The following is an 81,414-nucleotide window of genomic DNA, read 5'->3' as shown; positions in this document are numbered from 1 at the left end:
CCTCACTTAAGGCGCCCTCCGCCAAGCCCCCAAACCAAGCGCCGTGCCTTACCCGGCGGCAAGAAAGCCGTGCCGCATCAATATGTTGGGGAAAATCCGCCAACAGACACAAGAGGCCGCCGGAATCACGCGGAATCGGCCGGAATCGATGGCGCCCAGTACGAGTCACCCCAAGCCGCGATGCGAGGCAGGGCAGAGGAGCGAGACGCTCGCGATCTTCCCGCCGGGGAACAGGCCAAACGGCCCCCTCCCCCGTTTCAGGGCCTAGGGACGGTCGGACAAAGAAAAAGGCGGAGCGCCGGAATGTCGGCGCCCCGCCCTCGGGGTCTCGTTGCGAGACGGCACTCTATATGTGTGCCGCGGATGATCCGCTCAGCGGCGACGGTCGCGGCGCGAGGACATCGGCTGGAAGGCCACACCCACATGCGCCTCGCAGTAGGGCTTGCCCTGCTGGACTGGCAGACCGCAGAACCAGAAGTCGTCGGTCGCCGGGTCGCCAACGGGCCACTTGCAGGTGCGCTCGGTGAGCTCCATGAGCGTCAGCTTCTTGGCCTTCTTCTCGATCTCGCTCACCTTGGCCAGCGCCTCGGGGCTGATCTCGTTGGCGGAGGGCTGCGGCGGCAGCGGCTGGCCGGCCGGGATGATCTGCTTGCGCGCGGGCGTGGTCGCCGGACGCGTTTCGGCCACGGGGGCCTCGGGCTCTTCCTCGGCCACGGCGGGCTGTTCCGGCTCGACCGGCTTCGGCGCGGGCTTCGGCTTGGCTTCCTTCGCGGGCTTGGGCTCCTTCGCGGGAGCCGGAGCCGCAGCAGCCGCCGGCGCGCTTCCCGCGGCACCGCCGGTGCGGTTCGAAAGGCCCAGACGATGCACCTTGCCGATCACGGCGTTGCGCGTGACACCGCCAAGCTCCTTCGCGATCTGGCTTGCGGACTGCCCCTCAGCCCACATCTTCTTCAAGAGTTCTACGCGCTCATCGGTCCAGGACATGGGTGTTCCTCATTGAAAAAGGCGGCCCGCGCGAGGGACCGCCTGGAAATTCCGCGGATGGCTCTATTGTAGTCATCGCATTCCGAGATACAAGCCAGCCCCGTAGAGGAAAGGCACGCGCATGACAGACATTCCGAACATCGATCGCGGCGAACGGCGCTTCGGCCGGGTCAACTGGATGGGGCTCTACACGCTCTGCCGGCGCGAGATCCGCCGCTTCGCCAATGTCTGGACCCAGACGCTGCTTGCGCCGCTGGTCACCGCGGGGTTGTTCCTGGTGATCTTCACCATCGCCATCGGCCCGCGCCGGGGCGACGTGATGGGGGTGCCCTTCACCAGCTTCATCGCGCCGGGCATCCTGATGATGACCGTGATCCAGAATGCCTTCGCCAACACATCGTCCTCGATCGTGATTTCGAAGGTGCAGGGCAACATCGTCGACACTCTGATGCCGCCGCTTGCCCCCTTCGAGCTGGTGATCGGCTATCTCGCCGGCGGCGTGGCGCGCGGGCTCTTCGTCGCGGTGGCGATCACGCTGGGGCTGTTCGTCACCACCGGGCTTGCGCCGCAGCACCCGTTCGTGCTGCTGGTCTTCGCCACGCTCGGCGCGGCCTTCCTGTCGGCGCTGGGGATGCTCGCCGGTCTCTGGGCCAACAAGTTCGACCAGATGGCGGCGATCACCAACTTCCTCGTGACCCCGCTCGCCTTCCTGTCCGGCACCTTCTACTCGGTCGAGGCGCTGCCGCCGGGGCTCTACGAGATCACCCACTTCAACCCGGTGTTCTACCTGATCGACGGCGCGCGCTACGGCATGCTCGGCGTGAGCGACGCCGCGCCCGGCTTCGGTTTCATCGTGGCGGTGGGGGCCACGGCGATCGTGCTGCTGGCCGCGTGGAGCCTGTTCCGTACCGGCTGGCGCCTCAAGGCCTGATACCGACCCAGCCCCGGGGCAACGCCCCGGCGCCAGGTTCGACTGTGGTATGAAATCCACAGTTGTCGCCGCGTGAGCCGCCAGCCTTGGCGGATGCCCCGAGGTCGCCCCAAAAGGCTGGGACTTCTCGCCGCGCGGCCCTAGCTGGAACGCCCAACCGCGCGCAGCGGCGCACCGGCGATGTGCGATCCGGCTTTCTGGACCCCGTGGCGCACATGGGGCAAGGATGGACGACGCAGGACGAGACAGGAGACACCACGTGCCACGGGCAGCAACGACAGGATCACAGGCAGCGACATGAGCGATCTTCCGGCAAGCTTCGATCCGGCGACGGCTGACCCGAAAGCCTTTCGCGACGCGCTGGGGCGGTTCGTGACCGGCGTGACCGTGGTGACCTGCGCGACCCCCGACGGCCCGCTGGGAATCACCGCGAACAGCTTCGCGAGCCTCTCGCTCGATCCGCCGCTGGTGCTCTGGTCGCCGGCCAAGGGCTCGCAACGCTACCCGTTCTTCGTTGCCGCCGAGTATTTCGCGATTCACGTTCTCGGCCGCGAGCAGAGCGCGCTCTGCCGTGATTTCGCGCGCTCTGGCGACGCCTTCGACGAGGTCCCCTGGCAGGAAGGACCGCATCGCGTGCCACTGCTCGAGGGTTGCCTGTCGCGCTTCCTCTGCAAGCGGGTCGCGGACCATGACGGTGGCGATCATTCGATCGTCGTGGGCGAGGTGCTTCAGGTCGACACCCACCCGGGCGAACCGCTGCTGTTCCGGGGCGGCGGTTTCGGGGCGTTCACGCCCGATCCCTGAGCCCGACCAACCGCCGATGACCAGCCCCGACAGAGTGGTCAGCAGGCCCGCAGCATTTCACGGATGACAGGTTGCTTCTTCGGCTTGCTCTTCAGGCTCAGGAGAAGGTCCGACAGCTCGGGTTCCTGAACGCGCTTCGCCGCCGCCTTGGGCGTGAACCAGCGCCGCTTGCGCTGGTGGCGCTCCTTCCAGCGGCGCTGCAGCTTGTCGACGACCATCGGGTAGACGCGGACCACGCAGGGCAGCACGCTGCCGTCGTCGAGACGCTTGTCGTAGGTGAAGATACCGATCGCCTCGCGGCTGATGTAGCCCTTGGCGCCCGCTTCTTCGAGCGCCTCGATCTCTGCGGCGGCCCAGGGCTTCTTGCCGTTCATCTCCCAGCCCTTCGGCATGACCCACCGACCGCTGTCGCGCGAGGTCACCATCAGGACCCGGAGATTCCCCTTCTTGTCCCAGTGCATGGGAAGTGCGGCGATCTGTTCGCCGACGTCGGTCATGGACATGCAACCCCTGCTCGGAAGCCTGATGGGAAACTCTAGGGCTCGCCGATGACAGGGCTATGACTTTTCAGACGAAACGGCTCGAAAGCGACATTTTTCTCGGGTCCGAAGCGCAATGTCCGGCTCTCCGCCGAAGGGACTGGCAATTTTTCGGGCCAGCCGCCTCCTCTCACCTCGTGGCCGCAAGCATACGGGCCCGAAGATACGCGAAAGGGCGGACCGCCTGCGCGATCCGCCCGCTCTCTCCCCGCCGCCAAGGGACGACCTGACGGCGCGTTCGGGAGATCAGCGGCCGTGCTCTCCGACCGGGCAGTCGCCCTCGTCGGCAAGGCAGGCGTCGACCCGCAGTTCCAGCCACATCGCGTTCAGCACCGCGAAGAGCGCGGCCAGCGGCAGGCCGAGAAGCCAGGCGAAATACCACATGGGATCAATCCTTTCTCAGTAGACGCTCTCGGAGTGGCCGGTCACGTCGTCTTCGGTGACCTTGCCCCAGAGCACTTTGTAGACCCACGCCGTGTAGGCGAGGATGAGCGGCAGGAAGATCGCCGTCATCACCAGCATGACGAACAGCGTCAGATGCGAGGACGAACTGTCCCAGACCGTCAGCGAGCTCGACGGATCGACCGTCGACGGCAGGATGAAGGGGAACATGGTGAGCCCGACGCTGGCGATGATCCCGGTGATCGCGAGTTTCGACCACAGCAGGGTCGACACCTCGCGCCCGGCACGCAGCCCGCGCACCGCCATGGCGATGCCGGCAAAGCCCATGGCCGGAGCGACGGCGATCCACGGGCGCACCGCGTAGGCGTTGAGCCACGAGCCCTCGCGCAGCACCTCAGAGTGCAGCGGGTTCGACGGGCCGTCGGTCACCACCGCGCCGGCGATGGCGAAGCCGTCGATGCCGACCGCGAGCCAGAGCCCGGCCAGCGCGTAGGCCGCCGCCGCGATCACCCCGGCGTAGGTGCCGATGGTGCGGGCGCGGCGCTGCACCGGCCCCTCGGTCTTGAGCGTCAGCCAGGCCGCGCCGTGCATCACCAGCATCGACAGCGAGACCACGCCCGCCACGATGGCGAAAGGATGCAGCAGCCCGAGGAACTTGCCGTAGAAGCTGCCGTCATACATCGGCATCAGGTCCTCGGTCAGGTGGAACGGCACGCCGAGCAACACGTTTCCGACGGCCACGCCGAAAAGCAGCGCCGGCGCGGCCCCTCCGACGAAGAGCGCCCAGTCCCAGCCGTTGCGCCAGGCCGCGCTGTCGCGCTTCGAGCGGTACTTGAAGCCCACGGGCCGCAGGATCAGCGCCGCGAGCACCGCGAACATCGCGAGGTAGAAGCCCGAGAAGCTCACCGCGTAGAGCGGCGGCCAGGCGGCGAAGATCGCGCCGCCGCCAAGGATGAACCAGACCTGGTTGCCTTCCCAGACCGGGCCGATGGTGTTGATGGCGACGCGCCGCTCGACGTCGGTTCTGCCGACGAAGGGCAGAAGCGCGCCCACCCCCATGTCGAAGCCGTCGGTCAGCGCGAAGCCGATCAGCAGGACGCCGAGCAGCGCCCACCAGATCACGCGCAGCAACTCGAAGCTGATGAGGTCATGCAGGATCATGTGTCTTACTCCGCCGGGTTTGCTGCAAAGGGGCCCTGCCCGTCATGGGTGCGCAGGCGATGTTCGTGGCGCGCGCGCCACCGGTCGGTTTCGGCGACGTCCATGTAGGGGCCCTTGCGGATGTATTTCAGCATCAGGCCCATCTCGATCACGAAGAGCGCGGTGTAGAAGATCACGAAGCCCGCCAGCGTGATGAGCAGGTCGCCCACGCTCAGGTGGCTGGCCGAGAGCGCCGTCGGCAGCACCCCGTCGACGGTCCACGGCTGGCGCCCGAACTCGGCCACGAACCAGCCCAGCTCGGCGGCAATCCACGGAGCGGGGATGATGAGCACCGCCAGACGCAGCATCCAGCGCGGAAACCGCATGTTGCGGAAGTTCGACATCACGAAGAAGCCGGCCATCACCGCGATGAAGGCAAAGCCGAGCCCCACCATGAGGCGGAACGCCCAGAACAGCGGCGCGACGCCGGGAATGGTGTCCTGCGCGGCCTGAACGATCTGTGCCTCGGTCGCCTCGCGCGGGTCGTCGACGTAGCGCTTCAGAAGGAAGGCAAAGCCCAAGTCGGCGGAATGCGCCTCGAAGGCGGCGCGCACGTCGGCCGGGGTCGCATCGCGCGCTTCGCGGATGGTCATCAGCGCGTCATAGGCGACCAGCCCCGAGCGCACGCGGTCCTCGGCCTCGGCCACGAGGTCGTTGATGCCGGGGATCTCGTGGGTCAGCGAGCGGGTGCCGATCAGCCCCATGACCCAGGGGATCTCGACCGCGTAATGTGTCTCGCGCGCCTCCTGGTCGGGAAAGCCGATGGCGGTGAAGGGTGCCGGGGCGTCGTGGGTCTCCCACATGGCCTCGATGGCGGCGAGCTTCATCTTCTGGGTGTGGCTGGCCGAGTAGCCCGACTCATCGCCCAGCACGACCACCGACAGCGCCGCGGCCAGCCCGAAGGCCGAGGCCACGGCGATGGATCGGCGCGCAAGTTCGACGTGCCGCTCCTTCAGCAGATACCAAGCCGAAACACCCAGCACGAAGACCGAGGCGGTGACATAGCCCGCCGAAACGGTGTGCACGAATTTGGCCTGCGCGACCTCGTTGAAGACCACGTCGAAGAAGCTCGTCATCTCCATCCGCATGGTCTCGGGATTGAAGGCGGCGCCGACCGGGTTCTGCATCCAGCCATTGGCGATGAGGATCCAGAGCGCAGAGAAGTTCGACCCCAGCGCCACCAGCCATGCGACGACCATGTGGGCCACCTTGCTCAGCTTGTCCCAGCCGAAGAAGAACAGCCCGACAAAGGTGGCCTCGAGGAAGAAGGCCATCAGACCCTCGACCGCCAGCGGCGCGCCGAAGATGTCGCCCACGTAGTGCGAATAGTAGGACCAGTTCATGCCGAACTGGAATTCCATGGTGATGCCCGTGGCCACGCCAAGCACGAAGTTGATGCCGAACAGCGTGCCCCAGAATTTCGTCATCTGGCGCCAGATCGGGCGGTTGGTCATCACGTAGACCGTCTCCATGATCGCGACGAGGACCGAAAGACCCAGCGTCAGCGGCACGAAGAGGAAGTGATACATCGCGGTCATCGCGAACTGCAGTCGCGACAACTCGACGAGATCGAGTTCCATGCGTCGTCTCCTCGGTTGCGTGGCATCCGGCGGCCGGTGCGGTCGGAGGAGGTCGAAAGAACCATTGCCACAGATCGGGTTACGAGCCTGCGCGCATAAGCTATTTCACAGACTCAGATTTACCGCGGTGCTACACCCGCGCCGCGGGCGGCAACTTGATCTGGGTCAAAGGATCAGGATTTTGGAATGTAACGTTCGAGTGAGATCACCCGATCCGCCGTCTCTAGCTCGGCCGCGCGGTGCGAGGCGGTGACAATCGCGGCGTCGGGCAGGAAGCCCCGGATGCCGTCGAGCACCGCGCGCGCGGTCGTCGCGTCGAGCCCCTCGGTCGGCTCGTCAAGCAGCAGCACGTCGGGCCGGCGCAGGATGGCACGGGCCAGCACCAGCCGCCGCGACTGGCCGCCGGACAGCCCTGCCCCACCCTCGCCGAGCTGCGAGCCGAGCCCGCCGCGCGCCTCGATGGCCGCATCGAGCGACACCGCGCGCAAGGCCTCCCAAGCGCGCGCCTCGGTCAGCTCGGGATCGGCCAGCGCGAGGTTCTCGAGGATGCTGCCCGAGAGCAGCGCGGAGCGTTGCGACACCAGCATCAGCGCATCGCGCAGGGCGGGCGCCTCCCAGTCGGGCAGCGGACGGCCCTTCAGCAGCGCCTCGCCGGCGGTGGCGGGCGCGAGGCCGGCCAGCACGTCGAAGAGCGTGCTCTTGCCGGCGCCGCTTTCGCCCCGGATCGCCAGCATCTCGCCCGGCATGACGGCGAAGGACAGGTCGTGCAGCAGCAGTCGCGTCCAGCCGGGGCGGGCGAGCGACAGGTGCCGCACCTCCAGCGCAGCGCCCTCGACGGCAGGTTCGACAGGACCGCTGAGCTTGGGCTGCGGCGTCCGCTCCGGCGCGGCCATGACGCGCTCGGCGGCGTCACGCATCCGGCCGATCTCGGCCATGCCCCGGCGCAGCGGCACCAGCGTCTCGGCCAGCGCCAGCGCCACGAAGACGCCGATCGCCGCGAGCGCCGGGTCGAGGTCGCTGCCCGCGACGAGAACCCCCGCCAGCGCGAAGACGGCGGCGGTCACCAGCGTGACGATGATCGCAAGGGTCATCCCCGCGCCGGTGTCGATGGAGTCGAGCCGGTCCATGGCGCCGCGCGCCTCGGCCTCGGTCGCATCCAGCGAGTCGCGCCAGCGCGGCAGCGTGCCCTGCAGGATCGCTTCGCGGCGGCCCCGGAACAGGCCGATGGCGCGCTGCCGCAGGGTCTGCATCGCCTCTTCCGCCTGGCTCGACGGTGCCAGTGTCGCGCGGCCCACGCGCCACAGCACCACGCCGCCGCCCAGCAGGTAGCCCAGCGCGATCGAGGCAGCGATGGCATGCGAGGTCAGCGCCCAGAGCGTCACGAAGGCCGCCCCGTGAGTGATGAGCGCCGCCGCCACAGGCAGCGCGAGCCGCAGCACCACCCCGTCGAGCGCATCCACGTCGGCGGTGATCCGGGTCAGCGCCGCCGCGCCGCGCAGGCGGCGCAGCTCGGGCATCGGGAAGCGTTCGAGCCGTTGCAGCAGCGTCACCCGCAGCCGCGCCAGCGCCCGCAGCGTGGCGTCATGGGTGAGCAGGCGCTCGCCGTAGCGCGCGCCCGCCCGGCCCAGCGCGAGGAACCGCACACCGGCAGATGGGCGGAACACGTCGAAGGCGATGCCCACGCCGGCAATCCCGGCGATGCCGGTGGCGGTGATGAACCAGCCCGACAGCCCCAGAAGGGCCGCGCCCATCACGAGCACCGCCACGGCCAGCGCTGCACCCCGCCACATGGCCCAGGGCTCGGCCTTCCAGAGCAGTCGCAGAACCTGCCAGAGCCGCTTCATGCCGTATCCTCCCCGAACAGCACCACGCGCCCCATCGCCGCGACCAGCGCTGGATCGTGGGTCGCCACGATCACCGTGCGCCCCCCGGCGGCAAGCTCGGTGAGCGCATCGATGATCGCCGCACCGTTGGTGGCATCGAGATCGGCGGTCGGCTCGTCGGCAAGGATGACATCGGCTCCGGTGAGGAAGGCGCGCGCCAGCAGCAGCCGCCGCGCCTCGCCGCCCGACACCCCGGCGCCGGTCTCGCCAAGCACGGTCTCGAGCCCCTCGGGCAGCGCGGCGACGATCCCGTCTGCGCGCGCCTTGCAGAGCGCCGCATCGAGGTCGGCCCCGAAATCGTGGGGATCGAGGAAGCGGCGCAGCGTCATGTCGGGCACATGCACCCCCTGCGGCACGTAGCCGACACGCCCGCGCCACGCATCGGCGGTGTCCGCGTCGAGCGCACGGCCCGCCACCCGCACCGTACCCTCCGCCGGCGTCAGCAGCCCCGCCATCAGGTCGAGCGCGGTGGACTTTCCGACCCCGCTCGGCCCGCTCAGCGCGACGCTTTCACCGGGCGCCACCGAAAGATCCGGGAGCCGCAGCAACTGATCACCACGATGCACCGCCACCCCGTCGAGCGACACGGAGGCCGGACCGGCCAGCGGCTCGGCGCGGGCGCCCTGCCCCAGCACCGGCGCGGTCTCGTCGGCCTCGAGCGCGTCGAGCTCGTCGGCCACCGCCTCGGCGGCGGCCTTGTCGTGCCACGCGGCGGCGAGATCGCGCAGCGGCTGGAAGTAGTCGGGCGCCAGCAGCAGCAGGAAGATGCCCTCGGACAGGGTGAGCCCGGTGCCCCATGTGCCGAAATCCAGCTCTCCCAGCAGCGTGAAGCCCACGTAGACCGCCACCAGCGCAACCCCGATGGCCGAGAACAGCTCGAGCACCGTCGAGGACAGGAACGCCACCCGCAACACTGCCATGGTGCGCGCCCGCAGCCCCTCGGCACGGGCCTCGAAGGCGGCGCGCGAGGCGTCGCCCGCGTTCAGCAGCAGGATGTCGGGCAGCGCCGCGATGCGGTCGATCAGCAGCGTGTTCATGTCGCCGATCTCGACCATCTGGCGGGCGCTCGCCTCTTTCGCGGCCATGCCCACCAGCGCCATGAAGATCGGGATCAGCGGCCCGGTGACGAGGAAGACCAGCCCCACCGCCCAGGACAGCGAGAACGCCAGCACCAGCGAGATCAGCGGCACCAGTTTCGTGCGTGCCATCGCCGGGCGGTAGCGGGTGATCCAAGGTCCCAGCACCGCGAGCTTCTCGGTCAGCATTGCCGCCAGCGCCGCCGAGGAGGCCGCGGCCCCCGGGCGCAGCGCCTCGCGCGTCAGCAGCCCCTGTCGCAACTTGTGAATGACGCCGTCGGCGGCAAGATAGGCCTGTCGCGCCGCGACCCGGTCGAGCACCGCACGCAGGATGCCGATCAGCGCGAAGCCGGCGGCGGCAAGCAGGCTCTCCCGCACCCCGGCACCCGCGACCCAGCCGCCGATGCCCCATGCCAGCGCCAGCGCCTGCAGCGGCCAGAGCGCGGCAGCCAGCGCCGACAGAAGCGCGGCGCGGCGCAGCGTGCCCTGTGCCTGCTGCGAAAGCAGGCGATCCGGTGAGCGTCGTTTGGCCAAGATCCGTCCCGATCCATGTCTTTCGCCCGTCTTAGACCCCGACGGCCCTTCTGGCAAACCGACCGGGCGCGTCACGCGGTCGCCGGCACGAACGCGGGATATGGAAAGGACTTGGGAGGCACCGGGCAAAACCGGTTTTCCCTTTGCGCATTTGCGGTCTACTGTCCGCCCGTCACCGTTTGTCTCGCGAGGACCAGAATGACCGAGTATGCCGGACGCCTGCGGCTTGGCGTCAACATCGACCACGTCGCCACCGTGCGCAACGCCCGCGGCAGCGCCTACCCCGACCCGCTGCGCGCCGCGCAGATCGCGGAGGAGGCCGGCGCCGACGGCATCACCGCGCACCTCCGCGAGGATCGCCGCCACATCTCGGACGGCGACATCGACGGTCTGATGGAGACGCTCTCGCTGCCGCTCAACCTCGAGATGGCCGCAACCGACGAGATGCAGGCCATCGCGCTGCGCCACAAGCCGCACGCGGTCTGCATCGTGCCCGAGAAGCGCGAGGAGCGCACCACCGAGGGCGGCCTCGAGGTGGCGAAGGACGAGAACCGGCTGGCGCATTTCATCGACCCTCTGCGCGAGGCCGGTTGTCGGGTGTCGCTGTTCATCGGCGCCGACAAGCCGCAGGTCGATGCCGCCGCCCGCATCGGCGCGCAGGTGGTCGAGCTGCACACCGGCGCCTACTGCGACCTGCACTACGAGGGCCGCTTCGAAGAGCGCGACGCCGAGCTCGCGCGCCTGCGCGACATGACCGCCCACGCCCATTCTCTGGGCCTCGAGGTCCACGCCGGCCACGGGCTGACCTACGAGACGGTCGCCCCCATTGCCGCCTTCCCCGAGGTGATGGAGCTCAACATCGGCCACTTCCTCATCGGCGAAGCGATCTTCCGCGGCCTCGGCCCCGCGATCACCGAGATGCGCCACCTGATGGACGAGGCGCGCGCGTGACGCCCACCGGGCCCGAACGCGAGACGCTCGACCGGGTGATCGCGGCGGCGCTCGACCGCTTCCTACCCGGCAGCGGCCCGGTCTTTACCGCCGCCGTCCTGCGCGGCGACGAGGTGCTCGCGCTCGAGGCCAACGAGGTCTCGGCCCGCTGCGACGCGTCGCGCCACGCCGAGATCGTCGCGATCGAGAAGGCCAGCGCCGCACTCGGACAGACCGACCTGTCCGGCTGCACGCTCATCGCCTCCATGCAGCCATGCGAGATGTGCCTTGCCGCGATGCGCTGGTCGCGGATCGACCGGTTGCTGTTCGCGATGACACAAGAGCGCGCCCCGGCGTTCTTCCAGTTCCCCGCACTCACGCTTGCCGACTACGCGCGGGCCTGCGACCACGCCTTCGACTGGCATGGGGGCCTCGGCGCAGACCGGCTGGCGCAGGTCTACGAAGGCGCGCCATGATCCTCGGCATCGGCACCGACCTTGCGAACATCGACCGGATCGCCGGCACGCTGGAGCGGTTCGGAGACCGCTTTCGCAACCGCGTCTTCACCGAGACCGAGCAGCTCAAGGCCGAGCGCCGCGCCGACGTCGCCGGCACCTACGCGAAACGCTGGGCGGCCAAGGAGGCGTGCTCGAAGGCGCTCGGAACCGGCCTGCGCATGGGGATCGCGTGGAAGGACATGGCGGTGACGAACCTGCGCACCGGTCAGCCGGTGATGCAGGTGACAGGCTGGGCGAAGGAACGGCTCGACGAGATGACCCCCCCGGGCCACGAGGCGATCATTCACGTGACGCTGACCGACGATCACCCCTGGGCACAAGCCTTCGTGGTGATCGAGGCGCGCCCCGTGACAGAGGCCTGATCCGTCGGGATCACGTGTTGAAGAGTCGTAGGTTAGGGTCTCACCCCACCAAGCGCCAAGGCTTCCATCACGACGCGCGCGGTAGACGCCCCCGCGCTGCGGGCCGGCGCCTGCCAGCGATTGCGGAGACCGGGGCATCCACTGGACGCCCCGCCGCTTTCAGCGGTTCGCCCCCGGAACCCACAACACGTCGGCGCGACCGTTGTCGTTGGCGATGCGCGAGGCCACGAAGAACCAGTCGCTGAGGCGGTTGAGGTATTTCACCGCGTGCTCGTTCACGTCCTCGACCGAGGCCAGCTCGACCGTCCGCCGCTCCGCCCGGCGCGCCACGGTGCGGCACTGGTGCAGATGCGCGGCAACCGCCGCGCCCCCCGGCAGCACGAAGCTGCGCAGCGGCTCGAGCTTCTCGTTCATGGCGTCGATCTCGGCCTCGAGCCGTTCGACCTGCGCCGCGACCATGCGCAGCACCGGGTAGCCGGCTTCGGCATCCTTCTCCATGTCGGGCCGGCCGAGGTCCGCGCCGAGATCGAACAGGTCGTTCTGGATCCGTGACAGCGCCGCCTCGAGGTCGCCGTCGGCATGCAGCCGGGTCACGCCCAGCACCGCGTTCAGCTCGTCGGCGGTGCCGTAGGCCTCGACCCGCGGCGAGAACTTCGGCACGCGGTCACCGTTGACCAGCGCGGTTTCGCCCTTGTCGCCGGTGCGGGTGTAGATCTTGTTGAGCACGACCATGCTCAGCCTCCTCTTCGGATCAGCACGAACAGCACGATCAGCACGACCGCGACGAATTGCGCGATGATGCGCCAGCGCATCGCCTTGTTCGCGTATTTCTTGTTGAATTCTCCGCCCTTCGCAAAGGACCCGATGCCGAACAGCAGGATCACCACGACCACCAGCATTGCCGTGGCCATCACCAGGAACAACGGATCGTCTCGCATCGTCTCTTCCTCCGCGTTGCTGTGCGGTGACATAGCCGCTCGGCACGGAAAAGCGAACCCGTTATCGGGCGCGGTCGATCAGCGCATCCAGCGCGCTCGTGGGCAGAAGCCGGCGCAACCGCCCCATGAGGTGGGTCGGGAACGTGACGTAGTATCGCGCACGCGGGCGCGGCGCCTCGAGCGCCTGCACGATCTTGCTGGTCACCGCAGAGGGCGGGAGCTCGAAGGTGTCCTTGGACGGCGCGGCGTAGAGGCGTTTCAGCAGCGAGCCCTCGTATTGCGCCCGGCGCGGCGAGGACCGCCAGTCGACCCATTTCTCGAACGGCGGGACCGAGTTCGCACGGATGCGCGAGGTGATCGGCCCCGGCTCGACCAGCACGACGTGGATCGGCGTATCCCGCATCTCGATCCGCAGGACGTCGGTCAACCCCTCGAGCGCGAACTTGGTCGAGACATAGGCCCCGCGCCACGGCATCGGCACCAGCCCGAGAACCGACGAGCAGTTGACGATCCGTCCGTGCCCCTGCCTTCGCATCACCGGGATGACCGCGCGGGTCAGCGTGTGCCAGCCGAAGACGTTGGTCTCGAAGATTTCGCGCAGGGCGCCGGTCGGCAGATCCTCGAGCGCGCCGGGCACCGCGAAGGCGCCGTTGTTGTAGAGCGCGTCGAGCGTGCCGCCGGTTGCCTCGAGCACCTCGGTCAGGGCGGCGTGGATGCTGGCCTCGTCGGCGTAGTCGAGCCGGGGGCTTTCGAAGCCCTCGGCCCTGAGCCGCGCACAGTCGGCCTCCTGCCTGCACGACGCGAAGACCCGCCAGCCCCGGGCGCGCAGCCCGTGGGCGGCGTCGTAGCCGATCCCCGAGGAACAACCTGTGATGAGAACCGATCGTGCGGTCATGCGCGCGCCCCTGCCTGTGCCGGCCCCGGCCTAGGACAGGCAGGGGACGCGCGCAAGGCAGGCTCAGTTGGCGGCGGTCTTCAGGAAGTCGTCGGACATCCAGCCGATACGGTTGGTGTCCTGTGTCTTGAGGCGCACCCAGCCATCGCCCGGATCGGTGAGCACCTTGACCTCGGCCCCGCGGCGAAGCTGTTCGAGCACCTGGAACTTGGTGCCCGGCCCCATGCGCATGTTCACGAGGTTGCCGGTGACCTTGCGCATGTCCACGGTCGGCTCCGAGATCGCGGGCGTCGTGTTCGTGGTCATCGCAGCGTCGGTCCGGGTGTCGAGCGATGCGAGCTCGACCCCCTCTGTCGGCGCGGTTTGCGAAGACATGCTTCCCGCCGCCGATGCAAGCGTGACGCCGAAATCGCTGTCCTTGGGCGCTTGCTCTGTTGCGGCGCCGCTCTTGGCGGGTGCGCTGCTCACCGCGGCGACCGAGGTCATGTCGACCCCGCCGGTGTCGGCCCGGGCGACCTCGGGGGTCGCGGCCTGCGCGGTTTCAACTTGCAGACCCGGCAGGTTCACATGCCGGTTGCCCGGCTCGAAATCGGCGCCGCCGGACATCGCGTACCACGACCAGCCGAGCGCCCCGAACGTAACGAGAATCAGACTCTTCATTTCAAACACCCCCCAGCATTGAAAAATCGCTCAAAAAATCCGTCGGCGCGCAGATGCGGCCTTCCGGCTTCCCGAGTTTACCCGATCTCCGGACCCGCCCTAAGCGGATTGCGGAAAATTTTTCCTGACGCTTCGGGGACCGCTTTACCGGGCCGCGTGCGCCGGGTATTTCACGATCTATGAATGACATCGTCGATGACCCCAACATGAACCCCCGTGATACGGCCGAGCCGCTGCGCCGCGCCATCGGCGACCGCTACCTGACCTATGCTCTGTCGACGATCATGAACCGGGCCCTTCCGGACGCCCGCGACGGGCTCAAGCCCGTGCATCGTCGTATACTATATGCAATGCGCAGGCTTCGGCTAAGTTCCGCCGGCGGGTTTCTAAAGTCGGCAAAAATCAGCGGGGACACGATGGGGGACTTCCACCCCCACGGCGACGCCGCGATCTACGACGCCATGGCGCGGCTCGCGCAGGACTTCACGATCCGCTACCCGCTGGTCGACGGCCAGGGCAACTTCGGCAACATCGACGGCGACAACCCGGCGGCCTCGCGCTACACCGAGGCGCGCATGACGATCATGGCCGAGGCGCTTCTGCAGGGCCTCGACGAGGACGCCGTCGACTTCCGCCCGAACTACGACGGCCGTCTCGAGGAGCCTTCGGTTCTTCCGGCCTCCTACCCGAACCTGCTCGCCAACGGGTCGAGCGGCATCGCGGTGGGCATGGCAACCAACATCCCGCCGCACAACATCGGCGAGCTGATCGGCGCCTGCCTGCATCTCATCAAGTCGCCGAACGCGGTCGACGACACGCTGCTGCAATACGTCCCCGGCCCCGACTTCCCCACCGGCGGGGTGATCGTGGAGCCGCCCGAGAACATCGCGCAGGCCTATTCGACCGGGCGAGGCTCGATCCGCCTGCGGGCGCGCTGGCACATCGAGGACCTCGGCCGTGGCCAGTGGCAGGCCGTGGTGACCGAGATCCCCTACCAGGTGCAGAAGTCGAAGCTGGTCGAGCGTCTGGCCGAGCTGATCCAGACCAAGAAGGTGCCGATCCTCGCCGACATCCGCGACGAGAGCGCCGAGGACATCCGCATGATCCTCGAGCCCAAGTCGAAGAACATCGACCCCGAGCTGCTGATGAACATGCTGTTCAAGAACAGCGACCTCGAGGTGCGCTTCTCGCTCAACATGAACGTGCTGATCGACGGCGTGACGCCGCGCGTCTGCTCGCTCAAGGAGGTGCTGCGCGCCTTCCTCGACTTCCGCCGCGAGGTGCTGATCCGCCGCTCGCGTCACCGGATGGCGAAGATCGACAACCGGCTCGAGGTGCTCGAGGGCCTGATCGTGGCCTTCCTCAACCTCGACCGGGTGATCGACATCATCCGCTACGACGAGGACCCCAAGGCGGCGCTGATGTACGAGGACTGGTCGAAGCCGCATCAGGCGACCATTCCGCGCGCCAACGACGAGCGCGATTACCGCTCGCCGCTCACCGGCGTCGACGTCAAGGCGCTGGAGCTGCGTCCCGACCCCGAGGCGGTGGCCCGTGGCGTGCTGTCCGACGAGGGCGGGCCGGGGCAGATCCCGCAGCGCTTCGGCGGCCGCTCCGAGGGGCTCTCGGACGTGCAGGCCGAGGCGATCCTCAACATGCGCCTGCGCAGCCTGCGCCGTCTCGAGGAGCTCGAGCTGGTCAACGAGCGTGACAAGCTGATGGAGGAACGCGCCGGGCTCGAGGACCTGCTCGACAGCGAAGACCTCCAGTGGAAGCGCATCGCCGACGAGCTGCGCGAGGTGCGCAAGAAGTTCACCAAGGATCTCGACCGCGGCGCCCGGCTCACCAGCTTCGCCGAAGCCGGCGAGGCCGAGGACGTGCCGCTCGAGGCGATGATCGAGCGCGAGCCGATCACCGTGGTGTGCAGCCAGATGGGCTGGATCCGCGCCATGACCGGGCATATCGCGCTCGACCGCGAGCTGAAGTTCAAGGACGGCGACGGCCCGCGCTTCATCTTCCACGCCGAGACCACCGACAAGTTGCTCGTCTTCGGCTCGAACGGCCGGTTCTACACGCTGTCGGCGGCGAACCTGCCCGGCGGGCGCGGCATGGGCGAGCCGGTGCGGCTCATGGTCGACCTGCCCAACGAGGTCGAGATCCTCGACCTGTTCATCCATGTGCCGGGCCGCAAGCTGCTGCTGGCCTCCTCGGCGGGCGACGGCTTCGTCGTGCCCGAGAACGAGGTCGTCGCGCAGACCCGCGCCGGCAAGCAGGCGCTGAACGTGAAGGCACCGACCGTGGCCAGGGTCTGCAAGCCGGTCGACGGCGACGCGGTGGCCGTGGTCGGCGAGAACCGCAAGGTTCTGGTCTTCATGCTCGACGAGCTGCCCGAGATGGCGCGCGGCAAGGGCGTGCGGCTGCAGAAGTACAAGGACGGCGGCCTGTCCGACGCCACCACCTTCACGCTCGCCAACGGCCTGTCGTGGCGCGATCCGGCGGGCCGCACCCGCACCGAGACTGCGCTCGACGAGTGGCGTGCCAAGCGCGCCGGCACCGGCCGCATGGCACCGCGTGGCTTCCCGCGCGACAACAAGTTCAACTGACGGCGTCCCCCTCGCGGGGGCGCCTTTCTTCTTTCGGCCCGCCGGGGCCCGGTCCTGTCCGGGCGGGGAACAGGTGATTTCCTATGCCCGAGCAGATTTCCGAGCCGACGTCCGAGCCCAACTACGCCCATGGCGTGTATTCCGGCGACGGCAAGGCGCTGTTCTGGCTCGCCCTGCGTACCGGGCTGCTCACCGTTCTCACCCTCGGCATCTACCGCTTCTGGGCCAAGACCCGCATCCGCCGCTACATCTGGTCGTCGACCGGGATCGGCGGCGCCCGCTTCGAATACACCGGCACCGGGCTCGAGAAGTTCCTCGGCTTCCTGATGGCGGTCGTTATCCTCGCGGTCTACCTCGGGCTGATACAGATCGTGCTGTTCTGGTTCGGCATGACGATCTTCGCCACGCCGCAAAGCCCCGAGGCCGCGCTGATGCAGACCGTCGGCGCCTCGGCCTCGGGTCTCGCGGTGCTGCCCCTCATCTTCTTCGCGGTCTACCGCGCCCGGCGCTACCGCATGGCCCGGACCCGCTGGCGGGGCATCCGCTTCGGCATGGACAAGGCCGCATGGGGCTACGCCCTCCGCGCCATGGGATACTGGCTGCTGACGATCCTGTCGCTGGGCCTGCTGCTGCCGCTGATGACCTTCCGGCTCGAGCGCTACATGACCGACCGCACGTGGTTCGGCGACGCCCGGTTCCGGCAGGACGGACGCTGGACGGCGCTTTACGGCAAGATGAAACACCTGTTCATCGGCCTTGCGCTGATCGTGGTGGGCATCGTCTCGGGCACGCTCGCCTCGATGCACGGCGGGCTGATCGCGCTCGCGGTGATCTCGGTGCCGGTAGGACTCGTATGGTTCGTGATCGGCGTGATCTCCTACCGTGTTCAGAGCTTCGCCTACCTTGCACGGCACAAGATGCTCATGGACCGCGTGGCCTTTCACGCCCATCCCGCCACCAAGACCGTGATCCTCACCTACATCGTGGGCAGCATCGTGCTCGCCATCGGCCTGTCGGTGGCGACCGGCATCTTCGGCGGCATCACCGCGGCACTCCTAAGCGGGCTCGACCTCGGGGCGTCTTCCGGTCAGGTGCAGCCGGGCATGATCCCGGCGATCGTGGTGCCGGTGCTCGGCTACATCCTGACGCTGGTCGCGGCGCAGGCGGGGGCGCTTGCCGCGATCACCCAGCCGATCCTGAAGCACTACGTCGAGACGATCACCGTCATCAATCTGCCCGCGCTCGACAGGGTCCACCAGCGCGCCGCCGATCCGGGCGCCGACGCCGAAGGCTTCGCCGATGCGCTCGACCTCGGCGGGGCGCTCTGAGCGGTGCGGGGCGCGGCGCATCTCTACGACGGCCGCTCGGCCGCGCGGCACGCGGTGACGGTCGAGCTCAGCGCCGACCGGCAGGCGCTGGTGATCTCCGGCGCGGCACTCTCCGAGCCGCTGCTCTGGCCCCTGCCCGACCTGCGCGCGCTCGGCGATCAGGCGGACCCGGCGCAGATCGTCCTGACCCGCCATCTCGACACCCACGACGAATCCCTGCGCGATCCGGCGCGTCTCGTGGTCGAGGACCCCGAGATGGTCGCCTGGCTGCGCCGCACCCGGCCACGGCTCAACCGCCGCGACCTGCGCGAGGGCACCGGGCGGCGCATCGCGCTTCGGCTCGGCGGCGCATTGGCGGCAGTCGCGGTGATGATCTTCGTGATCCTGCCCGCGCTCGCCGATACGCTGTCGCGGCTCATTCCGCTGGAGAAGGAAATCGCCTTCGGGCGCGGCGTGAAGGCCCAGATGGAGCGCTTCCTTGGCGCCGACGAGGCCGGAACGCTCGACTGCGACGCTCCCGGGGGCCGCGCCGCGCTCGACCGGATGGTCGCGCGGCTCACCGAGGGGCAGGATCTCGGCTACCCGCTGCAGGTCAGCGTGATCGACCACGAGATGGTGAACGCCTTCGCGGTGCCCGGCGGACAGGTCGTCGTGCTGCGCGGTCTGCTGGACAAGGCGGACAGCCCAGACATGGTCGCCGCCGTGCTGGCGCATGAGATCGGCCACGTCGTGCACCGCGACCCGACGCGTCACGCCCTGCGCACCGCCGGCTCGGTGGGGCTGCTGGGGCTCGTCTTCGGCGATTTCACCGGCGGCGCGGCCATGGTGCTGCTGACCGAACGGCTGATCAACGCGAGCTACAGCCAGGAGGCCGAGACAGAGGCCGACCGCTACGCCTACGGCCTCCTGCGCGAGGCCGGGCTGCCGCCCTCGGCACTGGCCGACATGTTCGAGACCTTCCGCGCCGAGGTGGGCGATGTCGAAGGCCCGATGGCGCATTTCGCCTCGCATCCGGCACTGTCGGACCGCATCGCCGAGGCCCGCGCCGCCGCTCCGTCCGACGCCCCCCGCGGGCCCGCGCTCGACCCTGCCGGCTGGACTGCCCTGCGCCGGATATGCGACGGCTGAGCCGCCCGCCGCACGCGACCAAAGTCGGAAACCCCGGGAATACGCGGCGTTCATTTGGCGCTAACAGGTCGTTTTAGACCTGTTTCCCCTGTCCACGGTTCGCTATCACCCTTCCTGAGAACAATGATCGGGAGTCGCGCCCGCCGCGACGCACTCAAGGGAGAACCGCCGATGAAGGTGCTTGTACCTGTCAAACGCGTGATCGACTACAACGTGAAGGTCCGCGTGAAAGCGGATGGCAGCGGTGTCGATCTGGCCAACGTGAAGATGTCGATGAACCCGTTCGACGAGATCGCGGTCGAGGAAGCCATCCGGCTGAAGGAAGCCGGCAAGGCCGACGAGGTCGTGGTGGTCTCGATCGGTGTGAAGCAGGCGCAGGAGACGCTGCGCACCGGGCTTGCGATGGGCGCCGACCGCGCGATCCTCGTGACCGCGGCCGATGACGTGCACACCGATATCGAGCCGCTGGCGGTGGCCAAGATCCTCGCCAAGGTGGTCGAGGAAGAACAGCCCGGCCTGGTGCTGATGGGCAAGCAGGCCATCGACAACGACATGAACGCGACCGGCCAGATGCTGGCGGGCCTTCTGGGCTGGGCGCAGGCGACCTACGCCAACACGCTCGAGGTCGAGGACGGCGCCGCGGTGGTGGCACGCGAGGTCGACGGCGGCCTGCAGACCATCAAGGTGACCCTGCCGGCGATCGTGACCACCGACCTGCGCCTCAACGAGCCGCGCTACGCGTCGCTGCCCAACATCATGAAGGCGAAGAAGAAGCCGCTCGACGAGAAGACCGCCGAGGACTACGGCGTCGACGTCTCGCCGCGTCTCGAGGTCGTGAAGACCGCCGAGCCGGCCGAGCGGGCCGCGGGCATCATGGTTGGCTCGGTCGACGAGCTGGTGACGAAACTCAAGGAAAAGGGGGCTCTGTGATGGCTGTTCTCCTTGTTGCGGAAATCAATGACGGCACGCTGGCGATGGACGCCACCGCGAAGGCCGTCGCGGCCTCGCAGCCGCTGGGCGACGTGACCGTTCTGGCGGTGGGCGCGACGGCGAAGGACGCCGCCGCCGAGGCCGCCACCATCGAGGGCGTGGCCAAGGTGCTGGTGGCCGAGGACGCGACCTACGGTCACCGTCTCGCGGAACCCACGGCGGCGCTGATCGTGTCGCTCGCGGGCGATTACAGCCACATCGTGGCGCCGGCGACGACGGATGCGAAGAACATCCTGCCGCGGGTCGCGGCGCTGCTGGATTCGATGATCCTGACCGATGTCACCTCCGTGGTGGATGCGGATACCTTCGAGCGCCCGGTCTATGCCGGCAACGCCATGCAGACGGTAAGGTCGAAGGATGAAAAGAAGGTTATCACCTTCCGGACCTCCACCTTCGATGCTGCCGGCACCGGCAACTCGGCTCCGGTCGAGGACGTGGCCAGCGCCGACAACCCCGCGCTGTCGGAATGGGTCGAGGACAAGATGGCCGAGAGCGACCGCCCCGAGCTGACCTCGGCGAAGATCGTCGTCTCGGGCGGCCGCGGCGTCGGCTCGGAAGAGGACTTCGTGATCATCGAGAAGCTCGCCGACAAGCTCGGCGCGGCGGTTGGCGCCTCGCGCGCGGCGGTGGATTCGGGCTTTGCGCCGAACGACTGGCAGGTCGGCCAGACCGGCAAGGTCGTGGCGCCGGATCTCTACATCGCCTGCGGCATCTCGGGGGCGATCCAGCACCTCGCGGGGATGAAGGATTCGAAGATCATCGTGGCGATCAACAAGGACGAGGAAGCGCCGATCTTCCAGGTCGCCGACTTCGGCCTCGTCGCCGACATCTTCGAGGCCGTGCCGGAGATGACCGACAAGGTGTGATCCGTAGGCTGGGCAATATTGCCCACCCTACCCCACGACACAAAAGGCCCGCCGGACACCGGCGGGCCTTTTGCTTGGTCGGACCATGTTCCGACCTCAGATGTTATCGAGCTCGGGGCTGTCCTTGATCTCGACGTAGTCGATCTCTTCGGCCTTCAGCCCCTTGAGAATCGACGGGATCATCAGGCTGACGAGGATGAAGATCGGCAGGCCGATCACCGTGATGACCTGTTGCAGCGCGTTCAGCCCCTCGTCTCCGGCAAGCCAGATCAGCATCCCGGCGATGACGCCTTCGGCCATCCCCCAGTAGACCCGCTGCGGCCACGGGCCCGGCGTCTCTTCACCGGTGCAGAGCATGTCGACCACGAGCGAGGCCGAGTCCGACGAGGTTGCGAAGAAGATCGCCACGATCACCACCGCAAGCCCCTGAATCAGCGTCGTGAAGGGGAAATGCTCGAAGAAGGCGAACATCGCCAGAGGCACCGAGTCGGCCACTGCCCGCGACAGCGCGCCGGCCTCGTCTCCCATCGCGGCACGGGCGGTTTCGCCGATGCCGTCGATCTGCATCGCCTGCCAGCCGAAGATGGCGAACCAGACCAGCGTGAAGGCCGACGGCGCGAGCAGCACGCCCAGCACGAACTCGCGGATGGTCCGCCCGCGCGAGATCCGCGCCACGAAGAGACCGATGAAGGGGGACCACGTCACCGTCCAGGCCCAGTAGAAAACCGTCCAGCTTCCCTGCCAGCCCCAGCCGTCGCCGCTTTCATGCGCATAGGCCAGCATGTCGTTCCAGAACGCCAGCTGCGGCAGGTTGCCCAGGTAGAGGCCCAGCGTCTGCACGATGCCCCGCAGCAGGAACAGGGTCGAGCCGGTGACCAGCACGAACACCAGCAGCCCGACGGCCATGCCGATGTTGATGTTCGACAGCAGCTTCACGCCGCTGTCGAGCCCTGCGATGATCGAGCCCACCGCAACGCCGGTCAGCACCGCGATGATGCTGATCCGCATCCAGGTCGTGTTGTCGAGGCCCGTGAGCTCCGACAGCCCCGCCGCGATCTGCGACGAGCCGAGGCCGAGCGACACCGCCACCCCGAACAACGTGCCGAGGATGGCCGCCACGTCGATCATCTTTCCGATGGGACCGTAGATCCGGTCCCGCAGCAGCGGGTAGAACACCGACGAGACCCGCACCGGCAGGTCGTAACGGTGAATGAAGTAGGCGAAGGCCAGCCCGGGCAAGGTGAAGATCGTCCACGTGTGCAGCCCGAGGTGGTAGAGTGCGAAGGACATCGCGTCCTCGGCCGCCGCGATCGAGTAGGGCTCGACTGTTTCACGTGGAGGCTCGGAGAAGTGGCTCATCGGTTCGGCCACGCCCCAGAACATCAGGACCGTGCCGATGCCGCCGGCAAAGAGCATGGTGAACCACGACAGGTTGTCGAAGTCGGGCTTCGTGTCGGTCTTGCCAAGGATGATGTGCCCGTGCCGACTGCAGGCGATCCAGACGAGGAAGGCGAGCCAGATGTTGACACCGGCGATGAAGAACCAGCCAAGATTGGTCACCACCCACTCGCGGCCGGACTCAAAAAAGGCGCCGATGATCGACGGCGCCAGAAGCAAAGCGGCGAGAAACACCACCATGAATGCGGATGCACTGAAAAAGATGGTGGCGTTCGTTCGCAATCCAAGCCGCCGCGCCAATTGGTCCATGTCTGGTTCCCCGGTCCTAGGTGAATCACATCTCCGTCAAACGCAGCCCCCTCGGACGTTGTTCCTTAAAAGGAGAAGCAACCGGTGAAGCGCCACTCCTGATTGAATTCTGTTCATTTCGGCAGGCGATCCCGCCAAGCAGTGCAGCCTTGCACGACGGCTGTGCGGCGGGGACAGTTGCCGCGGCGCGGCAAATTCCTAAGTTGAGGCTCAAGCAAACGCCACGCCGCAAAGGAGAGGATGCTATCATGGCATTGAAACTGAAGGTCATTACCGCAAGCACCCGTCCGGGCCGGATTGGCCCCATCGTCAGCAAATGGGTCGCCGAACAAGCCGGTGCGCACGACAAGTTCGACGTCGAAATCCTCGACCTCGACAGCTTCGAGCTGCCGTTCCTCGACGAGCCGAACCACCCCGCGATGCAGAGCTACACCAAGGAGCACACGAAGAAGTGGAGCGCGGCCGTTGCCGATGCCGACGCATTTGTCTTCGTGACGCCGGAATACAACTCGTTCCCGCCGGCCTCGGTCGTGAACGCGCTGCAGGCGCTCGTGGTCGAGTGGGAGCGCAAGCCTGCCGGCGTCGTTTCCTACGGCGGAATCTCGGGCGGCCTGCGGGCCTCGCAGGAGCTGCGGACGCTGCTCGCCAACATGAACATCATGCCGATCAAGCAGGTCGTGCCGATGCCGATGGTCTTCGGTGACATCACCGAGAGCGCGACGCTCGAGCCGAACGAAGAGGTCCGCAAGGGCGCGGGGCTCATGCTGGACGAACTGCACGTCTGGGCAGAAGCGCTGAAGCCGGTCCGCGCCGAGGTGCGTGCCGCCGCCTGATCGCCGACCGCTTCGCGATCACATGCAAACGAAAGGGCTGCCGGAGCGATCCGGCAGCCCTTTCCCGTTGCGGCCCTGCACTCGGGACAGTCCTGTTCCGGGGGGGTCTTGGGCGCGAAGATCAGCTAGAGACCTGTTCCCGCAGGATGGACGCGGTGAGCGAGATCATCAGGTAGACGCCCGAGAAGATCAGGAAGGCAAGGATCGTGTTCTCGAACTTGCGCGGGTAGCTCGGGTCTTCGGAGGCCACCGGCACCACCGAGGTCGTCAGGTAGCGCGCCTGGCTGTCGGCATCGCGGCGCGCCTGCTCGAGCCGCTCCAGCGCGGTCTGCAACATCAGGTCGCGGGTCGACAGATCAGCCTCGGCGAGCTTGATCTGCACCGCGATCTCGGCCAGCGAATCCTCGCCCGTGGTGGCCGTGGTCATGTCCGAGTTGAGCTCGGCCAACAGCGTTTCGAGCCGACGCACATCGCCGCGCGCGCCATCGACCTTGGCCTGGTTCGGCCGCGCGTTGTCGAGCAGCGCCTGCAACGCCAGCCGCTTTTCCTGAAGCTGCATCTCGATGTTGCTGATCTGGGTGCGCAGCGCCGTGATCCGCCCCTCGGGATCGACGACCGAGCCCTCCTGCTGAAGGCGCACAAGGCGTTCCTGCGCCTCGTAGCGGGCCTGTTCCGCGTCCTGCAGCCCGGCCTCGGCGTCATCCACCGCGTTCGAGCGCTTGCGCATCGACAGGTTGTCGACCCGCGCCTCGGCATAGCCGATCAGCGCCTCGCTGAAGCGCGCGGCGGTATCCGGGTCGGCGGCCAGAATCTCCATCTTCACGACGCCCTCGGTCGGATCGTAGCCGATCTCGATGTTGCGCTTGTAGAGCTTGTAGGCCTCTTCGTTCGAGGCACCCGCGTCGAGCCGCTGGATCGGGTCGATCCAGTCCTGTTCGAAATGCGCCTTGAAGCCCTCGTCCGCGTCGAGGCGCAGCATCGCATCCTTGGACAGAAGGTAGCTCTGCACCGCGATGGCATCCTGGTTCGTGGCGAACTGCGTGCCGGAAAACAGGCTGCCCATGGCCCCCGAGGAATTTTCGGCCTTGAGGATCAGGAACTCGGACTTGGTCGAATACATCGGCGTCGCGACCACGTAGAAATAATAGCCCGCGATGATCGTCGGCAGGAACACGAAGAACGCCAGCCGGGTGAGCAGCAGCAGCATCTTCCTGCGCCGCCGCGAGGCAAGGTCCTTCTGGATCTTCATGATCTCGGCGGCGCGACGCTCGGCCGGGCTGGCGGTCTGGGTCGAGGGCAGCTGCGGCTTGCCCCCGTTCGGCACGGTCTGCGGCAGCTGCACCCGGCCGTCGGGCCGTGGCGCCGGCGGTTGCGCGCCGGGACCGGTCGCGGGCGGCTGGGCGCCGCCCCCTGCGCCGCCGGCGTCGGGCACCACGAGCTCGAGCATGTTGGCCCGCTGGAAGGGATCGATGCCCTGCGCGCGCAACAGGCGGACCGCGTCGAAATCCGAGGTCGGCGCCAGCCCGTGACGCTGCGCCACGCGGCGCGCCATGCGCAGCTGGCGACCGGTGAGCCCCTCGCGGCGAATGGCCTCGGTCTCGTCCGCTGGCCGCGCGGCCGGGCCGGTCCGGCCCTCGTCCTCGCGCGCGGAGACCTTGGAAAACTCCGGTCGGCGGGTCGGCTGCCCTGCCCCTGCGGCGGGCGCCGCGGAGCTCTCCGTTTGCTCGGTGCCGGCCTGCGGGGCCTGCCCGGACGAAGAGCCTGACGGGGCGGACTGCGTGTCGGCGCTGCGGCGGATGCGGAATTTCTTAGCCTTGGGTTTCGTAGTCATAGAGCTGTTTCGCTTCTTCCAAGGTTTCAAACATGTGCAGCTTGCCGTCCATCAGGACCGCCGCCTTGCGCGCGAACTTCTCGAGGATCTGCGCCTGGTGCGATACGATGATGATGGTCGTGGTCCGCAGTCGTTCCGCCAGCAGCTCGCCGGCCTTCTTGTTGAACTCGACGTCGGTCGAGTTCGGCATGCCCTCGTCGATGAGATACATGTCGAAATCCAGCGCCAGCATCAGCGAGAAGGTGAACCGCGACCGCATCCCGCTCGAGTAGGTGCCGATCGGCTGGTCGAAATACTCGTCCAGCCCGCAGAGCCAGCGGCAGAAGCTTTCGACGTAATCCGGGTCGATGCCGTACATCCGCGCGATGAAACGGGCGTTCTCCCGCGCCGAGATCTTCGAGATCACGCCTCCCATGAACCCGAGCGGAAAGGAGACGCGGCAAGTGCGGCGGATCTCGCCCTCGTCGGGCTTCTCGAGCCCGGCCATCATCCGGATCATCGTGGTCTTGCCGGTGCCGTTCGGCGCGAGAATGCCCAGCGACTCGCCCAGGTCGACACGGAAGGACGCGCGATCAAGGATCACCTTGCGCTGCGTCCCCGTCCAGAAGGACTTGCTGACCATGTCGAATTCCAGCATCGAAGCTGCCCCGGATTACCCGCCTCCGCCGGTGGATACCGGTGGCCTGTTAAGCATGTCTTAGGCGCGGAATCTGTTAATAATATGGCCCCATCCCCGGACAAAGCGCAATCGTGGTGACGATTGTCGGCGGGGATCGGGGGTGCGGGCGCGTCCGCCCGCACCGCTGTCAGGTCCGGTCCTGCTTCAGGCGAGGGCGCCCCACGCAAGCCCCGCCGCGAGCGATCCCGCCACCGCGAAGCCCATGTAGGCGGCGAAGACGCGCGGCTTGACCAGCGCCCAGACCGCGATGGCGGCGGGGATGCAGCTCACGCCGCCGGCGACAACGAAGCTCATCGCCGCACCCGGCGCCATCCCCTGCGCCAGCAGCGCATCCACCAGCGGCACTGCCGCGTAGCCGTTCAGATAGGCCGGCGCCCCGACCATCGCGCCAAGGAAGATCGGCCAGATGCCGTCTCCGCCCAGCAGCGAGGCGATCGTCTCGGCAGGGATGTAGCGCAGCATCACCGCCTCGATCAGGTAGGCGAGCAGCAGCCACTTCAGCAGGAACATCAGGTTGCCCAGCGCCTCGTCGCGAAAGGTCTCCCGCCGCGCCGGCTCCTGCCAGAAGCGCCAGGCCGGCTTGCCGGAAAAGGTTTTCTTCGCGCTGCAGCAGCATCCGCCACCGGTCTGCGGGGCCGCGCGCAGCGGGTCGGCGAAGACCGGGCTTCCCTTCAGCGCCATGGTGACCGCACCGCCCAGCAGCCCGATGCCCACCGCGGCGACGGTCTTGCCCAGCGCGAAGTCCAGCCCCAGCGTGCCCGAGGTCACGAGGAACATCGCCGGGTCCATCAGCGGCGAGGCCAGCCAAAACGCCATCACGGCGCTCAGCGGCGCACCCACCGCGAGCGATGCGGCGATGAACGGGATGACCTCGCAGGAGCAGAAGGGCGACAGTCCGCCCAGCAGCGCGGCCGCCACGATCATCCGCGTTTCGCGGCCCTCGAAGAGCCGCGACAGCAGCGTCTCTGCGCCCGCTGCCTTGACGTAGGCGATGGTGGCCACGGCGAACAGCACGAAGGGGGCGGTGTGCCAGAGCGCGCCGGCAGAAAAGGTCACGGTCGGCCAGACCTCGGACCGATCAAAGAGCGCCACGGCCAGGAGTACGAGCGCGCTCGCCACCCACGCCTTGTCGGGTTTCGGAAACCGGACGCCGGGGGCCAAGGTGTCAGCCATGGTCTTGCTCCTCCGCGTCGCAGTCGGCGCAACAATGGGTGAGAAGGAATTCCGACAGGCTGCGGACCTCGTCGTAGGCCGCCGCCGCGCAGATGGTGCTGCGGCCCTGGCGGGTCTGCTGCACCAGCCCCGCCTGCGCGAGGATGCGCAGGTGATGGGTCAGCGTTGACCCGGTCACGCCGGTGCGCTCTCCCAGAGCGCCGATGCTCAGCCCCTCGGGGCCCGAGCGCACGAGGGTCTTCAGGACGTTCAGCCGCTGCTCCGAGCCAAGCGCCGCGAATTTCGACGCGGCGATCTCGAACGGCATGTCGGTGGATCGGGACGGGGGCGAATCATGTTTCATATTTCTAGCCTTATCGAAACATCCTCCGGATGCGAGTATTATTTCGATGACCGTCGAAATTTCGCACGCCCCTCTGGCGAAGCGGCCGCCCGGACATTAGCTCCCAGCCATGACCGACCGGCTCACCGATCTCGCCACCCGGCTCGAAGCATGCCGGCTCTGCGCCGACCGCTTCGCGGCAACAAAAACGCAGCACACGCCGCGCCCGGTGGTGTGGTTCGCCCCCGGCGCGCGGCTGCTGATCGCCGGGCAGGCACCCGGGCTGAAGGTGCACGAGCGCGGCCGCCCTTTCGACGACCCCTCGGGCAAGCGCCTGCGCAGTTGGCTGGGCCTCGACGAAGAGACCTTCTGGGACCGCTCGCGCACCGCCATCGTGCCGATGGCCTTCTGCTTCCCCGGCTACGACGCCAAGGGCGGCGACCTGCCCCCGCCACGGGTCTGCCGCGACACCTGGCACGACGCGCTGTTCGAGGCGCTCGGCGAGGTCCGCCTGCGGGTCTATGTCGGCGGCTACGCGCAGCGCTATCACCTCGGGGTCAGGACCGGCGTGACCGAGACCGTGCGCGGTTGGCGCGACCACCTGCCCGGCGCAATCCCCTTGCCCCACCCGTCGTGGCGCAATACGGCATGGCTGAAACGCAACCCGTGGTTCGAGGACGAGCTTCTGCCCGTCCTGCGCGCCCGTGTCCGCGAGGTGATGGAATGACCGAAGAAACACCGCTCGACGCCGCCCACGCGGCGATGGAGGCCGCCCCCGAGGACGACGCCGCCCGCCTGCGCTTCTACGAGCGGCTGGCGGACTCCGAGCTCTTCCTGCTGCTCAGGCAGGAGGCCGAGGGCGACCGGATCGAGCCCGAGATCTTCGAGCTGGCCGACGCGAGCTTCGTGCTGGTCTTCGACCGGGAAGAGCGCCTGTCGCAATTCGTCGGCCGCCCCGCCCCCTACGCCGCGCTCTCGGGGCGCGCCACCGCGTCCATGCTGGCGGGTCAGGGCATCGGCCTTGCCGTCAACATCGAGGTCGCCCCCTCGTCGATCCTGCTGCCCGCGCAGGCCGTCGACTGGCTGACCGAGACGCTCGGCCATGGTCCGCAGGAGGCCGAAGCGCAGATCGAGGAGATCCTGCCGCCGGGCGGGCTGCCCGAGGTGCTGCTGCGGGCGCTCGACGCCAAGCTCGCCACCGCGGCCGGCTTCGCCCGCTGCGCGTGGCTGTCGGGTGTGCGCTACTCGGACGGGACGCAGAGCCACATGCTCGCCTTCGCCGGCACGGTGCCCGGCGCCGAGGACGCGCTCGCGAAGGCGGTCAACGAGGCGCTGGTCTTCTCCGGCATCGAGGCCGGTGCGCTCGACGTGCTCTTCATCCGCGACAGCGACCCCATCGCCGCGAGCCTCACCCGCGTCGGCCTGCGCTTCGACCTGCCGGAGCCGGAGCAGCCCCAACGCGTCGAGCGCATTGCCCCCGGCTCCGATCCCGACAGCCCGCCGATCCTCCGCTGACTCGGCGCCCTCGACCGGTCTTCTGTCGATAGCCCGGGCAGACAGGGCGAAGCCGGTGCGCCGCCCGCAGCCCGACCGGCCGAACCAACGCGGACCCGCTCTCGGTATGGCGCGCCACGGCCGTGATAGGCCCCGGCGACCGGGCGCTGTCGCCTTCGCCGACGCCCAGCCCCTGTTCGCCACGGAAACACCAGCCGCAACAAGCATCCAAAATTGGCCAAGGGGGAACGCGCCGTAGAAGCCGCGCGCCGGGCTCGTCAAGTCTGCACGGGCCAGCACCTCGCCCGGATCAGCCACCGCGCCACTCCGGCGCCCCGCCCGAAGACATCCCAAGAAGACAGTTCGCGCTATACCCGTCCCAGTTCCTCGCGCAACGTGGGCAGCGTGTCACCGGGCGCGGGCGTCGCCTCCCAGACCGCCCGCGCGATGGCCCGCGCAAGACAGACGCTCGCCGCGTGCCCGATCCCCGCCAACTGCAAGGCCGGCGCCTCCAGCTGCCGCACGCCCGTGGCCGCCGCGAACACCAGGTCTCCGTCCATCGGCGAATGCGCCGGCAGGATCGCCCGGCCGATGCCGTCATGCGCCGCCACCGCCATCCGGTGACACTGCGCCTTGTCCAGCGCCGCATCGGTGGCCACTACCGCGATCGTGGTGTTGCCGAGCCCCGCCATGGCCGAGACCTTGCGGCTCTCCGGCAGCGCCGTCCCTTGGTCCGGGTCCACGCCCAGCCCGCCGAACTCGCCCCCGAGCTCGAAGGGCGCCGCCCAGAAATGCCTCCCCGAGGGCGTGGTGGCACTGCCCATCGGGTTCGCGGCCACCAGCGCTCCAACGGTGATGCCGTCCTCCAGAACAAGACTCGCCGAACCGAGCCCCCCCTTGTGCATCGCCGTCTGCGCACCGCAGCCCGCCCCGTGACTGCCCAGCGCAAATGCCTCCCCCGCGGAAGACAGCGCACGTCGACCCAGCTCCGGATAGGGGTTCACCCTCCAGTCCTTCGTGCCGCCATTCAGCAGGTCGAAGAGGATCGCCGCCGGCACGATCGGCACCCGCGCCGAGAGCACCGCGAAGCCGCGCCCCGCCGCGTGCAGCGCTTCCATGACCCCCTGCGCCGCCGCCAGTCCGAAGGCGCTGCCCCCCGAGAGCACCAGCGCATCGACCCCGGGCGCGGTCTTGTCCGGGGCCAGAAGGTCGGTCTCGCGGGTGCCGGGGGCGCCCCCCATCACCGCCACCGAAGCCGTGAACGGCGCCTCCGCCGTCACCACGCTCACCCCGGACTTCAGGCCCGCATCCTCGGCGCTGCCCACCCGCAGCCCCGTGACATCGGTGATCAGGTTTCTCGGTCCCGGCCGCATCGCGCCCCTCCATCAGACAATCGCGCCACCCTCGCCAACGCATGGCCAGGGCGCAATCCCCCCCTTCTCCGGTTTGACAAATACCCTCGGGGGAGTCCGCGCCCGGCGCGGACGGGGGCAGAGCCCCCGGTCTGCCCTCAGATGCAGCGCCCGCCGTCGACCTCCATGCACACCCCGGTGATCATCGAGGCCTCCTCCGAGCACAGGAACAGCGCAGCGTTGGCAAGATCCTCCGGTGTCGAGAACCGTCCGAGCGGAATGGTCGACAGGAACTTCGCCCGCATCTCGGGGGTGTCCTCGCCCATGAAACTCGCGAGCAGCGGCGTGTCGCCCGCCACCGGGTTCAGCGCGTTGACCCGCACCCCCGCCGGGGCAAGTTCGATCGCCATCGCCCGTGTGGCGGTGTTCATCCAGCCCTTCGAGGCGTTGTACCAGTTCAGACGCGGTCGCGGTGACACCCCCGCCGTCGAGGCGATGTTGAGGATCGCGCCCGACCCGCGCGCCTTCATTACCGGCACCAGTGCCCGGGCGGTCAGGTAGACCGACTTGCAGTTCACCGCGAAGACCCGGTCGAAGTCGGCCTCGTCGACCTCCTCCATCGGCGCCGGCAGGTGGGTGATACCGGCGTTGTTGACCAGCACGTCGACCGCCCCGAACTCGGCCTCGGCGCGGGCGGCCATGGCCGCCACGCTGTCGCCGTCCGCGACGTCGACCGCCTGCGCGATCCCGCCACAGGCCGCAGCGACGCGTTCGGCTCCCTCGAGGTTGATGTCCGCCACCATCACCCGGGCCCCCTCGGCCGCGAAGCGCATCGCGATGCCCTCGCCGAAGCCCGAGCCGCCACCTGTCACGATGGCGCGTTTCCCCTGCAATCTCATGCCCTGTCTCCTCCCTCTTCTTCCGGACACCTCCGGGCCCGTCGTCCGGGACCGGTCGCCGCCCACGCAGGCCTCAGCCGTGCCGTGCCGCCACGGTCTTGACCACCGAGAAGCCGTAGAGCGCCTCGAAGCCCTTCTCGCGGCCGTGGCCCGACTTGCCGACACCGCCGAAGGGCAGCTCCACCCCACCCCCGGCACCGTAGTTGTTGAGAAACACCTGCCCCGCGCGGATCTTCTTCGCCAGCCGCATCTGGCGCGCGCCGTCGCGGGTCCAGACGCTCGCCACGAGCCCGTAGTCGGTGCCGTTGGCGATGCGCACGGCCTCGTCCTCGGTGTCGAACGGAATGACCACCTGCACCGGGCCGAAGACCTCGTCCTGCGCCAGAACGTGATCGGGCGGCACCGGCCCGAAAAGCGTCGGCTGCACGTAGGTGCCGCCCTCGGGCAGGTCGTCGGCAAGCCGCGCGCGGGCGAGCAGCGGCAGGTCGGCGCCCTGCGCGAGGAACCCCTCGACCCGGGCCCTCTGCGTCGCGTTGATCAGCGGGCCGACATCGCGGTCGTCCATCGCCGGGCCGACCACCTTGGCAGAATAGGCCTCGGCCATGCGCGCGCAGGCCTCGTCGAGCACGGACCGCTCGACGAGGATGCGCGACGAGGCCGAGCAGGTCTGCCCGGCGTTCTGCAGCCCGGCGTTCACGAGGAACGGCAGCGCCGCGTCGAGATCGGCGTCGGCGAAGACGATCTGCGGCGACTTGCCGCCAAGCTCGAGCGTTACCGGCACCACGTTGGCCCCCGCCGCCTGCTGCACCGCCGCGCCGGTGCCGACCGAGCCGGTGAAGCTGACATGCCGGATGCCCGGATGCGCCGCGAGCGCCGCCCCGGCTTCGGCACCGAGGCCCGGCACCACGTTCAGCGCGCCCGCCGGCAGGCCGGCCTCCTGCGCCAGCTCGGCGAAGGCCAGAGCGGTCAGGCAGGCATCCTCGGCAGGCTTCAGCACGCAGGCGTTGCCCATCGCCAGAGCCGCGCCGACCGAGCGGCCGATGATCTGCATCGGGTAATTCCACGGCACGATATGGCCGGTGACCCCGTGCGGCTCGCGCAGGGTGTAGACGGTGTAGCCGTCGAGATAGGGAATGGTCTCGCCATGCACCTTGTCGGCGGCGCCGCCATAGAACTCGCAGTAGCGCGCCAGCGCCACGGCATCGGCGCGGGCCTGGGTCAGCGGCTTGCCCACGTCGGTCGCCTCGAGCCGTGCGAGCTCGTCGACGTGGTCGAGCACCAGAGCGCCGATGCGGGCCAGCAGGCGCCCGCGCTCCGCCGCCGTCAGCCGACCCCACGCGCCCTCGAGCGCCGCCTCGGCGGCGGCGACGGCGGCGTCGATGTCCTCGGGGGTGCCGCGCGCGATGCGGCCGATCTCCTCTCCCGTCGAAGGGTTCACCAGCGGCAACGTGTCGGCGCTCTCGCGCCAGTGGCCGCCGATGAGCATGCGCGCGCTGTCACGCGCCAGACGCTCCGGCATGGTCCTCTCCTCCTCCCGATGGCCGCGGCAGGGACGGTGCGGCAGCCAGGAGTGATTTGGTATAGGCATGCCGCGGTTTGTCAAACACCGCGTCGGTCGCGCCGGCCTCGACGATCCGGCCCGAGCGCATCACCAGCACCCGGTCGGTGATGCCGCGCACCACGCTCAGGTCGTGCGAGATGAACAGGTAGCCGAGGCCGTATTCGCCCGAGAGCCGCGCGATCAGGTCGAGGATCTGCGCCCGCACCCGAACGTCGAGCGCCGAGACCGCCTCGTCGAAGATCACCAGTTCGGGGCGGATGATGAGCGCCCGGGCAATGGCGATGCGCTGGCGCTGACCGCCCGAGAAGGCGTGGATGTGCCGCTCGGCGTCGGCCGGGTGCAGGCCGACGGCGGTCAGCGCCTCGGCCACGGCGGCCTCGCGCGCGGCGGCGCGCGGCGGATCGGGCAACAGGTGGAAGGGCTCGGCGACGAGCCGGCCCACGCGGTGACGCGGGTTGAACGAGCCGTAGGGGTCCTGGAACACCACCTGCACCCGCCGCCGCACCTCCGGGTCGGGCCGCCCGTGCGAGGCCACCGGCCGCCCGTCGAGGGTGATGCGCCCGCCCTGCACGCCCTCCAGCCCGAGGATCGCGCGGGCGAGCGTGGACTTGCCGCAGCCCGACTCGCCCACGAGCCCCACCCGCTCGCCGCGCCGGATTTCGAAGCTCACCCCGTCGACGGCGCGCTGGGTCTCGCGCGGGGCGAAGAGCGCGCGGCGCGGCAGCGGGTGGCTGCGCACGACGTCCTCGACCGACAGCAGCGGCCCCTCGGCGCGGGCCGGCGGCAGGGCGGCGCGGTGTCGCGACGCCTCGAAGAGCGCACGGGTGTAGGGATGCGCCATGGTCTCGAACAGCGTGGCCGTGGTCCCCTGCTCGACGATGGCGCCGTCCTTCATCACCGCGATGCGGTCGGCGAGGCGCGAGACCACGGCGAGATCGTGGGTGATCATCATCAGCGCCATGCCCTCCTCGCGCACGAGGTCGCGCAGCAGCTCGAGGATCTGCGCCTGCGTGGTGACGTCGAGCGCGGTGGTCGGCTCGTCGGCGACGAGCAGCCGCGGCCCGAGCGCGATGGCCATGGCGATCACCACCCGCTGCCGCTGCCCGCCGGACAGCTCGTGCGGATAGCGCGAGGGCGGCACGCGGTCGGGATCGAGACCGACGCGGGCCAGCAGATCGGCGGCGCGACGGTTCGCCTCGGCCCGCGAGGCGGCGCGGTGAATGCGCAGTGTTTCGGCCACCTGCGCGCCAATGCGTTGCAGCGGATTCAGCGCGGTCATCGGCTCCTGGAAGACCATGCCGATCTCGCGCCCGCGCAGCCCGCAGAGCTGCGCCTCGGACAGCTGCGCGAGGTCGGTTCCCTCGAGCAGGAGCTGGCCGGAGAGCCGTGCCTCGGCCGGCAGCAGGCCGATGGTGGCGAGCGCGGTCATGGATTTCCCCGAGCCGCTCTCGCCGGTCAGCGCGACGATCTCGCCCGGCGCGATGGTCAGCGAGACCCGGTCGAGGATCGTCCGGTCGCCGATGGCAAGCGACAGGGCGCGGATGTCGAGCAGCGGTTTCGAACCGGGCTGCGCCCGGTCCGAGGGGGGCGAGGGGCGCTGCCCCTCGCGCTCCCCGAGGTATTTGGAAAGAGAAGAAGCGCTCATGCGCGCCCGGCCTTCAGGCGGGGGTCGAGCCGGTCGCGCAGCCCGTCGCCGAGCAGGTTCAGGCCCAGCACGGTGAGCACGATGGCGAGGCCCGGGATGATTGCCACGTGTGGCGCGAGGGCCACCATGGTCTGTGCGTCGGCCAGCATCCTGCCCCAGGAGGGCAGCGGCGGCTGCGCGCCGAGCCCCACGTAGGACAGGCCCGCCTCGGCGAGGATGCCGAGCGAGAACTGGATGGTGCCCTGCACGATCAGCAGGTTGGCGATATTGGGCAGGATGTGCTCGGCGCTGATGCGCGGCGCGGACTTGCCGGCGACGCGGGCGGCGAGGACGAACTCGCGGGTCCAGAGCGGCAGCGCGCCGGCGCGCGCGAGCCGGGCGAAGACCGGGATGTTGAAGATGCCGATGGCGATGATGGCGTTGGTGGCGCCGGGTCCGAGGATGGCGGTGATCAGGATCGCGATGACGAGGCTCGGGAAGGCGAAGACGAGGTCGTTGCCGCGCATAATGAGCTCGTCGAGCCAGCCGCCGTGGCGGGCGGCGGCGGCAAGCCCCAGCGGCACGCCCACCCCCATGCCGATGCCGACGGCCACCAGCGCCACGGCAAGCGAGGTGCGCGCGCCGACCATCAGCAGGCTGAGCATGTCGCGGCCGAAGTGATCGGTGCCGAGCCAGTGGGCGGCCGAAGGGGGCTGCAGCCGCTCGGCGATGGTCACCGTGTCGGTGGCGTGGGGTGTCCAACCGAGGCCCAGCAGCGCGGCGCCGAGCACGAGCGCGGTGAGCAGGCTTCCGAAGAGGAGGTTGCGGCTCATGTGCGCCTCGCACGGCGCAGCCGCGGGTCGACGGCGGCATAGGCGAGATCGGTGAGGAAGTTGACCGCGATGACCGCGAAGACCAGCAGCATGACAACCGACTCGACGACGATCAGGTCTCGCTGGGTGATAGCCTGGAAGATCAGCCGCCCGAGGCCGGGCAGGAAGAACACCTGCTCGATGATGATCGCGCCCGCGAGCAGGAAGGAGAACTGCAGCCCGAGGATGGTCAGCACCGGGATCAGCGCGTTGCGCACCCCGTGCCGCCAGAGCGCCTGGCGGCGGGTGAGCCCCTTGGCGCGCGCGGTGCGGATGAAGTCCTCGTGCAGGATGTCGATCAGCGCGGAACGCATGATCCGCGCGAGGATCGCCGCCTGCGGCAGCGCCAGCGCCACGGCCGGCAGGGTGAGCGCCTTGAGTGCCACGAGCGGCCGTTCCCAGCCGGGGAAGCCGCCGGCCCCGAACCAGCCGAGCTTCAGCGCGAAGAGCAGCACCAGCAGCATGGCGAACCAGAAGTTCGGTACCGCGACGCCGAGCTGGGTCGCGCCCATCACGCCGATGTCGCCGGCCCGGCCGCGCCGGGCGGCGGCATAGATGCCGGCCGGGAAGGCCACCAGCGCCGTCAGCACCAGCGCGTAGAGGGCCAGCGGCAACGAGACCTGGAGCCGCTCGGAGACCATCTGCGCGACCGGCGCCCGATAGGTGTAGGAGGTGCCGAAGTCGCCCTTCAGCATGCCGGTGATCCACGCGAGGTACCGATCGTGCAGGGCGAGATCGAGCCCAAGCTCGCTGCGCAGCGCGGCGACGGTGTCGGGGCGGGCGTTGATGCCCAGCATGAACCGCGCGGGATCGCCCGGTGCCACCTCGACCACCGCGAAGATGACCAGCGAGGCGAGCAGCAGGCTCGCGGCGAGAATGCCCAATCGTTTCAGCGCGTAGGACAGCATGCGGCAGAGCCTATGCGGCAGCGCGGCGACGGTCCAGCGGGATCGCGGCTCACCGGGCCAGCAGTTCGAGCGGATCGTAGCCCGGCCCATTTTCCCAGGCGACCTGCGGCAGGCTGTCGGGCTTGAAGCGCAGCTCGGCCATCTCGGACCTGCTGACGAAGCGGCGGGTGTGGACGACGCCCTCGGGATCGCGCCAGTCCTCTGAGAGCGCGCCTTCGGTCAGGGTGCAGCGAAAGAAGATCTCAACCTGGTGAAAGCCGCTTCCGGGGTCGTGGTATTCGTTGACGAGGCAGGGCGCGCCCACGGCGACGGTGAGGCCGGTTTCCTCGTGCACCTCGCGGGCGAGGTTGTCGGGCAGCGAGGCGCCGGGCTCGACCCCGCCACCGGGCGCGCACCACAGGTCACTGCGATGCCCCGGCCAGGCATTGACGAGCAGCAGGCGGTTTTCGTGCAGGATGACGGCGCGGGCGGCGAGGCGTGGTGAGGACATGGCGCGAGATTTGCACCTTTCGGCAGCGCCGAAAAGCCCGTATCTGCGGGCGCGCCCGGCACCGCGAGATGGAGGCCCAGATGATCGCGCTCACCTTCGAGAATGCCCGCGTCCTGCGCCCTTCGGGCTGGGACGACGGCCCGCTGTCCATCGGTGGCGGGCTGATCCTTGACGACGCGGCGGGCCGCCGGGTGGACCTTGCGGGATACGACGTCCTGCCGGGCATCGTCGACACCCACGGCGACGGTTTCGAGCGCCACATGGCACCGCGCCGGGGCGCGCTGCGCGAGCGCGACGCGGGCATGGTGGCCTGCGCAGCCGAGCTTGCCGCCAACGGCATCACCACGGCGACGCTGGCGCAGTTCTGGTCCTGGGAAGGCGGCATGCGCGGGCCCGAGTTCGCCGAGGAAGTCTTTGCCGCCGTCGCGGCGGTGGCCCCCACCGTCCCCGTGGACCTGCGGCTGCAGTTGCGGCTCGAGACGCATTTCCTCGAGGCCTTCGAACGCGCCGAGGCGGCGGTCGCGCGCTGGGGGATCGGTTACGTGGTGTTCAACGATCATCTGCCGCACGAGCGCCTCGCCGCCGGGCGCAAGCCGCCCCGGCTGACCGGGCAGGCGCTGAAGTCCGGTCGATCCCCCGAGACCCATCTCGCGCTGATGCAGGCGCTGCATGCGCGCACCGAGGAGGTCCCCGAGGCGATCGACGCGCTCTGCGCGCGGCTGGCCGCACGTGGCGTCGCGATGGGCAGCCATGACGACCGCAGCGCCGAAGGGCGGGCCGCCTGGCGCGCGCGCGGGGTGCGCGTGTCGGAGTTTCCGGAGACGCCGGAGGCGGCCGAGGCCGCGCGGGCGGGCGGCGACTCGGTGGTGCTCGGCGCGCCCAATGTGGTGCGCGGGGCGAGCCACGCGGGCAACGTCGCGGCCGCCGAGCTGATCGCCGCCGGGCTCTGCGACGCGCTGGCCTCGGACTACCATTACCCGGCGCCGGCAAGGGCCGCGTGGCGCTGCGTCGAGCTGGGGCTGCTCGACGAGGCGACGGCCTGGCGGCTGGTTTCGGAGGGCCCGGCGCGGATGCTGGGTCTGCTGGACCGTGGCCGGCTTGAGCCGGGTCTGCGTGCCGATCTCGTGGTGATGGACCGGGCAACGCGACGCATCGTGATGACCATCGCCGCGGGACAGGTGGCATGGCTCTCGGGCGAGGTCGCGGCGCGGTTGTTCTGACGGCCGTCCGGCTCGAGGGCGTGATGGGGTGAAAACCCACCCTACGGCGGGGCGCGCCTGACAACGGTCAACCTGGGGCTTTACGCGTCGGGACTGGTCCTTGGGTGTTGGGTGGCGCGTGATCCTGGCGCCGTGCGCGTGGTGAGGGCGGGAGCGAGGGGCCAGCCCCTCGCGCTCCCCGGGATATTTCCAGCCAGAAGAAGACCGGGGCAGTGGCGGCGTCTTGGTTCTTCGGTGCGCCTGTTCCCGTCCGGACACTCCCTTGCGACGGGCTGGAGGAGCGATTTTTTGCAGCGGCCTGTTGGACGAGAGGCCGGAGAAACCCTTGGTAAATCGCTCGGCACCCGCGATGACACCCAGGGCGTGGGCCGGCCCGAGGTCCGCTGGCGGATTTTCCCGACAGGAAGCCTCGAGTGGCAGGCTCAGCCGCGAATGATGCGATTGACGTGGCCCATCTTGCGGCCCGGCTTGACCGCCGCCTTGCCGTAGAGATGGATGGCGACGTCGCTTTCCTTGGCGAGCTCCGGAAGCTTGTCGAGATCATCGCCGATCAGGTTTTCCATCTGCACGTCGGCGTAGCGGCTGCCGTCCCCGAGCGGCCAGTTGGCCACCGCGCGGATGTGCTGCTCGAACTGATCGATGGTGCAACCGTTCTGGGTCCAGTGGCCGGAGTTGTGCACCCGAGGCGCGATCTCGTTTACCAGGAGGCCCTGCGGCGTCACGAAGAGTTCGACCCCCATGACGCCGACGTAGTTCAGCGCGTTGAGGATCTGCGCCGCCAGCAGCACGGCGTCGGTGCGCTGCGAGGCACTGAGACGCGCCGGCACGGTCGTGGTGCGGAGGATGCCTTCGCGGTGGATGTTCTCGCCCGGATCGAAGCAGGCCACAGACCCGTCGGCGCTGCGCGCGGCGATGACCGAGACCTCGCAGGAGAACTCGACGAAGCCTTCGAGGATCGCCGGAGCACCGTTCATCTCGGCGAGCGCGGTCTCGGCCTCGTCAGGCGAGGAGATCCGCGCCTGCCCCTTGCCGTCGTAGCCGAAGCGCCGGGTCTTGAGGATCGCGGGCGCGCCGATGACCTCGAGCGCCTGCTTCAGGCTGGCGGCATCGGTGATGTCGGCGAAGGGCGCAGTGCGCAGGCCGAGGTCCGTGAGGAAGGTCTTTTCCGTCAGCCGATCCTGGCTCACCCGCAGCGCCTCGCGCCCGGGGCGAATGGGCCGCAGGGCCTGAAGGACATCGAGTGCCTCGGTCGGGATGTTCTCGAACTCGTAGGTGATGACGTCGACCGAGGCGGCAAACGCCTCAAGCGCGGCGGTGTCGTCGTAGCCTGCCGTGGTCACCGCGTCGGCAACGTGGCCTGCCGGCGGCTCGGCGCCCGGCTCGAAGACATGGCAGCGCAGGCCCAGCCTGCTGGCCGCGACCGAGAGCATCCGGCCGAGCTGGCCGCCGCCGAGAATGCCGATGGTTGCGCCCTGGGGAAGTGGGTCGGTCATGTCTGCCTCCGCGCTGTGCTGTCTCGGGGTCTTGTCCCGCGAAACGCCGCCGCCCGCAAGCGGTCAGTGACGGATCAGTCGCGCTGCGGCTCGTCGGGGATCGAGGCCGACAGTGCCTCGCGCCAGGCATCGAGACGCTCGGCCAGCGCGGGATCCTGCAACGCGAGGATACCTGCCGCCATGAGCCCCGCGTTGGTCGCACCGGCCCCGCCGATGGCCATGGTGCCGACGGGAAAGCCGCGCGGCATCTGCACGATGGAGTAGAGGCTGTCCACGCCGGAGAGCGCCCGCGTCTGCACCGGCACACCGAGCACCGGCACGCGGGTCTTCGACGCCATCATGCCGGGCAGATGCGCCGCACCGCCGGCGCCGGCGATGATCGCCTGGAGACCGCGCTCGGCCGCTGTCTTGCCATAGGACCAGAGCCGGTCGGGTGTGCGGTGGGCCGAGACGATCTTGACCTCGTAGGCCACGCCGAGCTCGTCTAGCACCCGCGCCGCTTCCTCCATCGTTGGCCAGTCCGACTGGCTGCCCATGATGATCCCGACCTTGACCGCGTCTTCCGCCATGTTCCGCCCTCATCTGAAAGAAGGGCGCACTATAAGCTGCAATGTCGGCTTGTCCATGCGTGGCAAGGGTTGGTGACGTCGGAATGGGGGCTCTGCCCCCGCGCTGCGCGCTCCCCCGCGGTATTTTCAAAGAGAAGAAGACCCGGAGCGCGGTGCGTCCCGGCTTCTTCTCTTCACAAATACCTCCGCCGGAGGCATCCGGCAGCGCCGCCAGGCGGGCCACCGGGACGGGGGTCAGCCGATCTTGTCCTGCGTCTTCGTATCGAAGTCGCCGGCGTCGTGACGCTCGTGGAGTTGCTCGTGCGGCTCGCCGGAGACCTTGTTGACGATGCGACCGCGCTGCACCGCCGGGCGCGCTGCGATCTCCTCGGTCCAGCGAATGACGTTCTTGTAGGTCTTCACGTCGAGGAACTCGCCCGCGTCGTAGGATTCGCCCATCACGGTGCGGCCATACCAGGGCCAGATCGCCATGTCGGCGATGGTGTAGGTGTCGCCCACCATGTAGCGGTTCTCGGAGAGGTGCCGGTCGAGCACGTCGAGCTGGCGTTTCACCTCCATGGTGAACCGGTCGATGGGATACTGCATCTTGTAGGGCGCGTAGGCGTAGAAGTGGCCGAAGCCTCCACCGAGGTAGGGCGCGCTGCCCATCTGCCAGAACAGCCAGGACAGCATCTCGGCCCGCTGCTCCGGTCCGGTGAGGAAGGCACCGAACTTCTCGGCGAGGTGCATGAGGATGGCGCCCGATTCGAACACGCGGACAGGCGTGTCGCCCGAGCGGTCCATCAGGGCGGGGATCTTGGAGTTCGGGTTCACGTCGACGAAGCCCGAGCCGAACTGGTCGCCCTCTCCGATGTTGATGAGCCAGGCGTCGTACTCGGCGTCATGCCCTGCCGCCAGCAACTCTTCGAAGAGGATCGTGACCTTCTGCCCGTTGGGCGTGGCGAGGCTGTAGAGCTGGAACGGATGCTTGCCGACCGGCAGCTCCTTGTCGTGGGTCGGGCCGGCGACGGGGCGGTTGAGCGAGGCCCACTTGCCGCCGCTCGGCTGGTCCCAAGTCCAGACTTTCGGGGGGGTATACTCTTCGGTCATTCCTGCGGCTCCGATTTTCCTGTTCGGGCACGAACCTAGCAATCGGTGCACGAAAGGCCAGCCCCGGGCGCATGCGCCGCCGCACACGGGCTCCGCGCCGCGCGCCCATGATGCATCTTCGCGGCCGCTTGCCGTTTCGCATCGCGCCGGCGCGCCCTATCTGTGGCAGCATGACAGAGCTTCCCGCCCCCCTTCAGCAGTGGCTCGACACGCGCGGCTGGCAGATGCACCCGCACCAGCGCGACATGCTCGAGCGCAGCGCCGCCGCCTGCCTGATGCTCATCGCGCCAACCGGCGGCGGCAAGACCCTGGCAGGCTTCCTTCCTACGCTCGCGGAACTGGGGGAAGCGCCGCGCGCCGGGTTGCACACGCTCTACATCTCGCCGCTCAAGGCGCTGGCCGCCGACATCCGCCGCAACCTGATGACCCCCATCGAGGAGGCCGGGCTGCCGATCCGGGTCGAGGACCGCACCGGCGACACACCGTCATCGCGCAAGCGCCGGCAGCGCGCCGACCCGCCGCACATCCTGCTCACCACGCCCGAGTCGCTGGCGCTGCTCACCTCCTACGAGGACGCACCCCGCATCTTCGCGGGGTTGCAGCGGGTGGTGGTGGACGAGATACACGCGCTGGCGGAAAGCAAGCGGGGCGATCAGCTCATGCTGTCGCTGGCGCGGCTTCAGGCGATGTGCCCGGACCTGCGGCGGGTCGGCCTCTCGGCCACGGTCGAGGACCCGCAGGCCATCGCCGGGCTGCTGGCGCATCATCCCGACCCCTGCGAGATCGTCGAGGCCGACCCCGGGCCGGAGCCGGACATCTCGATGCTGGTGACGGACGAAGCGCCGCCGTGGTCCGGCGGCGGCGCGGCCTATGCCATTCCGGCGGTGCTGGAGGAGGTGAAGCGCCACCGCACGACGCTGATCTTCCACAACACCCGCGCGCAGGCGGAACTGTTCTTCCACCGGCTGTGGCTCGCCAACGAGGAGGCGCTGCCGATCGGTATCCACCACGGCTCGCTCGACCGGGGGCAACGCGAGAAGGTCGAGGCTGCGATGGTGCGCGGTGACCTGCGGGCCATCGTCTGCACCGGGTCGCTCGACCTCGGCATCGACTGGGGCGACGTCGATCTCGTCATCCAGATCGGCGCGCCGAAAAACGTGAAGCGGCTCGTGCAACGCATCGGGCGCGCGAACCACCGCTACAACGCGCCGTCGAAGGCGCTGCTGGTGCCCGCCAACCGCTTCGAAGTGGTCGAATGCGTCGCCGCGCTGGAGGCGGTGCGGGCGCGCGATCTCGATGGCGAGTGGCGCGGGCGGGGGCCGCGCGACGTGCTCTGCCAGCACATCCTGATTGCCGCCTGTGCCGGGCCGTTCGAGGCCGATGCGCTTTACGCCGAGATGACCACGGCGGGCGCCTACGCCGACCTGAGCCGGGCCGAGTTCGATGCCTGTCTCGAATTCTGCGCTACCGGCGGCTACGCGCTGCGCGCCTACGACCGCTGGCAGCGGCTGCAGCAGCGCCCCGACGGCCAGTGGCAGCTGCGCGATCCGCGCTCGGCGGTGCGCATCCGCCAGAACATCGGCACCATCCAGGATACCGACACGCTCAAGGTCCGCTGGCGCGGCCGTGGTGGTGCACCGCTGGGCGAGATCGAAGAGGGCTTCGCGGCGCAGCTCACGCGCGGCGACACCTTCCTGATCGGCGGCCAGATCGTCCGCTACGAGGGCCTGCGCGAGATGATCGTCGAGGTCAGCCGCGACGCCGCCCGCAAGCCCAAGATCGCCACCTTCATGGGCACCAAGTTCGCCACCTCGACCCAGCTCTCTGCCCGGATCGTCGAGATGTTCCGGCAGGACAGCTGGCCCGGCCTGCCCGACCACACCGCCGAATGGCTGGCGCTGCAACGCGAGGTCTCGCGGCTGCCGCAGCCCGGTCGACTCCTGATCGAAAGCTTCCCGCACGACGGGCGCGAACAGCTCGTCGTCTACGGCTTCGCCGGGCGCAACGCCATGCAGACCCTCGGGCTGCTGCTGACCAAGCGGATGGAGGAAGAGGGGCTCGCCCCCATGGGCTTCGTCGCCAGCGACTATGCCGTGCTGATCTGGGGGCTCGACGCTTTGATCGACCCGGCGCCGCTGTTCGACCTGGAAAAGCTCGAGGCGGGGCTCGAGACGTGGCTCACCGGCAACGCGGTGATGAAGCGCACCTTCCGCGCCTCGGCGACCATTGCCGGCCTCATCGAGCGCAACACCGGCGGCCAGCGCAAGACCGGACGACAGGCGACGATGTCCTCGGACATTCTCTACGACACGCTGGTGAAATACGACCCCGGCCATCTGCTGCTCGACATCACCCGCGAAGAGGCGATGCGCGGCCTCGTGGATTTCTCGCGCATCCGCGAGATGTGCGCCCGGGTCGGTGACCGCATCGACCTGCTGCGACTGTCGCGGGTGTCACCGCTGTCGGCCCCGCTTTTCCTCGAGCCCGGCCGGGTGCCGATCGCGGGCTCTGCCGACGAACGGCTCATCCAGGAGGAGGTCACGCAGCTGCTCGAAGCCTCGGGGCTTGCACAAATTCACGGCGAAAGGGCGAAAGGTTCCAGAGATCACAACCCTAGGTGATCATAACTTGTTCCGGGCATGTCATGTGCTTAGCGTGGCTGAAGCTGAAGAGTGCGAGACATGCCGAGACCGCCGAAAAGACGTTTCTCACGGGGCTGGTGGATTGCGCCCGGACTTGTTCTTGGTCTCTTGGTGTGGTGGTGGCTGATCCGGTCGTTCCTCAAGCTTCTGTCATCCGACTGACCCGTCGGAGCTCTCCCCTTGCCCCTCCCCCGGAGATGCGGCAAGGGAACGTCCCATGAACACCCACGGTTTCACGTTCTGCGGCGCCGCGCTTTCGGCCCTGCCCTCGGGCGCGCTGCACTGGCCCGACGAGCGGCTTCTGGTCGTCTCCGACCTGCATTTCGGCAAGGCGGCGCGGCTCTCGGCGGTCGGCGGCGCGGCGCTGCCGCCCTACGAAACACGCGAGACCCTGCTGCGGCTCGAGACCGACCTCGAGACGACCGGGGCGGAACGGGTGATCTGTCTTGGCGACAGTTTCGACGCCGCCAGCATCGACCGTGCCCTGCCCGAGGACGATCGGCTGTGGATCGCCCGCCTGCAGGCCGGACGCGACTGGATCTGGATCGAGGGCAACCACGATCCCGGCCCGGTGACGCTGGGCGGCACGCATCTGGCCGAGCTGATCGTCGGGCCGCTGACCTTCCGACACATCGCGACCGACGGCGCGCGGGCCGAGGTCTCGGGGCACTACCACCCCAAGGCGCGGCTGAAGCTGCGCGGGCGCAGCCTGTCGCGGCCCTGTTTCCTCGTCGATGCGGCGCGACTCATCCTGCCTGCGTATGGCGCCTATACCGGCGGGCTGCGCTGCGACAGCGCCACGCTCTGCGAGCTGATGGAGACCGGCGCGCGGGCGATCCTGACCGGCCCCTCGCCCGTCGCCATCCCGATGCCGCGCGGTTGAGCTTGCCAGCGGGGCCGGCGCGTGGCTGAGTGGGCGGCATGGACATCGAACACCGCATCCGCGAGAGCTTTGACCGCCAGTCGATGATGACGACGCTCGGCGCGCGCCTCGTGACGGTCGCGCCCGGCGCCGTGTCCATCGAGGCCGCCATACGCCCGGATCTCATGCAGCAGCACGGCTACGCCCACGCGGCGCTGGCCTTTGCCGTGGGAGACAGCTCGGCGGGCTATTCGGCGCTCTCGGTGATGCCCGAGGGCAAAGAGGTCGTGACCGCCGAGATGAAGATCCACCTGCTCGCGCCCGCGACGGGGGAGCGGCTGGTGGCCCGGGGCCGGGTGGTCAAGCCCGGCCGGCGGCTGGTGATCGTCACGGCGGATGTCTTCGCGGTCACCGGCGAGGAGGAGGTTCACGCGGCGCTGCTCACCGGAACGATGATCCCGATCTGAAGCGCACGGGGGCCCCGTGGGGGGGGGTGGTGGGTTGCAAACCCACCCTACGGCGGAACGCCGATGCCCTGCCGGCGCGCTTGGCCACCTCCGGCAGGGAGAGGATGCAGATGGTCAACCCCGAGCGCCCGAGGGGCCGACACGGGGCGCACCCCAGACCCGTTTTCAAGCGCCATGCGTTTCGGGGCGGGGCTCCCCCACCCCGAGAGTGGTCTCAGACCGTGAGGCCCTCGGGCTCGGGCAGGCCGTTGGCACGGGCGCAGGCGGTCACCGTGTTGGCGAGCAGGCAGGCGATGGTCATCGGCCCGACGCCCCCCGGCACCGGCGTGATCGCCCCGGCGACGTCGGCGCAGCTGTCGAAATCGACGTCGCCCACGAGCCGCGTCTTGCCCTCGCCCTTCTCGGGGGCGGGGATGCGGTTGATGCCGACGTCGATCACCGTCGCGCCCGGCTTGATCCAGTCGCCCGGCACCATCTGCGGACGACCCACCGCCGCCACCACGATGTCGGCCCGGCGCACCACCGCCGGAAGATCCTTCGTGCGCGAATGCGCGATGGTCACGGTGCAGCTTTCCCCGAGCAGGAGCTGCGCCATCGGCTTGCCGACGATGTTGCTGCGCCCGATCACCACCGCATCCAGACCGCTGAGCGAGCCGAGCTGGTCGCGAAGCATCATCAGGCAGCCGAGCGGCGTGCAGGGCACCATGCTCTTCTGACCGGTGCCCAGAAGACCGACGTTGGAGATGTGGAAGCCATCGACGTCCTTGGCCGGGTCGATCGCGTTGATGACCGCGTCCTCGTTCATGTGGTCGGGCAGCGGCAGCTGCACGAGGATGCCATGCACCGCAGGATCGGCATTCAGCCGCTCCACGAGCGCCAGCAGGTCCGCCTCGGGCGTGTCGGCAGGCAGCTTGTGCTCGAAGCTCTGCATGCCGCATTCGACGGTCTGCTTGCCCTTGTTGCGGACGTAGACCTGGCTCGCGGGGTCCTCGCCCACCAGCACCACGGCAAGCCCCGGCGTGATGCCGTGCTCGTCCTTCAGCCGCGCCACATGCGCTGCCACCTTTTCCCGCACACTGGCCGCAAAGGCCTTGCCGTCGATGATGCTTGCCGCCATGGGGCTCTCCTTTGTTCGGGCCTCTACTCGCGACCGAGCGCGCTCTGCTCGCGCCGGATCGACCATTCCACCAGTTCCTGCCAGACGAGTTCGGCCAGCGCCGGATCCCAGCCGTCGCGCTCGGCGTTGGCGCGGGCGTTGGCGATGACCTCGTCGACACGATCGGTGATGCGGGCCGGCCAGCCGTTGCCGGCCTTCAGCTCTGCCGCGCGGGCGATCAGCCGCGCCCGGTGCGCCATGAGCGCGCTGAGCTCGCGGTCGGTCGCGTCGATCTCGGCGCGCAGCGCCGTCATGTCTTCGAGGCTCGCGGGGTCGCGCATGGGCTGGGATCTCCTGTCGGGGCCGTTTCGACCCTAATGCCGCCCCGGCGCGGATTGTTCAACGCCCCCTCGCGGCGCTTTGCGATCCGGCAGCGTCATTCGCTGTTCCGATGCGCGCCCGGCGGGCGCCGATCAGAACAGGCCCTCGATCTCGCCGTCGGCCCCCAGCCGGATGTTCTCGGCGGCCGGGCGTCGCGGCAGGCCCGGCATGGTCATGATCTCGCCGCAGATGGCGACCACGAAACCCGCCCCCGCCGAAAGCCGCACCTCGCGCACCGGCACCACATGGCCCTCGGGCGCACCACGCAGTCCCGGATCGGTCGAGAAGGAATACTGCGTCTTGGCCATGCAGACCGGCAGGTTGCCGTAGCCCTGCGCCTCCCACTGGGCGAGCTGGTCGCGCACCCGGGTGTCGGCGGTCACCTCGTGGGCGTGGTAGATGCGCTCGGCGATGCATTCGATCTTCTGCCAGAGCGGCGTGTCGTCGGCGTAGAGCGGCGCGAACTGTGCCATGCCCGCATCGGCAATCTCGGTGACGCGCGTGGCCAGCGCCTCGATGCCGGCGCCGCCCTCGGCCCAGTGCTTGCAGAGATAAGCCTCGGCCCCCTGCCCCGCCACGTAGTCGTGCACGGCAGCGATCTCGGCGTCGGTGTCGCCGATGAAATGGTTGATGGCCACCACCACCGGCACGCCGAAGCCCTTGAGGTTCTGGATATGCCGCCCGAGGTTGGCACAGCCCTCCGTGACTGCGGTGACGTTCTCGTCGGCAAGCTCGTCCTTCTGCAGCCCGCCGTTCATCTTGAGCGCCCGCACCGTCGCCACCAGCACCACGCAGTCGGGATGCAGCCCGGCCTTGCGGCACTTGATGTCGAAGAACTTCTCGGCGCCGAGGTCGGCCCCGAAGCCCGCCTCGGTCACCACGTAATCGGAGAGCTTCAGCGCGGTCCGCGTCGCGATCACCGAGTTGCAGCCATGCGCGATGTTGGCGAAGGGCCCGCCGTGCACGAAGGCCGGCGTATGCTCGAGCGTCTGCACGAGGTTGGGCTGCATCGCGTCCTTCAGCAGCACCGTCATCGCCCCGTCGGCGCCGATGTCGCGCGCCAGCACCGGCGAGCGGTCGCGACGGTAGGCCACGATCATGTCGCCCAGCCGCCGCTGCAGATCGGACAGGTCGTCGGCAAGGCAGAGGATCGCCATGACCTCGGAGGCCACGGTGATGTCGAAACCGCTTTCGCGCGGGAAGCCGTTCGCGACGCCGCCGAGCGAGGTGACCGTGTGGCGCAGCGCCCGGTCGTTCATGTCGACCACGCGGCGCCACACCACGCGCCGCAGGTCGATCTCCTGCTCGTTGCCCCAGTAGATGTGGTTGTCGATCATCGCCGCCAGCAGGTTGTGGGCGCTGGTGATCGCGTGGAAATCCCCGGTGAAGTGGAGGTTCATGTCCTCCATCGGCACGATCTGCGCGCGCCCGCCTCCAGCCGCGCCGCCCTTCATCCCGAAGTTCGGCCCGAGCGAGGCCTCGCGGATGCAGACCGCCGCCTTCTTGCCGATCCGCGACAGCCCGTCGCCCAGACCCACGGTCGTCGTGGTCTTGCCCTCGCCGGCGGGCGTCGGGTTGATTGCCGTCACGAGGATGAGCTTGCCGTCCGGCCGGCCCGACAGCCCCGAGATGAAGTCCTGCGCGACCTTCGCCTTGTCGTGGCCGTAGGGCAGCAGGTGCTCGGGCGGAATGCCGAGCGTGGCGCCGATCTCCTGGATCGGGCGTTTGTCGGCCTCGCGGGCAATCTCGATGTCGGGTTTCACGGCCACGTCGCGTCTCCTAAGGTCTTCCGGCAGTCCCGGACGACCATGCCGCAAGCGCGCCCCATAGGACACCCGGAAATGTGGCGCGGGTCGGTGGCGTGGCGTTCACCGGGCGAGTTTCACCCCTACGCTACAGCGCCTCGACATGGGCCCAGAGGCGCTGGTCGGGGACGTGCAGCCGCAGGCAATCCCCGAGCGCGAGCCGCCCCGGGCGCTCGACGCTTGCCGTCACCCCGCGCCGCCCTTTCGCGGCAGGCTTGAAGCGCTTGCCGAAGCCTTCACGGTCTGCCTCGATCTCGCGCCCCGGCAGCACGCAGGGGCGGTTTTCCATGTCCACGATCAGCGTAACCCCGTCCGGGCCCTGTAGCCGAGACGACGGCGGAATATGGGTGAAATCCGGCAGCCCCTCGACCACCACCGAGATGCCGAGCCATTCCGGTTCGAGCAGTTTCAGCCCCACACGTTCGGCGATGTCCGCCATTTCCTCGGCGGACATGATCGCGAGCTGTCGGCAGTTACGGATCTCGGTGCCGCGCGGATGCTGCGACAGCACCCGGCTGCACGAGGCGCGCGTCAGCCCGGCATGGCGTTCGCCCGACGGTCCCTCGAAGCCCAGTTCGAGCATCTTGGTCTCGACCGAGCGCAGGCCATCGCCCTCGGCGGGAACGCGGCCCAGCCAGGTGACCGTGGCAGAGAAATCGGTGGGCTTCAGCGCGGGCATTGGGGCATCTCCTTGCAACGGGGTCGAGCCTGACGAAAACCGGGGGCGCCTCAACCACGACGCGACGTATTCACGATTAATTCGCGGAGCCGGCCCCGACGGTGAGGATGAAGAACAGACGGCGGAACGGGAACAGCACCCGTCCGCTTTCAGAAGCCGGGTAGGCGCTGCCGATGACGGACTCATAGGCCCGCACCAGCCGGGCCTGCTCGGTCTCGTCGAGCGCGGCAAGCACCGGCCGGGCAAAGGTCGCCTCGGTGAAATGGCGAACGGGATGCCCGCTGCCCTCGGGATCGAGCTCCTGGTAGTATTCCGTCTCCCACAGCGAGACATGCCCCAAGCCGCGCAGCATCCGGTGATACTCGGCCGGGAGCATGGCTTGCGGGAGCGTTTCCGGATCGACGCGGCCCGGGAACAGCTCTTCGGCCAGCGTCAGCCAGAGCCGGTGCGAGGGCGCGTTGTTCTGGTGCGGCACCTGCACCGCCAGCGTTCCGCCGGGCGCGAGATGACCGGCCAGCCGTGGGATCAGGCTGCCATGCCCACCCACCCAATGCAGCGCGGCGTTGGAGAAGATCAGCGCGGACGGCGTCTGTGGCGCCCATGTCGAGATGTCCGCGCGGTCGAGCCGGTCATAGCAACCGCCGGCGCGGGCCTTCTCGAGCATGGCGTCGCTCAGGTCGATGCCATGCAGCGGGCGCCCGAGTTGCCGCAGCGCCGGCCCGGCGGCACCGCTGCCGCAGCCAAGGTCGACCACATCGCCCGCCGGCAGCGGACCGATGCCACGCAGCAGGTCCATGGCGGGGCGCAAACGAAGACCCCGGAATCTGTGATAGAGTCCGGGGTCCCAATCGGCGTGTGCCTTTTGGCTCATGCAGAGGGTTCGGGTTCCAGCCCGCCCTCGCCCGTGGGCTTGGCCTTGGGCTTGGTCTTCGGAATCGAGGTCACGCTGGGCGTGTCGCCGCCCGAGTCCGCGTCTGCGTCGTTGCCGGAGTGCGGAGGATCGCCCCTCATCACCCGCTTGATCTCTTCGCCGGTGAGGGTCTCGTATTCGAGCAGACCCTTGGCCAGACGCTCCCAGTCGTCCTTGCGCTCGGTAAGGATCTGGAAGGCGCGGTCATAGGCTTCCTGCGTGAAGCGCTTCACCTCGTCCTCGATCAGCTCCTTGGTATGCGCCGAGACCGACAGGCCCGCGGTGTTGCCCTGGTAGCCCTCGTGGGCCTCGGAGTAGTCGATGTTGCCGACCTTGTCCGACATGCCCCAGCGCAGCACCATCGCACGGGCCAGCGCGCTGGCCTGCTGGATGTCGCCCGCCGGACCGTTCGAGACGTTGGGCTCGCCGTACTTGATGATCTCGGCGGCCTTGCCGGCCATGGTCATGGCCATCTTTTCCTCGCACTCGGACTTGTGCCAGTTCAGGCGGTCGATCTCGGGCAGCGAGACCACCATGCCAAGCGCGCCACCGCGCGGGATGATCGTCGCCTTGTAGACCGGGTCGCACTGCGGAAGGGCAAGACCCACGACCGCGTGGCCGGCCTCGTGGTAGGCGGTCTTTTCCTTCTGCTCCGGCGTCAGCACCATCGAGCGGCGCTCGGCGCCCATCATCACCTTGTCCTTGGCGTTCTCGAAGTCCTCCATCGTCACGAAGCGACGGCCGACACGGGCGGCCATGAGGGCAGCCTCGTTCACGAGGTTCGCAAGGTCGGCGCCCGAGAAGCCCGGGGTGCCGCGCGCGATGATCCGCAGGTCGACGTCGGGGCCCAGCGGGGTCTTGCGGGCGTGCACGCCGAGGATCTTCTCACGGCCCTTGATGTCGGGGTTCGGAACGGTGACCTGGCGGTCGAAGCGGCCCGGACGCAGCAACGCGGGGTCAAGCACGTCACGACGGTTGGTCGCGGCGACGATGATGACACCCTCGTTGGCCTCGAAGCCGTCCATCTCGACCAGCAGCTGGTTCAGTGTCTGCTCGCGCTCGTCGTTGCCACCGCCGTAGCCGGAGCCACGGTTGCGGCCCACCGCGTCGATCTCGTCGATGAAGACGATGCAGGGGGCGTTCTTCTTGGCCTGCTCGAACATGTCGCGCACGCGGCTGGCGCCGACGCCCACGAACATCTCGACGAAATCGGAGCCGGAGATGGTGAAGAACGGCACGCCGGCCTCACCCGCGATGGCGCGCGCGAGCAGCGTCTTACCGGTGCCCGGAGGGCCCACCAGCAGCGCGCCCTTGGGGATCTTGCCGCCGAGGCGCGAGAACTTCTGCGGGTTGCGCAGGAATTCCACGATCTCTTCGAGCTCTTCCTTGGCCTCGTCGATGCCCGCGACGTCGTCGAAGGTCACCCGGCCATGCTTTTCCGTCAGCAACTTCGCCTTGGACTTGCCGAAGCCCATGGCCCCGCCTTTGCCGCCGCCCTGCATCCGGTTCATGAAGTAGATCCAGACGCCGATCAGCAGCAGGAACGGCAGGAGGCTGAGCAGGAAGGCCTGGAAGCCCGACTGTTCCTGCTGCTCGGCCCGCACGGTCACGCCGTTGTCGATCAGCAGGTCGGTCACCTGCGCATCCTGGGGTTTCACCGTGACATAATCGGTGCCGTCGCTGCTCCGGTAGCGGATCTGTTCACCGTCGATCGTCACCGTGCTCACGTTGTTGTTCTCAACGGAGGAAACGAAATCGGAATAGCTGATCTCGCGGCTCTGCAGGGTGCTGCCCCCGCCCGAGAACAGATTGAACAGGGCCAAAATCAGTAGGAACAGGACCACCCAAAAGGCGATATTGCGTGCGTTGCCCAAGGAATGCCTCCAAACATGCGTCGCGCGCCCCGGTCGGAGCGCGATGTGCCTAACATAAGGATCGGACGCTGCGGTTCAATGCGAAAGAAGGAAGTTCCGGAAATCCGGAGCGGCCCCGTTCGCCGGTCGCAGCGCGACGAAACAGGCCGGTCCGACCCCCATCGCGGGGCAGGCGATCAGCTCTTCCCCGTCCCACACCGAGGGCAGGCTGCGGGCCGAGACGAAGGGCGGCGCCACGTCCGGCTTCACGGCAACCTGGCGCCAGCCGTCCTCGCCGAGCGCGCGGATGCAAAGTCCTTCCAGCGCGGCGTTTTCCAGCCGCCAGCGACCGTCCCAGACAGCGCGGGGCCCCATCTGGACAAGATGCCCGGCCACCGCGCTGTATTCGCGAAACACCCGGATCCGGGCGCGCTCGCAGCGCAACTCGCAGCCGTGCAGGGTTGTGCTACCACCCGAGAGCAGCCGGTCGAGCGCCGCCTCCAGCGCGTCGGCGCGCGGGCGGTAGTCCGCCGAGGCGACATACTGGAGCGCCGCCGCGAGCAGCCGCAGCTGGGTCTCACGCTCGACCGGGGCAAGGCCGTCACGGTCGATCACGATTTCGCCGGTCGGCACGCCGTTCACCTGCGGCTCGACGCCGATCCGCTCCCAGATGTCGGCGGCCCGGCGCGCCAGCGCCTCGCGGCTGCGCGCCATGCGCTGCGCGGTGTCGGCAAGGCAGTCCGCGCCCAGCCCCTGCGCGTCGAGATCCGCCAGCAGCCGCCGCATCCGCACCCGCTCGAAGCGGTCATCGTCGTTCGAGGGATCGTCGACCCAGCGGCCCTTGAGCACGGACAGGTAATGGCGCAACTCGGCGCGGCGCATCGACAGGCACGGGCGCAGCACCTCGTAGCCGCCGTCCCGTGGCGCGGTTGGAGGCGCGTCGCCGGTGATCTCGCCCGGAACGTCGACCTGCTGCGCGACGACCCGGCGTGGCGCCATCGCCGCCAGCCCGTCGACGCCCGATCCCCGGCGCAGGCGCATGAGGAAGGTTTCGGCCACGTCGTCGCGGGTGTGCGCCATCAGCACGTGGCGAAGGCCGCCGCGCCAGCGGTCGATCAGCGCGAGTCGGGCGGCGCGCGCCTCGGCCATGACGTTGCCGGTGCCATCCCGGTGCCAGCGCAGCGTGGCATGTGGATGACCGAGCTCCGCGCAGGTCTCGCGCACCAGCGCGGCTTCCTGCGCGGCCTCGGGGCGCAGCCCGTGATCGATGGTGACGACCCAGAGCCGCGTGCCCCAGACATGCGCCCAGTTGTGCGCGAGCGTGAGCATGGCCATGCTGTCGCCGCCGCCCGAGACGGCGAGCGCGATGTCGGACGGGAAGTCCGGGCCGAGCAGGTCGCCCATCGCCCCGGCAAACCGCTGGTCGAGACTCTGCGCGCCGGGCGTCACTGGCAGCCGAGACGCTCGCTTTCCGCCTGCGCCTCGGACACGGCTGGGGTGCCGGGGTAGCGCGTCGACACCTCGCCGAGGGTGACGCAGGCCTCGTTGAGACTGCCCAGCTCGCCGAGCGCGGCGCCGAGCCGCCACAGCGCCTCGGGGGCGGCTTCGGCCTCGGGGTAGTTCGCGTAGGTGTCGAGGAAGCGGCGCGCCGCTTCGCGGATGTCGCCGATGGCGGTCAGCGCGCGGCCCTCGGCCAGCAGCGCCGCGGGTTCGAGCGGGCTGCCGGGGTAGCTCTGGCGGAAGGCCTCGAAACCGCTGGCGGCGGTCTCGTAATCGCCGCTGTCGAGCGCGTCACGCGCGTTCTGGAAGTCGGTCCTCTCGCCGATGGCAAGCTCTGCCCCACCCGCCGGCAGATCGCCCGACCCGCCGCCCGTGGCGGGCGCCGGCGACGGCGCCGGCGCGGCCGGGACACCGGCGGCCCCGCCCAGCAGCGGCGTGTCGCCGAGGCTGCCGATATCGCAACCGGGCTCGAGCTCGCAGAGCCGGAACTCGAGATCGCCGATCCGGTTGCTGCCGTCTTCGACCACGGTGTCGATCCGGTGCTGCAATTCCTCGCTGCGCGCCGTGAGGCGCTGCAGCTCGCTTTCGATGGCGTTGACCCGGTCGAGCATGCTTCCGCTGACCTGCACATCGCTCGCGCCGGTGGTGTTCAGCTCCTGCTTGAGCCCCAGCAGCGACCCCTTCAGGATCGACAGATCCTGCCGGATGTCGGCGAGCGTTTCGGAATCCTGGGCCTCCGCGCCGGTGGCGGCGAGCCCGAGACAGAGTGCGAGGGCAACGAACCGCATGGGATCAGACCCCGGCGCCCATCGAGATGACCGTCACCGCGCGGCGGTTCTTGGCGTAGCAGGCCTCTTCCGAGCAGACCTCGACCGGGCGCTCCTTGCCGTAGCTGACGAAGCGCAGACGGTTCGACGCCACGCCCTTGGACACGAGGTATTCCATCGTCGCGTTGGCCCGGCGGGCGCCGAGCGCGATGTTGTATTCGCGCGTGCCCTGCTCGTCCGCGTGGCCCTCGATCACGGCGAGGTAGTCGCTGTTGGTCATCAGCCATTGCGCCTGCGCATCGAGCGTCGCCTGCGCCTCGGGGCTCAGCGTCGACTGGTCGACGGCGAAGAACACGCGGTCGCCGATGGTCTGGCTGAAGTAGGCCGGCGATTGCGGATCGTTGGCACTGCCCGGAACGACGCCGCCCGCGGCACCCGCGCCGGAGCCATAGGCGCCGGCATCGCTGCCGCTGCCGAAACGGTCGCCGCTGGTACAGGCCGAGAGGCCGAGGACGGCGGCAAGGATCATGGCCTTGGAAAGATATGTCATGGAACTGTCCTGCTCGTTTGTTGCCTGCAAATTACCACAGGCGGTTTGGCTTTGGAACGTAAGGCACGGACGAAGATTTTTCGTCCGAAAAATCTTGGGCCGGGCCGGGGGCTGGCGGGAAAAATCTTCCGGAGAAGATTTTTCGGCCCCGGGCCCGGATTCAGGGCATTACTGCAACGGGCCCCAGGACGGGTCCGAGGCGCCATCGGGCGTGCGCACCCGGGTCAGCTTCCGACCGGCCACGTCCACGGTGTAGAGCGACGACGTGCCCTGCGCGCCCTGCGTCTCGCGCGAAAACATGATGACCCGGCCGTTCGGCGCCCAGGTCGGCCCCTCGTCGAGCCGCGAGGCGGTCAGCAGGCGCTCTTCGCTGCCGTCGGTGCGCATCACGCCGATGTGGAAGCGGCCCTGGTTCTGCTTGGTAAAGGCGATGAGGTCACCGCGCGGCGACCAGACCGGGGTGCCGTAGCGGCCCTGTCCGAAGCTGATCCGGGTCGCCTCGCCGCCGGTGGCGGGCATCACGTAGAGCTGCTGCGTGCCCGACCGGTCGCTCTCGAAGACGATCCGGCTGCCGTCGGGCGAAAAGCTCGGCGCGGTCTCGATCGCCGGGGTGAAGGTCAGCTGCGTCGTCGACCCGCTGGCGATGTCCATCTGGTAGATGTCGGTGTTCGACCCCGAGGTGACCGAGTAGACGACCTTGCTGCCGTCGGGCGAGAAGCGCGGCGCGAAGCTCATCACGCCCGAGCCGGACTGCAGGATGCGGCTTTGCACCGAGCCCACGTTAAGCACGTGCACCCGCGGCTCGCCGGTCTCGTAGCTGGTGTAGAGCACCCGGTCGCCGTTGGGCGAGAAGCGCGGCGCCAGCACGATCGAGCGCGAGTCGGTCAGGTACTGCACGTTCGCCCCGTCGTAATCCATGATCGCCAGCCGCTTGGCGCGCTGGTCCTTGGGGCCGCTTTCCGAGACGAAGACGACGCGGCTGTCGAAATAGCCGCTCTCGCCGGTCAGCCGCGAGTAGACCTGGTCGGCGACCTTGTGCGACAGCCGCCGCCATCCGTCCTCGGTCGCGGCGAACTGCATGCCCTGCCCCAGCTCGGTGCCGGCGAACACGTCGTAGACGCGGAACTTGACGCTGACGCGGCCATTCTCCTCGGACACGGCACCGGTGATCAGCACCAGCGCGTTGATCGCCTTCCAGTCGGCGAACTGCACCGGGCTCTGGAACGAGGTGATCTGGCTGATGTGCGCCTCCTGCGGGATCTCGCGGAAGAGCCCCGTCCCGGTGAGGTCGTCGGCGATGACCCGGGTGATCTGCTGGGCGTATTGCTGCGCCCCCGGGGTCTCGGCCACGAACTGCGGCACGGCATAGGCCATGGGCTCGATCGTGCCCTCGGTGATCTCGATCCTCAGCGGGCCGTCCTGCGCCCGTGCGCCCGTCGGCATCCCCGCCAGCACCATCGCGATCAGCGCGAGGCACATCGCCACGACATGTCTCATGAAACGTCTCTCCTTTCCGAACCGGCCCACGCGGCCGCGCCCGACGGTGTGAGGATAGAGCCCCTGCGTGTCACGGGCACAACCTCTGATAGGGAAAAATCTGCGGGTCTCCGCCACTGCCGGTCTCATCGCAGCCTCATCTCGTCGGGATTGAAGGTCATCTCGATCTGTTTCCACTGCTGGTATTTCTCCTGCGGCAGGTCGTAACCCTCGGAGCCCTGGCAGCGCAGGATGGCGCGGCGGGCCGCCTGGAAGGCGGTCTCCACCGCCGCCCCGCTGCCGCCCCGCGAGCCGGTCATCCGCAGGCTCGAGGCCACGACGCTGCCGTCGGGCTGCATGTCCATCGACACGGTGACGGTCACGCTGGCGGCCTCGCTGCCGACGTCGACCAGCCAGCAGCGCTGCACCGCGAGCCGCAGCCCTTCCTGTTCGCCACGGGTGAGCGGCGGACCACTGGGCGCATCCGAGGGGGCGGGGCTGCCGCCGCCGCCACCGGCCAGCGCCTCGGCGATGGCGTCTGCGACGGCATCGGAGGTATCGCTCTCGGAAGAGGCGGTCGCAGCCGGTTCGGGGTCCTCGGCAGGTGCCGGGGCCGGGGTTTCCGGCTCGGGCGCGGCTTCGGGCTCGGGCGCGGCGGCAAGATCGCGCGGACGCGGACGCGGGCGCACCGAGGCCGGCGGCGCCGAGGCGGGCTCTTCGGCCTCGGTCACGATCTCGGTCGTGGTTTCCTCGGGGGCCGTGGCCTCCTGCTCTTCCTCGACGACATCCGGGCTCTCGGCGCTGTCGCTGGCGGCCTGCTGGCGTTCCTCGGCCTCTGCCACGTCCGGCTCGGAGGGCGCGACAGGGTCGGGTGCCACGCGGGGCGCGGGGCGCGGCTGCGGGCGCGGCGCCTCGTTCGGGGCAAGCACCTGCGGCACCTCTTCCGCCGCCGGGGGCAGCGGGTCGGGCACGGGTTCAGGCTCCGGCGCCGGGGTCGGCGCGGGTTCGGGCGCTGGCTCAGGTTCGGGCTGCGGTTCGGGAGCCGGCTCCGCCGCGGGCGGCTCCGGTGCCGGCTGCGGCTCGGGCGCAGGTTGTGGTTCGGGCGCGGGGGCCGGCTCGGGTGCCGGTTCCGGGGCAGGCTCGGGCTCGGGCGCGGCGACGGGCGCCTCGACCTCCTCGGTCACCTCCGGAGCCTGCGCCGCGCGGGTCATCGCGGCGAATTCCTCCTCGGAGACGACCGACACGTCGGCCACCTCGAACTCCGGCGGGTCCGGTCGGAAGACGTTTCCGATCATCAGCCACAGGATCACCAGGGCGTGCACCCCGGCGGATATGAGGATGCTTCTGCGCAACGCGTGGCCCCCTCAGCCGCCGTCCGCGCCGTCGTCCATCGCCGGGCCGCCGCTGTCGGTGACAAGCCCGATCGAGGAGAAGCCGCCGCGATTGAGCGCGCCCATGACCTGCGCCACCATCTGGTAGGGCACGGCCCCGTCGGCGCGCAGGAAGATGCGGTCGTCGGCCCGTTCGACGGCGATGGCGCGAAGCCGGTTGACCAGCTGGTCCATCGGCACCTCGGTGGTCTGGATCGTCACCGTGCCGTCGGCGGTGATGGTGACGGCCAGCGGCTCCTCGGCCTCGGAGGGCAGCGCGCTCGCGGCGGTCTTGGGCAGCTCCACCGGCACGCCCACCGTCAGCAGCGGCGCGGCGACCATGAAGATGATGAGCAGCACCAGCATCACGTCGACCATCGGGGTGACGTTGATGTCGGCCATGGGCTGCGACCGGCCCCCGCTGCGGCGGCGTCTGCGGCTGCCGCCGCCTCCGCCCGATTTCATCACACCTCCGCCCATGGCTCAGGAATCCAGCTGGCGCGAGAGGATGGTCGAGAATTCGTCGGCGAAGGCCTCGTAGCCCGAGATGATGCGGTCGGCGTCGGCGGACAGCTTGTTGTAGAAGATCACCGCCGGGATCGCCGCGACCAGACCCAGCGCCGTGGCAAACAGCGCCTCGGCGATGCCGGGCGCCACGACCACCAGCGAGGTGTCCTGCTGCGAGGCGATCTCGATGAAAGCGTGCATGATGCCCCAGACCGTGCCGAAGAGGCCGACGAAGGGCGCGGTCGAGCCTACGGTCGCCAGCACCGGGAGGCCGCGCTGCAGGTCTTCGCTTTCCTTCTGGATCGCCACGTCCATCGAGCGGTCGATGCGGGCGTGGGCACCGGCGATGAGGCCACCGTCATCGCGGTGCGAGCGGCGCCACTCGGTCATGCCGGCGGCGAAGATGCGTTGCGCCCGGCCCTTCGGCTCGGGGCCCATCTGGTCGAAGAGCTCGTCGAGCGGCTCGCCCGACCAGAAGGCCCGGTCGAAGCGCGCGGCCTCGCGGCGGGCGCGGCGATAGCTCACCACCTTCTCGAAGATGATCCCCCAGCCCCAGATTGATGCCAGGACCAGCAGCAGCATCACCAGTTTCACGGTCAGCGTCGCGCGTGCGAACAGCCCCCACATGGAGAAGTCGATCTCCTGCGCGAGCGCAAGGGTTTGTGGATCCATTAGCCTGCTCTTCCTCTCGGGCCTCTGTGCTCGAGGCTCTCGTTAGCCAAGATTCTAGCGGATTTGCAGTGAAAACGCCAACACATTGGCGTCATCGCCGCCCGCAGCCGCCGCTATGGCGACCTTCCGCCTACGTGGCGCAGGCTTCAGTGCACGCGGCGGCGCAGCTGTTCGGGCAGCCGCACCGGCTGACCGTCGAGCGTGACCGAAACGAGCACCACGTCGGCAGAGAACACCACCTCGCCGGCGCGCCGGACCTCCTGGTGGAGGGTGAGGCGCACGCCGCTCACCGCCTGCACGCGGGTTGTCACGGTCAGTTCGTCGTCGAACCGGGCGGAGGCGCGGAAGTCGGCCTCGATCCGGCGGATGACGAAGACCACGCCCTCGTTGTCGCGCAGCGCGTTCTGGTCGATGCCCATGCCGCGCACCCAGTCGGAGCGGGCGCGTTCGATGAATTTCAGGTAGTTGGCGTGGTAGACGATGCCCGCCATGTCGGTGTCTTCGTAATACACCCGCACCCGGAATTCGTGCAGCATGTGCCTGCCCCTGCTTGCCGTTCGCCGCGACCCTAGGGGCCCGCGCCACGGGGCGCAAGCGCCGCACCCTGCGCCGCTTTCCAAGGATCGGAAATGCGCCTAACACCAGACGCATGGAAACCGCGCTGATCCTGCTGCTGACCCTCGCGACCGGTGCGCTGCTGGCCTGGCCGAGGCTCGCGCGGGCGCCGCTCTGGCGTGCCGCGCTGACGCCGCTCGCCTCGATCATCGGCAGCGGGTTCCTCGTGCTGGGGCCGATCCTCAACACCTCCTACGGCGGCTGGGCCCCGGCGGTCATGGCGGCACTGTGTCTCGTGGCCTACGGCTTCGGCGCGGCGATCCGCCACAACATCGCCCGACGCGCCTGCCCCGGACCCCGCAGCCGGACCGAGGCGCTGCTCGAGGGGCTGGCCTCCTGGGTGCTCGCCTTCGCCTACTTCATCTCGGTCGCCTACTATCTCAACCTCTTCGGCGCCTTCGGCACGCGGCTGACGCCGTGGAACGACGCGCTGCACGCCCGGCTGCTCACCAGCGCCGCGCTGCTGCTGATTCTCGTGATCGGCTGGAGCAAGGGGTTCTCGGCGCTGGAGCGGCTCGAACAGGTGACGGTGGGCGTGAAGCTCGCGATCATCGCCGGGCTGCTGGGCGGGCTGGCGTGGTACTTCGCCGACACCGCCGCCGATGGAGGCCTGCAGGCGACCGCCCCGGCGCAGACCGGCCGGGCCGGGCTTGCGCTGGCGTTCGGCCTCATCGTCACGGTGCAGGGCTTCGAGACCTCGCGCTATCTCGGCGACGAATACGCTCCGGCCACGCGAATCCGCTCGATGAAGCTGGCGCAATGGATCTCGACGGCGATCTACATGGTCTATGTCCTGCTGCTGGCCTATGCCTTCCCGCCCGGTGACGGGGCCCTGAGCGAAACCGCGATCATCGGGATGATGGCGCTCGTGGCGCCGATCCTGCCGCTGATGCTGACCGCCGCGGCGCTGGCTGCGCAGTTCAGCGCCGCGGTGGCCGATACCGGCGGCGCCGGCGGGCTGGTTGAGGAGCTCACGGGGCAGCGCGTGCCGCTGCGGCTGTCCTACGCGCTGCTCGTAGGCTTCGGGCTGGTGCTGACGTGGGGGCTCGACGTGTTCGAGATCATCTCGCACGCATCGCGGGCCTTCGCGGCCTACTACGCGATCCAGTCAGCCATCGCGGCACTGGGCGCGTGGCGCGAGCGGCGCCTGCTGCTTTCGGCAGGATTCGCGGCCATGGCGGCTCTCGGTCTGGCGATCACGGTCTTCGGGACGCCGGTGGAGTAAGCCTGCGGAGCGACGACATCTAATCGGGAGCCGCGCGGGCAGCGCTCAACCGTGGGGCGGATTGCCGCCCCGACGCCCCGACGCCGCTACCGGCGGCCCTTCAGCCAGGCGAGCCGCACGAAGCCGCGCTCCACGAGTGCCATGGCGGGCGCGCGCTGACCGGCAGAGCGCAGCGACAGGTCGGTGTCCATGAGCATGCCCAGCGCGGCCTCGAGACCGTCGGCCGACCACCCCTGCGCCTGACGCAGCATCCGGTCGCGGCGCGGGCCGAAGAGCGGCGGACGCAGACGCTGCAGGCCCGCTTGCGGACCTCCCGGCGCCGAGGCGAGCGCGTAGAGCACCCGGAAATGGCGCATCGCCATGATCAGCAGAGTCACCGGCGCAACCCCCTGCCCTTCGAGTCGCTGCACCAGCGGGCCGATCTCGGCCGAGCGGCCCTCGGCCACCACGTGCAGGATGTCGTCGAGCTCGGCCTCGATGGAGGCCGGCGCGCAGGCGGTGACCTCCTCGGCGGTGAGCGGCGCCGGGTCGTCGAGCTTGTAGAGGGACACCTTCTCGAGCACCTGCCGGAAGTCACCGGGTTCGAGTTGCCGCGCGAGCCCCTCGAGGGCGTCCCAGGCGGCGCGGTCGACCTGCTCGAGCCCGGCCTTCCTGAGGGCGGCCTCGATCTCGTCACGGCCCGGCGGGTCCGAGTAGATACCGATGGACAGCGCGTTGCGGTGCCCCTCGAAGAGCTTGCGCAGCTTCGACTTGGCGGCAAGCTGGCCGGCCGTGACGATCACCTGCGCATCGCCCTCGCGCCAGTCCTCGAGCGCAAGACGGATTGTCTCGGTCAGCCCGTCGCCCGCATCCTCGACGAAGGCCACGCGGGGTCCGGGAAAGAAGCCCTGCGACTTGATCGCGTCATTCAGCATCGCCGGGTCGCGCCGCAGCTCCGAGGCCGGGATCCGGGTCAGCCGCATCTCGGCCTCGCCCTCGGGGCCGACCAGCGCGCCGATGACCTCCTGCCGGCGATGGGCGACGCGCATCGCGTCCTCGCCGAACAGCAGCACGCCGGCGCGCGTCGGGTCCGGCTTGCGGAAGAAGGCCTGTGCATCGCGGCCCGTCAGCTTCATTCCGGCAACGTGTCCGCGTCGATCAGCAGGCGGTCGATCACCCGGTCGGCAAGGATGACCATGAGCCGCCGCCGCGCGTCGCGCTCGGCAGCCTGCGTGGCCGCGGTCGAGCCCGTTGCCGAGTAGCTGGTGAAACTGTCGGTGCGCCCGACGATCAGCACGTCCTCGCTGCCCACGGGGGTCAGCGCATAGGAGGCACGTCCGCTGAGCCGGTAGCGCGTGGTCTGGCCGTCGGCCAGCGAGCCGAGCCCGGTGGTGCCCAGCTCGAAATCGACCTTGAGCGCATAAGGGCCGGAGCCGCGCCCGAGCCGTTCCTCGAACCGCTTGTTGAAGTCATAGTCGTAGCGGTCATCCGGAGCCTCGAGCGCAACGGCGTTCAGGAGCTTCGAACCGCCACCCTGCGGGCCGTAGACGGGCGTGAACCCGCAGCCCGCGAGGGCTGCGAGAGAGACGAGGAAGGTTCTGCGATCAGGCAACCACATTTACGATCCGGCCCGGCACGACGATGAGCTTCTTCGGCGCGGCCCCCTGAAGGGTCCGCTCCACAGCTTCGTGGCTCAGGACGAGTTTTTCAATCTCTTCCTTGGCCATGTCCTTGGGCACGGTCAGCTCGCCCCGGCGCTTGCCGTTGACCTGGATCGGCAGCGTCACCGTATCCTCGACGAGCATCGACTCGTCGGCCTTGGGCCAGGCGGCCTCGGCGATGAGCCCCTCGCCGCCCAGAAGCTGCCAGATCTCTTCCGAGAGATGCGGCGTCATCGGCGACATGAGCTGTGCCAGCACCTTCGCCGCCTCGGTCTTGGCGTCCTTGCCCGCGCGCGACTTGGTCAGCGCGTTGGTGAAGGCATAGAGCCGGGCGATGGCGGCGTTGAAGCCGAAGCTCTCGATGCCCATGGTCACGTCGTGGATGGCCTTGTGCATCTCGCGCAGCAGCGGCTCGTCCTCGTTGGTGGAGGGCGTGTCGGACGCGGCGATCTCGGCACAGGCGCGGTAGACCCGCGCAAGGTGCTTGTTCGCGGCCTCGGCGCCGGCGGCGGTCCATTCCACGTCACGCTCGGGCGGGCTGTCCGACAGCACGAACCAGCGCGCGGTGTCGGCGCCGTAGGTGCCGATGATGGCGACAGGGTCGACGACGTTGTTCTTCGACTTCGACATCTTGGCCGAGGGGATGATCTCGACCTCGGTGCCGTCGGCGAGGAACCCCTTGCCGTCGCGCATCTCGACGTCCTCGGGGTAGTGGTAGACCGGGCGGCCGTCGGCGTTGCGGGTCTGGTAGATCGCGTGGGTCACCATGCCCTGCGTGAAGAGCGCGTTGAACGGCTCCTTGCACTTCTCCGGCAGGTGGCCGGTGAGGTGCATCGCCCGGGCGAAGAAGCGCGAGTAGAGCAGGTGCAGGATCGCGTGCTCGATGCCGCCGATATACTGGTCGACGTTCATCCAGTAGCCGGCCTCGGTCATGTCGGTGGGCGTGTCGGCGCGCGGCGCGGTGAAGCGCGCGAAATACCAGCTGCTGTCGACGAAGGTGTCCATCGTGTCGGTCTCGCGCCGGGCGGGCTTGCCGCAGGCCGGGCAGGCACAGTCGCGCCACGTCGGATGACGGTCGAGCGGGTTGCCGGGCACCGAGAAGTCGATCGGCGTGCCGGCCTCGTCGTAGGGCAGCTGGATCGGCAGGTTCTCTTTCTTCTCGGGCACCACGCCGCAGCTTTCGCAATGCACCACCGGGATCGGGCAACCCCAGTAGCGCTGCCGCGACAGGCCCCAGTCGCGCAGGCGATACTTGGTCACGCCGTGGCCGACGCCGTTCTGCTCGCAGAAGTCGATGGCGGCATCGACCGCCTCGTCGCCGGTCTGCTCTTCCTCGCCGGCGACAAGCCGGGTGTAGCGCACCTTTTCCGACTTGGCCGGCACGAAGGGCGCGTCCTGGATGTCGATCTCGCCCTCGAGCGGGACGAAGGTCTCGACGATCGGCAGGCCGTATTTGGTGGCGAACTCGTGGTCGCGCGCATCGTGGCCGGGGCATCCGAAGATCGCGCCGGTGCCGTAGTCCATCAGGATGAAGTTGGCGATGTAGACCGGCAGCTCGACCGAGGTGTCGAACGGGTGGCGCACGGTGATGCCGGTATCGAAGCCACGCTTCTCGGCCTTCTCGAGCTCTTCTTCCGAAGTGCCCATGCGGCGGCACTCGGCGACGAACTCGGCGATCTCGGGGTTGTCCTTCTCGAGCGCGCGGGCCAGCGGGTGGTCGGGCGAGATGCCGACGAAGCTTGCCCCCAGCAGCGTGTCGGGGCGGGTGGTGTAGACCTCGATCCGGTCGAAGCCCTCGGGGGCCTCCACGGTGGAAAAGGCGAATTGCAGCCCGCGCGACCGGCCGATCCAGTTGGCCTGCATGAGCTTGACCTTGGCCGGCCAGTCATCGAGCCCGTCGAGCGCATCGAGAAGCTCGCCCGAGAAATCCGAGATCTTGAAGAACCACTGGGTGAGCTCCTTGCGCTCGACCAGTGCGCCCGAGCGCCAGCCGCGACCGTTCTCGACCTGCTCGTTGGCCAGCACGGTCATGTCGACCGGGTCCCAGTTCACCACGGCGTTCTTGCGGTAGACGAGCCCCTCCTCGAGGAAATCGAGGAACAACGCCTGCTGCTGCCCATAGTATTCCGGGTCGCAGGTGGCGAACATCCGCGACCAGTCGAGCCCGAAGCCCAGCGGCTTCATCTGCGCGACCATCGTGTCGATGTTGGAGTAGGTCCAGTCCCTGGGGTGGCCACCGCTCGCCATGGCGGCGTTCTCGGCCGGCATCCCGAAGGCGTCGAAGCCCATCGGGTGCAGCACGCTGAAGCCGTTCTGCTTCTTGTAGCGCGCGATCACGTCGCCCATCGTGTAGTTGCGCACGTGGCCGATGTGGATGCGCCCCGACGGGTAGGGGAACATCTCGAGCACGTAGTACTTCGGCTTGTCCTCGGTGCGGACGGCCTTGAAGGTCAGGGCCTCATCCCAGGCCTGCTGCCATTTCGGCTCGATCGTGGCGGGGTCGTAACGCGACATGTGGCTTTCCCTCGGAACGGACGGGTGTTTGGGCCGGGGTGATAGGCCCCCGAGGCACGGGCGTCCAGAGCAAGGCGACATTTCCGCAGGTGTGGCACCGATTTGCGGCAAGGCCGACGGGTGGCGGAATACCCGCCCTTGGCCTGTGGCCGCGCCCGTGCAAGAAATGATCCCGGCCTTTCAACATCAGGCGATTGTCATGAAGATCCTTTGCATCCACCAGAATTTCCCCGGCCAGTACAAGCATCTCGCCCCGGCGCTGGCGGCACGAGGCCACCAGGTGGTGGCGCTGACCCCCAAGGTCAAGAAGACCGCCCGCTGGCAGGACGTGACGGTCGTCCCCTACGAGATCAAGGGCGCCAGCACCAAGGGCATCCATCCCTGGCTTGCCGATTTCGAGACCAAGATCCTGCGCGCCACCGCCTGCTACAACGGCGCGATGCGGCTGAAGAAGCAGGGCTTCGAGCCGGACGTGATTCTCGCCCACCACGGCTGGGGCGAGAGCATGTTCCTCAAGGATGTCTGGCCGAACGCCCGGATGGGTCTCTACTGCGAACTCTACCACGTCTCGTCCGAGCCCTTCATCGGCTTCGACCCCGAGTTCGACCGCAGCCCGAAGCAGGGCGGCGAGCTGCGCATCCGCATGAAGAACCTCAACAACCGGCTGCACGAAGAGATCATGGATGCCGGCATCTCGCCCACGCGCTTCCAGGCGGGCACCTTTCCGGACCACTGGCAGGAGCGGCTCACCGTCGCCCATGACGGCATCGACACCGATCTCGTGAAGCCCGATCCCGACGCGCGGCTCGAGGTCACCGACGGCCGTATCCTCACCCGCGACGACGAGGTCATCACCTTCATCAACCGCAATCTCGAGCCGTACCGCGGCTACCACATCTTCATGCGCGCCCTGCCCGAGATCCTGAAGCGCCGGCCCGACGCGCAGGTCACGCTGATCGGCGGCGACGAGGTCAGCTACGGCGCCAAGGCGCCGGACGGGAAGACGTGGAAGCAGATCTTCATCGACGAGGTGAAGGACCGCATCTCCGAGGACGACTGGAAGCGGGTGCATTTCCTCGGCCGCGTGCCCTACGACCGCTTCCTGTCGATGATGCAGGTCAGCCGGGTGCACGTCTACCTGACCTACCCCTTCGTCCTGAGCTGGTCCCTGCTCGAAGCGATGAGCGCGGAGTGCGCCATCCTCGCCAGCGACACCGCCCCCGTGCGCGAGGCGCTGACCGAGGACGAGACCGGCTGGATGGTCGACTTCTTCGACACCGACGCGCTGACTGACCGGCTCTGCGCCCTGCTCGACGATCCCGAGACCCGCGCCCGGCTGGGCCGAAACGCGCGCGAGCACGTGCGGGCCCATTACGACCTCAAGACCCATTGCCTGCCGAAACACCTCGAGTGGGTCGAGCGTCTTGCCACGCTGGAGCCGCGCCCGCCACGCGACTGAGTCGCGCGGACGGGCTGTTTCCTTCGGGCCACATTCGCGCCGGGGACGCGCCGCCCGCAGGCCCGCGCTTGCCGGATGGCGCGGGGCGCTTCTAGGGTAGTCCAGCGCCGCACGCCGGGACGGTCGAGGCGCGCTTGCACTCTCACAGAACCGGAAGCCGGGACCATGCAGACCGCACGCCAGAGCCTTGTCCTCTCCGCGCTGATCGCCGTCCTGCTCATCGCCGTCTTCACGGTATCGCTCGGGCCGGTGATCAACAACGGCGACTACTGGCGCGTCAACGGCAGCATGTGGATCGACATCCGCGAGTGGACGCAGCCGCCCCGCGTGGTGCCGCTCGGCGCGGAGCAGGCGTTCCTGCGGCCGGAATCCCCGGCGGGCCTGCTGGGCATGATGCTCGCCGGCGCGCACCGGCTGGTGGGCGCGACCGGGTTCAGCGTCGCGCTGTGGTTCGTGGTGCTGTCGTCGATCTACTGGAGCGGCGCCATCGCCCATCTCACGGCGCTTGCCGGCCGGATGCGGGCAACCTGCCTGCTGCTCTTCGCGCTGTTCTATGCGACCTTCTGCGGCTTCTTCTACAGCTTCTTCGAGGAATCCTTCACCATCGCGATCCTGCCGTGGCTGCTGTTCGCGGCCGATCCCCGGCGCTTCAACATCTGGATCTTCTCGGCGCTCTGCGTCCTGCTGCTGACCTCGAAATCGCAGGCGATCTTCTTCTTCCCGGTGCTCGCCTTCTACGCCTGGCGCGGAATTCGCGCGCGCGGACGACCGCTCTGGACGGGCCTCGTGTTCCTGCTGCTCTGCGGTGCGGCCATCGCCGCAACGTTGCACAAGTCGCACCCGGTGCCCAATTCCTACAACCGGCTGTTCAACGGGCTCGGCTGGACCACCATGCAGGTCGAGGACTGGCCCGCGACGCAGTTCAGCCAGCGGCTCGCATACTTCTCGGCGAACCGCGAGGCGCTTGCCCTGCCCGGCCCGGTGACCTGCGTGCCCGGCGCCCAGCGCCTGATGGGCACCACCTTCTGGCCGACGGGACAGGAGATCCTCGACGCCGCCGAGACCTCTGACGCCGCCGCCACGCAGGCCGAGACCCTTCTGTCGCTGGGACTGTCGGAGTTCGCCGCCTGCCTCGGCGAGGTGACATCGCCCGCGGAATACCTCGCCACCACCTTCGAGGTCGCGATGGGCTCGGACTACCGTCTGGAATACATCGCGCTGGGCGGGCCGCGCGGCGAGAACAGCCTGATCGGGAAATTGCAGAGCGTGCTGCTGGCGCGGCTGGCGCCGGTGATGCTGGCGGTGCTGCTGATCGTCGCTCTGGTCTCGGCCAGCCCATCGGGGGTGATCGTCGCGATCTACGCCTTCGGCGCGGCGCCGCTCTTCGTCATTCTCGGCGACGGCTTCTACGAGTTCGAGAAACACATGATGCCGCATCTCGCCTTCCTGCTGATCCCGGCGATCGAGCTTCTGCGGCGGCGCTTCTCGGCCCCCGAGCCGACCACCCCACGGGCCGCCTAGCGCTTCTTGCGCCGCCCGCCGCTGCTGCGGGCATGGAAGGTCGGCGGCCGTTTCGCCACCCACGACAGGAACCGCTGCATGCGCGGATGCGCCCGCAGCGCTTCGGGGGTGTTGTAGTCGCGCGCAAGCTCGGCCTCGGTGAAGGTGGCGTGGATCTCGTTGTGACAGATCTGGTGCACCCGCACGACCGGCCCGCCCTTACCACCCTTCAGCTTGGGAACGAGGTGATGCAGGCTCTGCTTGGCGTCCGGCGGGATCGGTCGCAGGCACAGCGGGCAGACGGGATCGGACACGGAAGAGCGGCCTCTTGTGCGGTGGGTCTCGGCGCAGGTAGAGACTGGCACCGGAACGCGCAGGATCAAGGGGCAGCCATGACGCGGGATCACGAAGCGGCCGCGCCCGACGCGGTGGTCGTCGGCGGCGGACCGGCGGGGCTGATGGCGGCCGACGCGCTTCTGTCTGCCGGGCACCGGGTGCTGCTGGCCGAGGCCAAGCCCTCGGTCGGGCGCAAGTTCCTGATGGCCGGCAAGTCAGGGCTGAACCTGACCCGCGCGCAGCCCTTCGGCGATTTCCTCGCGGCCTACGGCGGCGCCGAGCCGGCGCTGCGGCCGATGCTCAAGGGCTTCACCCCCGAAACCGTGCAGGCCTGGGCCGAAGGGCTGGGACAGACGACGTTCACCGGCTCCACCGGCCGGGTGTTTCCGACCGCGATGAAAGCCTCGCCGTTGCTGCGCGCATGGATGGCGCGGCTCGACGACATGGGGCTCGAGCGCCGCACCCGCTGGCGCTGGACCGGGTGGGACGGCGATGCCCTGACCTTCGACACGCCCGAGGGGACCATGCAGCTCGCCCCACGGGTGAGCGTGCTGGCGCTCGGCGGGGCGAGCTGGGCGCGTCTCGGGTCCGACGGCGAATGGGCGAAGACATTCCAGCGCGCGGGTGTCTCTGTCGCGCCCTTCGAGCCTGCCAACGCCGGCCTGCTGGTCGACTGGTCGGCCCACATGCAGCCGCATTTCGGCGCGCCCCTGAAGAACGTGACCTTCCGCGCCGGCGAACTGGTCTCGCGCGGCGAGGCGGTGATCTCGGCAAGGGGGCTGGAGGGCGGCGGGCTCTACCCCCTTTCGCCCGCCCTGCGGCAAGGCGCGGGCCTGGAGATCGACCTTGCGCCCGACCTGACCGCCGAGGCGCTGGAAGAGCGGCTGGCACGGCCGCGCGGCAAGCAGAGCCTGTCGAACCATCTGCGCAAGGTGCTGAAGCTGTCGCCGGCAACCCGTGCCCTGCTGATGGAATGCGCCCGCCCGCTGCCGTCGGACCCGTCGGCGCTCGCGCATCTTCTGAAGGCGCTGCCGGTGCCGCACCGGGGCCTGCGCCCGCTGGACGAGGCGATCTCGACCGCCGGCGGCGTACCCTTCGCGGCGCTCGACGCGGGGCTGATGCTGAAGGGCAGGCCCGGCACCTTCTGCGCCGGCGAGATGATCGACTGGGAGGCCCCCACCGGCGGCTACCTGCTGACCGCCTGCCTTGCGACGGGGCTGTGGGCCGGCCGTCACGCGGCGGCGTTCCTGTCATCAGGGCGGGGCCCGGCGTCCTAGCGCCGGGAACAGGGCGGCGCCGGACGCCGCCCCGCAGAGCTGCGGATCAGACCGCGGCCTTCAGGCTTTCCTCGAGGTAGATCTCGCGCAGACGACCCGCGACCGAGCCGGGCGTGCCGTCGCCGACCTTGGCGCCGTCGATCTCGACCACCGGCAGCACGAAGGCCGAGGCGGAGGTGAAGAACGCCTCGTCGGCTTCCTTCGCCTCCTCGACGGTGAAGGGCCGCTCTTCCACGGTCATCTGCGCCTCGCGGGCGAACTTCAGCACCGCGGCACGAGTGATGCCGTGCAGGATGTCGGTGGAGAGGTTGCGGGTGATGATCTTGCCGTCCTTGACGATATAGGCGTTGTTCGACGTGCCCTCGGTCACGAAGCCGTCCTCGACCATCCAGGCGTCGTCGGCGCCGGCCTTCTTGGCCATCATCTTGCCCATCGACGGGTAGAGCAGCTGCACGGTCTTGATGTCGCGGCGGCCCCAGCGGACGTCCTCGATCGAGATCACCTTGATGCCGGTCTTCGCGGTCGGATTGTTCGACAGGCCCGGCTTTGCCTGCGTGAACAGCACCAGCGTCGGCTCGGTGGTCTCGGGGTCGGGGAAGACGAAATCGCGGTCGCCCGGCGCACCGCGCGTGACCTGCAGGTAGATCAGCCCCTCGTCGATGTCGTTGAGCTCGACGAGCTTGCGGTGGATCGAGAGCAGATCGTCGAAGGCCGCGGGCTTCTTCATGTCGAGCTCGTTCAGCGAGCGCTCGAGCCGCTTCAGGTGGCCGTCGAAGTCGATGAGCTTGCCGCCCAGCACCGAGGTCACCTCGTAGACGCCGTCGGCCATGAGAAAGGCGCGGTCGAAGATCGAGACCTTGGCTTCGGTCTCGGGCAGGAAGTCTCCGTTGAGATAGACGGTGCGGGTCATGGCTTACTCCTTGTCATGCGGGCGGAGGCCGCTGCGGCCCCCGGGAAACGGGTGTCGGCTGTCGCGATCGAGGAACAACCCCCGGCGCGCCATGTCAACCACGGCGCCGCATTGCGACGGTGCGGGGGCGGGTCTATTCTGGCGCAGGACACCGAGCAAAGGCGGCATCTCATGGCCGAGCCCCGAGAGCTTTCGCGCTTCATCAAGGACGCCCTGGCCGCGGGCCTGCCCCGCGACGAGATCCGCGCTGCCCTGCGCGATGCGGGCTGGAGCGAGACCGAAACCGAGGCCGCGCTGGCGCGCTGGTCGGACCGGATCACGCCCGCCGGGCCGGTGCCGCAGCCGGTGCAGTCCACCGCTGCGCGCGACGCGCTGTTCTACGCGCTGCTCTTCGTGACGTTCGGCATGGTCGCCGGCAACGTGCTCGCGCTGCTGTTCGGACAGATCGAGCACCGCCTGCCGGACCCGGATCGCGCGGTGCGCTACGCGGTCAGCGGGCTGCGCTGGTCGATCGCCGCGCTCGTGGTCTTCACCCCGACCTTCTGGCTGCTCGACCGGGCCGATGCGCGGGCCGTGCGGGCCGACCCGTCGCGGCTGACCGGAACCATCCGCAGATGGCTGTCGGCGCTGGCGATGCTGATCGCCGTAATCACCCTGCTCGGCGACGCCCTGTCGCTGATCTACACCTTCCTCGATGGCCAGATCACCGCGCGGTTCCTCGCGAAATCCGCCGCCGTGGCGCTGATCGCGGCGGTCGTGCTCGGCTATTTCAGGCAAGGACGCTGGCAACGCCGCCACGGCACCGTTCCGGCGGGATGGGTGCTGATCGGCCTTGCGGTCCTCGCCACCGCGCTTGCCCTTCCGCTGACCGGCGGCCCGGAGCGCGGCCGGATGGAGCAGCGCGACGCGGCCCGCATCTCGGACCTGCGCACGCTCTCGGGCGACGTGGCGATCTGCTTCGAAGGGCATCAGGAGGGCCTTCCCGAAACGCTGTCGCCGCTCGAATGCGCCCGCAACGCGGGCCAGCTCACCGGCTTCGCCGCCGGGATCACGTATCGGCGCGTGTCGGACAGAAGCTTCGATCTGTGCACGATGGTCGAATTCCCGCCTGCGGTCGTCGGATACGGCATCGCCCTGACCGACGACGCGGCCTGCATCCGGACCACCATCGACTGACGCCCCTCAGCCCCAGAGGGCCCGAACCGGCGGATGCACGCCCGCCTCGTCGAAGGTGAGCGGCGTTTCGCGGTCCTCGGCCAGCAGCAAGGGGCCGTCGAGATCGGTGAAGGCCGCCCCCTGTGCCAGCAGCACCGCCGGCGCCATGGCCAGAGACGAGCCGACCATGCAGCCGACGAAGATGCCGTAGCCCTCGGCCTCGGCGGCCTCGCGCAGCTTCAGCGCCTCGGTCAGACCGCCGGTCTTGTCGAGCTTGATGTTGACGATGTCGTATTTGCCCTTGAGCCCCGGCAGCGAGGCACGGTCGTGGGCGCTTTCGTCGGCGCAGACCGGCACCGGCCGATCCATCCCGATGAGCGCCTCGTCGTCCCCCGCCGGCAGCGGCTGCTCGACCATCGCCACGCCGAGCCGCACCAGGTGCGGCGCGAGATCGGCGTAGACCTCGGCGGTCCAGCCCTCGTTCGCGTCGACGATGATGGTGCTGTCCGGCGCGCCGGCGCGCACGGCCTCGAGCCGCGGCATGTCCTCGGGCGTGCCGAGCTTCACCTTAAGCAGCGGGCGCCAGGCGTTCTTGGCGGCCTGCGCCTGCATGATCTCGGGGGTGTCGAGCGACAGCGTGTAGGCGGTGATCTCGGGGCCCGGCTCGGGGGCGCCGATCATCTCCCAGACCCGCTTGCCGGTGGTCTTGGCTTCCCAGTCCCAAAGCGCGCAATCGACCGCGTTTCGGGCGGCCCCGGCCGGCAGCAGGTCCTGAAGGGTCTCGCGGGTCACGTCCTCGGGCAGGCCGGCGATCTCGGCGGTGACGCTCTCGAGCGTCTCGTCGTAGCGCGCGTAGGGCACGCATTCGCCCCAGCCGGTCACGCCGTCGCGGGTGATCTTCACGGTCAGCACCCGCGCCTCGGTGCGGCTGCCCCGCGAGATCGTGAAGACCTGCGCCAGCCGGAAGGTGTCTTGCGTGACCTCGATGCTCACAGCCCCTGCCCTTTCGTGTCTCGTCGTGTGGAATCGGGGCGGCGGCGCAGCACGCGCCGCCGCCGGTCTGTCGTCATGTCGACTGTGCCAAGCGGCTCAGAGCGCGGCAACCGCCTCGGCCAGGCGCTCGGCCCCGTGGCGGTAGGGATCGACCGTCGGCAGGCCGAGCCGCTCCTCGACCTCCTTGCAATAGGCCAGCGCCTCGTCGTCGCCCATGTGCTGGGTGTTGATCGACACGCCGATCACCTTGCAGTCGGGGTTGGCCACCTGCGCGAGCTGCAGCGCGACGTCACGCACCGCCTCGATCGTCGGCAGCTTGTAGCCCGGCAGGCCGCGCATGTGGGTGCGGGTCGGCTCGTGGCAGATCACCAGCGCGTCGGGCTGACCGCCGTGCACCAGCGCCATGGTCACGCCGGAATAGGAGACGTGGAACAGGCTGCCCTGCCCCTCGATGATGTCCCAGTGATCCTCGTCGTTGTCCGGGGTCAGGTACTCGATCGAGCCCGCCATGAAGTCGGCGATGACCGCGTCGAGCGGCACGCCGTCGCCGGTGATGAGAATGCCGGTCTGGCCGGTCGCCCGGAACGAGGACTTCATGCCCTTCTCGCGCATCGCCGCATCGAGCGCGAGCGCGGTATACATCTTGCCGACCGAGCAGTCGGTGCCCACCGCGAGCAGCCGCTTGCCGCTGCGCTTCTCGCCGTTGGCGATGGGATATTTGACCTCCGGGATGCGCACGTCGTGCAGCGTCTGCCCGCAGGATTTCGCGACGGCGGCAAGGTCCTCCTCGTCGCGCAGCAGGTTGTGCAGGCCGGACGCGAGATCGAAGCCTTCTTCCAGTGCCTCGACAAGCACCTTCTTCCACTTCTGCGAGATCACGCCGCCACGGTTGGCGACGCCGATCACCAGCGTCTTGGCACCCGCGGCCTTGGCCTCGGCAAGCGTCATGTCGGGCAGCTTCAGGTCGGCCTTGCAGCCTTCGAGGCGGAACTGGCCCACGCAGTTCTCCGGGCGCCAGTCCTTGATCCCCTGCGCCACCTTGGCGGCGAGCGGGTCCGGGGCGTCTCCGAGGAAGAGCAGATAGGGGGTCTCGATCATGTCTTTTCCCTGTCGTTAGGATTCGCGGCAGTTTGCCCTGCATCAGACGCAAATTCATCGCGAATACCACCGATCCGCCGGCGCGGACGCCGAATTTTCATGCGTTTTCGCTCCGCCGCCGAAGAATCGTGCATCATCTCCGCAGACCTTCGCCGCGCCGCCGCATTCATCGGACCGCTTTTTGCTTGCGCAGCATGGGGACATTTAATAACCCGTAACGTGAGGAAAACGAAACATAGTTACGAGCCTATGGCCGTCAGAGGAGAAACCATGAGCTTCCGCATCCAGCCCAGCCCCCCGGCACGCCCCAACCGCTGCCAGCTTTTCGGCCCGGGGTCGCGCCCGGCGATCTTCGAGAAGATGGCCGGCTCCGACGCGGACGTGATCAACCTCGATCTCGAGGATTCGGTCGCCCCCGACGACAAGGACAGCGCGCGCGCAAACATCATCCAGGCAATCGGCGACATCGACTGGGGCAAGAAGACCCTCTCGGTGCGGATCAACGGGCTCGACACACCTTACTGGTATCGTGACGTGGTGGACCTGCTGGAACAGGCCTCCGACCGGCTCGACCAGATCATGATCCCCAAGGTCGGCTGCGCCGGCGATCTCTACGCCGTCGACGCGCTGGTCACCGCCGTCGAGCGCGCCAAGGGCCGCACGAAGCCGATCAAGTTCGAGGTCATCATCGAATCCGCCGCCGGTATCGCCCACGTGGAAGAGATCGCCGCCGCCTCGCCCCGGCTCGAGGCGATGAGCCTCGGCGCCGCCGATTTCGCCGCCTCGATGGGCATGGCGACCACGGGCATCGGCGGCACGCAGGAAAACTACTACATGCTGCACGAAGGTGCGAAGCACTGGTCCGACCCGTGGCACTGGGCGCAGGCCGCCATCGTTGCCGCCTGCCGCACCCACGGCGTGCTGCCGGTCGACGGCCCCTTCGGCGACTTCTCCGACGACGACGGCTTCCGCGCGCAGGCGCTGCGCTCGGCGACGCTGGGCATGGTCGGCAAATGGGCCATCCATCCCAAGCAGGTGACGCTCGCCAACGAGGTCTTCACCCCCTCGGAAAAGGCCGTGACCGAGGCGCGCGAGATCCTCGCCGCGATGGAAGAGGCCAAGGCCAAGGGCGAAGGCGCCACGGTCTACAAGGGCCGGCTCGTCGACATCGCCTCGATCAAGCAGGCCGAGGTGATCGTGAAGCAGTCCGAGATGATCGCCGGGCACTGAGCCCGCGCGCCATCCTCCTCAACAAAAGACAGCGGGCCCGGAGCATTTCCGGGCCTGCTTTCCCTGCAAGAGGCCGGACGCCTGCGCGACCTCCGCGCGCCCGACCCGACACGGACCGATGAGCAGGTCCGGCCTGTGCATCGTCACACTCTGCCTCCTTCCCGCCTTCTCGGGCGTCGATATTGCGCCTCATTCCGTCAGGACAAACCGGCGCGCGCTCCGGCCTGTGGGAACGGTCGCCCCTCCGCACGAGACCACCGAGGGCATGTATTTCTCCCGTCGCATCGCGTGCGTCGGCTCTGGCAACGGCACGTCCCGGGGGCAATTTCTGGACAGCACGTGACCCCGCGCCACATTTCGTGCCAGCATGGCCGGCAACTGCCGGCCGTATTGAGCCCGTCACGACGGGACGGTAAAGCGCTGGACCTGACGCCGGAAAGGAATCGCCCATGTCCCGTTTCACGCTCGGATGGGAGGAATGGCTTGCCCTCCCCGACCTCGGCCTGCCCGCGATCTGTGCCAAGGTCGATACCGGGGCGCGGACCTCCGCGCTGCACGCCTTCGCCATCGAACCCTTCGGCTCCTCCGACAAGCCGATGGTGCGCTTCGCGATTCATCCCGATCCGACCGACCCCGCTCTCGAAATGATCTGCTCGGCGCCGCTCAAGGACCGGCGCGAAGTCACCTCGTCGAACGGCGAGACCGAGCTACGCTTCGTGATCGAAACGACCATCACCATGGGCGACCGCAGCTGGCCGATCGAGGTCACGCTGACCGACCGCGGCGGCATGGCCTACCGGATGCTGCTCGGCCGCACCGCGCTCGCCGAAGACATGATCGTGCAGCCCAGCCACAGCTTCTGCCAGCCCGAGCTGTCGTTCGAGGAATATCGCGGCATCCCGCGCAACGCCCGCCACCGCCGCGCGCTGCGCCTCGCGATCCTCACCCGCGAACCCGGCAACTACTCGACCCGCCGGCTTATCGAGTCGGCCGAGGCCCGCGGCCACACCATGGAGGCGATCGACACCTCGCGCTGCTACATGAACATCCACGCCGTCGGCGGCGAGGTGCACTATGACGGTCGCCGCCTGCCGCACTACGACGCGGTGATTCCGCGCATCGGCGCCTCGGTCACCTCCTACGGCACAGCGGTCGTGCGCCAGTTCGAGACGATGGGCACCTACTGCCTGTCCGGCTCCGAGGGCATCACCACCTCGCGCGACAAGCTGCACGCCCACCAGGTGCTCGCCCGCAACCGCATCGGCACCCCGACCACCGCCTTCGCCCGCAGCCCCAAGGATTCGGGCAACGTCATCAGCCTCGTGGGCGGCGCGCCGCTTGTGCTGAAACTGCTCGAAAGCACCCAGGGCAAGGGCGTCGTGCTGGCCGAGACCAAGAAGGCGGCGGAATCGGTGATCTCCGCCTTCCAGGGCCTCAAGGCCGACTTCCTCGTGCAGAGTTTCGTCAAGGAAGCCGCCGGCGAGGACATCCGCTGCTTCGTCGTCGGCGGCAAGGTCGTGGCTGCCATGCGCCGCAAGGGCAAGCCCGACGACTTCCGCTCCAACCTGCACCAGGGCGGCACCGCCGAGACGGTGCGCATCACCCGTACCGAGCGCGAAGCCGCCATCCGTGCCGCCCGCGCCATGAAACTCGACGTGGCCGGCGTCGACCTGCTGCGTGGCGAGGACGGCCCCAAGGTGCTCGAGGTCAACTCCTCGCCCGGGCTCGAGGGCATCGAGAAGACCTCCGGCAAGGACATCGCCGGCCTGGTGATCGCCCATATCGAGGACAAGGTCGCCCCAAGGCCGCCGCGCCCCCGCAGCCGCACGAAGCGCAGCGCCCGCTGACCCGCGACCCCGTCCGGCCCTTCTCCGGTTTTCCAAATACCCTCGGGGGAGTCGCCCGCAGGGCGACGGGGGCAGAGCCCCCGCATGCCGCGGCCCTTGCCGCAAGGGCCGCGGAACGGTAAACAGCCCCGACATTGCAAACGAAGGGATGACCCATGCCCGCCTATCGCTCCCGCACCACCACCCACGGCCGCAACATGGCCGGCGCCCGTGGCCTCTGGCGCGCCACCGGCATGACGGACGGCGACTGGAACAAGCCCATCATCGCCATCGTCAACAGCTTCACCCAGTTCGTGCCCGGCCACGTGCACCTCAAGGATCTCGGCCAGATGGTCGCCCGCGAGGTCGAGAAGGCCGGCGGCGTCGCCAAGGAATTCAACACCATCGCGGTGGATGACGGCATCGCCATGGGCCACGACGGCATGCTCTACTCGCTGCCCTCGCGCGAGATCATCGCCGACAGCGTGGAGTACATGGTCAACGCGCATTGTGCCGACGCCATGGTCTGCATCTCCAACTGCGACAAGATCACCCCCGGCATGCTGATGGCCGCGATGCGGCTCAACATCCCCGTGGTCTTCGTTTCCGGCGGCCCGATGGAAGCCGGCAAGGTCGAATGGGAAGGCACCGAACGGGCGCTCGACCTCGTCGACGCCATGGTCGCCGCCGCCGACGACAAGTATTCCGACGCGCAGGTCTCGGCGATCGAGGAAGCCGCCTGCCCGACCTGCGGCTCCTGCTCGGGGATGTTCACCGCCAACTCGATGAACTGCCTGACCGAGGCGCTCGGCCTGTCGCTGCCCGGAAACGGCTCGACGCTGGCGACCCACTCCGACCGCCAGCGGCTGTTCGTCGAGGCCGGCCACCTGATCGTCGACCTTGCCAAGCGCTACTATGAGCAGAACGACACCACCGTGCTTCCGCGCTCCATCGCCACCTTCGACGCGTTCAAGAACGCCATGACGCTCGACATCGCCATGGGCGGTTCGACCAACACGGTGCTGCACCTGCTCGCCGCCGCCAGCGAGGGCGAGGTCGACTTCGACATGTCCGACATCGACCAACTGTCGCGGCACGTGCCCGTGCTTTGCAAGGTTGCGCCTGCCAAGGACGACGTGCACATGGAAGACGTGCACCGCGCCGGCGGCATCATGGCGATCCTCGGCCAGCTCGACCGCGCCGGTCTGCTCGACAACAGCGTGCACACCGTCCACGCCGAGACCATGGCCCACGCGCTCGACCGCTGGGATGTCTCACGCACCAACTCCGAGAGCGTGCACGATTTCTACCGTGCCGCACCGGGCGGCGTGCGCTCGACCACGGCCTTCTCGCAGTCGATGCGCTACGACACGCTCGACCTCGACCGGCAGGGCGGCGTGATCCGCGACGCCGAGCATGCCTTTTCCAAGGACGGCGGCCTCGCCGTGCTGTTCGGCAACATCGCCGAGGAAGGCTGCATCGTGAAGACCGCCGGTGTCGACGAGAGCATCCTCGTCTTCTCCGGCCCTGCCCGCATCTTCGAGAGCCAGGACAGCGCGGTCAGCGCGATCCTGACCAACAAGATCAACCCCGGCGACGTGGTGCTGATCCGCTACGAGGGCCCGCGCGGCGGCCCGGGCATGCAGGAAATGCTCTACCCGACGTCCTACCTGAAATCGAAGGGCCTCGGGAAGGACTGCGCACTGGTCACCGACGGCCGGTTCTCGGGCGGCTCCTCGGGCCTGTCGATCGGCCACGTCTCGCCGGAAGCGGCCGAGGGCGGCGCCATCGGCCTCGTGGAAGAGGGCGACACGATCGAGATCGACATCCCCAACCGCAAGATCAACCTCGCGGTCGACGACGCGGTGCTCGCCGAGCGCCGCCTGAAGCGCGACGATATCGGCTGGCGTCCGGACGAGCAGCGCAAGCGCAAGGTTTCGAAGGCACTCAAGGCCTATGCCGCGCTGACGACCTCGGCCTCGAAAGGTGCCGTCCGGCAGATCTGACCGCGATGCCGGCGGGGGCTCTGCCCCCGTCGCCCGTCGGGCGACTCCCCCGAGGGTATTTTCCGAACCGGAGAAGACAGGGTGTGGCGCCCGGAGACCCGGCCTCACGCCAGCGGTTNACAGGGTGTGGCGCCCGGAGACCCGGCCTCACGCCAGCGGTTTCTTCTGGCCGGAAATATCCCGGGGGTGCGGGGGCAGCGCCCCCGCCTCAGGCGCGTTCGTCCTTGGGCGACCCCATCACCACGTAGGAGGTGATGGCATTCACCTGCGGCAGCGTTCCGAGCACCTCGGTGTGGAAATGCTTGTAGGCGGCGAGATCCGCGGCCTCGATCCGCAGCAGGTATTCCCAGTTACCGGTGATGTTGTGACACTCGCGCACCTCCGGCGCGCGGGCCATGGCGCGCTCGAAGGCTTCCTGCGCGGGCTTGGTGTGGGCGCTGAGCCCCACGGTGACATAGGCGGTGAAGCCGGTTCCGGTCTTCTCGGGGCTGAGCACGGCCCGGTAGCCACGGATGACGCCGGATGTCTCGAGCGCCGCCACGCGGCGCAGGCAGGCCGAGGGCGACAGGCCCACGCGCTCGGCAAGCGCGAGGTTGCTGATCCTCCCGTCGCGCGAAAGCTCGCGCAATATCCTGCGGTCCATGTCGTCCAATCCGGCCATAAGTTGCAATCATACAGCTCAGTCGCCGCACTTCGCAATCTCTGGCGGCACCTCACGTGGCAATCATTGCGCCATGACACTGGATCTTCTTCTTGCCCTTTCGGCCTTTGCGCTCGTCACGGTCATCACGCCGGGACCGAACAACCTGATGCTTCTCGCCTCGGGGGCCAACTTCGGTCTGCGCCGCAGTGTGCCGCACATGATGGGCATCGGCCTCGGCTTCCCGCTGATGGTGCTGCTCGTGGGCCTCGGGGTCATGCAGGTGTTCGAACGCTGGCCCGCCGTGCGGACCGTGCTGCTCGCGGTGTCGGCGGTCTACATGCTGTGGCTCGCCTGGAAGATCGCCCATGCGGCGCCTCCGGAAGAATCTCGCGCCGAGGGCGGACGACCGCTGGGCTTCCTGCAGGCGGCGGCGTTCCAGTGGGTGAACCCCAAGGCCTGGACCATGGCGCTGGGCGCGATCACGCTTTACGCCGCCAGCCGCGACCTGCCGTCGGTGCTCTGGGTGGCGGGCGTCTACGTGGTGATGTCGGTGATCTCGACGACCTTCTGGACGGTGCTCGGGCGCGAGGCGCGCCGGGTACTCGACCGGCCGCGGCGGCTGCGGGTCTTCAACTGGACGATGGCCGTGCTGCTCGTGGCCTCGCTGCTGCCGGCACTTGTCGGCTGACGGCGGATGCCCGCGGCTTCCGCCACGGCGTGCAAGGCTGATTTGTTGCATCCCGGCGGCTCAGACGCCATATAGGCCCGGCATAACAAGAGTGTCCGGGCAATGACGCATTATCTCGACTTCGAAAAACCGCTGGCCGAAATCGAAGGCAAGGCAGAAGAGCTGCGCAACATGGCGCGGAGCAATGAGGAAATGCACGTCGAGGACGAGGCGGCGGCCCTCGACCGCAAGGCGCAGGATCTTCTCAAGGATCTCTACAAGAAGCTGACGCCCTGGCGGAAATGCCAGGTGGCACGGCATCCGGACCGGCCGCACTGCAAGGATTACATCGAAGCGCTCTTCACCGAATACACGCCGCTCGCCGGCGACCGGGGCTTTGCCGACGATCACGCCGTGATGGGCGGGCTCGCGCGCTTCAACGACATCCCGGTCATGGTGATCGGCCACGAGAAGGGCCACGACACCCAGACCCGGATCGAGCGCAACTTCGGCATGGCCCGCCCCGAGGGCTACCGCAAGGCGATCCGCCTGATGGACATGGCAGACCGCTTCGGCCTGCCGGTCATCACGCTCGTCGACACGCCCGGCGCCTACCCCGGCAAGGGCGCGGAAGAGCGGGGCCAGTCCGAGGCCATCGCCCGCTCGACCGAGAAATGCCTGCAGATCGGCGTTCCGCTGATCTCGATCATCATCGGCGAGGGCGGCTCGGGCGGCGCAGTGGCCTTTGCCACCGCGAACAAGCTCGCGATGCTCGAACATTCGGTCTACTCGGTGATCTCGCCCGAGGGCTGTGCCTCGATCCTGTGGAAGGACGCCGAGAAGATGCGCGAGGCCGCCGAGGCCCTGCGCCTGACCGCGCAGGACCTGCACAAGCTGGGCGTCGCCGACAATGTCATTCCCGAGCCGCTCGGCGGGGCACATCGGGACCGTGCCGCGACCATCGACGCGGTGGGCAAGACCATCGCCTCGATGATCGACGACATGTCCGGCATGAAGCCCAAGGCGCTGGTCAAGGCGCGGCGCGACAAGTTCCTCGCGCTTGGCGACAAGGGGCTCGCCGCCTGAGATCGTCCGCCGTCAGCCCGTCGGGTTGAGATCGCAGACGATGGCGGTCGCGGGCGTGTCTCCGCGATTGTAGAACCAGTGCGTGGTATCGCCATCCTCAAGGATGCCGTCGAGGCCGTCGGCGGCATAGGTCGACTCGCCGTCTGGCGTGCCCTCGACCCATTCTCCGGAAACGACCTTGACCAGGCCCGGTCGGGTCTCGTGGCTGTGCTGGGCAATCTGGCCCCCGGGCGCGATGGTGATCTCACGCAGTTGCATCATGTAGCCGTCGAGCCCGGTCTGGCGCGAGATCATCTCTTCCCCGATCTTCCCCAGTGCTTCGACTGTAAGCCCCTTGTGTTCGCTCGGCCCGCTCATCTTCGCGAGTCCGACACCGGCGACGAGGCCGAGCCCAGCCGCCATGATCGCCACCGTCGCGGTTTTCGAAATG

76 protein-coding genes (1 of these 76 running past the window's edge) are annotated in these 81,414 nt (G+C 68.8%); 27 read left to right on the top strand and 49 right to left on the bottom strand.

The features are described from left to right. Nucleotides 1–372 precede the first annotated feature (372 nt). Complete coding sequence (locus D6860_RS14365) at nucleotides 373–984, bottom strand: GcrA family cell cycle regulator (protein ID WP_017468865.1); 612 nt, start codon at nucleotides 982–984, stop codon at nucleotides 373–375. A gap of 121 nt (nucleotides 985–1,105) precedes the next feature. Here D6860_RS14365 and D6860_RS14360 point away from each other — a divergent pair, with 121 nt between their 5' ends. Together D6860_RS14360 and D6860_RS14355 are read left to right on the top strand one after the other, a co-directional pair. Beyond that, nucleotides 1,106–1,915: an ABC transporter permease gene (locus D6860_RS14360; protein ID WP_076622679.1), complete on the top strand. Its 810-nt coding sequence runs from the start codon at nucleotides 1,106–1,108 to the stop codon at nucleotides 1,913–1,915. Between the two features lie 297 nt (nucleotides 1,916–2,212). Beyond that, a complete protein-coding gene (locus tag D6860_RS14355; RefSeq protein ID WP_017468906.1) occupies nucleotides 2,213–2,719 on the top strand; it encodes a flavin reductase family protein in 507 nt (168 codons plus the stop codon). A 38-nt stretch (nucleotides 2,720–2,757) separates the two neighbouring features. Here the strand turns inward: D6860_RS14355 and D6860_RS14350 are convergent, their stop codons facing one another. From D6860_RS14350 to D6860_RS14325, 6 genes are all read right to left on the bottom strand, one after another. Beyond that, nucleotides 2,758–3,222, bottom strand: a complete 465-nt coding sequence (locus D6860_RS14350; protein WP_308420247.1) for an NUDIX hydrolase — start codon at nucleotides 3,220–3,222, stop codon at nucleotides 2,758–2,760. A 282-nt stretch (nucleotides 3,223–3,504) separates the two neighbouring features. Continuing rightward, nucleotides 3,505–3,642: a cytochrome bd-I oxidase subunit CydX gene (cydX, locus tag D6860_RS14345; RefSeq protein ID WP_076622680.1), complete on the bottom strand. Its 138-nt coding sequence runs from the start codon at nucleotides 3,640–3,642 to the stop codon at nucleotides 3,505–3,507. A gap of 15 nt (nucleotides 3,643–3,657) precedes the next feature. Continuing rightward, the gene (cydB, locus tag D6860_RS14340; protein ID WP_076622681.1) at nucleotides 3,658–4,821 is read right to left on the bottom strand and encodes a cytochrome d ubiquinol oxidase subunit II; all 1,164 of its coding nucleotides are present in this window, start codon (nucleotides 4,819–4,821) and stop codon (nucleotides 3,658–3,660) included. A 5-nt stretch (nucleotides 4,822–4,826) separates the two neighbouring features. After that, on the bottom strand, nucleotides 4,827–6,440 hold the full coding sequence (locus D6860_RS14335; RefSeq protein WP_076622682.1) for a cytochrome ubiquinol oxidase subunit I: 1,614 nt from the start codon (nucleotides 6,438–6,440) through the stop codon (nucleotides 4,827–4,829). A 173-nt stretch (nucleotides 6,441–6,613) separates the two neighbouring features. Further along, nucleotides 6,614–8,284 carry an amino acid ABC transporter ATP-binding/permease protein gene (locus D6860_RS14330; RefSeq protein ID WP_076622683.1) on the bottom strand — a complete coding sequence of 557 codons (1,671 nt, stop codon included), beginning with the start codon at nucleotides 8,282–8,284 and terminating at the stop codon, nucleotides 6,614–6,616. Further along, on the bottom strand, nucleotides 8,281–9,933 hold the full coding sequence (locus tag D6860_RS14325) for an ABC transporter ATP-binding protein/permease (protein ID WP_076622684.1): 1,653 nt from the start codon (nucleotides 9,931–9,933) through the stop codon (nucleotides 8,281–8,283). The genes D6860_RS14330 and D6860_RS14325 overlap by 4 nt, the downstream gene beginning before the upstream one ends. Before the next feature lie 198 nt (nucleotides 9,934–10,131). Here D6860_RS14325 and D6860_RS14320 point away from each other — a divergent pair, with 198 nt between their 5' ends. The 3 genes from D6860_RS14320 to acpS are packed head-to-tail and all read left to right on the top strand — an operon-like array spanning nucleotide 10,132 to nucleotide 11,743. Next, a complete protein-coding gene (locus D6860_RS14320; protein WP_076622685.1) occupies nucleotides 10,132–10,884 on the top strand; it encodes a pyridoxine 5'-phosphate synthase in 753 nt (250 codons plus the stop codon). Continuing rightward, the gene (locus D6860_RS14315) at nucleotides 10,881–11,339 is read left to right on the top strand and encodes a nucleoside deaminase (protein ID WP_076622686.1); all 459 of its coding nucleotides are present in this window, start codon (nucleotides 10,881–10,883) and stop codon (nucleotides 11,337–11,339) included. Before D6860_RS14320 ends, D6860_RS14315 begins: the two co-directional genes overlap by 4 nt. Next, nucleotides 11,336–11,743, top strand: a complete 408-nt coding sequence (acpS, locus tag D6860_RS14310; RefSeq protein ID WP_017469542.1) for a holo-ACP synthase — start codon at nucleotides 11,336–11,338, stop codon at nucleotides 11,741–11,743. The genes D6860_RS14315 and acpS overlap by 4 nt, the downstream gene beginning before the upstream one ends. A gap of 159 nt (nucleotides 11,744–11,902) precedes the next feature. Here the strand turns inward: acpS and D6860_RS14305 are convergent, their stop codons facing one another. From D6860_RS14305 to D6860_RS14290, 4 genes are all read right to left on the bottom strand, one after another. Next, the gene (locus D6860_RS14305) at nucleotides 11,903–12,475 is read right to left on the bottom strand and encodes a cob(I)yrinic acid a,c-diamide adenosyltransferase (protein ID WP_076622687.1); all 573 of its coding nucleotides are present in this window, start codon (nucleotides 12,473–12,475) and stop codon (nucleotides 11,903–11,905) included. 2 nt (nucleotides 12,476–12,477) lie between these two features. After that, on the bottom strand, nucleotides 12,478–12,681 hold the full coding sequence (locus D6860_RS14300; protein WP_076622688.1) for a twin transmembrane helix small protein: 204 nt from the start codon (nucleotides 12,679–12,681) through the stop codon (nucleotides 12,478–12,480). Nucleotides 12,682–12,742: 61 nt separating this feature from the next. Then, nucleotides 12,743–13,576, bottom strand: coding sequence for an SDR family NAD(P)-dependent oxidoreductase (locus tag D6860_RS14295; RefSeq protein ID WP_076622689.1), 834 nt, complete (start codon nucleotides 13,574–13,576; stop codon nucleotides 12,743–12,745). A 63-nt stretch (nucleotides 13,577–13,639) separates the two neighbouring features. After that, nucleotides 13,640–14,236 carry an SH3 domain-containing protein gene (locus D6860_RS14290; RefSeq protein ID WP_017467018.1) on the bottom strand — a complete coding sequence of 199 codons (597 nt, stop codon included), beginning with the start codon at nucleotides 14,234–14,236 and terminating at the stop codon, nucleotides 13,640–13,642. A 179-nt stretch (nucleotides 14,237–14,415) separates the two neighbouring features. Between D6860_RS14290 and D6860_RS14285 the strand changes: the two genes are divergently transcribed. The 5 genes from D6860_RS14285 (at nucleotide 14,416) to D6860_RS14265 (ending at nucleotide 21,151) form a co-directional block, all read left to right on the top strand. After that, on the top strand, nucleotides 14,416–16,839 hold the full coding sequence (locus D6860_RS14285; protein WP_017467019.1) for a DNA topoisomerase IV subunit A: 2,424 nt from the start codon (nucleotides 14,416–14,418) through the stop codon (nucleotides 16,837–16,839). 83 nt (nucleotides 16,840–16,922) lie between these two features. Then, nucleotides 16,923–18,167, top strand: coding sequence for a DUF898 family protein (locus D6860_RS14280; protein WP_076622691.1), 1,245 nt, complete (start codon nucleotides 16,923–16,925; stop codon nucleotides 18,165–18,167). Nucleotides 18,168–18,170: 3 nt separating this feature from the next. Further along, nucleotides 18,171–19,295: a M48 family metallopeptidase gene (locus D6860_RS14275; protein ID WP_076622692.1), complete on the top strand. Its 1,125-nt coding sequence runs from the start codon at nucleotides 18,171–18,173 to the stop codon at nucleotides 19,293–19,295. 171 nt (nucleotides 19,296–19,466) lie between these two features. Further along, on the top strand, nucleotides 19,467–20,225 hold the full coding sequence (locus tag D6860_RS14270) for an electron transfer flavoprotein subunit beta/FixA family protein (protein ID WP_076624685.1): 759 nt from the start codon (nucleotides 19,467–19,469) through the stop codon (nucleotides 20,223–20,225). Then, complete coding sequence (locus D6860_RS14265; protein WP_017466967.1) at nucleotides 20,225–21,151, top strand: electron transfer flavoprotein subunit alpha/FixB family protein; 927 nt, start codon at nucleotides 20,225–20,227, stop codon at nucleotides 21,149–21,151. The genes D6860_RS14270 and D6860_RS14265 overlap by 1 nt, the downstream gene beginning before the upstream one ends. A gap of 96 nt (nucleotides 21,152–21,247) precedes the next feature. Here the strand turns inward: D6860_RS14265 and D6860_RS14260 are convergent, their stop codons facing one another. After that, the gene (locus tag D6860_RS14260) at nucleotides 21,248–22,858 is read right to left on the bottom strand and encodes a BCCT family transporter (RefSeq protein ID WP_076622693.1); all 1,611 of its coding nucleotides are present in this window, start codon (nucleotides 22,856–22,858) and stop codon (nucleotides 21,248–21,250) included. A gap of 248 nt (nucleotides 22,859–23,106) precedes the next feature. Between D6860_RS14260 and D6860_RS14255 the strand changes: the two genes are divergently transcribed. Beyond that, nucleotides 23,107–23,691 carry an NADPH-dependent FMN reductase gene (locus D6860_RS14255; protein WP_017466969.1) on the top strand — a complete coding sequence of 195 codons (585 nt, stop codon included), beginning with the start codon at nucleotides 23,107–23,109 and terminating at the stop codon, nucleotides 23,689–23,691. Nucleotides 23,692–23,812: 121 nt separating this feature from the next. On the opposite strand, the gene D6860_RS14250 is transcribed toward D6860_RS14255, so the two are convergent. From D6860_RS14250 to D6860_RS14235, 4 genes are all read right to left on the bottom strand, one after another. After that, a complete protein-coding gene (locus D6860_RS14250) occupies nucleotides 23,813–25,522 on the bottom strand; it encodes a KpsE/RkpR family capsule polysaccharide export protein (protein ID WP_076622694.1) in 1,710 nt (569 codons plus the stop codon). Then, complete coding sequence (locus D6860_RS14245; protein ID WP_076622695.1) at nucleotides 25,500–26,159, bottom strand: ABC transporter ATP-binding protein; 660 nt, start codon at nucleotides 26,157–26,159, stop codon at nucleotides 25,500–25,502. The genes D6860_RS14250 and D6860_RS14245 overlap by 23 nt, the downstream gene beginning before the upstream one ends. 186 nt (nucleotides 26,160–26,345) lie before the next feature. Continuing rightward, nucleotides 26,346–27,374 (bottom strand): permease, encoded by a 1,029-nt coding sequence (locus D6860_RS14240; RefSeq protein WP_076622696.1) that lies wholly within the window; start codon nucleotides 27,372–27,374, stop codon nucleotides 26,346–26,348. Beyond that, nucleotides 27,367–27,717: an ArsR/SmtB family transcription factor gene (locus D6860_RS14235; protein WP_076622697.1), complete on the bottom strand. Its 351-nt coding sequence runs from the start codon at nucleotides 27,715–27,717 to the stop codon at nucleotides 27,367–27,369. The genes D6860_RS14240 and D6860_RS14235 overlap by 8 nt, the downstream gene beginning before the upstream one ends. A gap of 109 nt (nucleotides 27,718–27,826) precedes the next feature. Between D6860_RS14235 and D6860_RS14230 the strand changes: the two genes are divergently transcribed. Together D6860_RS14230 and D6860_RS14225 are read left to right on the top strand one after the other, a co-directional pair. Further along, nucleotides 27,827–28,423, top strand: a complete 597-nt coding sequence (locus D6860_RS14230) for a uracil-DNA glycosylase family protein (protein WP_076622698.1) — start codon at nucleotides 27,827–27,829, stop codon at nucleotides 28,421–28,423. Then, nucleotides 28,420–29,211, top strand: coding sequence for an SseB family protein (locus D6860_RS14225; protein WP_076622699.1), 792 nt, complete (start codon nucleotides 28,420–28,422; stop codon nucleotides 29,209–29,211). Before D6860_RS14230 ends, D6860_RS14225 begins: the two co-directional genes overlap by 4 nt. Nucleotides 29,212–29,558: 347 nt before the next feature. Here D6860_RS14225 and D6860_RS14220 read toward each other — a convergent pair whose 3' ends face one another. The 7 genes from D6860_RS14220 to D6860_RS14190 all read right to left on the bottom strand — a co-directional run bounded on the left by D6860_RS14220 (nucleotide 29,559) and on the right by D6860_RS14190 (nucleotide 36,896). After that, a complete protein-coding gene (locus tag D6860_RS14220; protein WP_076622700.1) occupies nucleotides 29,559–30,563 on the bottom strand; it encodes a P1 family peptidase in 1,005 nt (334 codons plus the stop codon). 137 nt (nucleotides 30,564–30,700) lie between these two features. Further along, on the bottom strand, nucleotides 30,701–31,441 hold the full coding sequence (locus D6860_RS14215) for a glucose 1-dehydrogenase (RefSeq protein WP_076622701.1): 741 nt from the start codon (nucleotides 31,439–31,441) through the stop codon (nucleotides 30,701–30,703). A 73-nt stretch (nucleotides 31,442–31,514) separates the two neighbouring features. After that, the gene (locus D6860_RS14210; RefSeq protein ID WP_076622702.1) at nucleotides 31,515–32,960 is read right to left on the bottom strand and encodes an aldehyde dehydrogenase family protein; all 1,446 of its coding nucleotides are present in this window, start codon (nucleotides 32,958–32,960) and stop codon (nucleotides 31,515–31,517) included. Continuing rightward, nucleotides 32,938–34,647 (bottom strand): ABC transporter ATP-binding protein, encoded by a 1,710-nt coding sequence (locus tag D6860_RS14205; RefSeq protein ID WP_083697758.1) that lies wholly within the window; start codon nucleotides 34,645–34,647, stop codon nucleotides 32,938–32,940. Before D6860_RS14205 ends, D6860_RS14210 begins: the two co-directional genes overlap by 23 nt. After that, nucleotides 34,644–35,459: an ABC transporter permease gene (locus D6860_RS14200; RefSeq protein WP_076622703.1), complete on the bottom strand. Its 816-nt coding sequence runs from the start codon at nucleotides 35,457–35,459 to the stop codon at nucleotides 34,644–34,646. Before D6860_RS14200 ends, D6860_RS14205 begins: the two co-directional genes overlap by 4 nt. Then, a complete protein-coding gene (locus D6860_RS14195) occupies nucleotides 35,456–36,406 on the bottom strand; it encodes an ABC transporter permease (RefSeq protein WP_076622704.1) in 951 nt (316 codons plus the stop codon). The genes D6860_RS14200 and D6860_RS14195 overlap by 4 nt, the downstream gene beginning before the upstream one ends. Before the next feature lie 49 nt (nucleotides 36,407–36,455). Then, nucleotides 36,456–36,896, bottom strand: coding sequence for an NUDIX domain-containing protein (locus D6860_RS14190; protein WP_017469428.1), 441 nt, complete (start codon nucleotides 36,894–36,896; stop codon nucleotides 36,456–36,458). A gap of 80 nt (nucleotides 36,897–36,976) precedes the next feature. Between D6860_RS14190 and D6860_RS14185 the strand changes: the two genes are divergently transcribed. Further along, nucleotides 36,977–38,116, top strand: a complete 1,140-nt coding sequence (locus tag D6860_RS14185; protein ID WP_076625273.1) for an alpha-D-ribose 1-methylphosphonate 5-triphosphate diphosphatase — start codon at nucleotides 36,977–36,979, stop codon at nucleotides 38,114–38,116. Between the two features lie 422 nt (nucleotides 38,117–38,538). Here D6860_RS14185 and D6860_RS14180 read toward each other — a convergent pair whose 3' ends face one another. The 3 genes from D6860_RS14180 to yghU all read right to left on the bottom strand — a co-directional run bounded on the left by D6860_RS14180 (nucleotide 38,539) and on the right by yghU (nucleotide 41,267). Next, the gene (locus D6860_RS14180; RefSeq protein ID WP_076622705.1) at nucleotides 38,539–39,609 is read right to left on the bottom strand and encodes a 5-(carboxyamino)imidazole ribonucleotide synthase; all 1,071 of its coding nucleotides are present in this window, start codon (nucleotides 39,607–39,609) and stop codon (nucleotides 38,539–38,541) included. Between the two features lie 74 nt (nucleotides 39,610–39,683). Beyond that, nucleotides 39,684–40,178 (bottom strand): 5-(carboxyamino)imidazole ribonucleotide mutase, encoded by a 495-nt coding sequence (gene purE / locus D6860_RS14175; protein WP_017470218.1) that lies wholly within the window; start codon nucleotides 40,176–40,178, stop codon nucleotides 39,684–39,686. 234 nt (nucleotides 40,179–40,412) lie between these two features. Then, nucleotides 40,413–41,267: a glutathione-dependent disulfide-bond oxidoreductase gene (yghU, locus tag D6860_RS14170; protein WP_076622706.1), complete on the bottom strand. Its 855-nt coding sequence runs from the start codon at nucleotides 41,265–41,267 to the stop codon at nucleotides 40,413–40,415. Nucleotides 41,268–41,437: 170 nt separating this feature from the next. Here yghU and D6860_RS14165 point away from each other — a divergent pair, with 170 nt between their 5' ends. From D6860_RS14165 to D6860_RS14155, 3 genes are all read left to right on the top strand, one after another. Then, nucleotides 41,438–43,888, top strand: a complete 2,451-nt coding sequence (locus D6860_RS14165; RefSeq protein ID WP_076625274.1) for a ligase-associated DNA damage response DEXH box helicase — start codon at nucleotides 41,438–41,440, stop codon at nucleotides 43,886–43,888. Nucleotides 43,889–44,126: 238 nt separating this feature from the next. Then, entirely contained in the window at nucleotides 44,127–44,792 is a 666-nt protein-coding gene (gene pdeM, locus D6860_RS14160) for a ligase-associated DNA damage response endonuclease PdeM (RefSeq protein ID WP_076622707.1), read from the top strand. 38 nt (nucleotides 44,793–44,830) lie between these two features. Next, nucleotides 44,831–45,238 (top strand): PaaI family thioesterase, encoded by a 408-nt coding sequence (locus D6860_RS14155; protein ID WP_076622708.1) that lies wholly within the window; start codon nucleotides 44,831–44,833, stop codon nucleotides 45,236–45,238. Between the two features lie 214 nt (nucleotides 45,239–45,452). Here D6860_RS14155 and folD read toward each other — a convergent pair whose 3' ends face one another. The 14 genes from folD to ybgC all read right to left on the bottom strand — a co-directional run bounded on the left by folD (nucleotide 45,453) and on the right by ybgC (nucleotide 59,340). Continuing rightward, nucleotides 45,453–46,355: a bifunctional methylenetetrahydrofolate dehydrogenase/methenyltetrahydrofolate cyclohydrolase FolD gene (folD, locus tag D6860_RS14150; RefSeq protein WP_076622709.1), complete on the bottom strand. Its 903-nt coding sequence runs from the start codon at nucleotides 46,353–46,355 to the stop codon at nucleotides 45,453–45,455. 23 nt (nucleotides 46,356–46,378) lie between these two features. Further along, nucleotides 46,379–46,675 carry a chorismate mutase gene (locus D6860_RS14145; RefSeq protein WP_017469527.1) on the bottom strand — a complete coding sequence of 99 codons (297 nt, stop codon included), beginning with the start codon at nucleotides 46,673–46,675 and terminating at the stop codon, nucleotides 46,379–46,381. A gap of 132 nt (nucleotides 46,676–46,807) precedes the next feature. Further along, nucleotides 46,808–48,484, bottom strand: a complete 1,677-nt coding sequence (locus tag D6860_RS14140) for a formate--tetrahydrofolate ligase (protein WP_076622710.1) — start codon at nucleotides 48,482–48,484, stop codon at nucleotides 46,808–46,810. Nucleotides 48,485–48,608: 124 nt separating this feature from the next. Continuing rightward, on the bottom strand, nucleotides 48,609–49,199 hold the full coding sequence (locus tag D6860_RS14135; RefSeq protein ID WP_076622711.1) for an MOSC domain-containing protein: 591 nt from the start codon (nucleotides 49,197–49,199) through the stop codon (nucleotides 48,609–48,611). A 76-nt stretch (nucleotides 49,200–49,275) separates the two neighbouring features. Beyond that, on the bottom strand, nucleotides 49,276–49,995 hold the full coding sequence (locus D6860_RS14130; RefSeq protein ID WP_229743331.1) for a methyltransferase domain-containing protein: 720 nt from the start codon (nucleotides 49,993–49,995) through the stop codon (nucleotides 49,276–49,278). 71 nt (nucleotides 49,996–50,066) lie between these two features. Further along, on the bottom strand, nucleotides 50,067–51,983 hold the full coding sequence (gene ftsH, locus D6860_RS14125) for an ATP-dependent zinc metalloprotease FtsH (protein WP_076622713.1): 1,917 nt from the start codon (nucleotides 51,981–51,983) through the stop codon (nucleotides 50,067–50,069). 75 nt (nucleotides 51,984–52,058) lie between these two features. Then, nucleotides 52,059–53,411, bottom strand: a complete 1,353-nt coding sequence (gene tilS / locus D6860_RS14120; protein WP_083697759.1) for a tRNA lysidine(34) synthetase TilS — start codon at nucleotides 53,409–53,411, stop codon at nucleotides 52,059–52,061. Continuing rightward, nucleotides 53,408–54,250, bottom strand: a complete 843-nt coding sequence (gene ybgF, locus D6860_RS14115; protein WP_076622714.1) for a tol-pal system protein YbgF — start codon at nucleotides 54,248–54,250, stop codon at nucleotides 53,408–53,410. The genes tilS and ybgF overlap by 4 nt, the downstream gene beginning before the upstream one ends. 4 nt (nucleotides 54,251–54,254) lie before the next feature. Next, entirely contained in the window at nucleotides 54,255–54,779 is a 525-nt protein-coding gene (pal, locus tag D6860_RS14110) for a peptidoglycan-associated lipoprotein Pal (protein ID WP_017469254.1), read from the bottom strand. Nucleotides 54,780–54,947: 168 nt separating this feature from the next. Continuing rightward, nucleotides 54,948–56,276: a Tol-Pal system beta propeller repeat protein TolB gene (tolB, locus tag D6860_RS14105; protein WP_076622715.1), complete on the bottom strand. Its 1,329-nt coding sequence runs from the start codon at nucleotides 56,274–56,276 to the stop codon at nucleotides 54,948–54,950. Between the two features lie 125 nt (nucleotides 56,277–56,401). Continuing rightward, nucleotides 56,402–57,607, bottom strand: a complete 1,206-nt coding sequence (locus D6860_RS14100; RefSeq protein ID WP_076622716.1) for a cell envelope biogenesis protein TolA — start codon at nucleotides 57,605–57,607, stop codon at nucleotides 56,402–56,404. A 12-nt stretch (nucleotides 57,608–57,619) separates the two neighbouring features. After that, nucleotides 57,620–58,105 carry a protein TolR gene (gene tolR, locus D6860_RS14095; protein ID WP_076622717.1) on the bottom strand — a complete coding sequence of 162 codons (486 nt, stop codon included), beginning with the start codon at nucleotides 58,103–58,105 and terminating at the stop codon, nucleotides 57,620–57,622. 3 nt (nucleotides 58,106–58,108) lie between these two features. Next, the gene (gene tolQ, locus D6860_RS14090) at nucleotides 58,109–58,804 is read right to left on the bottom strand and encodes a protein TolQ (protein WP_076622718.1); all 696 of its coding nucleotides are present in this window, start codon (nucleotides 58,802–58,804) and stop codon (nucleotides 58,109–58,111) included. A gap of 146 nt (nucleotides 58,805–58,950) precedes the next feature. After that, nucleotides 58,951–59,340 carry a tol-pal system-associated acyl-CoA thioesterase gene (gene ybgC / locus D6860_RS14085; RefSeq protein ID WP_076622719.1) on the bottom strand — a complete coding sequence of 130 codons (390 nt, stop codon included), beginning with the start codon at nucleotides 59,338–59,340 and terminating at the stop codon, nucleotides 58,951–58,953. Nucleotides 59,341–59,453: 113 nt separating this feature from the next. Between ybgC and D6860_RS14080 the strand changes: the two genes are divergently transcribed. Then, entirely contained in the window at nucleotides 59,454–60,644 is a 1,191-nt protein-coding gene (locus D6860_RS14080) for an APC family permease (protein ID WP_076622720.1), read from the top strand. An 86-nt stretch (nucleotides 60,645–60,730) separates the two neighbouring features. Here the strand turns inward: D6860_RS14080 and holA are convergent, their stop codons facing one another. The 3 genes from holA to leuS are packed head-to-tail and all read right to left on the bottom strand — an operon-like array spanning nucleotide 60,731 to nucleotide 64,798. Next, on the bottom strand, nucleotides 60,731–61,759 hold the full coding sequence (gene holA / locus D6860_RS14075) for a DNA polymerase III subunit delta (RefSeq protein WP_076622721.1): 1,029 nt from the start codon (nucleotides 61,757–61,759) through the stop codon (nucleotides 60,731–60,733). Then, entirely contained in the window at nucleotides 61,756–62,241 is a 486-nt protein-coding gene (gene lptE, locus D6860_RS14070) for an LPS assembly lipoprotein LptE (RefSeq protein ID WP_076622722.1), read from the bottom strand. Before lptE ends, holA begins: the two co-directional genes overlap by 4 nt. Then, nucleotides 62,228–64,798 carry a leucine--tRNA ligase gene (gene leuS, locus D6860_RS14065; protein WP_076622723.1) on the bottom strand — a complete coding sequence of 857 codons (2,571 nt, stop codon included), beginning with the start codon at nucleotides 64,796–64,798 and terminating at the stop codon, nucleotides 62,228–62,230. Before leuS ends, lptE begins: the two co-directional genes overlap by 14 nt. A 199-nt stretch (nucleotides 64,799–64,997) precedes the next feature. Here leuS and D6860_RS14060 point away from each other — a divergent pair, with 199 nt between their 5' ends. Both D6860_RS14060 and D6860_RS14055 read left to right on the top strand, forming a co-directional pair. Continuing rightward, on the top strand, nucleotides 64,998–66,257 hold the full coding sequence (locus D6860_RS14060) for a glycosyltransferase family 4 protein (RefSeq protein ID WP_076625276.1): 1,260 nt from the start codon (nucleotides 64,998–65,000) through the stop codon (nucleotides 66,255–66,257). Nucleotides 66,258–66,422: 165 nt separating this feature from the next. Further along, nucleotides 66,423–67,778, top strand: a complete 1,356-nt coding sequence (locus D6860_RS14055; protein ID WP_076622724.1) for a hypothetical protein — start codon at nucleotides 66,423–66,425, stop codon at nucleotides 67,776–67,778. Here D6860_RS14055 and D6860_RS14050 read toward each other — a convergent pair. Then, entirely contained in the window at nucleotides 67,775–68,071 is a 297-nt protein-coding gene (locus D6860_RS14050) for an HNH endonuclease (protein ID WP_076622725.1), read from the bottom strand. The genes D6860_RS14055 and D6860_RS14050 overlap by 4 nt on opposite strands. Before the next feature lie 78 nt (nucleotides 68,072–68,149). Here D6860_RS14050 and D6860_RS14045 point away from each other — a divergent pair, with 78 nt between their 5' ends. Further along, nucleotides 68,150–69,370 (top strand): TIGR03862 family flavoprotein, encoded by a 1,221-nt coding sequence (locus D6860_RS14045; RefSeq protein ID WP_076622726.1) that lies wholly within the window; start codon nucleotides 68,150–68,152, stop codon nucleotides 69,368–69,370. A 46-nt stretch (nucleotides 69,371–69,416) separates the two neighbouring features. Here the strand turns inward: D6860_RS14045 and D6860_RS14040 are convergent, their stop codons facing one another. Then, nucleotides 69,417–70,280: a D-amino-acid transaminase gene (locus D6860_RS14040; RefSeq protein WP_076622727.1), complete on the bottom strand. Its 864-nt coding sequence runs from the start codon at nucleotides 70,278–70,280 to the stop codon at nucleotides 69,417–69,419. Between the two features lie 171 nt (nucleotides 70,281–70,451). On the opposite strand from D6860_RS14040, the gene D6860_RS14035 reads away from it, so the two are divergent. Beyond that, nucleotides 70,452–71,456, top strand: coding sequence for a DUF5671 domain-containing protein (locus tag D6860_RS14035; RefSeq protein WP_076622728.1), 1,005 nt, complete (start codon nucleotides 70,452–70,454; stop codon nucleotides 71,454–71,456). A gap of 6 nt (nucleotides 71,457–71,462) precedes the next feature. Here the strand turns inward: D6860_RS14035 and dgcA are convergent, their stop codons facing one another. Then, complete coding sequence (gene dgcA, locus D6860_RS14030) at nucleotides 71,463–72,428, bottom strand: N-acetyl-D-Glu racemase DgcA (protein WP_076622729.1); 966 nt, start codon at nucleotides 72,426–72,428, stop codon at nucleotides 71,463–71,465. A 96-nt stretch (nucleotides 72,429–72,524) separates the two neighbouring features. Further along, nucleotides 72,525–73,526, bottom strand: a complete 1,002-nt coding sequence (gene dgcN / locus D6860_RS14025; protein WP_076622730.1) for an N-acetyltransferase DgcN — start codon at nucleotides 73,524–73,526, stop codon at nucleotides 72,525–72,527. 270 nt (nucleotides 73,527–73,796) lie between these two features. Here dgcN and D6860_RS14020 point away from each other — a divergent pair, with 270 nt between their 5' ends. The 3 genes from D6860_RS14020 to ilvD all read left to right on the top strand — a co-directional run bounded on the left by D6860_RS14020 (nucleotide 73,797) and on the right by ilvD (nucleotide 78,588). After that, on the top strand, nucleotides 73,797–74,756 hold the full coding sequence (locus D6860_RS14020; RefSeq protein ID WP_017467335.1) for an L-malyl-CoA/beta-methylmalyl-CoA lyase: 960 nt from the start codon (nucleotides 73,797–73,799) through the stop codon (nucleotides 74,754–74,756). 449 nt (nucleotides 74,757–75,205) lie between these two features. After that, the gene (rimK, locus tag D6860_RS14015; protein WP_076622731.1) at nucleotides 75,206–76,603 is read left to right on the top strand and encodes a 30S ribosomal protein S6--L-glutamate ligase; all 1,398 of its coding nucleotides are present in this window, start codon (nucleotides 75,206–75,208) and stop codon (nucleotides 76,601–76,603) included. A gap of 155 nt (nucleotides 76,604–76,758) precedes the next feature. Further along, the gene (gene ilvD / locus D6860_RS14010; protein ID WP_076622732.1) at nucleotides 76,759–78,588 is read left to right on the top strand and encodes a dihydroxy-acid dehydratase; all 1,830 of its coding nucleotides are present in this window, start codon (nucleotides 76,759–76,761) and stop codon (nucleotides 78,586–78,588) included. Between the two features lie 208 nt (nucleotides 78,589–78,796). On the opposite strand, the gene D6860_RS14005 is transcribed toward ilvD, so the two are convergent. Then, complete coding sequence (locus tag D6860_RS14005; protein ID WP_076622733.1) at nucleotides 78,797–79,249, bottom strand: Lrp/AsnC family transcriptional regulator; 453 nt, start codon at nucleotides 79,247–79,249, stop codon at nucleotides 78,797–78,799. 73 nt (nucleotides 79,250–79,322) lie between these two features. On the opposite strand from D6860_RS14005, the gene D6860_RS14000 reads away from it, so the two are divergent. Beyond that, complete coding sequence (locus tag D6860_RS14000; protein ID WP_076622734.1) at nucleotides 79,323–79,919, top strand: LysE family translocator; 597 nt, start codon at nucleotides 79,323–79,325, stop codon at nucleotides 79,917–79,919. Nucleotides 79,920–80,021: 102 nt separating this feature from the next. Next, nucleotides 80,022–80,984 (top strand): acetyl-CoA carboxylase carboxyltransferase subunit alpha, encoded by a 963-nt coding sequence (locus D6860_RS13995; RefSeq protein WP_017468350.1) that lies wholly within the window; start codon nucleotides 80,022–80,024, stop codon nucleotides 80,982–80,984. Nucleotides 80,985–80,996: 12 nt separating this feature from the next. On the opposite strand, the gene D6860_RS13990 is transcribed toward D6860_RS13995, so the two are convergent. Further along, nucleotides 80,997–81,414 carry the 3' portion of a cupin domain-containing protein gene (locus D6860_RS13990; RefSeq protein WP_017468349.1) on the bottom strand. It continues 5 nt past the right edge of the window, so 418 of the gene's 423 nt are visible here — the last part of the coding sequence; its start codon lies off the right edge, out of view; it ends in the stop codon at nucleotides 80,997–80,999.

It is taken from the genome of Salipiger sp. D13 (assembly GCF_003703915.1).
GTDB classification, from domain to species: Bacteria; Pseudomonadota; Alphaproteobacteria; order Rhodobacterales; family Rhodobacteraceae; genus Salipiger; species Salipiger profundus.
Note: the sequence above shows the minus strand (reverse complement) of the source record. Positions and strands in the feature narration are given on the sequence as shown.

What these genes read in the sequence shown, in the direction of transcription:
- D6860_RS14055 (WP_076622724.1), top strand. Translation starts at nt 66,423, where the DNA reads ATGCAGACCGCACGCCAGAGCCTTGTCCTCTCCGCGCTGATCGCCGTC.
- D6860_RS14040 (WP_076622727.1), bottom strand. Translation starts at nt 70,280, where the DNA reads ATGACCCGCACCGTCTATCTCAACGGAGACTTCCTGCCCGAGACCGAA.
- D6860_RS14130 (WP_229743331.1), bottom strand. Translation starts at nt 49,995, where the DNA reads ATGGACCTGCTGCGTGGCATCGGTCCGCTGCCGGCGGGCGATGTGGTC.
- D6860_RS14210 (WP_076622702.1), bottom strand. Translation starts at nt 32,960, where the DNA reads ATGCCGGAGCGTCTGGCGCGTGACAGCGCGCGCATGCTCATCGGCGGC.
- D6860_RS14245 (WP_076622695.1), bottom strand. Translation starts at nt 26,159, where the DNA reads ATGCTGGAATTCGACATGGTCAGCAAGTCCTTCTGGACGGGGACGCAG.
- D6860_RS14035 (WP_076622728.1), top strand. Translation starts at nt 70,452, where the DNA reads ATGGCCGAGCCCCGAGAGCTTTCGCGCTTCATCAAGGACGCCCTGGCC.
- D6860_RS14165 (WP_076625274.1), top strand. Translation starts at nt 41,438, where the DNA reads ATGACAGAGCTTCCCGCCCCCCTTCAGCAGTGGCTCGACACGCGCGGC.
- D6860_RS14240 (WP_076622696.1), bottom strand. Translation starts at nt 27,374, where the DNA reads ATGGCTGACACCTTGGCCCCCGGCGTCCGGTTTCCGAAACCCGACAAG.
- D6860_RS14200 (WP_076622703.1), bottom strand. Translation starts at nt 35,459, where the DNA reads ATGAGCCGCAACCTCCTCTTCGGAAGCCTGCTCACCGCGCTCGTGCTC.
- D6860_RS14230 (WP_076622698.1), top strand. Translation starts at nt 27,827, where the DNA reads ATGACCGACCGGCTCACCGATCTCGCCACCCGGCTCGAAGCATGCCGG.
- D6860_RS14355 (WP_017468906.1), top strand. Translation starts at nt 2,213, where the DNA reads ATGAGCGATCTTCCGGCAAGCTTCGATCCGGCGACGGCTGACCCGAAA.
- D6860_RS14250 (WP_076622694.1), bottom strand. Translation starts at nt 25,522, where the DNA reads ATGACTACGAAACCCAAGGCTAAGAAATTCCGCATCCGCCGCAGCGCC.
- D6860_RS14220 (WP_076622700.1), bottom strand. Translation starts at nt 30,563, where the DNA reads ATGCGGCCGGGACCGAGAAACCTGATCACCGATGTCACGGGGCTGCGG.
- D6860_RS14295 (WP_076622689.1), bottom strand. Translation starts at nt 13,576, where the DNA reads ATGACCGCACGATCGGTTCTCATCACAGGTTGTTCCTCGGGGATCGGC.
- acpS (WP_017469542.1), top strand. Translation starts at nt 11,336, where the DNA reads ATGATCCTCGGCATCGGCACCGACCTTGCGAACATCGACCGGATCGCC.
- D6860_RS14185 (WP_076625273.1), top strand. Translation starts at nt 36,977, where the DNA reads ATGATCGCGCTCACCTTCGAGAATGCCCGCGTCCTGCGCCCTTCGGGC.
- D6860_RS14260 (WP_076622693.1), bottom strand. Translation starts at nt 22,858, where the DNA reads ATGGACCAATTGGCGCGGCGGCTTGGATTGCGAACGAACGCCACCATC.
- holA (WP_076622721.1), bottom strand. Translation starts at nt 61,759, where the DNA reads ATGAAGCTGACGGGCCGCGATGCACAGGCCTTCTTCCGCAAGCCGGAC.
- D6860_RS14255 (WP_017466969.1), top strand. Translation starts at nt 23,107, where the DNA reads ATGGCATTGAAACTGAAGGTCATTACCGCAAGCACCCGTCCGGGCCGG.
- D6860_RS14205 (WP_083697758.1), bottom strand. Translation starts at nt 34,647, where the DNA reads ATGAGCGCTTCTTCTCTTTCCAAATACCTCGGGGAGCGCGAGGGGCAG.
- D6860_RS14305 (WP_076622687.1), bottom strand. Translation starts at nt 12,475, where the DNA reads ATGGTCGTGCTCAACAAGATCTACACCCGCACCGGCGACAAGGGCGAA.
- ilvD (WP_076622732.1), top strand. Translation starts at nt 76,759, where the DNA reads ATGCCCGCCTATCGCTCCCGCACCACCACCCACGGCCGCAACATGGCC.
- leuS (WP_076622723.1), bottom strand. Translation starts at nt 64,798, where the DNA reads ATGTCGCGTTACGACCCCGCCACGATCGAGCCGAAATGGCAGCAGGCC.
- D6860_RS14145 (WP_017469527.1), bottom strand. Translation starts at nt 46,675, where the DNA reads ATGCGCGACCCCGCGAGCCTCGAAGACATGACGGCGCTGCGCGCCGAG.
- D6860_RS14045 (WP_076622726.1), top strand. Translation starts at nt 68,150, where the DNA reads ATGACGCGGGATCACGAAGCGGCCGCGCCCGACGCGGTGGTCGTCGGC.
- cydB (WP_076622681.1), bottom strand. Translation starts at nt 4,821, where the DNA reads ATGATCCTGCATGACCTCATCAGCTTCGAGTTGCTGCGCGTGATCTGG.
- pal (WP_017469254.1), bottom strand. Translation starts at nt 54,779, where the DNA reads ATGACATATCTTTCCAAGGCCATGATCCTTGCCGCCGTCCTCGGCCTC.
- D6860_RS14360 (WP_076622679.1), top strand. Translation starts at nt 1,106, where the DNA reads ATGACAGACATTCCGAACATCGATCGCGGCGAACGGCGCTTCGGCCGG.
- D6860_RS14080 (WP_076622720.1), top strand. Translation starts at nt 59,454, where the DNA reads ATGGAAACCGCGCTGATCCTGCTGCTGACCCTCGCGACCGGTGCGCTG.
- D6860_RS14280 (WP_076622691.1), top strand. Translation starts at nt 16,923, where the DNA reads ATGCCCGAGCAGATTTCCGAGCCGACGTCCGAGCCCAACTACGCCCAT.
- D6860_RS14330 (WP_076622683.1), bottom strand. Translation starts at nt 8,284, where the DNA reads ATGAAGCGGCTCTGGCAGGTTCTGCGACTGCTCTGGAAGGCCGAGCCC.
- ybgF (WP_076622714.1), bottom strand. Translation starts at nt 54,250, where the DNA reads ATGCGGTTCGTTGCCCTCGCACTCTGTCTCGGGCTCGCCGCCACCGGC.
- tolQ (WP_076622718.1), bottom strand. Translation starts at nt 58,804, where the DNA reads ATGGATCCACAAACCCTTGCGCTCGCGCAGGAGATCGACTTCTCCATG.
- D6860_RS14225 (WP_076622699.1), top strand. Translation starts at nt 28,420, where the DNA reads ATGACCGAAGAAACACCGCTCGACGCCGCCCACGCGGCGATGGAGGCC.
- cydX (WP_076622680.1), bottom strand. Translation starts at nt 3,642, where the DNA reads ATGTGGTATTTCGCCTGGCTTCTCGGCCTGCCGCTGGCCGCGCTCTTC.
- rimK (WP_076622731.1), top strand. Translation starts at nt 75,206, where the DNA reads ATGTCCCGTTTCACGCTCGGATGGGAGGAATGGCTTGCCCTCCCCGAC.
- D6860_RS14005 (WP_076622733.1), bottom strand. Translation starts at nt 79,249, where the DNA reads ATGGCCGGATTGGACGACATGGACCGCAGGATATTGCGCGAGCTTTCG.
- D6860_RS14195 (WP_076622704.1), bottom strand. Translation starts at nt 36,406, where the DNA reads ATGCTGTCCTACGCGCTGAAACGATTGGGCATTCTCGCCGCGAGCCTG.
- pdeM (WP_076622707.1), top strand. Translation starts at nt 44,127, where the DNA reads ATGAACACCCACGGTTTCACGTTCTGCGGCGCCGCGCTTTCGGCCCTG.
- lptE (WP_076622722.1), bottom strand. Translation starts at nt 62,241, where the DNA reads ATGTGGTTGCCTGATCGCAGAACCTTCCTCGTCTCTCTCGCAGCCCTC.
- tolB (WP_076622715.1), bottom strand. Translation starts at nt 56,276, where the DNA reads ATGAGACATGTCGTGGCGATGTGCCTCGCGCTGATCGCGATGGTGCTG.
- D6860_RS14320 (WP_076622685.1), top strand. Translation starts at nt 10,132, where the DNA reads ATGACCGAGTATGCCGGACGCCTGCGGCTTGGCGTCAACATCGACCAC.
- D6860_RS14155 (WP_076622708.1), top strand. Translation starts at nt 44,831, where the DNA reads ATGGACATCGAACACCGCATCCGCGAGAGCTTTGACCGCCAGTCGATG.
- D6860_RS14215 (WP_076622701.1), bottom strand. Translation starts at nt 31,441, where the DNA reads ATGAGATTGCAGGGGAAACGCGCCATCGTGACAGGTGGCGGCTCGGGC.
- tolR (WP_076622717.1), bottom strand. Translation starts at nt 58,105, where the DNA reads ATGGGCGGAGGTGTGATGAAATCGGGCGGAGGCGGCGGCAGCCGCAGA.
- D6860_RS14365 (WP_017468865.1), bottom strand. Translation starts at nt 984, where the DNA reads ATGTCCTGGACCGATGAGCGCGTAGAACTCTTGAAGAAGATGTGGGCT.
- D6860_RS14000 (WP_076622734.1), top strand. Translation starts at nt 79,323, where the DNA reads ATGACACTGGATCTTCTTCTTGCCCTTTCGGCCTTTGCGCTCGTCACG.
- D6860_RS14180 (WP_076622705.1), bottom strand. Translation starts at nt 39,609, where the DNA reads ATGACCGACCCACTTCCCCAGGGCGCAACCATCGGCATTCTCGGCGGC.
- purE (WP_017470218.1), bottom strand. Translation starts at nt 40,178, where the DNA reads ATGGCGGAAGACGCGGTCAAGGTCGGGATCATCATGGGCAGCCAGTCG.
- D6860_RS14190 (WP_017469428.1), bottom strand. Translation starts at nt 36,896, where the DNA reads ATGTCCTCACCACGCCTCGCCGCCCGCGCCGTCATCCTGCACGAAAAC.
- ybgC (WP_076622719.1), bottom strand. Translation starts at nt 59,340, where the DNA reads ATGCTGCACGAATTCCGGGTGCGGGTGTATTACGAAGACACCGACATG.
- folD (WP_076622709.1), bottom strand. Translation starts at nt 46,355, where the DNA reads ATGGCGGCAAGCATCATCGACGGCAAGGCCTTTGCGGCCAGTGTGCGG.
- D6860_RS14335 (WP_076622682.1), bottom strand. Translation starts at nt 6,440, where the DNA reads ATGGAACTCGATCTCGTCGAGTTGTCGCGACTGCAGTTCGCGATGACC.
- dgcN (WP_076622730.1), bottom strand. Translation starts at nt 73,526, where the DNA reads ATGATCGAGACCCCCTATCTGCTCTTCCTCGGAGACGCCCCGGACCCG.
- yghU (WP_076622706.1), bottom strand. Translation starts at nt 41,267, where the DNA reads ATGACCGAAGAGTATACCCCCCCGAAAGTCTGGACTTGGGACCAGCCG.
- D6860_RS14270 (WP_076624685.1), top strand. Translation starts at nt 19,467, where the DNA reads ATGAAGGTGCTTGTACCTGTCAAACGCGTGATCGACTACAACGTGAAG.
- D6860_RS14350 (WP_308420247.1), bottom strand. Translation starts at nt 3,222, where the DNA reads ATGTCCATGACCGACGTCGGCGAACAGATCGCCGCACTTCCCATGCAC.
- D6860_RS14265 (WP_017466967.1), top strand. Translation starts at nt 20,225, where the DNA reads ATGGCTGTTCTCCTTGTTGCGGAAATCAATGACGGCACGCTGGCGATG.
- D6860_RS14300 (WP_076622688.1), bottom strand. Translation starts at nt 12,681, where the DNA reads ATGCGAGACGATCCGTTGTTCCTGGTGATGGCCACGGCAATGCTGGTG.
- D6860_RS14290 (WP_017467018.1), bottom strand. Translation starts at nt 14,236, where the DNA reads ATGAAGAGTCTGATTCTCGTTACGTTCGGGGCGCTCGGCTGGTCGTGG.
- D6860_RS14060 (WP_076625276.1), top strand. Translation starts at nt 64,998, where the DNA reads ATGAAGATCCTTTGCATCCACCAGAATTTCCCCGGCCAGTACAAGCAT.
- D6860_RS13995 (WP_017468350.1), top strand. Translation starts at nt 80,022, where the DNA reads ATGACGCATTATCTCGACTTCGAAAAACCGCTGGCCGAAATCGAAGGC.
- D6860_RS14020 (WP_017467335.1), top strand. Translation starts at nt 73,797, where the DNA reads ATGAGCTTCCGCATCCAGCCCAGCCCCCCGGCACGCCCCAACCGCTGC.
- D6860_RS14235 (WP_076622697.1), bottom strand. Translation starts at nt 27,717, where the DNA reads ATGAAACATGATTCGCCCCCGTCCCGATCCACCGACATGCCGTTCGAG.
- D6860_RS14285 (WP_017467019.1), top strand. Translation starts at nt 14,416, where the DNA reads ATGAATGACATCGTCGATGACCCCAACATGAACCCCCGTGATACGGCC.
- D6860_RS14135 (WP_076622711.1), bottom strand. Translation starts at nt 49,199, where the DNA reads ATGCCCGCGCTGAAGCCCACCGATTTCTCTGCCACGGTCACCTGGCTG.